This window comes from Sphingomonas sp. CFBP8993 (genome assembly GCF_034044895.1).
In the GTDB taxonomy this organism is placed as follows: domain Bacteria; phylum Pseudomonadota; class Alphaproteobacteria; order Sphingomonadales; family Sphingomonadaceae; genus Sphingomonas.
Genome location: NZ_JAXCWU010000004.1, coordinates 1 through 115,343, shown reverse-complemented (window position 1 = coordinate 115,343; position 115,343 = coordinate 1). Strand labels below are relative to the sequence as shown.

92 protein-coding genes and 1 pseudogene (1 of these 93 running past the window's edge) are annotated in these 115,343 nt (G+C 66.4%); 54 read left to right on the top strand and 39 right to left on the bottom strand.

From position 1 onward, the window contains the following. From SOM26_RS09410 to katG, 6 genes are all read left to right on the top strand, one after another. Nucleotides 1-1,954, top strand: partial view of a Pls/PosA family non-ribosomal peptide synthetase gene (locus SOM26_RS09410; RefSeq protein WP_320452468.1) — the 3' end only. Its footprint begins 2,054 nt before the window's first position; the window shows 1,954 of its 4,008 coding nt (coding positions 2,055-4,008); its start codon lies beyond the left edge, outside the window; it ends in the stop codon at nucleotides 1,952-1,954. Beyond that, nucleotides 1,951-2,517: a 4'-phosphopantetheinyl transferase superfamily protein gene (locus SOM26_RS09405; protein WP_320452467.1), complete on the top strand. Its 567-nt coding sequence runs from the start codon at nucleotides 1,951-1,953 to the stop codon at nucleotides 2,515-2,517. Before SOM26_RS09410 ends, SOM26_RS09405 begins: the two co-directional genes overlap by 4 nt. Continuing rightward, nucleotides 2,514-3,053 (top strand): GNAT family N-acetyltransferase, encoded by a 540-nt coding sequence (locus SOM26_RS09400; RefSeq protein WP_320452466.1) that lies wholly within the window; start codon nucleotides 2,514-2,516, stop codon nucleotides 3,051-3,053. The genes SOM26_RS09405 and SOM26_RS09400 overlap by 4 nt, the downstream gene beginning before the upstream one ends. Beyond that, on the top strand, nucleotides 3,047-3,466 hold the full coding sequence (locus SOM26_RS09395; RefSeq protein ID WP_320452465.1) for a DUF2721 domain-containing protein: 420 nt from the start codon (nucleotides 3,047-3,049) through the stop codon (nucleotides 3,464-3,466). The genes SOM26_RS09400 and SOM26_RS09395 overlap by 7 nt, the downstream gene beginning before the upstream one ends. Nucleotides 3,467-3,575: 109 nt before the next feature. Next, on the top strand, nucleotides 3,576-6,476 hold the full coding sequence (locus tag SOM26_RS09390) for a M16 family metallopeptidase (protein WP_320452464.1): 2,901 nt from the start codon (nucleotides 3,576-3,578) through the stop codon (nucleotides 6,474-6,476). Between the two features lie 110 nt (nucleotides 6,477-6,586). After that, on the top strand, nucleotides 6,587-8,818 hold the full coding sequence (gene katG / locus SOM26_RS09385; protein WP_320452463.1) for a catalase/peroxidase HPI: 2,232 nt from the start codon (nucleotides 6,587-6,589) through the stop codon (nucleotides 8,816-8,818). 155 nt (nucleotides 8,819-8,973) lie between these two features. On the opposite strand, the gene SOM26_RS09380 is transcribed toward katG, so the two are convergent. The 3 genes and pseudogenes from SOM26_RS09380 to SOM26_RS09370 form a co-directional block, all read right to left on the bottom strand. Beyond that, complete coding sequence (locus SOM26_RS09380) at nucleotides 8,974-9,243, bottom strand: hypothetical protein (protein WP_320452462.1); 270 nt, start codon at nucleotides 9,241-9,243, stop codon at nucleotides 8,974-8,976. Nucleotides 9,244-9,356: 113 nt separating this feature from the next. Further along, a pseudogene (locus SOM26_RS09375) lies at nucleotides 9,357-10,337 on the bottom strand (glycoside hydrolase family 43 protein); the annotation flags it as partial. Between the two features lie 196 nt (nucleotides 10,338-10,533). Then, entirely contained in the window at nucleotides 10,534-11,925 is a 1,392-nt protein-coding gene (locus SOM26_RS09370; protein WP_320452461.1) for an exopolysaccharide biosynthesis polyprenyl glycosylphosphotransferase, read from the bottom strand. Nucleotides 11,926-12,323: 398 nt separating this feature from the next. Here SOM26_RS09370 and SOM26_RS09365 point away from each other — a divergent pair, with 398 nt between their 5' ends. Continuing rightward, on the top strand, nucleotides 12,324-12,782 hold the full coding sequence (locus tag SOM26_RS09365; RefSeq protein ID WP_320452460.1) for a hypothetical protein: 459 nt from the start codon (nucleotides 12,324-12,326) through the stop codon (nucleotides 12,780-12,782). 11 nt (nucleotides 12,783-12,793) lie between these two features. Here SOM26_RS09365 and SOM26_RS09360 read toward each other — a convergent pair whose 3' ends face one another. Further along, on the bottom strand, nucleotides 12,794-13,162 hold the full coding sequence (locus tag SOM26_RS09360) for a hypothetical protein (protein WP_320452459.1): 369 nt from the start codon (nucleotides 13,160-13,162) through the stop codon (nucleotides 12,794-12,796). A gap of 184 nt (nucleotides 13,163-13,346) precedes the next feature. Between SOM26_RS09360 and SOM26_RS09355 the strand changes: the two genes are divergently transcribed. From SOM26_RS09355 to SOM26_RS09325, 7 genes are all read left to right on the top strand, one after another. After that, nucleotides 13,347-13,907, top strand: a complete 561-nt coding sequence (locus SOM26_RS09355; RefSeq protein ID WP_320452458.1) for a polysaccharide biosynthesis/export family protein — start codon at nucleotides 13,347-13,349, stop codon at nucleotides 13,905-13,907. 58 nt (nucleotides 13,908-13,965) lie between these two features. Then, nucleotides 13,966-14,409, top strand: a complete 444-nt coding sequence (locus tag SOM26_RS09350; RefSeq protein WP_320452457.1) for a hypothetical protein — start codon at nucleotides 13,966-13,968, stop codon at nucleotides 14,407-14,409. Nucleotides 14,410-14,440: 31 nt separating this feature from the next. Next, nucleotides 14,441-15,763: an outer membrane beta-barrel protein gene (locus SOM26_RS09345; RefSeq protein ID WP_320452456.1), complete on the top strand. Its 1,323-nt coding sequence runs from the start codon at nucleotides 14,441-14,443 to the stop codon at nucleotides 15,761-15,763. A gap of 25 nt (nucleotides 15,764-15,788) precedes the next feature. After that, nucleotides 15,789-17,930: a GumC family protein gene (locus SOM26_RS09340; protein ID WP_320452455.1), complete on the top strand. Its 2,142-nt coding sequence runs from the start codon at nucleotides 15,789-15,791 to the stop codon at nucleotides 17,928-17,930. Next, nucleotides 17,905-18,648 carry a hypothetical protein gene (locus SOM26_RS09335; RefSeq protein ID WP_320452454.1) on the top strand — a complete coding sequence of 248 codons (744 nt, stop codon included), beginning with the start codon at nucleotides 17,905-17,907 and terminating at the stop codon, nucleotides 18,646-18,648. Before SOM26_RS09340 ends, SOM26_RS09335 begins: the two co-directional genes overlap by 26 nt. Before the next feature lie 27 nt (nucleotides 18,649-18,675). Further along, nucleotides 18,676-19,674, top strand: coding sequence for a glycosyltransferase family 2 protein (locus SOM26_RS09330; RefSeq protein ID WP_320452453.1), 999 nt, complete (start codon nucleotides 18,676-18,678; stop codon nucleotides 19,672-19,674). Nucleotides 19,675-19,749: 75 nt separating this feature from the next. Next, nucleotides 19,750-21,276, top strand: a complete 1,527-nt coding sequence (locus tag SOM26_RS09325; RefSeq protein WP_320452452.1) for a lipopolysaccharide biosynthesis protein — start codon at nucleotides 19,750-19,752, stop codon at nucleotides 21,274-21,276. Nucleotides 21,277-21,292: 16 nt separating this feature from the next. On the opposite strand, the gene SOM26_RS09320 is transcribed toward SOM26_RS09325, so the two are convergent. Then, nucleotides 21,293-22,195, bottom strand: a complete 903-nt coding sequence (locus tag SOM26_RS09320; RefSeq protein ID WP_320452451.1) for a glycosyltransferase family 2 protein — start codon at nucleotides 22,193-22,195, stop codon at nucleotides 21,293-21,295. A gap of 487 nt (nucleotides 22,196-22,682) precedes the next feature. On the opposite strand from SOM26_RS09320, the gene SOM26_RS09315 reads away from it, so the two are divergent. Continuing rightward, on the top strand, nucleotides 22,683-23,549 hold the full coding sequence (locus SOM26_RS09315; RefSeq protein ID WP_320452450.1) for a glycosyltransferase family 2 protein: 867 nt from the start codon (nucleotides 22,683-22,685) through the stop codon (nucleotides 23,547-23,549). Between the two features lie 5 nt (nucleotides 23,550-23,554). Continuing rightward, nucleotides 23,555-24,229, top strand: coding sequence for a polysaccharide deacetylase family protein (locus SOM26_RS09310; RefSeq protein WP_320452449.1), 675 nt, complete (start codon nucleotides 23,555-23,557; stop codon nucleotides 24,227-24,229). Between the two features lie 23 nt (nucleotides 24,230-24,252). Here the strand turns inward: SOM26_RS09310 and SOM26_RS09305 are convergent, their stop codons facing one another. The 5 genes from SOM26_RS09305 to SOM26_RS09285 all read right to left on the bottom strand — a co-directional run bounded on the left by SOM26_RS09305 (nucleotide 24,253) and on the right by SOM26_RS09285 (nucleotide 28,947). Further along, nucleotides 24,253-25,149, bottom strand: a complete 897-nt coding sequence (locus SOM26_RS09305; RefSeq protein ID WP_320452448.1) for a glycosyltransferase family 2 protein — start codon at nucleotides 25,147-25,149, stop codon at nucleotides 24,253-24,255. A gap of 20 nt (nucleotides 25,150-25,169) precedes the next feature. Beyond that, entirely contained in the window at nucleotides 25,170-26,054 is an 885-nt protein-coding gene (locus SOM26_RS09300; protein WP_320452447.1) for a glycosyltransferase family 2 protein, read from the bottom strand. After that, a complete protein-coding gene (locus SOM26_RS09295) occupies nucleotides 26,051-27,394 on the bottom strand; it encodes an O-antigen ligase family protein (RefSeq protein ID WP_320452446.1) in 1,344 nt (447 codons plus the stop codon). The genes SOM26_RS09300 and SOM26_RS09295 overlap by 4 nt, the downstream gene beginning before the upstream one ends. 33 nt (nucleotides 27,395-27,427) lie before the next feature. Continuing rightward, entirely contained in the window at nucleotides 27,428-27,910 is a 483-nt protein-coding gene (locus tag SOM26_RS09290) for an acyltransferase (protein WP_320452445.1), read from the bottom strand. A gap of 128 nt (nucleotides 27,911-28,038) precedes the next feature. Then, complete coding sequence (locus SOM26_RS09285; RefSeq protein ID WP_320452444.1) at nucleotides 28,039-28,947, bottom strand: beta-1,6-N-acetylglucosaminyltransferase; 909 nt, start codon at nucleotides 28,945-28,947, stop codon at nucleotides 28,039-28,041. Nucleotides 28,948-29,217: 270 nt separating this feature from the next. Here SOM26_RS09285 and SOM26_RS09280 point away from each other — a divergent pair, with 270 nt between their 5' ends. Continuing rightward, nucleotides 29,218-30,474 carry a hypothetical protein gene (locus SOM26_RS09280; protein ID WP_320452443.1) on the top strand — a complete coding sequence of 419 codons (1,257 nt, stop codon included), beginning with the start codon at nucleotides 29,218-29,220 and terminating at the stop codon, nucleotides 30,472-30,474. On the opposite strand, the gene SOM26_RS09275 is transcribed toward SOM26_RS09280, so the two are convergent. From SOM26_RS09275 to SOM26_RS09265, 3 genes are all read right to left on the bottom strand, one after another. Continuing rightward, nucleotides 30,459-31,820, bottom strand: coding sequence for an O-antigen ligase family protein (locus SOM26_RS09275; RefSeq protein WP_320452442.1), 1,362 nt, complete (start codon nucleotides 31,818-31,820; stop codon nucleotides 30,459-30,461). The two genes, SOM26_RS09280 and SOM26_RS09275, sit on opposite strands and share 16 nt — an antisense overlap. Before the next feature lie 118 nt (nucleotides 31,821-31,938). Beyond that, a complete protein-coding gene (locus SOM26_RS09270; RefSeq protein WP_320452441.1) occupies nucleotides 31,939-33,648 on the bottom strand; it encodes a hypothetical protein in 1,710 nt (569 codons plus the stop codon). Beyond that, nucleotides 33,618-34,097, bottom strand: coding sequence for a hypothetical protein (locus SOM26_RS09265; protein ID WP_320452440.1), 480 nt, complete (start codon nucleotides 34,095-34,097; stop codon nucleotides 33,618-33,620). The genes SOM26_RS09270 and SOM26_RS09265 overlap by 31 nt, the downstream gene beginning before the upstream one ends. 233 nt (nucleotides 34,098-34,330) lie before the next feature. On the opposite strand from SOM26_RS09265, the gene SOM26_RS09260 reads away from it, so the two are divergent. Then, complete coding sequence (locus tag SOM26_RS09260) at nucleotides 34,331-35,428, top strand: glycosyltransferase family 4 protein (RefSeq protein ID WP_320452439.1); 1,098 nt, start codon at nucleotides 34,331-34,333, stop codon at nucleotides 35,426-35,428. A gap of 50 nt (nucleotides 35,429-35,478) precedes the next feature. Here SOM26_RS09260 and SOM26_RS09255 read toward each other — a convergent pair whose 3' ends face one another. Then, nucleotides 35,479-35,949: a glycosyltransferase gene (locus SOM26_RS09255; RefSeq protein ID WP_320452438.1), complete on the bottom strand. Its 471-nt coding sequence runs from the start codon at nucleotides 35,947-35,949 to the stop codon at nucleotides 35,479-35,481. Next, complete coding sequence (locus tag SOM26_RS09250) at nucleotides 35,946-36,404, bottom strand: UDP-N-acetylglucosamine--LPS N-acetylglucosamine transferase (RefSeq protein WP_320452437.1); 459 nt, start codon at nucleotides 36,402-36,404, stop codon at nucleotides 35,946-35,948. The genes SOM26_RS09255 and SOM26_RS09250 overlap by 4 nt, the downstream gene beginning before the upstream one ends. Before the next feature lie 276 nt (nucleotides 36,405-36,680). Between SOM26_RS09250 and SOM26_RS09245 the strand changes: the two genes are divergently transcribed. The 10 genes from SOM26_RS09245 (at nucleotide 36,681) to SOM26_RS09200 (ending at nucleotide 50,232) form a co-directional block, all read left to right on the top strand. Next, the gene (locus SOM26_RS09245; protein WP_320452436.1) at nucleotides 36,681-37,631 is read left to right on the top strand and encodes a LysR family transcriptional regulator; all 951 of its coding nucleotides are present in this window, start codon (nucleotides 36,681-36,683) and stop codon (nucleotides 37,629-37,631) included. 271 nt (nucleotides 37,632-37,902) lie between these two features. Then, a complete protein-coding gene (locus tag SOM26_RS09240; protein WP_320452435.1) occupies nucleotides 37,903-40,239 on the top strand; it encodes a TonB-dependent siderophore receptor in 2,337 nt (778 codons plus the stop codon). A 17-nt stretch (nucleotides 40,240-40,256) separates the two neighbouring features. Then, nucleotides 40,257-42,059 (top strand): ABC transporter ATP-binding protein/permease, encoded by a 1,803-nt coding sequence (locus SOM26_RS09235; protein WP_320452434.1) that lies wholly within the window; start codon nucleotides 40,257-40,259, stop codon nucleotides 42,057-42,059. Next, nucleotides 42,056-43,405, top strand: coding sequence for a TldD/PmbA family protein (locus SOM26_RS09230; RefSeq protein WP_320452433.1), 1,350 nt, complete (start codon nucleotides 42,056-42,058; stop codon nucleotides 43,403-43,405). The genes SOM26_RS09235 and SOM26_RS09230 overlap by 4 nt, the downstream gene beginning before the upstream one ends. After that, nucleotides 43,402-44,862, top strand: a complete 1,461-nt coding sequence (locus SOM26_RS09225; protein WP_320452432.1) for a metallopeptidase TldD-related protein — start codon at nucleotides 43,402-43,404, stop codon at nucleotides 44,860-44,862. The genes SOM26_RS09230 and SOM26_RS09225 overlap by 4 nt, the downstream gene beginning before the upstream one ends. 29 nt (nucleotides 44,863-44,891) lie before the next feature. Beyond that, a complete protein-coding gene (gene trxA / locus SOM26_RS09220) occupies nucleotides 44,892-45,215 on the top strand; it encodes a thioredoxin (RefSeq protein ID WP_320452431.1) in 324 nt (107 codons plus the stop codon). Beyond that, nucleotides 45,212-46,117, top strand: a complete 906-nt coding sequence (locus SOM26_RS09215) for a hypothetical protein (RefSeq protein WP_320452430.1) — start codon at nucleotides 45,212-45,214, stop codon at nucleotides 46,115-46,117. Before trxA (SOM26_RS09220) ends, SOM26_RS09215 begins: the two co-directional genes overlap by 4 nt. A gap of 1 nt (nucleotide 46,118) precedes the next feature. After that, nucleotides 46,119-47,114 carry a thioredoxin-disulfide reductase gene (gene trxB, locus SOM26_RS09210; protein WP_320452429.1) on the top strand — a complete coding sequence of 332 codons (996 nt, stop codon included), beginning with the start codon at nucleotides 46,119-46,121 and terminating at the stop codon, nucleotides 47,112-47,114. Nucleotides 47,115-47,126: 12 nt separating this feature from the next. Beyond that, nucleotides 47,127-49,163, top strand: coding sequence for a M3 family metallopeptidase (locus SOM26_RS09205; RefSeq protein ID WP_320452771.1), 2,037 nt, complete (start codon nucleotides 47,127-47,129; stop codon nucleotides 49,161-49,163). After that, on the top strand, nucleotides 49,153-50,232 hold the full coding sequence (locus SOM26_RS09200; protein WP_320452428.1) for a PLP-dependent cysteine synthase family protein: 1,080 nt from the start codon (nucleotides 49,153-49,155) through the stop codon (nucleotides 50,230-50,232). The genes SOM26_RS09205 and SOM26_RS09200 overlap by 11 nt, the downstream gene beginning before the upstream one ends. Before the next feature lie 85 nt (nucleotides 50,233-50,317). Here SOM26_RS09200 and SOM26_RS09195 read toward each other — a convergent pair whose 3' ends face one another. From SOM26_RS09195 to SOM26_RS09180, 4 genes are all read right to left on the bottom strand, one after another. Beyond that, the gene (locus tag SOM26_RS09195) at nucleotides 50,318-52,579 is read right to left on the bottom strand and encodes a hybrid sensor histidine kinase/response regulator (protein ID WP_320452770.1); all 2,262 of its coding nucleotides are present in this window, start codon (nucleotides 52,577-52,579) and stop codon (nucleotides 50,318-50,320) included. Between the two features lie 71 nt (nucleotides 52,580-52,650). Further along, entirely contained in the window at nucleotides 52,651-54,156 is a 1,506-nt protein-coding gene (locus tag SOM26_RS09190) for an ATPase domain-containing protein (protein WP_320452427.1), read from the bottom strand. A gap of 193 nt (nucleotides 54,157-54,349) precedes the next feature. Continuing rightward, nucleotides 54,350-55,723: a sensor histidine kinase gene (locus SOM26_RS09185; protein ID WP_320452426.1), complete on the bottom strand. Its 1,374-nt coding sequence runs from the start codon at nucleotides 55,721-55,723 to the stop codon at nucleotides 54,350-54,352. Further along, the gene (locus tag SOM26_RS09180; protein WP_320452425.1) at nucleotides 55,720-56,442 is read right to left on the bottom strand and encodes a response regulator; all 723 of its coding nucleotides are present in this window, start codon (nucleotides 56,440-56,442) and stop codon (nucleotides 55,720-55,722) included. The genes SOM26_RS09185 and SOM26_RS09180 overlap by 4 nt, the downstream gene beginning before the upstream one ends. A 120-nt stretch (nucleotides 56,443-56,562) precedes the next feature. Between SOM26_RS09180 and SOM26_RS09175 the strand changes: the two genes are divergently transcribed. Next, complete coding sequence (locus SOM26_RS09175) at nucleotides 56,563-59,091, top strand: TonB-dependent receptor (RefSeq protein WP_320452424.1); 2,529 nt, start codon at nucleotides 56,563-56,565, stop codon at nucleotides 59,089-59,091. Between the two features lie 165 nt (nucleotides 59,092-59,256). On the opposite strand, the gene adhP is transcribed toward SOM26_RS09175, so the two are convergent. Then, on the bottom strand, nucleotides 59,257-60,291 hold the full coding sequence (gene adhP / locus SOM26_RS09170; protein ID WP_320452423.1) for an alcohol dehydrogenase AdhP: 1,035 nt from the start codon (nucleotides 60,289-60,291) through the stop codon (nucleotides 59,257-59,259). Between the two features lie 69 nt (nucleotides 60,292-60,360). Then, nucleotides 60,361-61,872 (bottom strand): aldehyde dehydrogenase, encoded by a 1,512-nt coding sequence (gene adh / locus SOM26_RS09165; protein WP_320452422.1) that lies wholly within the window; start codon nucleotides 61,870-61,872, stop codon nucleotides 60,361-60,363. Between the two features lie 159 nt (nucleotides 61,873-62,031). Here adh and SOM26_RS09160 point away from each other — a divergent pair, with 159 nt between their 5' ends. Continuing rightward, on the top strand, nucleotides 62,032-63,111 hold the full coding sequence (locus SOM26_RS09160; protein ID WP_320452421.1) for a sigma-54-dependent Fis family transcriptional regulator: 1,080 nt from the start codon (nucleotides 62,032-62,034) through the stop codon (nucleotides 63,109-63,111). Between the two features lie 84 nt (nucleotides 63,112-63,195). Then, entirely contained in the window at nucleotides 63,196-63,732 is a 537-nt protein-coding gene (locus tag SOM26_RS09155; RefSeq protein ID WP_320452420.1) for a hypothetical protein, read from the top strand. Nucleotides 63,733-63,736: 4 nt separating this feature from the next. Here the strand turns inward: SOM26_RS09155 and SOM26_RS09150 are convergent, their stop codons facing one another. The 4 genes from SOM26_RS09150 to SOM26_RS09135 are packed head-to-tail and all read right to left on the bottom strand — an operon-like array spanning nucleotide 63,737 to nucleotide 67,357. Further along, nucleotides 63,737-64,447, bottom strand: a complete 711-nt coding sequence (locus SOM26_RS09150; protein ID WP_320452419.1) for a Crp/Fnr family transcriptional regulator — start codon at nucleotides 64,445-64,447, stop codon at nucleotides 63,737-63,739. 57 nt (nucleotides 64,448-64,504) lie between these two features. Next, nucleotides 64,505-64,621: a cytochrome bd-I oxidase subunit CydX gene (gene cydX / locus SOM26_RS09145; RefSeq protein ID WP_320452418.1), complete on the bottom strand. Its 117-nt coding sequence runs from the start codon at nucleotides 64,619-64,621 to the stop codon at nucleotides 64,505-64,507. A gap of 14 nt (nucleotides 64,622-64,635) precedes the next feature. Continuing rightward, nucleotides 64,636-65,775, bottom strand: coding sequence for a cytochrome d ubiquinol oxidase subunit II (gene cydB, locus SOM26_RS09140; RefSeq protein WP_320452417.1), 1,140 nt, complete (start codon nucleotides 65,773-65,775; stop codon nucleotides 64,636-64,638). A 13-nt stretch (nucleotides 65,776-65,788) separates the two neighbouring features. After that, nucleotides 65,789-67,357: a cytochrome ubiquinol oxidase subunit I gene (locus SOM26_RS09135; protein ID WP_320452416.1), complete on the bottom strand. Its 1,569-nt coding sequence runs from the start codon at nucleotides 67,355-67,357 to the stop codon at nucleotides 65,789-65,791. Between the two features lie 124 nt (nucleotides 67,358-67,481). Here SOM26_RS09135 and cydD point away from each other — a divergent pair, with 124 nt between their 5' ends. Together cydD and SOM26_RS09125 are read left to right on the top strand one after the other, a co-directional pair. Next, on the top strand, nucleotides 67,482-69,113 hold the full coding sequence (gene cydD, locus SOM26_RS09130) for a thiol reductant ABC exporter subunit CydD (protein WP_320452415.1): 1,632 nt from the start codon (nucleotides 67,482-67,484) through the stop codon (nucleotides 69,111-69,113). Further along, on the top strand, nucleotides 69,110-70,750 hold the full coding sequence (locus SOM26_RS09125) for an amino acid ABC transporter ATP-binding/permease protein (RefSeq protein WP_320452414.1): 1,641 nt from the start codon (nucleotides 69,110-69,112) through the stop codon (nucleotides 70,748-70,750). The genes cydD and SOM26_RS09125 overlap by 4 nt, the downstream gene beginning before the upstream one ends. On the opposite strand, the gene SOM26_RS09120 is transcribed toward SOM26_RS09125, so the two are convergent. Both SOM26_RS09120 and SOM26_RS09115 read right to left on the bottom strand, forming a co-directional pair. Further along, complete coding sequence (locus SOM26_RS09120) at nucleotides 70,688-71,377, bottom strand: Crp/Fnr family transcriptional regulator (protein ID WP_320452413.1); 690 nt, start codon at nucleotides 71,375-71,377, stop codon at nucleotides 70,688-70,690. The two genes, SOM26_RS09125 and SOM26_RS09120, sit on opposite strands and share 63 nt — an antisense overlap. Then, nucleotides 71,367-72,689: a radical SAM protein gene (locus SOM26_RS09115; RefSeq protein WP_320452769.1), complete on the bottom strand. Its 1,323-nt coding sequence runs from the start codon at nucleotides 72,687-72,689 to the stop codon at nucleotides 71,367-71,369. The genes SOM26_RS09120 and SOM26_RS09115 overlap by 11 nt, the downstream gene beginning before the upstream one ends. A gap of 128 nt (nucleotides 72,690-72,817) precedes the next feature. Between SOM26_RS09115 and SOM26_RS09110 the strand changes: the two genes are divergently transcribed. Next, nucleotides 72,818-73,519: an OmpW/AlkL family protein gene (locus SOM26_RS09110; RefSeq protein WP_320452412.1), complete on the top strand. Its 702-nt coding sequence runs from the start codon at nucleotides 72,818-72,820 to the stop codon at nucleotides 73,517-73,519. Between the two features lie 137 nt (nucleotides 73,520-73,656). On the opposite strand, the gene dld is transcribed toward SOM26_RS09110, so the two are convergent. The 6 genes from dld to SOM26_RS09080 form a co-directional block, all read right to left on the bottom strand. Next, the gene (gene dld, locus SOM26_RS09105; protein ID WP_320452411.1) at nucleotides 73,657-75,363 is read right to left on the bottom strand and encodes a D-lactate dehydrogenase; all 1,707 of its coding nucleotides are present in this window, start codon (nucleotides 75,361-75,363) and stop codon (nucleotides 73,657-73,659) included. Further along, nucleotides 75,360-76,493 carry an FMN-dependent L-lactate dehydrogenase LldD gene (gene lldD / locus SOM26_RS09100; protein WP_320452410.1) on the bottom strand — a complete coding sequence of 378 codons (1,134 nt, stop codon included), beginning with the start codon at nucleotides 76,491-76,493 and terminating at the stop codon, nucleotides 75,360-75,362. Before lldD ends, dld begins: the two co-directional genes overlap by 4 nt. Further along, nucleotides 76,490-77,290: an FCD domain-containing protein gene (locus tag SOM26_RS09095; protein ID WP_320452409.1), complete on the bottom strand. Its 801-nt coding sequence runs from the start codon at nucleotides 77,288-77,290 to the stop codon at nucleotides 76,490-76,492. The genes lldD and SOM26_RS09095 overlap by 4 nt, the downstream gene beginning before the upstream one ends. A gap of 599 nt (nucleotides 77,291-77,889) precedes the next feature. Continuing rightward, entirely contained in the window at nucleotides 77,890-79,386 is a 1,497-nt protein-coding gene (locus SOM26_RS09090) for a PepSY-associated TM helix domain-containing protein (RefSeq protein ID WP_320452408.1), read from the bottom strand. Continuing rightward, nucleotides 79,383-79,946 carry a hypothetical protein gene (locus tag SOM26_RS09085; RefSeq protein WP_320452407.1) on the bottom strand — a complete coding sequence of 188 codons (564 nt, stop codon included), beginning with the start codon at nucleotides 79,944-79,946 and terminating at the stop codon, nucleotides 79,383-79,385. The genes SOM26_RS09090 and SOM26_RS09085 overlap by 4 nt, the downstream gene beginning before the upstream one ends. Beyond that, entirely contained in the window at nucleotides 79,943-82,228 is a 2,286-nt protein-coding gene (locus tag SOM26_RS09080) for a TonB-dependent receptor (protein ID WP_320452406.1), read from the bottom strand. Before SOM26_RS09080 ends, SOM26_RS09085 begins: the two co-directional genes overlap by 4 nt. A gap of 783 nt (nucleotides 82,229-83,011) precedes the next feature. On the opposite strand from SOM26_RS09080, the gene SOM26_RS09075 reads away from it, so the two are divergent. The 8 genes from SOM26_RS09075 (at nucleotide 83,012) to SOM26_RS09040 (ending at nucleotide 91,892) form a co-directional block, all read left to right on the top strand. Beyond that, nucleotides 83,012-83,527, top strand: a complete 516-nt coding sequence (locus tag SOM26_RS09075) for a sigma-70 family RNA polymerase sigma factor (protein WP_320452405.1) — start codon at nucleotides 83,012-83,014, stop codon at nucleotides 83,525-83,527. Nucleotides 83,528-83,588: 61 nt separating this feature from the next. Then, a complete protein-coding gene (locus SOM26_RS09070; protein ID WP_320452404.1) occupies nucleotides 83,589-84,509 on the top strand; it encodes a FecR family protein in 921 nt (306 codons plus the stop codon). Between the two features lie 153 nt (nucleotides 84,510-84,662). Beyond that, the gene (locus tag SOM26_RS09065; RefSeq protein WP_320452403.1) at nucleotides 84,663-87,689 is read left to right on the top strand and encodes a TonB-dependent receptor; all 3,027 of its coding nucleotides are present in this window, start codon (nucleotides 84,663-84,665) and stop codon (nucleotides 87,687-87,689) included. Nucleotides 87,690-87,804: 115 nt separating this feature from the next. Further along, the gene (locus SOM26_RS09060; RefSeq protein WP_320452402.1) at nucleotides 87,805-88,575 is read left to right on the top strand and encodes a Slam-dependent surface lipoprotein; all 771 of its coding nucleotides are present in this window, start codon (nucleotides 87,805-87,807) and stop codon (nucleotides 88,573-88,575) included. 61 nt (nucleotides 88,576-88,636) lie between these two features. Next, nucleotides 88,637-90,109, top strand: a complete 1,473-nt coding sequence (locus SOM26_RS09055; RefSeq protein ID WP_422663643.1) for a surface lipoprotein assembly modifier — start codon at nucleotides 88,637-88,639, stop codon at nucleotides 90,107-90,109. Further along, a complete protein-coding gene (locus SOM26_RS09050) occupies nucleotides 90,099-90,842 on the top strand; it encodes an energy transducer TonB (RefSeq protein WP_320452400.1) in 744 nt (247 codons plus the stop codon). The genes SOM26_RS09055 and SOM26_RS09050 overlap by 11 nt, the downstream gene beginning before the upstream one ends. A 74-nt stretch (nucleotides 90,843-90,916) precedes the next feature. Beyond that, the gene (locus SOM26_RS09045) at nucleotides 90,917-91,498 is read left to right on the top strand and encodes a biliverdin-producing heme oxygenase (protein ID WP_320452399.1); all 582 of its coding nucleotides are present in this window, start codon (nucleotides 90,917-90,919) and stop codon (nucleotides 91,496-91,498) included. After that, on the top strand, nucleotides 91,482-91,892 hold the full coding sequence (locus SOM26_RS09040) for a YbaN family protein (RefSeq protein ID WP_320452398.1): 411 nt from the start codon (nucleotides 91,482-91,484) through the stop codon (nucleotides 91,890-91,892). The genes SOM26_RS09045 and SOM26_RS09040 overlap by 17 nt, the downstream gene beginning before the upstream one ends. A gap of 158 nt (nucleotides 91,893-92,050) precedes the next feature. Here the strand turns inward: SOM26_RS09040 and SOM26_RS09035 are convergent, their stop codons facing one another. Genes SOM26_RS09035 through SOM26_RS09025 form a run of 3 tightly spaced genes read right to left on the bottom strand, consistent with a single transcriptional unit; the run spans nucleotide 92,051 to nucleotide 94,704 of the window. Next, complete coding sequence (locus SOM26_RS09035; protein WP_320452397.1) at nucleotides 92,051-92,758, bottom strand: phosphocholine cytidylyltransferase family protein; 708 nt, start codon at nucleotides 92,756-92,758, stop codon at nucleotides 92,051-92,053. Beyond that, the gene (locus SOM26_RS09030) at nucleotides 92,755-93,852 is read right to left on the bottom strand and encodes an inositol-3-phosphate synthase (RefSeq protein ID WP_320452396.1); all 1,098 of its coding nucleotides are present in this window, start codon (nucleotides 93,850-93,852) and stop codon (nucleotides 92,755-92,757) included. Before SOM26_RS09030 ends, SOM26_RS09035 begins: the two co-directional genes overlap by 4 nt. A 6-nt stretch (nucleotides 93,853-93,858) precedes the next feature. Beyond that, on the bottom strand, nucleotides 93,859-94,704 hold the full coding sequence (locus SOM26_RS09025) for a CDP-alcohol phosphatidyltransferase family protein (RefSeq protein WP_320452395.1): 846 nt from the start codon (nucleotides 94,702-94,704) through the stop codon (nucleotides 93,859-93,861). 1,340 nt (nucleotides 94,705-96,044) lie between these two features. Here SOM26_RS09025 and SOM26_RS09020 point away from each other — a divergent pair. Continuing rightward, nucleotides 96,045-99,131, top strand: a complete 3,087-nt coding sequence (locus tag SOM26_RS09020; RefSeq protein WP_320452394.1) for a TonB-dependent receptor domain-containing protein — start codon at nucleotides 96,045-96,047, stop codon at nucleotides 99,129-99,131. Nucleotides 99,132-99,180: 49 nt separating this feature from the next. On the opposite strand, the gene SOM26_RS09015 is transcribed toward SOM26_RS09020, so the two are convergent. Next, a complete protein-coding gene (locus SOM26_RS09015) occupies nucleotides 99,181-99,552 on the bottom strand; it encodes a hypothetical protein (RefSeq protein ID WP_320452393.1) in 372 nt (123 codons plus the stop codon). Nucleotides 99,553-99,692: 140 nt separating this feature from the next. Between SOM26_RS09015 and SOM26_RS09010 the strand changes: the two genes are divergently transcribed. The 9 genes from SOM26_RS09010 (at nucleotide 99,693) to SOM26_RS08970 (ending at nucleotide 111,827) form a co-directional block, all read left to right on the top strand. Beyond that, nucleotides 99,693-100,655, top strand: coding sequence for a LysR family transcriptional regulator (locus tag SOM26_RS09010; RefSeq protein ID WP_320452392.1), 963 nt, complete (start codon nucleotides 99,693-99,695; stop codon nucleotides 100,653-100,655). A 345-nt stretch (nucleotides 100,656-101,000) separates the two neighbouring features. Beyond that, on the top strand, nucleotides 101,001-103,235 hold the full coding sequence (locus tag SOM26_RS09005; protein ID WP_320452768.1) for a TonB-dependent siderophore receptor: 2,235 nt from the start codon (nucleotides 101,001-101,003) through the stop codon (nucleotides 103,233-103,235). A gap of 45 nt (nucleotides 103,236-103,280) precedes the next feature. Beyond that, the gene (locus SOM26_RS09000) at nucleotides 103,281-105,080 is read left to right on the top strand and encodes an ABC transporter ATP-binding protein/permease (RefSeq protein ID WP_414712041.1); all 1,800 of its coding nucleotides are present in this window, start codon (nucleotides 103,281-103,283) and stop codon (nucleotides 105,078-105,080) included. Beyond that, nucleotides 105,077-106,435 carry a TldD/PmbA family protein gene (locus SOM26_RS08995; protein ID WP_320452390.1) on the top strand — a complete coding sequence of 453 codons (1,359 nt, stop codon included), beginning with the start codon at nucleotides 105,077-105,079 and terminating at the stop codon, nucleotides 106,433-106,435. Before SOM26_RS09000 ends, SOM26_RS08995 begins: the two co-directional genes overlap by 4 nt. Continuing rightward, nucleotides 106,432-107,883 (top strand): metallopeptidase TldD-related protein, encoded by a 1,452-nt coding sequence (locus SOM26_RS08990; protein ID WP_320452389.1) that lies wholly within the window; start codon nucleotides 106,432-106,434, stop codon nucleotides 107,881-107,883. Before SOM26_RS08995 ends, SOM26_RS08990 begins: the two co-directional genes overlap by 4 nt. 21 nt (nucleotides 107,884-107,904) lie before the next feature. Then, the gene (trxA, locus tag SOM26_RS08985; RefSeq protein WP_320452388.1) at nucleotides 107,905-108,228 is read left to right on the top strand and encodes a thioredoxin; all 324 of its coding nucleotides are present in this window, start codon (nucleotides 107,905-107,907) and stop codon (nucleotides 108,226-108,228) included. Then, complete coding sequence (locus SOM26_RS08980) at nucleotides 108,225-108,998, top strand: hypothetical protein (protein WP_320452387.1); 774 nt, start codon at nucleotides 108,225-108,227, stop codon at nucleotides 108,996-108,998. The genes trxA (SOM26_RS08985) and SOM26_RS08980 overlap by 4 nt, the downstream gene beginning before the upstream one ends. Before the next feature lie 55 nt (nucleotides 108,999-109,053). Then, the gene (locus SOM26_RS08975; RefSeq protein ID WP_320452386.1) at nucleotides 109,054-111,435 is read left to right on the top strand and encodes a S9 family peptidase; all 2,382 of its coding nucleotides are present in this window, start codon (nucleotides 109,054-109,056) and stop codon (nucleotides 111,433-111,435) included. 77 nt (nucleotides 111,436-111,512) lie between these two features. Next, nucleotides 111,513-111,827, top strand: coding sequence for a hypothetical protein (locus SOM26_RS08970; RefSeq protein WP_320452385.1), 315 nt, complete (start codon nucleotides 111,513-111,515; stop codon nucleotides 111,825-111,827). Nucleotides 111,828-111,846: 19 nt separating this feature from the next. On the opposite strand, the gene SOM26_RS08965 is transcribed toward SOM26_RS08970, so the two are convergent. Continuing rightward, nucleotides 111,847-112,806, bottom strand: a complete 960-nt coding sequence (locus SOM26_RS08965) for an IS481 family transposase (protein WP_320452384.1) — start codon at nucleotides 112,804-112,806, stop codon at nucleotides 111,847-111,849. Nucleotides 112,807-112,944: 138 nt separating this feature from the next. On the opposite strand from SOM26_RS08965, the gene SOM26_RS08960 reads away from it, so the two are divergent. Next, entirely contained in the window at nucleotides 112,945-113,808 is an 864-nt protein-coding gene (locus SOM26_RS08960) for a glycerophosphodiester phosphodiesterase family protein (protein WP_320452383.1), read from the top strand. 62 nt (nucleotides 113,809-113,870) lie between these two features. Here SOM26_RS08960 and SOM26_RS08955 read toward each other — a convergent pair whose 3' ends face one another. Beyond that, nucleotides 113,871-114,299 carry a hypothetical protein gene (locus SOM26_RS08955; protein ID WP_320452382.1) on the bottom strand — a complete coding sequence of 143 codons (429 nt, stop codon included), beginning with the start codon at nucleotides 114,297-114,299 and terminating at the stop codon, nucleotides 113,871-113,873. On the opposite strand from SOM26_RS08955, the gene SOM26_RS08950 reads away from it, so the two are divergent. After that, complete coding sequence (locus SOM26_RS08950) at nucleotides 114,268-114,996, top strand: alpha/beta hydrolase (protein WP_320452381.1); 729 nt, start codon at nucleotides 114,268-114,270, stop codon at nucleotides 114,994-114,996. The genes SOM26_RS08955 and SOM26_RS08950 overlap by 32 nt on opposite strands. Nucleotides 114,997-115,343: the final 347 nt, after the last annotated feature.

Genomic DNA, 115,343 nt, shown 5'->3' with positions numbered 1-115,343 from the left:
CCTGTTCTTCACCATCGTGCCGGTCGCCTCGATGCTGTTCTCGATCGCGGCCAAGTGGCTGATCGCGGGGCGGTTCAAGGCGGGCGACTATCCGCTATGGGGCGGGACCTATTTCCGCTGGTGGCTGGTGCGACGGATCATCGCGGTGACGGCGACCCCCTATCTGGCGGGGACGCCGATGATCCGGGGCTATTACCGGATGCTCGGCGCGAAGATCGGCAAGCGGGCCTATATCGGCAACGGCGTCATCGACACCGCCGATCTGTTCGCGTGCGGCGACGATGCGATCGTCAGCGACCAGGCGGTGATGGCGACCAGCTCGGTCGAGCGGGGGCTGCTGCGGCTGGGCACGGTGACGCTGGGCAATCGTGCGTTCGTCGGCGGGCAGGCGGTGGTTGGCCGCAACGCGGCGCTGGAGGATGACGCCATCCTCGACGATATGGCCGCGCTCCCGGCCGAGACGGTGATCCCGGCACGCCAGCGCTGGACGGGATCGCCCGCCGCCTTCGACCGGATGGTCGAGCCCGGGCAGGTGCACGCCAAGGCCAAGCGGACGGGGCCGTCGCTGGCCATCCTCATCGGTGCGCTGCTGCTGCCGATCATCGCCATCCTGCCGATCGCGCCGGGCCTGATCGCGCTGATCGAGCTGGACTGGGCGACCACCGGCTATGGCTATATGCTCGTCTCGCCGCTGCTGGCCGCGACCTATATCGTCATGATGTGCGTGCTGACCGTGCTCGCCAAGCGGTTGATCCTCGGGCGCGTCAAGCCGGGCGTCTATCGCCTCGATAGTTGGTTCTATGTCCGCTACTGGATGGTGCGCCAGATCAACGACCTGGCCCTGCGGCTACTGCATCCGATCTTCGCCACGCTCTACGTCATCCCTTGGTATCGTGCGCTGGGCGCGAAGGTCGGGCGGCGGGCGGAAATTTCGACCGCCAGCGCCATCGTCCCCGATCTGGTCGAGATCGGGCCGGAGAGCTTCATCGCGGACTCGGTGATCTTCGGCGCGGCCAAGATCGGGCATGGCACCATCGAACTCGCGCATACCAGGATCGGCCGCCGCAGCTTCATCGGCAACTCCGCGCTGCTCCCCACCGGCGCGCAGATCGGCGACGAGGTGCTGATCGGCGTCCTGTCCAAGCCGCCCGAGGACCCGGTGCTGGCCACCGAGGCGGGCAGCACCTGGTTCGGCTCGCCCGCGATCAAGCTGCCAGTGCGGCAGGTCGCGACGATGTTCGACGAAGGTGCGCGCTTCAATCCGTCGCGCGGCCTGATCGCGACGCGCCTGTCGATCGAGGCGATCCGCACCACCCTGTCGTTGACCGCCTTCCTCGTGTTCTTCAGCGCCTTGCTGTCGGTGGTCGGCGATCTCGACGACCTGGAACGCGGCGGGCTGGTGATCATTAGCGCCTTCCCGTTCCTCTATGTCGGCTTTTGCCTCGCCTGCGGGGCGTTCGTGCTGGCGCTGAAATGGCTGGTCGTCGGGCGCTACAAGGCACGGACCGCGCCCTTGTGGAGCACCTTCGTCTGGCGGACCGAACTGGTGACCGCGACCTATGAGAACCTCGCCGTCGCCAATCTGCTCGAGCCGCTGCGGGGCACGCCCTGGATCGGCCTCTATCTGCGGCTGATGGGGGCCAAGGTCGGCAAGCGCTGCTATATCGACACCACCGACCTGACCGAGCATGACCTGGTGACGATCGGCGACGATGTCGCGCTGAACGACTATGCGGGCCTCCAGACGCATCTGTTCGAGGACCGGGTGATGAAGGTCGGCGCGATCACGGTCGGCGACCGCGCCACCATCGGATCGCTGGCGATCGTTCTCTATGATGCGGAGATCGGGGCGGATGCGCAGCTGGGCGACCTGTCGGTCGTGATGAAGGGCGAAAGCCTGCCCGCCGGCACCAACTGGGAAGGTAGCCCGGCGCGGATCGTGACCGAGGGATGAGCCCCGTCTGGCATGACGGCCCGCTCGACACGCTGGCCTGGGACGGACGCTCGCCCATCGTGTGGGGCTGCGCCGATCCGGGCCGGGGCGAGCGGGCGTCGCTGGTGACGATGCTGTTGCGCGGCCTGTCGGGCGAAGACGCCATGTTGGCCCGTGATGGCGAAGGCAAGCCGCAGGTCCTGTCGCCAAGTGGCTGGTTTATCAGCCTTTCGGGGCGCGGCAGCCTCTGCCTGATCGCCGCCGCCCGGCGTCCCGTTGCCGTGGATCGTGAGGTGATCGACGACGCCCCGCCCCTTTGGGACATGATGACGGCGCAGGAGGTCGGGCATGTGCGGGCCGCACCCGCAGCCGATCGCGCGCGCCAATGGCTGCGTCGCTGGACGATCAAGGAGGCGCACGCCAAGCTGATCGGCACGCCCCGCCGCATCGCGCCGGAGGTGATCGAGACGCGGCTGATCGATCCCGTCCACGCAACGGCGGAGCATGACGGGCTGTCGCGTTGCTGGACCCGTGACCGTGGCGAGGCGATCGAGACAGTCGCGCTCTGGGTAGACGCGGCATGACCGAGCTGCGGGTCCGGCCCTATGGCGAAGCCGATCGCACGGGCGTGCTGGCGATCTTCGACAGCAACCTGCCCGAATATTTCGGGGCGGGGGACCGGGAATGGCTGATCGAGACGCTGGACGAGCCGGACGGTCCGGGCTTCGTGGTGACGGTGGACGGCAAGGTCGCGGCGTTCGGCGGCTATGAGCTTTGGGAGCATTACAACAAGGCGCTGCTATATTGGGGCATGGCGGCGCGAGGCTATCACCGCTGCGGGCTGGGCAAGCTGCTGCTGTTCGAGCGGTTGCTGCACATCGCGCAATATGCCGACCCGCCGACCCGCTATGTCACCGTCGATACCTCGCCCGCCATCGCGCCTTTCTTTCGCCATTGCGGGTTCGAGGAAATGGCGGTCTGGCCCGAGGGGTATCGATCGGGCATGACGATGCACGAACTGCGCTTCGACCTGGCGGGCGTGACGGTCGCCGATCTGGCGGCGCGGCGCGATGCCGCGCACGGCGAGGCGCTGGCCCGGTTGGAGCGGCGGCCATGTTGAACGAACCGCTGAGCGCGGCGGCGCATGTCATCCAGCTGGCGCTGACGCCGATCTTCCTGCTGACGGCGGTGGGCGCGCTGCTCAACGTGTTCGCGACCCGGCTGGGGCGGATCAGCGACCGCATCCATGCGCTGAAGAAGGAAGACCATCCCAGCCGCGCCGAGATGAACCGGCTACGCCTGCGCTCGCGCACGCTGGACGTCGCGGTGACGCTGGCGGCGGCGGCGGGGGTGATGACCTGCTGCTCGGCGATCACCCTGTTTTTCGGCGTGCTGCGCGCGTCGGGGCATTCGGGGATACTGTTCCTGTTCTTCGGCGGGGGGCTGGTCTGTGCGGTCGGCGGCCTGACCTGCTTCGTGGCCGAAATCATCATGGCGGGCAGAACCCTTCGCGATGAGAATGACAGCGACTGAGTTTGGCATGACGCCGCCGTGCATGGCGTAATTGTCATACATGACCGCCTTGCCAGCACCCGCTCCCCTGGGGCAGCATTGCTGTTCGTGTTGGGGGACAAGATTCATCATGCTCGTTAGCAAGCCGTCGACGGCGCTTTTCTGGGTTCTGGCGGCGTCACTGGCGGCGCCGGTCACGGCCCAGACCACCGCGCCGACCGCCACGTCACCGGCGGTGCCTGCCCTGTCGTGGCAGGGCGCGGGCAGCGACCTGCCGTCCGATCCGGCGTGGCGCACCGGCATCTTGCCCAACGGCCTGCGCTATGCGGTGCGTCAGGCGAAGCGGCCGCCGGGCTCCATCTCCGTACGGGTCCGTATCGATGCGGGCGCGCTGATGGAGAATGACGAGCAGCAGGGCTGGACCCATCTGCTCGAACATATGGTGTTTCGCGGCACGAAGGACTTCGCCGATGGCGAGGGGGTGAAGATCTGGCAGCGCCTGGGCGCCAGCTTCGGCACCGATACCAACGCCTTTACGTCGCTGACCTCGACCACCTATGTCCTGGACCTGCCGCGCAGCGATGCCGCATCCTACGCACAGGCGATGAAGGTCCTGGCGCAGATGATGGGCAGCGCGACGATCAGTCCGGCCGCGCTGGAGACCGAGCGCAAGGTCGTCCTCGCCGAACGTGCGCTGCGCCTGCCGCCGATCGCACAGAAGGTGCAGGCGGTGACGAACCCGATCATGCTGGCGGGGACCAAGGCGGCGGTACGCAATATCATCGGGACCGATGCGACTCTGTCCGCCGCCGATGCCGACCGACTGCGCGCCTATTACAAGGCTTGGTATCGCCCTTCGCACGCGCAGGTGATCGTCGTCGGCGATGCCGATCCGGCCATGCTGGAAGCCGAGATCCGGCGGAGCTTCGGGGCGTGGCACGCGGTGGGCGCGGCCCCGCACAAGCCCGATTTCGGCGCGCCGACCGCGCCCCCGCGCGACGCGGCGGCGGTGGTCGATCCGCAGATCGCGATGAGCGTCAATCTGGCCTATATCACCCGGCATGACGAGCGGCCGTGGACGATCGCGCGCCAGCAGCGGCAATATGAGAACTGGATCGCGCTGGCCGTCCTGAACCAGCGCCTGTCGAGCGAGGCGCAGAAGGGCGGGGCGCTGGTCGGCGCAGGGATGACGATCGGAGCCAGCCGCCATATCCAGGATCAGGTCAACCTCAGTCTGCGGTTCAAGCCGGGCCAGTGGAAGGCGGCGCTGAACCAGGCGACCGGCGTGCTGAACGGCGCGCTGGCCGGCCCGCCGTCGCAGGACGAGATCGACATGCAGGCGTTGCGCATCGCCACCACGCTGGACCAGCAGGTCGCCGGGCGACCGACCGCCACCTCGCCGGGCCTCGCCAATGGCTATGTCAACGATATTGACCAGGGCGACGTGTCCGCGCCCGAGACCTTCTACCGCGACCTGTTCGCCGCGCAGCGCAAGACGTTCACGCCCGCCATGGTCCAGGCGACGGTCCGGCGGCTGCTCGCCCCCGATCCCCGGCTGATCCTCTATTCCACCACGCCCGTTGAGGGCGGGGACGCGGCGCTGACGACGGCGCTGGCGGAAGCGCGCAAGGCGATCGCCATTCGCGAACGCCCGGTGCGCGCGGTGTCGTGGGACGAGCTGAAACTGCCCGGCGCCCCGGCGACGGTGGCTGCGACCCGCCGCATCGACGATCTGGGGGTCGAGCGCGTCACCCTGTCGAACGGCGTCGAGATCGCCATGAAGCGGACCGACTTCGAAAAGGATCGCATCCGCGTCAGCGTGTCGATCGGTCACGGCCTGATCGGCGAGACGCCGGGCGATCCCGGCCTTGCCTGGACCAGCGCCCAGTTGATGCGCAGTGGCGTCGGGCCGTTCAATGCCAACGAGCTGACCCGCGTGCTGGCCGGACGCAATATCAGCTTCATCGCGGGCATGATCAATGACGCCCTGAAGGTCGACGGCAGCAGCGATCGCCAGAACGTCGCCGATCTCCTGAAGGTCATGACCGCCGGGGTCACCCAGATGCAGTACCGTGCCAACGGCATCGCCCAGTTCCGCGACGAGATCATGGCCAATTACCAATCGGTCTACAGCCAGCCGGGCTCGGTTCTTCAGGTCTTTGGCAATCCCTATCTGTTTGGCGGCGACATGCGGTTTCGGGGCTACCCGCCCCGGACGGAGATCGAGGGGCTGACCCTGTCCGCCTTCCGCGACTACTGGGAACCACGCTTGTCGGCGGGGCCGATCAGGATGGTGGTGGTCGGCGATTTTGATCGCGACCAGATCGTCGATGCGATCGCCAAGAGCTTCGGCACGCTGGCGCCGCGCATCGACAAGGGGGTGACCGCGGCACAGCGCGGCGTGCGCCCGACGCCCCCCGCGGCTTCGCCGGTCACGCTCTACCACCGGGGTGATGCGGGGCAGGCGCTGGTCGCGCGGGTCTGGCCGGTGCAGGGCGTCCGGGCCGACGTGCCAGCCACCCGCGCGATGGACGTCGCCGCGACGATCATCCGCACCCGCCTGACCGAGGAGTTTCGCGAGAAGCAGGGCGGTTCCTATGCCCCGTTCGCCACGACCTATAGCCCGGTCGACCTGCCGAACTATGGCCGCCTGATGGTCGGGGCGCAGCTGGCGACGAACCGGATCGACGATTTCGAGCGGGTGCTGTCCGCGACGCTGGCCGATCTCGCCACAAATGGTCCCAAGCCGGACGAGTTCGCCCGGGCCAAGACCACCATGCTGGGCGGTTTCACGCGGGCGCGGACCGAGAACGGCTATTGGCTGTCCGCCCTGGGCTTCGATCTGGACGATGCGTTCGAGGTCGACCTGATCCGCCAGGGTGTCGCTACTCGCGAGGCGGTGACGGCCGACCAGGTGCGTGCCGTCCTTGCCCGGTTCGCGGGGCCTGCCCAACCCGGTTTTGAAATCCGCGTGCTGCCAGAGGCCAGCACGCTCCCGTCGACGCCTGTTCGGACCACTCAATCAGACTGACGAAGATAGTCGGTTTTACTCTGTTCCCGATCTGGCCCCTTATGTCGGTCTGACGGGCAAGGGGCACGATGCCTTGCGCCTGCCCGACGAGTTGAACCGAGGAGTGGAAGATGGCGTCCCAGGTCGAAGACAATCAGGGCCAGAAGCAGGGCGGTTGCCCCGTCGCTCATGGCGGCGGCGGCAATGGCCCCGGCAAGCGGGGCGGCGGTCGCGGCGGCCCCGGCAACAAGGAATGGTGGCCCGAGCGGCTCCGCCTGGAAGGGCTGAACCAGCATAACCCGCGGTCGAACCCGCTGGGTGAGAATTTCAACTATGCCGAAGAGTTCGCCAAGCTCGATCTGAACGCGCTGGTGGCCGATCTTCACGCGCTGATGACCGACAGCCAGGATTGGTGGCCCGCCGACTTCGGTCACTATGGTGGCCTGTTCATCCGTATGGCGTGGCACTCGGCGGGCACGTACCGCGTGACCGATGGTCGCGGTGGCGCGGGCGGCGGGCAGCAGCGTTTCGCGCCGCTCAACAGCTGGCCGGACAATGCCAATCTCGACAAGGCGCGTCGCCTGCTCTGGCCGATCAAGCAGAAATATGGCGCCAGGATCAGCTGGGCCGACCTCTATGTGCTGACCGGCAACGTCGCGCTGGAATCGATGGGCTTCAAGACCTTCGGTTTCGCCGGTGGCCGTGCCGACACCTGGGAGCCCGAGGAACTGTACTGGGGTCCCGAGGGCAGCTGGCTGGGTGACGAGCGTTACTCGGGCGAGCGTGAGCTGCACCCGGCGCTGGGCGCGGTGCAGATGGGCCTCATCTACGTCAATCCCGAAGGTCCGAACGGCACGCCCGATCCGGTCGCCTCGGCCCGCGACATCCGCTCGACCTTCGCGCGCATGGCGATGAACGACGAGGAAACCGTCGCGCTGAACGCCGGTGGCCACACCTTCGGCAAGACGCACGGCGCGGGTGATCCTTCCTTCGTCGGGCCGGAGCCCGAGGGCGCGGTGATCGAGGACCAGGGTCTGGGCTGGCGCTCCAAGCATGAGACGGGTCTTGGTGGCGACGCCATCACCTCGGGCCTGGAAGTCACCTGGAGCCAGACGCCGACCCGCTGGTCGAACAACTATTTCCGCAACCTGTTCGAATATGAGGACCAGTTCGAGCTGGTGAAGAGCCCGGGTGGCGCCTGGCAGTGGGAGGCCAAGTCCGCCCCCGCCGACGTGCCGCATGCGCACGACCCGTCGAAGAAGCAGCATCCGCGTATGCTGACCTCCGACCTGGCGATGATCAAGGACCCGGAATATCGCAAGATTTCCGAGCGCTTCTACAAGGACCCGGCCTATTTCGCCGAGACCTTCGCGCGCGCCTGGTTCAAGCTGACGCACCGCGACATGGGTCCGGTCGAGGGTTATCTGGGGCCGCTCGTGCCGCAGGAGCCGTTGATCTGGCAGGACCGCGTCGATCCGCTCGACCATCCGGTCGTCGATGACGCCGATATCGCCTCGCTGAAGGCGAAGATCCTGGCTTCGGGTCTGTCGGTGCCGGCACTGGTCGGTGCGGCCTGGGCTTCGGCCTCGACCTATCGCCGGTCGGACAAGCGTGGCGGCTCGAACGGTGCGCGCGTTCGTCTGGCGCCGCAAAAGGACTGGGAGGTCAACAACCCGGCGCAGCTCGCTGAGGTGCTGGCCAAGCTGGAAGCGATCCAGGCCGACTTCAACGCCTCGGCCACGGGTGGCAAGAAGGTGTCGATCGCCGACCTGATCGTGCTGGGCGGTTGCGCAGCGGTCGAGAAGGCCGCCAGGGACGGCGGTGTCGAGGTCGCGGTGCCCTTCACGCCGGGCCGGATGGACGCGCGCGAGGACCAGACGGACGCCGAGTCCTTCGCGGTGCTCGAGCCGATGGCCGATGGTTTCCGCAACTATCGCCAGGGCTTCCAGTTCATGGCGCCGGAGGAAGCGCTGGTCGATCGCGCCCAGCTTCTCGACCTCAGCGGGCCGGAGATGACGGTGCTGGTCGGTGGCCTGCGCGTGCTGGGCGGTAACGCGCCGGGCGTGGCCGAGGGTGTGTTCACCGACCGGGTGGGCACGCTGTCCAACGACTTCTTCGTCAATCTGCTCGACATGAACACCGAGTGGGAGCCGACCGACGACGACAACCGCTTCAACGGCCGCGATCGCCGCACCAAGGAGCACACCAAGACGGCGACCCGCGTCGACCTGATCTTCGGTGGCCACTCCGAACTGCGCGCGCTTGCGGAGGCCTATGCCTGCTCGGACTCGAACGCGCCGTTCGTTCGCGACTTCGTGAAGGCGTGGGACAAGGTGATGAACGCTGGTCGCATGGACATCTGATCCTGCGCGACGGGTAAAGGGAAGGGGGCTGTACCGTGAGGTACGGCCCCTTTTCATGTGTGTTCGACCCTCACCCTTCCGGTGTTTCGCTCCTCCCTTCCGCTTCCATTGGGCGGGGAGTGCAGGGTGGGAAGGGTGAGGATGGTGTCCGTTGATCAGTCTTCGTCTTCGTCCATCTCGCGGTCGACCGTGTCCATGAAGTCGCGCGCGGCGTCCTTGTCTTCCTCGTTGTCGAACGCCTCGTCCAGGTCGGGTGCGACGCCCAGCATATAGGCCAGGCACCAGAGCGCGAAGCGGCGGCCGCTGTCGCGCTCTAGCCCGAATTGCACGCGCAGCCGGTCGATCCCGGCGGACAGCTGGTCGGGCGACAGGTCGCCGATATCCTCGGTGCCGAAGAAGCGGATAAGCAGTTGATCGAAATCCATGCCCGGTCATAGCCGAGCGGCGGCCGGTGCCCAAGGGGCATCCGTGCGGGCGACGATCCCCTTCGTTCCTCTCCTTGCAGGGGAGGTGGCGGGAAGCCCGCTCAACCCACCCGCAACGGGCCGTTCGCCACCGGTTCGCCGAAATCCGGCGTTCCGTCGGCGCGGTAGCGGAAATACTGCATCCGCGTATGGCGGTTGGGATCGAACAGAGGATCGCCCTTGATCTGCGCATAGTCGCGACCGTGATAAACCAGCACGTCGCGCCCGCGCTCGTCGACGGTGAAGCTGTTATGGCCGGGCCCGAAGACCTTGTTCGCGACCGATGTCTGAAAGACCGGCACCGGCGACTTGGACCAGTTGGCCGCATTCATCAGGTCTGCGTTGGCATCACAGGTCAGGAGGCCCATGCAGTAGCGCGCATCGGTCGCGCTTGCCGAATAGGTCATGAACAGCTTGCCGTTGCGCGCGAGCAGGGCGGGGGCCTCGTTGACCTTGAACCCCTGGACCTCCCACTCCAGCGTCGGGACCGACAGCCGAACCGGCTTGGCGGCGAGCGTCAGCGGCGTGGCGAGGGGCGCGAGGTACAGGTTGGAGTTCGTCGCGATCCCCGGCTCGGCCTGCGCCCAGGCGAGATAGCGGCGGCCCTTGTGCACGAAGCTGGTGGAGTCGAGCGTGAAGCTGTCCCATTCGGTCTGAAGCTGGCCCAGCACCGACCACGTGCCCGCCATGGGATCGGGGTCGTCGCAAACGACCGCGAAGGTGCGGATGCGGAACACGTCCTCGCCGCCACCGCTCGGCCCCGCCGCGAAATACATGATCCAGCGATTGTCGATCAGGTGCAGCTCGGGCGCCCAGATGAAGCCGGACATGGGGCCGCTCGCCAGGTGACGCCACAGCACACGCTCCGGGGCGGTCGCGAGGCCTGCCAGCGTCTTCGAGCGACGCAGCACTAGCCGGTCATATTCGGGAACCGAACCGGTCATGTAATACCAGCCGTCGGTGTGACGGAACACCTGCGCGTCGGCGCGCTGGCGGACGACGGGATTGACGATGGTGGAGGCGCTGCGGGCCTCCAGCACGGCGGGCGCGGCCATGGCGGTCGTCGCCCCGGCCAGGAATAAACGTCGGTTCAGCATGTCCCATCCTCCGCCACGGACCGCCGTCGCCGTGATCGGGGATCGGTGGTGCCTTATCGTTCCGGCCATTCGATGGTGGCCGCTGATGCGGTCTTAGCGCATAACTCCGACAAATGAAAAGCCGTCTCGTGGTGGGCAGGCGTGCGCCGCTGCCTCAGAAGGAATTGTGGTGGACGACGACGCCGAAGGTCATGAACAGGATGCGCACGTCACGCCATAGCGACCAGTTGGAGGCATATTCCAGATCGGACTGGAGTCGCTTGGTCAGGTCCTCGCGCAGCAGGGTCGACCCTCGCAGGCCGCGCACCTGGGCCAGGCCGGTGATGCCGGGCTTCAGGACATGGCGATGCCAATAGCTCTCGTCGACATCCCAGAACAGCCGGTCCCCGGCCAGCGACCCCAGGGCGTGCGGGCGCGGGCCCACCAGGCTCATCGAGCCGCCCAGCACGTTAAGGAGTTGCGGCAATTCGTCGATGCTGGTCTTGCGGATCAGGCGGCCGACCCGCGTGACGCGCTTGTCCTGCCGTTGGGTCGAGCGCGCGCCCTGTGTATCGGCCTGGGCGACGTGCATCGAGCGGAACTTGATGATGTCGAAATAGGCGTTGTTGCGCCCGATCCGCCGTTGCCGGAAAAAGACTGGGCCGGGGCTGTCGAGCTTGATCGCGATGCTGACCAGGATCAGGACGGGCGCCAGCGCGACGATGATCGGGATGCACAGCGCCAGGTCGAAGACGCGCTTGAGCAGCCGCTGCTGGACGTCGAGCGGACCGGCGGCAACCTTGACGGTGTCGTAATGCGCCAGCTTGCCCAGCCCGATCGCGCCAAACAGCCCCAGCGTATCGACCACGATCTCGCCCCGTGCATGACCACCCTTCAGCATCATGGCCCAGTTCTGGTAGCGCTCGGCGGTCGAAATCACGACCACCCGGTCGATGCCGTGCAACAGCGCCGCGAACCGGTTGAACATGGCGGGATCGCGCAGGTCGGGGACCAGGCCGATCGCGGCGGCGTCGATCATTTCCGCGCCGGGCACGGGTGCGGCGTCGACACCGTCGACGATCACCAGTTCGCGCCATATCTGGGTCGGCCAGATCCGCGCGACGGTCGTGCGGAAGGTCAGGCGGCCGATGACGATCAGGAGGACGGTCAACCCCATCACGCTCGCCAGCGCCAGCCGCGAAATCTGCTGCTCGACCCGGAAGAAATAGGAGATCAGGAAAAGGATCGCGAAGGTGAAGAGCACGGCGCGCACCGCGGCCGACAGGCTTCCCGCCTTGGCGCGAAGCGCGCGGCCGCCATAGGCCATCGTGCCCATGGCCATGCCGACATAGACCGGCATCGCGATCGCCATGATCGAGAACCAGCTGCCGACCAGCGTCTTTAGCGGCTCGATGATGGCAAAGGCCAGCATGAACGCGACCAGATCGACACCCATGAGCAGGAAGGTGAGGCGCAGACGCAGGGTGAAGGGAGTCAGGCCCCGGCCACGCTCCGCATCGCGTTCCGCCATGCCGCGATCCGCGACATGCACAGGCGCACGCTCCACCAAGTGCTCACTCCCTCGGGTCAACCAAAGGCTCCAATATACCAATGCAATCTAGCGTCGGACGCACGCACGAAATGTATACCCCCATCCGGCAGAGCGTCCGATGTGGGGCTATTACAAAAGCCCCAACCGGACAACGGACGAAAAAATGGGAAGCGCAGCGGTGCCTGACGCCGTCGTTTCGAGGATGTGTCAGGCCACCAAAGCGTGACATGACGAACAAAGGGGTTCGTCGGCAGATAGGATTTATCGTTATATCGTAGTTGCTTAAGATCCTATCAAAAAATATGAATGGCAATACATATTATCGCGATATCGAGATCTTCTTGGATTAACGCCATGTTAAGCGGCCCAGGGGCAGTATAGGCCCGCACCCATCACGGTCGGATCGTCTCGATATGACACAGCTCGCCTCGCGTCCCAGCTATCCCTTCCCCGATCGGCGGGCGTCGGCGCGAACCCATGTCGGACAACGGAGTGTCCTGCGGCGCGAAGGTCAGGCGCCATCGCCGGTGCAACTGGTGAACGTCGCGCGCGAGGGCTGCGCCTTGAGCGTCGAAGCCGAACTCGAGCCGCACCAGCAGGTCGAGATCGACCTGGCCGGGCTGGGCCCGGTAAGCGGTCGGATCGTCTGGCGTTCGGCCAGCGCCTATGGCTGCCGGTTCGAAAATCCGCTGCCCGCGGGTGCGATCACCCGGCTGTTGCTGGCTGAGGATGACGGGGCCGAGGTTTCGACCACGCCGCCGCCGTCCTTCCTGCGCGGCCGGATCAGCCCGGTTGCGACTCTGGCATTGCTGGCGGGGGTGTCGGTCTTTGCCTGGGCGGGTGTCGCCGAGATCGTCCTGCAACTCGCCTGAGCGGGCCGTCGTCAGCGCCGGTTGAAGTGATAGCGGCTGGCATAGACCACGCTGCGCAGACATTCCTGCTCGCCCTTGCCCAGCGTCGGCGAGACGTCCATTCGTACCGCGTGGTTGAGCAGCGGGATCAGAGCGAACTGCCAGGACTGGACGCGGCATACCCGCGCCATACCGGCGCTTAACTCGGGCAGGGTGCGCGCATTGGCCACCGCCGCCACCTCCAGCTTGCGGGCATCGGGTGAACGGGTGTCGAGCGCAGGATCCACCATATCGGCATCGGGCACGGGCATCGGGCGGCGGTTCGACTGGGCGATCCCCGCCGTCGCGCTCGCCGCGAACATAAGGGCCAGTACCCCCCGGTAGATCGGTCGCATGGTCATGGCGTCTGTCATAGCGTCGGACCCGCCGTCCCACGCCTGTCGACATGCCATCCACTGTCCATGAATGGGACGGTGTCGCACCTGCGCGGTTGCTGCGGTGCGGGCGTTCCCGTATCCAATGATCGGTCAGGTGGAGTTTTTCATGCGGTTTGCTGGGGTCATCTTGTTGCTAGTCGGCTGCACGATGCCTGCCATTGCCCAGACGACGGCGACGCTTTCCGGTTCGACGGCAGGCCATGCCGCCGCTCCGGTGCAGCAGGCCGGTGCGGGGGCGTCGGCGGAGCCCGCTGGCGATTACCGGCTGGGCACGGCCGACAAGGTTCGGGTCATCGTCTATAACGAACCGAGCCTGTCCGGCGAATTCACGGTCAGCGACAATGGCACATTGTCGTTGCCGCTGATCGGCGACGTTCCCGCCAGCGGCCGATCGCCGCGCGAAGTGTCGTCGGATATCCAGGCGAAGCTCGCCGACGGGTATCTGCGCGAACCGCGGGTCAGCCTGGACGTGCTGACCTATCGCCCGTTCTACATCCTGGGCGAGGTGACCAAGCCGGGCGAGTATGCCTATTCCAACGGGCTGACCGCGTTGAACGCCGTGGCGCGTGCCCAAGGGTTCACCTACCGCGCCAACAAGCGCAAGGTGTTCCTGAAGCACGCCGGCGAGTCCGCGGAAAAGGAAGTCAATCTCGATGGCCTGGAGATCAGGCCCGGTGACACGTTGCGTATCGGTGAACGATATTTCTGACCGGTCGCTGGCCGGGATTTTCGTGGAATAAAAGCCGAAAGGCGAAATGGGGGGTTTTATGACGGCAACGAGGTTGGCCGCCTGGGCGGCGCTTGGGCTCATGGTCGCTGGCACGGCGCAGGCGCAGGAGACGGCGCCCGCCGCCGCTCCCGTGCAGGTCGATGCCGCGGCCGTCACCGCGCTCGCTAGCGCGATCCAGCAGGCGCTGGCCGCGCTTCCCGCAAACGCCTCCAAGGCGGATGTCGAGGCCGCGATCGCCTTTGCGGTGTCGCAATCGGGTCAGCCGCGCGCCGTCGTCCTGGCCGCCCTGAAGAAGGTGGCGAGCCAGTCGCCCAAGATGGCCGCCGCTGTCGGCAGCTATGCCCAGAAGGTCGCACGCGGCGAAGGCGAGGCGGGCACTGGCGCGCTGGCGCAGGCGTCGCAGGCGCTTTCCAGCCAGTCGCTGGGTGCTGGTCCGTCCGGTGGCGGCGGCGGCACGTCGGATTATTCGCGTCGCCCGTAAGGCACGTCCCCCATCATGACGGAGGGCTGTCATGCCTTGGACCTCCAAGTTTCTTCCCTGCGTCGCCGGTCTTGGCGTCGTAGCGTTTTCGCCCGCCGCCGCTCAGGTGGCGCCGCCGCCGCCGGTCATGATCGGCACGCCTGCATTCCAGTCCGCGATCCCCTTCGACTATCGTCGGGGCCGCAACGAGAGCGTGCTCGACCGGCCGCGTCCGCTGTTCCAGCCGCTCGGCATCACCGCCGGAGGCTTCACGCTCTTTCCGGCGCTGTCGGTCACGACGGGCTATGACAACAACGTCTATCAGGCCCCGACCAACAAGACCGGCGACGGTCTGGTCACCGTCAATCCGTCGCTGAACGTCCAGTCCAACTGGTCGCGCCACAGCCTGACGATCGACGGCGCCGGCACGATCACGCGCTATTTCCAGCAGTCACCCCGCGACGAGAATGGCTGGACCACCGGTGCGCAGGGTCGCCTCGACATCGGCGGCGACGATTCGGTCACGCTGGGTGCGCGCACCAGCAAGATCTATGAATCGCAGTTTTCGGGCTCGGCGCTCCAGAACGTGCGCAGCTCGGTGCCGATCCAGCTTTCGGTGGCGCGTGCGGTCGCCGATTTCCGCTTCTCGCGTCTGCGCACCGTGGTGTCGGGCGACTATACCGACTTTGCCTATCAGACGGTGATCGCCAGCGACGGCTCGCCGTTCAGCCAGAACAGCCGTAACCGCGGCATCGCGCGTGCGATCGGCCATGCCGAATATGGCCTGACCCCTGACACGGGCGTCTTCGGCGAGCTGGTCTATACGAATACCGGCTATCGCACCGAGCTGTTCCCCGGCGTGCCCAACCGCTCGTCGAACCAGGTTCAGGTGCTGGCGGGCCTGTCCACCGATCTTAGCGAGCTTCTGCGCGGCAGCATCGGCATCGGCTATATCAACCGCAATTACGACGCGGCGCGGTATCGCACGGTTTCAGGCCTGTCGTTCAACGGGAAGGTCGAATATTTCCCGTCGCAGCTGACCACCGTCACCCTGTCGGGACGGCGCGAGGTCGACGATGCCAGCCTGATCGGCACCAGCGGCTTCTTCGCGACCAACGCCGCGTTGCGCATCGATCACGAGTTGCTTCGCAACCTGCTCGTCAATCTGGGTGCGGACCTGGAATTCGACGATTACCGCGACTTTTCGGGCCGGGCGACCTCGTTCCGCACGTCGGCGGGCGGCCAGTATCTGGTCAACCACCAGTTGTCGTTCAACGGCCAGCTTTTCTACGGGCGCCGCACCACCAACAGCCCCTTGGCGGGGCCGGAACTGTCCCAGGTCAAGGCGCTGGTAGGCATCTCCTACCACCCTTGAGCCCAGTAGCATTCGAGGATCTTTTATGGACGTGATGGCCAATACCGGCCTGTCTTCCCCGGCGGGGGGAGAGCCCGAGACAATTTCGTCCATGTACCGCCAGGTGCTGGAGATCCTGCGACTGCGCTGGCGCACGCTGGCGGCGACGTTCATCACGATCGCCGTGCTGGGCACCGCCTACACCATGATGCTGACCCCGCGCTATCAGGCGACGGCGCGGGTGAAGATCGATCCGTCGAAGAGCGCGGCGCTGGGCCAGATCACCGATCAGGCCAGCTCGATCCCCGACCAGTCGGTGGTCGAAACCGAGGTCAGCGTCATGCGCTCGCACGACATCGCCGCGACGGTGGTCGCGCGCGAGCATCTGCTGAACGATCCCGAATTCACCAAGGGCATGCCGCCGCTTGGGCCGCGCGCGACGCCCGCCCAGATTGCCGACCGGACCGAAGCGGTGGCGCAGGCCGTGCTCGGCCGCATGTCGGCGTCGCGCGAAAAGGCGACCTATATCGTCGAGGTCGGCTTCACCTCGACCAATCCGCAAAAGGCCGCGCGCATCGCCAATGCCTTTGCCGAGACCTATATCGACGCCAGCCTGACGCGGCGCAACGGCACCGCCAGCCGCCAGGCCGAATTCCTCCAGAAGCGCCTGAGCAGCCTGAGCGCGCAGGCGACCGCCGCCGACGAGCGGCTGGCCTCCTACCGCGCCGCCAGTGGCGTGGTGCAGACCGGCGGCGGCAGCACGAGCGTCATCGACCAGCAGATCGCACCGCTGGCCGGACAGCTCGCCACCGCCCAGTCCGACGCGGCGGCCGCGGCCTCGAAGGTCGCCGCGGCGCGGGCGCAGATCCGCACCGGCGGCATCGACGCGGTGTCGGCGGTCCTCGACTCCGAAGTCATCAAGAACCTGCGCAGCCAGCGCGCGCAGCTTCTGTCCGAACAGGGCGAAGTATCGACCCGCTACGGCCCGAAGCATCCCGAGACGCAGCGTATCGCGCAGCAGATCCGCACCATCGACCAGCAGATACTGGACGAGGCGAACCGCGTGATCGGCGGCCTGGAAAGCGAAGCGCGCGCCGCGTCGGCCCGCGCCGCCAGCCTTCAGGCCAATCTGAACGTCCTGCGCGGCCGCCAGGCCTCGACCACGCGCGCCTCCGCCATGGCCGAAACCTATGAGCGGCAGGCCGATTCTAGCAAGCAGGCCTATGACCGGCTGGCGCAGCAGGCGCAGACCAGCGACCAGGCGGCCAGCAGCTCGCTGTCGCAGGCGCAGGTGATCGAGAATGCGACGCCACCGGGCAACCCCAGCAAGCCGAACAAGCGACTGCTGCTGGCGGCGACCTTCCTCGGGGCGCTGCTCGCCGGGCTGGGTGTCGTCTGTCTTCAGGAGCTGACCTCGCGCGGGCTGCGCTCGATCGCGGATGTGCGGCGCTTGGGTCTCGACGTGCTGGCGACCGTGCCGCGTCTGGGTCGTGGCCATACGTCGCCCGCCGACGAGGTGATCGGCAAGCCGATGAGTTCGTTTGCCGAGGCCTATCGCGTGACCCGCCGTTCGCTGGCCTCCGCATCGAGCGGCCGCCCGATGGTGATCGCGATCACCTCGACCCTGCCCAATGAAGGCAAGACGACGAGCGCCTTGTCGCTGGCGCGGATCATGGCGATGGCGGGCGAGAAGACCCTGTTGATCGACACCGACCTGCGTCGGGCGGGCCTGCGCGATGTCACCGGCATCACGCCCGAGCGCGGCCTGGTCGAGTTGCTGCACGGCGACGTCACGCTGGCCGAGGCGGTGATCGCCGATCAGGTCGAGGGTCTCGATCTTCTGCCGGTCGCGCACGCCAATTACAGCCCTGAGGATGTATTCAGCGGCGAGGCCATGGCCGAGTTGCTGGCCCAGGTGCGCGGTTCCTATGACCGGATCGTGCTGGACTGTGCCCCATTGCTGGGCGTCGCCGACGCCCGCACCGTGGCGCTGCTGTCTGACGCGGTGTTGTTGGTCATCAAGTGGAACGCCACGCCGCGCAACGCGATCGCGACCGGGCTGAACTGGCTGGCGCGCGACAAGGCGCCTGTCGTCGGCGCGCTGATGACCATGGTCGATCGCTCGGTCGAGGCGTATGGCGCGCTTTATTATTCCAAGAAATATGCCGAATATTACCGCGCCGAATGACGACGCGGTTCCCGCTTCGCGGGCGCGCGCCGCGTCGGCTGGTCCAGCCGACGCGGCGACGCGTTTGGCGTGCCTGACGGTGCTTGGCGCGGCCCTGGCCTGGGCCGCGTCGGTCGGATTAGCCGAATGGCGCGTCCAGCATCTGGTCGCCGAGCGCGCGGCGCAGTCGAGCGGCCAGGCGGTGTTTTCCGGAGCAGAGCTGCTGAGCCAAGACACGCCGCTGCCGCCACGCGGGGCCCTGTCACGCGGGTTGATGAAGGCCGCCGCCGCATTTGGCGAAACGGCGGCGCGGCGCGATGCCCTGATCGCGGCGGCGCGGCGTGACATTGATGCGGCGCTCCAGGCGCGCCGGGTCTGGCCTGCCGCGCTCGTGGGGCGGGTCTTCCTGGATTATGTCGAGGGCGGCGTGGCCAGTCCGCGCGCGCACCGGGCGCTTGCCGCCAGCTACCGCGCCGCGCCCTTCCTGCCCGAAGAAGGCGAATGGCGCGTGCGGTTCGGACTGGCCGCGTGGCCCTGGCTGACCGCCGACCTGCGCGGACGGGTCCTCGATGAAGGTGTTTGGCAAGCGGGCCTGTCGCAAGGCCGCTTCGATGCCATGACCGAGGCGTTTCGTGCCAGCCCGGCGGGTGCGGTCTTTCGGGCCCGCATGCTTCACCAAGGCAGCCATGAGCCGCCGTCCGTTTCCCCGGCCGCCCGGCCCGCGTCCGTCGCGGCCTAGGCGCAGCTTCAGCCAAGAGATGTCCCGGTGAACGATTTGTCGCCCTCTGCGCCGCGCCCCGAGCAACCCGCCGCGTCACGGCCCAAGGTGTCGGTCGTCATGGCGTGCTACAACGTCACGCGGCATCTGCCGGTGTCGATCGGCAGCCTGTTCGACCAGACGCTGGCGGACTGGGAGTTGCTGGCGGTCGATGACGGCTCGGCCGACGATACGCTGGCGGTGCTGCATGACTATGCGAAGGCCGATCCCCGCATCCGCGTTCTGGCGATGGAGCGCAATTCGGGGCCCAGTGCGGCGCGCAACCGTGCGCTGGACGCGGCGCAGGGCCAGTGGGTGACCATCCTCGACGCCGACGACCGATTCCTGCCGGAGCGGTTGGCCCATATGGTCGCGGCGGCGGAGGCGGGGTCGCTGGACCTCGTGTTCGACGACATGCTGTTCCATGACGAGGCGGCCGACTGCATCACCGGCCACGCCCTGACGCTGGCCGCGCCGCAGGAGCCGCTCGACTTCGAACGCTTCGTCATGAGCGAGCGGCCGCATTCGCCGTTCAACTACGGCTTTCTCAAACCCCTGATCGACCGGGCGTTCCTGCAGACGCACTCTATCCGCTATTCCGAGGATATCCGGCTGGCGGAGGATTTCATGCTGGTCGCCGAATTGCTGCTACACGGCGCGCGGGCCGCGCTGCTGCGCGAGGCGCTGTATGTCTATACGACGCAGACGGGCGCGAGCAGCGGGCAGCAGTCGAGCGGCACGCGCACGAACTTCCGGCCCGAAACCCGCATCGATCTGGCCGATACGCTGATCGCCCGCTACCGCGACACGGCGGATCCGGCACAGCTGGCGATCCTTCGCCGCTATCGCGAATGGCAGGTGATGTATGCCCATGCCCACTGGCTGGCGCGCTATCGCCATGCGCGTGATCATGGCCCGATGCTTCGTCTGGCGCTGAAGCATCCGGGGGCCGCGTTGCATTACATGTCGTGCACCCGTTGGGGCCGCCTGCTACGGCCACGCGCATGACGACCGGGGGTATCCCGGCATATCCGGTGGCCCATGGCCCTGTTTCGAGAGACGTTCCGATCGCTATGAACCGCCATGACTGACGCCCTAGACGACGAACGGTCGATCTTCGATCCCGTCAACACCCAGTTGCGCGCGCGTGTCGCGTCGGGCGTGTCGGTGACGGCCGCGCTCCAGGGCCTGCGCGTGGTGTTGCAGATGGCCTCGGTCGTCGTGCTGTCGCGGCTCTTGCTGCCGTCCGATTTCGGCGTCGTCGCGATGACCAGCCCGGTGCTGGGCTTTATGATGATCTTCCAGGACCTGGGGCTCAGCCAGGCGGCGGTCCAGCGCCGTGTGCTGACCCAGCGCCAGGCGAGCACCCTCTACTGGCTGAACGTCGTGTTCGCGGCGGCGACGTGTATCGTCGCGCTGGCGATCAGCCCCGTCGTCGGCTGGTTTTATGGCGACCCGCGCGTTTTCCACCTGCTCGCCGCCTATGCGCCGCTGTTCTTCCTGTCGGGCTGCTACGCCCAGCACAGCGCGCTGCTGACCCGCCAGATGCGGTTCAGCCAGCTGGCCATTGTCGAGGGGGCGGCGGGCGTGATCGGCTTCGTCGCCTCGCTGACCGCCGCCTGGTTCCTGCGCAGCTATTGGGCAGTGTTCGTCCTGTCGCTGACCACCACGCTGGCGACGGGGGCGGGGATGATGCTGGCGACGCGCTGGCTGCCGTCGCGGCCGCGCCGCGACCCGGACGGGCGCGGCATGCTGAACTTCGGGGCCGGGGTGACGGGCGCCAATATCTTCAACTTCCTGTCGCGCAACCTGGACAATATCCTGATCGGCAAGGTCTGGGGCAGCGTCGCGCTCGGTCTGTACGACCGCGCGTACAAGCTGCTGCTGTTCCCGCTGCGCCAAGTCAACAACCCGATCCAGCGGGTCATGGAACCTGCGCTGGCGGGCCTGCTGGAAGAGCCGCGTCGTTATCGCCACGCCTATCTGCGCGTGGTGCGGATGATGGCGCTGTTCACGACACCCGCCATCCTGGCGACGATGGTCTGTGCCGACTGGTTCGTCGACCTGGTGCTGGGATCGCGCTGGGCCGAGGTCGTGCCGATCTTTCGCGCACTGGCGATGGCCGGGCTGCTGGAGATTTTCGGCAGCACGCTGGGCTGGCTGATGATCACGCAGCGCCGCTCGTCGGACCTGGCGACCTGGGCGCTGGTCAATACGACCGTGTGCATCATCGCGTTCGTCGGCGGACTGCCCTGGGGGCCGCTGGGCGTGGCGATCGCCTATTCGGCGAGCGAAGTGTTGATCCGCACGCCGGCGGCGTGCTGGTTCGTCGGGCGCAAGGGGCCGGTGTCGCGGTCCGATCTGGTCTGGCTGATCGCCCCCTTCGCCATGGCGCTGGCGGCGGCGGCGGGGTTGTTGCTGGTTTTTCGCGCGCTGTGGACGGGGCCGACACTGGTGGCGCTCGTGATCGGCTATGCCCTGGCCTATGCCGCGACCTGGGCGATACTGGCGATGTTCGGGGACGTGCGCGCCGCGCTGTTCGAAGTGGTCGGCTTTGCCCGGCAGATCATCGACGGCGGCGTGGCGCGGCTGCGCCGGCGACCCGCCTGAGCGTCGCCGTCGTTCGTCACATATAGCGTGACGTCCGGCGGCCGATCAGCCCGGCGACCCGCCCCACGGCATGCGCCACGTCCAAGCTGGCGCACGCGGTACGCCTGGCGTTCAGCGACACCAGCCCCAGACCGAGCTTTGCGACGCTCGACACCATGCCACGTGCCGCACCCGTCGCCTCGTGCCAGGTCCCGTCATGCAGGCGGCGCAACTGCCCCATATAGGTGCCCGTGGTATAGGCGCGGCTGAGCAGCGCGTGATTGGTCAGCCGCTCGGCCGGGGTCGGCTCCAGCACCAGCGCCTCGTCGCACCAGACCAGTTTGCCGCCCGCATGCTGGGTCCGGCGGAACAGGTCGTAATCCTCGCCGCCCGATCCGTTGAAGCGGATGTCGAACAGCGGAAAGCCGAGCAGCCCCTCGATCCGGCGCGAGATGGCCAGGTTCTGTGTCGTCTGGAGCCGGTCGATCGGGCCGGTCGGATGGCTTTCGCGCCCGGCAAAGTGGCTGACCTGCGCCAGCACCGGCGCATCGTCGGGCACCATGCCATCGACCGGTCCACCGACAAGGTCGGCGCGGAACCGCTCGCCACAGCCGACCAGCGCCTGCAACCAGCCGGGCGTGACGGTGCCGTCGTCGTCCAGCATGACCAGCCAGTCCCAGTCGGGCACCTGCTGACAGGCCGCGCCGATGATGGCGTTGCGCACATGTGACAGGCCGCGTTCGGGGACGGGCACATAATGGGTCGGCATGTCATGGCGCCCCGTCACGATGGCCCGCGTCCGGTCCGAACATTCATTGTCGGCGACGATGACGCGAAGCACCGCCGGTTCGGACCGTATTTCGTCGGCCAGACTGTCGAGCAGCTTCGTGAGCAACATCTGACGGTTGAACGTCGGAATACCGATGACGATCGACTTCATGCCTGGTCTTCTGCCCCCTGAGCACGGCCGCATCCGAAGCGGTTCGCTATGCGCCATGCCATGCGGGTAGTGCCGCCGTCCCGCGCCGCACGCAATGTGCGAGTCGGAACGGAGCATGCGCATGACGGCGGGAGTGTATCGCAGTGGGACCGCCATGGCACGAATGCAGTCGCGGCGGGGCTAGGCGCTGTCGGGAAATTCGTATGACCGCTGTACCGCATTGGGGCGGCGATGAACGGAACATGACACCGTTGCGCGGTGTAATGGACGTTTGCCGGATTTCGCACCTGTCGCGTGACCAGGGCAAAAAATCCTTTTGCACAGCGCCTTGGCAAAGCGGACATCTCAAGATGAATTGGAGATGAAACGGAAGTTACGGATACATGTCATGAAATTTCATGAACATGACAAATGACCCGGCTTAACATTCATTATTATTGGCGATCGCGACTGATTATCCGCCTTCCTGAAATAAAGGGGGGGGGCTATGATCTGGCTGGTATGCACGACCGATAGTCGTGATGGGGTAAGCGACGATTATCAGCGACTGGTGTCGTCGTTGCAGATGGTCGCCGGACAGGTCGATCTGACCTTGATCACCCTGTTCCAGCGACCCGATGCACGGGCGATGCGTGCGATCGCGACGCTGTCCGGCTTCGTCCGGCCCATGACCTCCGATACGCGCATGTCGCTGTCGCAGGCGCGCAACCGGATCCTGCGGACGATCGCGGCGGAGGAGGGCTTCGCGGACGGCTCGCTGGTGCTGTTCCCGGATGACGATTGCTGGTTTACCGACACCTATCTGCCCATGGTCGGGCAGATGTTCGTGACGGATCCGCAGTTGCAATATTGGTTCTGCCGCTATGGATCGTCGCCCGCCGCCGACCCGGCGCTGTTCGGCGCGACGCACCGCGCGCGGGCCAGCGACGTGGTGCGGCGCAGTTCGTCGATCACGCTCGTCATTCGCGGCTCGCTGATGGCCCGGGTCGGTTTGTTCGACGAGGGGCTGGGCGTCGGCACCGCGCTGAACGGTGGCGAGGATACCGATTTCGCGGTTCGCCTCTATCGTTCGGGGGGCAAGGGGCTGGCCTGTGGTCACGCGTTGATCGGGCATCGGGACTGGAACCCGGCCAACCGGGCGCGCTATTTCGCCGGGTCCGCGACCGTGCTGGCCCGCAACGCCTGGGCGAGTCCGAGGCTGGCGGGCGAGTATGTGCGCAAGCTGATCTCGGGCCTGTCGCTGGTCGCCAAGCGCAAGCTGGCGCTTAGCGACTTCCTACTGGGGCTTCGTGCCCTCCGGCGGCCGGGCGTTCGGTCCGGCGGTCTGCCTGCCTCCCTTTCGCTGAAAGGCTGATCCCGATGCTCGGCGATACCATCATCATCAACTTCCACGGCATCGGTGAGCCTGACCGGCCGGTGCCCGACGACGAAACGCCCTATTGGATCAGCGAGGCGCGCTATGAGGCGATCCTCGACCGCATCGCCGATGCGCGCGATCGGCGGCGCTACCTGATCACGTTCGACGACGGCAATATGTCGGATGTGGCCATCGGCCTGCCCGGCCTGCGCAGGCGGGGATTGGCCGCGACCTTCTTCGTGCTGGCGGGGATGCTGGACGAGCGCGGCTTTCTCGACCCCGCTGCCGTCCGTACGCTGGCGCGCGAGGGGATGGGCGTGGGCACGCATGGCCTGCACCATCCGGCCTGGCCCGATTGCGACGATGCCCGGCTGGACGCCGAACTCGACCAGAGTTGCACGATCCTGGGCGACCTGATCGCCGCGCCGATTACCGAGGCGGCGATCCCGTTCGGCCGTTACGACCGACGGGTGATCGACGCGCTGCGGCGGCGGCCGTTCCGGCATGTCTATACCAGCGATTGCGGCCTGGCCCGTGCGCGTGCCTGGTTGCGGCCGCGGACCTCGATCCGCTGCGACATGGACGAGGCGACGGTGGCCGCCGTCGTGGCGGGGCAGCGCTCGCTGCCGATGCGGGTGCTGGATACGGCGCGTGTGGCGGTGAAACGCCGCCGCTGACCCCGGTCGGGCCGGGCGGTGTATCAGTTGCGCCGCCCGTGCCGGATATCGACCATCCCCAGGTGCAGCGCGCGCTTCATCACGGAGAGCGAGGGATAGCGCGTGACCGCACCCGCCAGGTGACGCCACGCCCGGCCATGATCGCCGGTCACGCGCACATGCTGTTCCGCCCGCTTCAATTCGTGCATCGCCGCGATCCAGCGATGTGGCGCAGCGGCGGGCAGGGCCGCGACGATACGCGCGAACACCATCTCATGCCCGCGCAGCAGCTTCTCGGCATCGCGCGACAGCTTGTTGTTGGCATCGAACGTGTAATGCAGCAGCAGTTCCTGGACGACGCGCAACGACCCGATCCCGGCGAGCTTCAGCCACAATTCCCAATCCTCGCAATTCGGCAGATCCTCGGAAAAGCCGCCGACCGCGCAAAAGGCGTCGGTGCGGACCAGTCCGGTCGAGGTCGAGGCGAGGGTGTTCTCGATCTCGAGCTGGCGGCGCGTCACCACCGGCGGCGGCATCAGCTGTCGCTCGGCCCGGCCCGCATAGCGGTACAGGATGCCGCAGAAGATACCGGGGCATTCAGGATGCGCGGCGGCCAGCGCCATCTGGCGTTCCAGCTTGGTCGGTTCCCACTCGTCGTCGGAGTCGAGAAAGGCGAGATAATCGCCCGTCGCCACCGCAGCACCACTGTTGCGCGCCACCGCCGCACCACCGCTGACCGGGCGGCGGACCAGGACGAGCGTGTCGACCGTCGCGCGCAATTCCTCGACCACGGCGGCGGTGTCGTCGGTGGAGCCATCATCGACGACGACGATCTGCTCAGCCGGTCGCGTCTGCGCCAGGCAGGTTTCGATCGCGCGGCGGATCAGCACGGGCCGGTTGCGGACCGGAATGATGATCGAGACGGTGGGAGAGGTGGGCATGAGCATGTTCGCCTTCTTCGTCAGGCGGCCGGGCGGGTGTGCGGCGCGTGACGCCAGGCGGCGGCGCCTTCGCGCATCGCCCGGCGGAAGTCCTTGACCGACATCGACCGCGTCACGGTCAGCGCCATGCCGACCGCGACCTTGCGCAACGCCGCCTTCCGACCACCGGGGACAGTGCGGGCGTGACGGATGATGGTGATCAGCGCGCCGCGATAATAGCGGGCGCGCATCGCGGTGTTCCTGTCGCGATGCCCGATCACGGCGGCGTCGAGCATGCACGACGCCCGTGCCGAGCCGAATGCGCGGATCGCGAAGTCGGTATCCTCGGCCGAGCCCAGCGGGGTGCCGACGCCCAGTTCGGGATCGAACCCGCCGATTGCGTTCAACAGGCGGCCGCGCACGACGATGGTGTTCGACGAAGCCTCGCGCAGCACATCCTGCAGCACGGGCTTGCGCTCGCGTGCGGCGTCGACCGCGACCGGCGCATTGGCATAGCGACAGAACCAGAAGTCCAGCGTCGCCTGCGTCCGGAACCGCGCGACGATATGCTCCAGCGCGCCGTCGGGATACCAGGCGTCGTCGTCGGGAAAGGCGACCACGGCATCCGCCTGGACCGTGACCGATTCGATCAACCGGTTGCGCGCCACCGACAGGGGCAGGTGGCCGATCACCTCGCTGACCTCGACCCAGGAGGGCAGGTCGATCGACCCGTCCTCGGCACATTGGCGCAGCAGCAGCAGGCGGACCGACGCGCCGGTCGCCGCGCGAAACCGCGCGACGGAGGCGACCATGCGCTGGAGCATGGCGGTCCGGTCGCCGCGCCCGTCGGTCGTGGAGAACAGGATAATGGGCGGACAGGCCCCGTCGCGCGGGGCGCTGGCCTGTTGGTCAAGCGAAGAGGTCATGTCGGGCCCGTGCTATAGTCGCGCCGATGCGCCAGGATGCAGGCCACCGCGATCATCGTGGTCGCGGCGTAATTGGGGGCGAGGTAGACGGATTCGGTGAAGTTCTCGAGCACGATGTTCAACACCAGCAGCAGCGCGGCCTCGGCACTGCCGTTGCGGGGTTGCAGGATCATGCCGGTGAACGACCGCACCAGCAGATAGAGCAGCACGACGACGACCAATGTCAGGCCGACGAACCCTGCGCTGAGCAGCACCTCGATAAAGCCGTTATGCGCCTCGGCGACTTCCCACATGCCCAGCCGCGCGAGCATGCCGTTCTCGCCGATATAATCCTGCCAGAAGGACAGATAGCCATGGCCGAGCAGGGGGCGCTGGAGCGCGGCGTTCCACGTCAGCTCCCAGATCTCGGTCCGGCCTGTCAGCGTCGCATCGCGACCGACGGTACCACTCGCCTCGGCCAGCAGGGTCGGGCCGACAAAGGCGACGAAGCCCGCCACCAGCGTGCCGATCGCCACCAGCAGCAGGCGAAGCCCGGCATTGGGCGTCTGCGCCAGCACGGTGCGGTTCACCGCGAAGAGCAGGGTGGGGATCAGGAACGCGATCATGCTGGTCGCCGACTGGCTGAGCACCAGCATGACCAGCCCGGCGGCGATGCACGCCATATAGGGCGAGCGGAACCAGGAGCCGGGGCCGATCCGCGCGGTCAGGACCAGCACGACCATGCAGCTGGACAGGGCGTTGCCGAAGGGGTTCTTGTCGCTGAGGATACCGCGCAGCGCGCCCTTGTACACGTCGCCGTAACCGCCCGCGATCGTCGCCAGATGGGGAAACGCCGCCGAGAACAGCGTACTCAGCACGACGAAGCACGCCGCCATCGACCGCAGCCGCGCCAGGCCGAGCGTCGTCGGGCTTTCCAGGAACAGCGCGGTGGCGATCACATTGGCGAGCAGCAACTGCGTCGCGCCGCGAATGCTGTCCCAGGGATAGGACGACCATGCGACCGAGACGATCATCATCCCGATCACCGCATAGGAGGCGGCATTCTCCCGGATCAGCGCGCGAAAGTCCGCTCCGCGATTGAGCGTCAGGACGACATGACCGCCCAGCAGCAGCAGCACGGCATAGCGCGCGAGCGAGAAATAGCGCGCACCGCCCGATTGCGCGGCGTCCAGCTGATACTGGCCGCCGGTATAGAGCCACAGGAACGCCCCAAGCTGAAGCAGGAACGCCGCCCATAACAGGCCGCGAAAGCGCTTTTCGCGTGAGCTGAGTGACGGTTTCGTCCGCGCCACCGGGATGCCGTGGCGCTCGACGGCGAGGTTCAGGGCCGGGCTGGTCATCGCCGACCGCCTCTGCCGGGATCGGTGTGGCGATCAGCCATGCCGAAGCGCCTGTTCGCCGGCATCCGCGACCACCGGCTTGGGCGCGTCGACCGAACGAAAGCGGCCATAAGGCCCGACCTCGATATCGCGGCGGACGATCTGGGCGGGGTTGCCCGCGACGATGCAGCGGGGCGGCACGTCCTTGGTCACCACCGCGCCCGCCGCGACGATCGACTCGTCACCGATACGCACGCCGGGCATGATCAGGCTCTTGGCGCCGATGAAGCAGTGGCGGCCGATCACGGTGTCGACATACATGCCGCGCGTCATGTCATGGGTCAGGATCGCCGCGCCGAACGCGACATAGGTCTTTTCGCCGATATGCATGCCGCGCGGATAGGTGCGGTCGAACTTCGCGGTCATCGACATGCGCACCGTGGGGTGCAGCGACATCCCCCAGATACGGTTGTAATAATAGAGCCGCGCGCGGATCAGCGAGCGTTGCAGCCACAGGAACTTGTTGAGACTGGCCATAGACTGTCTAGTCGGCCCCCGGGCACGGAATTCTGCCCAGACGAAGCCTTCCCCCTTGTTACTGCGCCATAACGGTACGGGGCGTTCCCGAAAAGCAACGATCCGATGCCCGACCGGGCCAATATGGGTCAGGTCGTCGTCATATTCGGCTTGCGCCACAATGCGCGCAGCCGGTCGGCCATGTCCGCATCGTCGGCGGGCATCTTGCGCACGAAGAAGCATGGCCCCGTGCCGTGAATGCCCTCCAGACGGAAATCGGGGTCGGCGAACAGCGCGACGTGGCGGTCGTTCAGCACCTCGGGACTGGCGCTTCGGCGGCTCCAGTCGGCCCAGGTGAGCGCACAGCCGATCGGGCGGCCGGTCAGCCCCGAGCAGAGCAAGGTCTGGAAGAACATCTCGTCCGGGCAGCGCGCCGAGCGGAACAGCGCCAGGCTGGGGTGGCCGCTATCGACCAGGTCCAGCACGGCACGGGCGGCATCGGCGGACATCACCCACCAGCTGCCGCCGGTGTGGAGCGTCAATCCGTCCAGCCGCCGGTCGACGGCGCGGTCGGGTAACAGGCGAAACGCGCGGTTGAGCAGCCGGATCGCGCGCGCCTTCACGCTGCCGCCCCGGTCGCCGCCCTCGACGAAGCGCTTGGAGATTCGACTCCACGGCTTTTTCAGCTCGACCGAGGGGAAGGGGGCGGTGTCGATATGCTCCTGTCCGCTCTTGCGCAGATAATCGAGCAACGTCTCGGGCGAGGACAGGGGATAGTCCGCCCCGCTCAGCAGTGCGAGGTGGGTCAGGTCCGGCGCGTCGCGCAGCGCGCGGCGCATCAGGTTCAGCGTCGCCTGCACCTGCGACCAGCCGCCCCAGTGCACCTCGACCCGGTCGTCCACGAACGTCGCCCGCGCGCCGATCGCGGTTTCGAACGGGGCGCGGTCGGCCTTGCGGTCGATGTGGATCCAGGTGCGCGAGACCGGCGATTGCAGCGCCTCGACCAGTCGCAGCAACTGTGCGGGGTTCGCATGGGCCTGGATGAGGTAACCGATCACATGCGATGTCCTGTTTCGAGCGCACGGGGTTCGGGCGCACCGGCGTCGCCCCCGGCTCTATCGCTCCGTCGCCCTGCCGCAAGGGGCCATGCGCGGCGGCCTGCCCCGCAGTGGAACGATCGGACACCATAAGCAAAATCACGGCGAACGGCGCGTTAACCTCGGCGCGAAAGTCCCCGGTGAAGCCGGGGCGTCCAAAACGATTGCAGACAATCGAACTGCAAGAGTGCCATCATGCGCCCGATGCCCGCGACGCTTCTATCATGCCTTATGCTCGGTGCCTGCGGAGGGGGATCGGGAACGACCGCCAGCACGCCGTCGTCGATCACGGTGGTGAACGCGCCTGCGGTCGTCACTCCGACCCCGACCCCCGCGCCCGCGGCGACCCCCACGCCGACGCCCGCACCGGTCACCGCCGATGCGTCGACCCTGGCGCAGGGCGATGCGGTGTCGTCCGTTCCGGTGGGCGATGCGCTGCGCTGGGCGCCCCCGACGCTGACCAAGGAGAAGGTCGTCGACCTGCGCTCGGTCGCGCATCTCGAGGCGTCGTACAAATTCCCCTATGAGCAGGACCTGCGCATCCTGTTGCCGACCAACCGGGCGGTCGAGGAGCCGTTGCAGATCATCGGCGGGCGCAACATCGTGCTGGTCGGCGGCGAAATCCATGTCCCGGCAGTCAAGGCCTATGCGGCGGGCGCGTCGGTCGCCAAGGGGGACCTGGTCGTCCTGTCGACGGGGTCGTTCCCGATGTACCAGGCGACGACCGGCGGCCGCACGGGCGCATCCTCGACCCCGTCGGGCACCGGCACGTCGATCACCGACGGCACGGTCACATGGCGCTATGTCGGCCTGCACCCGCGCGCGGCGCTGAAATTCTCGGGCCAGCCCAGCGGCAGCACGACCTTCATCGAAGGGGTGAAGATCGATCTGGCGCAGTCTTACGGCTATGACGCGATCGAGATCGGCGGGTGGGACCAGGCGGTGCCGGGCCCCGACTATACGATCCAGAATGTCCGCCTGCTGGGCGCGATGTCGACGACCAGCGGCCTGCACGCCGACCTCGTCCAATTCTATGGGTCGTGCCGCAACCTGCGCATCGACAAGCTGACCGGCACCTCGCAATATCAGGGGCTGTTCCTGTCGCCCCAGCACCTGCTGGGCAGTGTCGAGCTGCACCGGGTCGACCTGCGCTATATCGATCCGACCGCACAGAGCGGCTATCTGCTCTGGCTGTTCGACGACCAGAACCAGAAGCGCCAGCCTGTCCTGCTCGACCAGGTCTATGTCGGCACCAGCAGCTGGTCGTACAAGGCGGGGATGGTGCAGGAACAGGTGGTCTGGCCCGCCAGCAACAAGATTCCGTGGAACAAGCTGGGCGGCGCTGTCCTGAAGGGCAATGTCCTGACCTGGCCGACGATCAAGGAAATCAGCGGAAGCGCGCTGGTCGGACAGCCCTCGGTCGGCGAGTTCGTCCGCAACGGCGCGGCGGGGCTGAACTATCGCTCGCCGGGTTATCGCGGGCTGTGAAGCGCGGCGCCGGTCGGCGGGGGCAGACGCTCCGCCGACCGGCGCAGATCGACCATGCGTCGCACCGCGCGGCCCCACGGCAGGCCGAGCAGCACCACCTGCAATGCGGCCATGGCGGGCACGTCGAGCGTGATGTCGACCATCGCGCAGGCCAGCACGAAGGCCGTCGCGACCATCATCGCGCGCAACAGCGGATCGGCGCGCTTCGGGTCGCGCTGGCGATGGATGGCCAGCAGGATCGCCGCCATCGTCGCCGTCACGAGCACCAGATAGGGCACGCCGCCCCCCAGCAGCAGCGACAGGATCTGGTTATGCGCGGAGTGGACATACCATAGCAGGCTGGCCTGCGCGGCGGTCCGCAGGCTCATCAGATTGACCTCGTCGAAGCTCAGCGGCCCATAGCCCCATAGCCAGGACCGCTGGGCAAGCGCGGCATAATGCCGCCAGATTTCGACCCGCGTGACCGCATCGGTCGTGGTCATCGCCATCCGCTCCAGCGTCACGTCGCCGATGGTCAGCGCCAGCATGACCAGCACGAACCCGGCAACCGCCAGCATCGCCAGGCCCCGCGGCCGGAGCAGCCGTCGCCGCAGCAACGGATCGCGTCCCGCGACAAAGGCCAGCCCGGCGATCAGCAGCAACAGCGCGGTACGCGAACCGGTGATGAAACAGGCGCCCGTGCCCATGGTCAGGCCGAGCAGCGCGGCGATCCGCGCGACGATGCCGCTATCGCGATCCTCGCCACTCTCCCGCATCAGCGTCAGCCAGCGCCCCAGCCCCAGCAGCGCGATGACGCCGAACAGGCAGGCGCTGGCATTGGCGTTGAGCGAGGTGCCGGTGAAGCGATCGGCCAGGATTCCCTTGTCGACGCCCCAGACATGGCCGGGATCGATCCCGCGCAGGATCAGGCCGGTGGCGATCTGGACCAGTCCGAACAGCACGATCCACCCGATCGCGATGCGCATCAATCCCCGACGATAGCCGATCCAGGCCGCCGCCAGCAGCAAGGCGAGCAGACCGATGGCCCGGACGAGGCCGGGCGCGACCAGATCGGGAGCAATGGCTCGCCCCGGCAGTGCGTGCAGCGCGATCCAGCCGATGGTGGCCAGCGCCAGGATCAGCACGGGCGCAGCCGGACGCCAGAAGGCGGCGGGCGGCGCGAGCAGGATCAGGACCGCGATGGCCAGCGCGATCTGTGCGCCCGCCGCCAGGATCGCGAGCAGCGGACCGTTCGCGCCAAGTGCCAGTTGTTCGGCGGTCAGCAGTCCCGCCAACAGGATCGCCGCGGCCCGTGTCCGCGTCGATCCCCACTCCGTCTTGACCTGCCCGTCGCCCATCCGCTCCATGTCGGGGACCTAGCGAGGTTTCCCCGGCCATGCGACGGCCTTGGCGGCCTGCACATTCTCGAAACAGGGCAGGCCGGGTGCACATTTCGCCTGCGCCCCGGCTCCGTCCGTGCGCGGATCAGCGTGCGACCAGCGTCGCGATCTTCGGCTTGGCCGCGATTACCGGGACGGCTGCCGCCTGCTGTGCGGCCGATCCTGGATGGGTGCCATCCGCGCTGTTGGAGGTCGAGACCATGGACCCGGCCGCATGCGCCTTGCGTGCGGCATAATAGGGTGTCCTGACCGTATAGCTGCCGTCGCCATTGTTCACGACCGACAGGGCCTGCGACGCGATTTCCATGTTGGGGCCGCCCGGCTCGAACACCAGATATTCGCCCGCTCTGGGCGCGACGGTGGCGGTTATCCGTATCCCGGCACCGGAGATATCGGTCCCCATGGCGAGCGCGGCGGCCAGTGTCCCGCCGCCGGACGCGGCCAGCGGCGTCGGCTTCCATTTCGGCGTGCCCGTGCCGTCGTCCGCCGCCTGATAGGCCGGACGCAGGTCGACCGCGAGCGCCAGCGGGGCGGGGCGCGTCATGATCCAGTCGTTGACGGTTTGCAGCGGCGACTGGCTGGCCAGGCCATTGCCCGTCTGCGCCGACGGCACGGTACGGCCGCTGGTCGTGTCGATGGTGCGCGGGGTGACCGTGGACTGGATGATCGGTATGCCGGGAAAGGTCTTGGCCAGGAAGCTCCACCAGGCGGTCGCCCGCGCTTCCATGTCGTTGACGGCGATGTCGGGCGCGGTGCCCTCCGCATGGGACATGAACGAGAAGTCGTTGCGCAGTCCTTGGCTCCAGATCGCCGAGAACGGCCAGGCCTGTCCCCCGTTCAACACGGTGTGGATATGCGAGAGCAGGGCATAGCGCAGGCCGAAGCGCCCCTCGGCCAGATCCATGAAATCGGCCATCTGCGCGCCGTGGTGGCCGAAATTGCCGATGCCGAAGCGGCCGGTCGTCGCATCGTCGTCCAGCCCGCGCGTGACCCCGCCCACCATGCCGCGCGCGCTGGCGAGCTGGGGCAGGTCGTCCTGCTGGGTGATGCTGTCGCCGATTTCCAGGATGGACGGCTGCCGCGTCCACGGGACCAGCACCGCGACGGGCGAATAGCCGTTGGTGGTGTTCGCGGTCAGCCCGACATTCGCGATCGCGCCGCCCATGGCATAGGCCGGGTTCGCCGCCGCCAGATGCCGCCGCGCCTCGCCGATCTGGCCCATGCTGGTGAAACCACGCGGACGCGCGGCCCCCATGGCGGTGCTGATCGAGGTGCGCAGGAAGCCGCCCGGCCACGGCGTCGGCACGGGATCGCTGATGACGAAGCCGCCATCGCCGATCACCACGCTGCCCGCCCCGCCAAAGGTCAGCGCAATGCGTGTGCCGGTGCCGTTCGCACCGGTAAACGCGACGACATAGTCCAGCATGTTGGCGTTGCCCGGTCGCAACTCGCGCGCCGTTCCTGCCGGGCGCGAATTGGGATCGAGGCCGAAATTGGTGAACACCACGCGCCACCCCGCCGGCTGCGGCGTCAGATAGAGATCGGACAATTCGGTCAGCCGGTTCGCGTCCGACGCGACCATCCGGTACAGGTCCGCGCCTGCGGTCCGAAAGGACGAGGTGCCGAACATCCAGGCCGGGCCGCTGGGCGTGCCCGCGGGCTGGCCGTTCGCGGTGGCGACCGGCACGGTGCCGACGACCTGCGCGAATAGCGGTCCGCCGAAAAGTGCCGCCCATGCGGCGATCATCATCGAGAGCCGCCGCATCACGGCACCCGCGCGAGCGTGGCGGCGCATTCGGTCGCACCGGTCGGCAGGACCACGTCGACGATCGCATGGCTGCCCAGCGTCACCAAGGCTGCGCCGCCCGCCGCATCGCTGCTCCCCCGGGTCAACAGCGTCAGCATCGCGACCCCGTCCGGCCCGCGATATCGCAGCGCCAGCGTCCCGCCATTATAGGATCCGCAGGCCTGACCGAAGACATAGGCGCCGCCGTAAACGACCTGCGGGGCCGCCGCGCTGTTAGCGGCGGCGAGGATCAGGCTTTCCTGTTTTCCCGCAACCGGCAGGGGTGCCGCCGCGCCGACGGGCACGCAACTGCCATCCGCCTGTCGCACGCACGGCGCCGAGCCGGGGGCGTAGCCGCCGGGAAACTGGACCGAACTGCCCATGGTCTGGGCACCACCCGGTATCGCCCAGGTCGATGCGATCGCAACCGTTGCCGCCCATCCCGTTCTTCGAATCATTGTTGGTCTCCCCCGAAATCGGCGCGATCATGTTTCAGATTCGTTCCTGTAGGACAGGGCGAACGTGTCGCTGCGCGGCAGCTGTTGCAATTTGTTGGATGCGGCTTCGCGGTGGTGCTCCCTGAATGGCACAATGTTGCGGGGGCAGCGGCGTCGGCGACGCTTCCCCCGCCTTGTCGATGACCAACCGGATGGTAAGGACTTGGGGTCACCAGCGGGGGCGGGCGGGGAGAATGGTCATCGGCAAGCAGCGCATCGTCATCTATGATATCGTGTCGCAAGCTCCGTACAGCGCCGTGTCGCTGGGGGATGCCAGCGTCGGGATCGGCGGCGCGGAAAACACCGTGATCCATATCGCAACCGGGATGGCGAAGGTCCACGACGTCACCGTGCTGCAAAGCGCGCGCAAGGGCGGCGACCTGATCGTGGATGGCGGCGTCACCTGGGCCTCGACCCAGGATGCCGCAGGTCCGGTGGCTGCCGCCGATGTCGTCATTCTGCAACGCAAGTCGCAGCCGCCGGTCCGCCTTGCGCGGTGGAATCGCCGGGCGCGCTACATCGTGTGGATGCACGACTGGCAACCGGTCGAGGACCGCTCGGTGCGCGGCGGGCGCTGGAAACGCGGTCTGAAGGCCGAGGCGCGCAGCATCATCGCGCGGGCGCTCGGCGTGCAGTGGATCGGCGTTTCTCGCGCGCATGTCGGTAATATCCGCGACTTCCTGGCCGCCGATCGCCTGATCGGCAGTGCGGGGGAGGCTGCGCGTGTCGGATTCATCTACAACCCGGTCGTCATCGGCACGCCCCCGGCCGACGGCGACTTCGACCGCAACCGCCTGGTCTTCTTCAGTGCGGCCTGGAAAGGCCTTGATCTGGTGCTGAAGGCGTTCGCGGCGGTGCGGTCGGCCATGCCGGACGTTGAATTGCGGGTGGCGAGCCCTGCCTATGATCTGGGCGAGGGACAGCATCAGGACGGCGTGGTGATGCTCGGCCCGCTGGCGCAGGACCGGGTCTTTGCCGAAGTGAAGCAGGCGCTGTGTGTCTTCTATCCGGCGGACCGGGTGCCCGAAACCTTCGGCCTGGTCTTCGCCGAAAGCCACGCGCTGGGCACGCCGGTGCTGGCGCACGACTTTGGCGCGGCAACCGAATTGCTGGGCCCCGACGAGCGCATGGACGTGACCGACACCCCAGCGGTCGTCGAACGCGTCCGCGCGTGGCGTGACGGGGGCCGACCCGTGGTCAAGGCGCATGACGACTGCGATCTGGACCGGGTCATCGACCAATGGCTGGCGTTGATCGCCGCGGGTCCGAAAGTCCCGCCGCCGGGCTGCTGACGACCATGTCGAGGGGTGGCGGCGCGGGTTCGCCCCCTTTGGAACATCGGTCAGCCCGCGATGAAGGCGCGCAGTCGGTCGACCAGCGCGTTGCGGTTGGCGCTCTGTTCCAGCTGGAAGGGCGTCAGGTCGGGCGTGGTCAGCAGCGCCTCGAGTTCCTCGTCGGTATGCGCGACATGGATGCCCCGGCGGTCGCACAATGCGGCCACCGTCGCCAACTGATGCTCGTTGCGATGTTCGCCCAGGCTGGCGCGGCGCGGATAGAGGATGATCGGCTTGCCCGCGCGGCCCGCGCTCAGGATGCTGCCGATGCCCGCATGGCCGACGATCACGCTGGCCTCTCGGACGAACCGGTCGAAGGTGACGGGGTCGAGATGCTCGTGCCGGTCCAGGTGCGGGCGGGCGTCGGTGTCGCCGCACGTCTGCGCGACGATGCGCAGGCCGCGCCGCCCCGCAATGGCGTCGAGCGCGCCGACGAAGCGGGGGAAGGGCAACTGGGTGCCGACCGTCGCGAAGATCACAGCACCGATCCCGCATAGCCCGCGCCCGTCCGTTCCGCGACGAACGGCCATTGCGACAGCCACAGATCGGCATGCGGGCGGGCCTTTTGCCCGGCCATCGACAGTTCCTCGGCATTGGCGATGCTGTCGACCCACACCGTCCTGATCCCGAACCGCCGCCCGATCGCGAGTGCCAGGAAGCCGGGAAGCGCACCGGTGCTGACGATCACCTGCGGACGGACCCGTGCGATGACGCGCAGCAGGTCCAGGGCGCACAGCACGGCCGACATCGGACTGTTGCGGTTGCAATCATGGATCACGCGCACGCCTGCGATCCCGGCGCGCTCGCCCAGGCCCTTCATCGTCGTGGCGAAGGTGATGTCGTGGCCGGTAAACGCATCGCGCAGCAGCAGCATCTGCTCCCAATGACCGCCGCCGGACGCGACCGCCAATATTCTTTTGCGCTTGTCCGCCAATTTTCGTCCCCCGTGATGCCCAAGCCATATCCCGCGGGATCAGTGCCCACAATCGTCCAGGCGGGGCCCGGCGCACTGCGTCCGCGTCGAAACGGCACAGGACGCGGCCGCAAGAAACAGGGACCGGACGCCGAAGACGTGCCGTCCACGATCATGGCAGCGTGATCGGAACAATATCTGCGGGTGTCGCTACCAGCGGCCGAATGAGCGCTTTCGCCTGTCGCGAAACCGGTCGATAATGCCGCCCGGGGCATATCGTTATGGAAGGTCCAGGCATTGACGGCGGATAGCAGCGACCTTCAGGTGCCCGTGCATCGGTTCAACCTGAACCTGCTCTACCCGCTCGATGCGATCCTTCATGCGCCGACCCTGACTGAAGCGGGACGGCGCGTGCGTTTGAGCCAGTCGGCGATGAGCCACGCGCTGCGCCGCTTGCGCGAGCATTTCGCCGATGACCTGATCACCTATCTGAACGGCGAAAAGCAGCTGACGCCGCTCGGTGTCGCGCTGCGCGACGAAGTCCGCCGCGTCATGCGGGAGGTCGATGGCACGTTCAATTTCTCGCTGGTCTTCGATCCCCTGACCTCGTCGGGCACCATCACCGTGGCTGCGGCGGATGCCATCGAACAGATACTGCTCGGCCGGATGCAGCAATTGTTGGTCGAAAGTGCGCCCAAGCTGGTGGTCAACGTCATCCCGCTCGATCCCCGCGATCCCCGGCGCGTCCTGGACCAGGGCGCGGACCTGCTGCTGCTGCCCGTCGCCGAGGCGCTGCCCGAACTGGAGCGGGTGCCGATCATCGAGGATCATATGTCCTGCATGGTCTGGACCGGCCATTCGACATTGCATGGCAAATACGAGATCGACGAGGAAACCTACCGGGCCGCGCGCCATATCACGGCGCGCGACGAGCGATTGTCCGGGTTCGCCGGCGACGCGCACGCGCTGGAGCTGCTGGGCGCCCGACGGATCGTGATGCGCACGACGTCGCAGGCGGCCTTGCCCGGCATCATCATCGGCAGCGACCTGATCGCCACGGGCAGCGTGTGGCTGTTCCAGCATTACGCCTCCATCCTGCCGGTGAAGGTGGTGGCGGCACCCTTCGAGCGGCCACGGACGATGATCGTCGCGCAATGCGCGCCCCATAAGCGGCGCGATCCGATGCTGGGCTGGTTCGCCCAGCAGATCGAGGAATATTTCCGCCAGGAACGTCGACCACCGCCATGATCGATATGGCTCATGGGGGCATGAACATTTCGAATTTGCCTGTCACATGAGTGAAGCATAGCCTTTCCCATGACAGAAAGCCCGGCTGGTTCGTCACCACGGCCAAGACACGGACTATCGTCAGCAGGAGTACGGCCGCGGTCGCAGCCCCATGGGGCGTCGCCGCATTGTTCGCCGCAAGGCGTTAACCGTTTGTCTAACCATGGGTTCGTTCTGTCCAGCGTGCGGCTTTGCCGTGCGGGGGTGGCGTGTGCCCTGGGGAGGGGATTTTATGCTGGATCTGACCGTTAAGGGGCGTCGTCTGCTGGGATTTGCCAGCCTGAGCATCATCGCGACACTCGGCGTGGGGGTTCCTTCCGCCGCCCTGGCGCAAGCCACGCGGACGGGTACCATCGATGTTCCCGCAATGGCGATGGACCGCGCGCTGGACACCATCGGCCGCCAGTCCGGCGAGAACGTCAACTTCGATCCCGACGCGGTCAAGGGTCTTACGTCGCGCCCGGTTCGCGGCGCACGCTCGGCGAAGGAAGCGATCCGCGCGGCGATCAAGGGCACGAGCCTCGCCGTGTTTCCGGCGGTGCAGGGTGGGCTGGTCGTCGCGAACGACATCGTCGTGACCGCGCGGCGCGACGAGGCGGAGACCAATGTGCTGGTCCGCCAGGCGTCGAGCTCCGACCGCAACGGCCTGGGGCTGCGCGGCCAGCCGCGTAACACGCAGATCATCACCGCCAAGACGATCGAAGAGCAGCAGGCGCTCAACATCACCGACATCCTGCGCAATGCGGGCGGCGTGTCGACGTTCGGCAACACCCCGAACAGCGGCGCGAGCTACACCATTCGCGGCTTCTCGGCGGGTGGCCTGGTCAACGGCCTGACGACGACATCGCAATATGGCGTCAACGCAGGGGCCGATCAGCCGGTCGCCAATATCGAACGGGTCGAAGTCCTGAAGGGGCCCGATGCGCTGCTGGCCGGGTTCGGCAATCTGGGCGGCAACATCAACGTCGTGACGAAGAAGCCGAGCGCCGAGGAGCGTTTGGCGGTCGGCGTCGACACGGGTTCGTTCGGACTGGTGCGCGGGGTGATCGATGCCAACAAGGCGATCACCGCCGACAACAAGCTGTCGGGGCGCGTCATCGCCAGTGCACAGACGATGGACCATAATTACGGCGGCTATACCGGCGACAAGAACTGGCTGTTCGCGCCGACGCTGCGGTACAAGGATCGCCTGACCGATATCGTGGTCGGCGCCAGCATCAACGAGGGTATCAGCGGTATCGGCGCCTTCACCCTGTTCGATAACAAGACGCGGCAGATCATCGACCGCGATCCATCGCGTCCGATCTATGCCGACAATCAGGGCATTCGGATCAATACGAGCCGTTTCTACTTCGATGCGACGCGGCAGATCATACCCGGTATCGACCTCGTCCTGCGCGGTATGCATGACCAGACCCTGTTGACGACGCGGGCCGCAAATGTCGGTTACAGCCGTGCGGGTGCCCTGATCGCCGATACCCAGGGTTCGCGGCAGGACGGCTCGTCCAATGCCTTCGACGGCTTCGTGCGGATCAAGACGCATGTCGGTGACGACGTGAAGGCCAGTTTCAACGTCGGCTATAACTACAGCGACGGTTCCGGCGATCAGCAGAGCGGAACGGTCTACAACCGCGCCACGAACCCGTCGCTCACGGCGGCCACGCCGCTGGTCGTCGTTCCGTGGTCGCCCTTTGGCAATGTGCAGATCCGCACCGGCGGCAAGCAGGAGGGGGTGTATGGCCAGGCCCTGATCGAGTTCTGGAAGATCAAGATCCTCGGCGGCGTGCGCAAGAACTGGTTCGAAAGCACGTCGCAGACCTTTTTCGCGGGCCCGTCGCCAATGGTGGTGCAGCGCAAGAACGGCCTGTCGCCGAGCGGCGGCATCATCTTCGACGCCACGAACAACCTGTCGATCTTCGCCAACTATGCGCGCGGCGAGCAGGCGACGTTCACGGCGGCCAAGGATGGCTCCATCCTGCCCAACATCATCACGAACAACAAGGAAGCGGGCGTCAAGCTCGACCTGTTCGGCAAGCGCGCGACGATCAATGCGTCCTATTTCGACATCCAGCAGGACAACATCATCGTTCGCGATCCCGCGGACCCGACCAACCTGTTCCCGGGGCCGGGGCAGCGGGGGCGCGGGATCGACCTGAACATCGCCGGGCAGTTGCTGCCGGGCTGGTCGGTGCTGGCGTCGCTGACGCGTACCAAATATGCGCTGCTGACCACCAATTCCCTGCAGACCGTCGTGGCGAACCAGCCGCGCGATACGTACAGCGTCTATTCGACCTATCGCACGAAGATTGCCGAGGGCGTCTCCGGCGGCGTATCGGGGGGGCTGTACGGCCGATCCAGTTCCTACGCCAATCAGCTCGGACAATATGTCGTCCCGCCGTCGCGGCAGTTCGACATGAACGCCTTTGTGAGCGTGCGCGGTTTCGACATCAACATCGGTGTCCGCAATCTGTTCGACCGCCGAAACTACGGTTCGACCTCGCTTTTCACCTATGTGCCGGTCGGCGAGCCGCGCAGCGCCCGTCTCAGCATTTCCAAGCGCCTGTTCTGATCGGGTAAACGCGAACCATGATGCCACCCCCAGCCAATGTCGAGGAGACCCGCCGCGAGGCGGGTCTCCAGCCCGCCCAGCCCGCGCGCGAACGATGGGCCCATGCCTGGCGGCTCAGCACGCGTTACTTCGTGTCGGACGACTGGAAATGGGCGTGGTTCCTCGTCGCATGCTATTGCGTGATCGAGGTCGGCACGACCTCCGTCTTCCTGCTGTCCAATACATGGCAGCGTGAGTTCTACGATACCATCGAGCAGCGGCAGGGCGGATTGTTCCTGTCGCTGGTCGTGACGTTCATGATGATCTCGGGATTGGCGATCGGGACGCAGTTCCTGCACAATATCGTCGGCTGGACGTTGTCGATCCGCTGGCGGCGGTGGCTGAACAACTGGTATCTCGGACGCTGGTTCGCGCGCGATCGTTTCTACGAGATCGAGCGGTTGCGGATGATCGACAACCCCGACCAGCGTATCGCCGAAGACCTGCGGGCCTTCACGTCGATGGGCCTGGAATATGGCAACTCGCCGCTGAGCATCACGATCTCGATGGTGTTCAGCCTGGTGCGCGCGGTCGCCTTTGCCGCGATCCTGCTGGAAACCTCGTCGCCCATCGCGATCCCGCTGTTCGGCTATCGCATCCCGCTTCCCGGTGGCGACCTGATCTGGTTCTCGATCGCCTATGTCGTCTTCGGCACGGTCTTCATCGCCTGGATCGGCAAGCCGTTCGTCCGCCGTAAGATGCGTGAGCAGCATTACGAAGCCGATTACCGCGCCGGCCTGCTCCACGTCCGCCGCAATGGCGAACAGATCGCCTTTTCCAACGCGCGGGCGATCGAGCAGGACGGCCTCAAGAACGCCTTCGCCAATATCCGCCGCAACTTCTATCAGTTGATGCTGGCCAATGCGGGGCTGAGCGCGGGTCAGGACATCTATCAGCGGACGATGCAGGTCGTGCCGTTGTTCCTGACCGTGCCGAAATACTTCGCCGGCGCGATCACCTTCGGCCAGGTTCAGGGGGCACGCGACGCCTTCACGCAATTCGCCTCCAGCCTGTCCTTCATCGTCCAGTCCTACCCGAGCATCGCGCGGCAGGTCGCCAACATCAACCGGTTGAAGGCGCTGGACGACGCGATCGATTACGAACGCCCGCGCGGGATCGGCTTCACGCCGGGCAGCACGCCCGATGGCGTGGCGATCAGCACGACCGGGCTGATGCTGCGTCGCCCGAACGGCGAGCCCTTGCTGCAAGTGGCAGACTGGACGATCCGCCATGGCGAGCGCTGGGTGATCGAGGGGCCGTCGGGCAACGGCAAGACGACGCTGCTGCGCGCCATCGCCGGGCTGTGGCCCGATGGGGCGGGGCAGGTGGCGATGACGCGCGCGGGCACCGCGATGCTGGTGCCGCAGCGGCTGTACCTGCCGCTCGGCACGTTGAAGGCCGCGATCTGCTTCCCGGACAAGGCGGAGGATCATGACGATGCCGAGGTCGCCGCGCTGCTGAAAACGGTCCGGCTGGAAACGCATGTCGACGCGATGCACGAACTGCGCATGTGGCAGGACGAACTGTCCCCGGGCGAGCAGCAGCGCGTGGCGCTGGCGCGCATCCTGCTCCAGCGGCCCACCCTGCTGGTGCTGGACGAGGCGACGAGCGCGCTCGATGCCGACAATGCGGCCTATTTCTATCAGACGGTGCTGGCGGCGATGCCCGACTCCACGATCGTCAGCGTCGTGCACAATGACAAGCTCGCCTCCTATCACACCCACCGCCTGCAACTGCATCACGGCCATGCGACCCCGGCCCGGATCGAGGTGGAATCATGACCATGTTGCTGACCCAGACCGAGGTCGACCTGCGCGACGCGGCGCAGATGGCGGTCGAACTGGCGGGCAAGCGCGGCGCGCGCGCCCGTGCCTCCGTCCATCACGAGGGCATCGCCAAGATCGCGGTGCGCGCCGGTGAAGTCGAGACGGCCGAGCGTAGCGGCAGCCAGGGCCTGGGCCTGACCGTCTTTCACGAGGGGCGGCGCGGATCGGCCTCGACCGCCGCGTTCGACCGGGCCTCGATCGCGCGACTGGTCGAGGAGGCGATGCTGATCGCGGGCCATGTCCAGCCCGATCCCGACGCCGACATGCCCCCGGCGGAGGCTCTGGCCTTTGCGGTCACGATCCCGACGATCTATGCCGACAGCCCGCGCGGGCCCGACACGCTGCTCGACGCCGCGACCACGCTCGACGGGGTGGCGAACGGCATCGCCGCAGCGGACAGCCGGTTGCGCGCAGGCGAGTCGGTGGCGGTGGCGACCGAGGGGCTGTGGGCGCTGGCAACCAGCGACGGTTTCTGCCGCAGCGTGATGCGTTCCAACGACACGCGCTGGACGGTGATGCTGGCACAGGATGCGGGCGGCAGCATTTCCGACTTCGCCCAGTCGCAGCAGCGCCGCGTCGAAGACCTGCTCTCCGCCGAGGATCTGGCGACCCTGGCCGCCGAGCGCGCGCGCGGCTCGCTGGGGGCGAAGGCTGTCGACAGCCGCCGCTGTCCCGTGCTATTCGAGCCGCGTACCGCCGCCACCCTGGTCGGCGAGTTGGCGGGGGCGCTGACCGGCGCGGCGCAATATCGGCGTATGAGCTTCCTGCCCGATCCAATCGGACGCCGGGTGGCGGCCCCGCATCTGAGCCTGCACGAAGACCCGTTCGAGCCCCTGGGGCTGGCCAGCGGCGGCTTCGACAGCGAGGGCATCGCCGGATCGTCGCGCGCCATCCTGCGCGACGGCGTGGTCGAGGGGCTGTTCCTGTCGAGCTTCTCGGGGCGCAAGCTGGGCCTCGCCTCGACCGGCAATGCCGATGGCTATTACAATCTGCGGCTGACCAGCAGCGCGGAGGGCGGCGACTGGGACGCGATGCTGCGGAGGCTGGGCACCGGCTTGGTCGTCAGCCAGTTCCAGGGCGGCAAGACCGATCCTGCCAGCGGCAACTGGACCCAGGCGGTTCGCGGCCTGTGGGTCGAGGACGGGCGGGTGGTCCATGCGGTCAACGACGTCACGCTGGCCAGCACGATGGACGCGATGCTGAACGGCATTCGCGCGGTGGGCAGCGACGTGGAGCGGCTGGGTTCGATCCGGACGGGCGCGGTCCTGATCGACGATATGCAGGTAGGAGGCAGGGCATGAACGGCGGCGACACGGCGCTCGACCGCGCGCGGATACGGCTGCTCGGCCCGGCGGGACTGGACGAGGCGGCGATCGGCCGGGCGCTGGGCGTCCTGGCGAGCGGCGGCGCGGACATTGCCGAGCTGTATTTCGAGGCGACCAGCATGCGCAGCTGGCATCTGGAAGGTGGCCGCGTCACCCAGGGTGGTTTTTCGATGCGGCAGGGTGTCGGTGCCCGTTCGGCGCATCGCGGCCAGGTGAGCTTTGCGCACTCCGCCGACATTCGCGAGGGCGCATTGCTCGACACGGCGCGCGCGGTGCGGACGCTGGAACGGCGCGGCGCGGTGGCCAGCCACCCGCACGGCCTGGCGCTCAACCGCCGGGCGGCGGCGCATGCGCTCTATCCGGCGATCGACCCGGTCGCGGTCGAGGATGCGACCGCCTGGATCGCGATCTTGAAGCATATCGACGAACAGGCACGCACGCATGACGCGCGCATCGTGCGGGTCGATGCCAGTGTCCGCGCCACCGACACCACCATATTGGTGGCGGAGGCCGATGGCCTGCTCGCGGGTGACGTCCGGCCGATGACGATCCTGTCGATGGTCGTGATCGCCGAGCAGAATGGTCGACGCGCTCGCGGGCAGGCGGGGCTGGGGCGTCGCGCCGGGCTGGAGGGTTTTCCGACGGCCGAGGTCGACACGATGGTCGCGACCGCGGTCAACATGGCGCTGAACAATCTGGACGCCATTGCCGCGCCGGTCGGCGAGATGCCGATCGTGCTGGGGCCGGGCTATCCGGGCGTGTTGTTCCACGAGGCGGTCGGCCATGGCCTGGAGGGCGATCACCACCGCAAGCACCTGTCGGCGTTCGACGGCAAGGTCGGTGAGCGGATCGCCGCGCCCGGCGTGACGGTGATCGACGATGGCGGCCTGCCGGGTCGGCTGGGCTCGCTGGGCGTGGATGACGAGGGCAGCGCGCCCGACCGGACGGTGCTGGTCGAGGACGGGGTGCTGACCGGATTGATGCAGGACCGGCTGAACGCCGGGCTGATGAACGCGCGTTCGACCGGCAATGGCCGTCGCCAGTCCTATGCGCATCTGCCGATGCCGCGCATGACCAACACCTTCCTGGCGAACGGCACCGCCGAACCGGACGATATCATCGCCTCGATCGATCGCGGCATCTACGCCACCGAGTTCGACGGCGGGCAGGTCGATATCGTCACCGGTCGTTTCAACTTCACGACGATCCAGGCCTGGCTGGTCGAAAAGGGCCGGCTGGTGGCGCCGGTGCGCGGCGCGACGCTGATCGGCGTCGGGCACGAGGCGCTGCGCCATATCTCGATGATCGGCAACGACCTGGAACTCGACACCGGCATGGCGACCTGCGGCAAGCAGGGCCAGCAACTTCATGTCAGCGTCGGCCAGCCGACCTTGCGCATCGACCGGATGATGGTCGGCGGACAGGCCGGCTGAACCCCATTTTCCCCAGAGGATACAGTATCATGCGTAACGCGACCGAGCAGGATTTCGACGACATCGTGATGAAGAACGACAAGCCGGTGCTGGTCGACTTCTGGGCCCCCTGGTGCGCGCCATGCAAGGCGCTGGCCCCGACGCTGGACGAATTGGCGGAGGAATATGCCGACGAGATGGAGATCGTGAAGGTCGATATCGACGCCAATCCCAAGCTGGCCGAACGGTTCGAGGTGCGCGGTATCCCGCTGCTGCTGATCGTGAAGGAGGGGGCGGAAACCGCCCGCGCCTTCGGCACCATGTCGCGCAGCCGCCTCGATGCGTTCGTCGATGCGCATATCGGGGCGGAATGATGGCCGACATCGCATTCCACGGCGACCCCGCCGTCAAGGCGCAGGCGCAGGAGCGGCTGCACCGACACGTCGCGGCCGGGACCTTCGTCTATTTCCCCGCCTGGGAAAACGGCAATGCCAATGTGATCGGCGCAGTCGTCGAGGCGGACGATACGCCGCTTTATGCCCAGACGCTGGGCTATCCCGTCGCCCTGGCCGAGACCCTGCCGAAGTTCGTCAATGACGGCTTTGGCGAACGGGAAGATGCGGCGATCTTTGCCGAGGCCTGGCTGGCGCGCACGCCCGTGGGGGCGGACCTGTCACGCATCGTCTCGCAACTGGTGGTGGAGCTTCTCAGCGACGTCGAACTGGTGGAGTCCATCGGCGTTCATCCCGACCTCGAACATTGTCGCGTGGGGATCGTCGACCTGCACCGACGCGCGCTCGCTGGCGAGATGCCCGATCGCAAGGCCTGGAAGGCGCTGCGGCTGAAGGCGGTCGCGGCCACGGACGCTGTGGGCGATGCGCCGCTCGATCGCCAGGCGGGCAATGTCGTCGAGGCGGCGGCATGGCCCGGCACGATGCGCACGGTCCTGCGCGATACGCTGACCGCGCGGAGTTCGTTCGGCCTGACGCGCGCGCTCGCCGAGGTCGGGTGGACCATGGAGAAGGAAGGCCAGGTCTTCCGCATTCGCGAGCAGGCCGAAAAAGACGGCTACAAGGCCGAGTTCTCCGGCCTGGAGCGCCTGCTTGCGATCCTCGACGCCGATCATCCGGCGCTGGCGGCGGGATTTCGCACGCGGCTGGAGCGCATGGGGCAGTCGTCGGAACAGTGTCGCGCGGTCGCCTGGCGTGCGATCGAACTGATGGAGACGGCCCCCATCGTCGCATCGGTACCCAGCCCCGCGAGCGTGGAGGCCTGAGATGCAGAGCGACACCGCATCCGCGACCCGGCACAGCAAGGTCCTGATCATCGGCTCGGGCCCGGCAGGCTACACCGCCGGGGTCTATGCCGCCCGCGCCGCCCTGTCCCCGATGCTGATCGAGGGGCCACAGCCCGGCGGCCAGCTGACCATCACCACCGAGGTCGAGAACTGGCCGGGTGACGAAAGCGTGCTCGGCCCCGACCTGATGGCGCGGATGGGCGAACAGGTGCGGAAGGCAGGGGTCGCGGTCGTCAGCGACCTGATCGTCGAGGTCGACCTGACCGCCACGCCGTTCCTGGCGGTCGGCGACGGCGGCACGCATTATACCGCCGATACCATCGTCGTGGCGACCGGCGCGTCGGCGCGCTGGCTGGGGCTGGACAGCGAGACCGAGTATCGCGGGCGCGGCGTATCGGCCTGTGCGACATGCGACGGCTTCTTCTATCGCGGCCGGGTTTGCGCGGTCGTCGGCGGTGGCAACACCGCGGTCGAGGAGGCGCTGTACCTCACCAACTTCGCCGAGAAGGTCTATCTGATCCATCGCCGCGACAGCTTGCGCGCCGACCGCACCAACCAGGCGCGGCTCCATGCCAATCCGAAGATCCAGATGATCTGGAACGCCGAGGTGGCCGAGGTACTGGGCGACGCCAGTGGCGTGACGGCGGTGACGCTGCGCGATACCCGCAACGGCGACGAGACGGAGCTGGGGGTTCACGGCCTGTTCGTCGCGATCGGCCATGACCCGGCGACGTCGCTGTTCAAGGGCCAGCTCGCGATGGACGACGAGGGCTATATTCTGGTGCAGCCGGGCTCGACCGCGACCAGCGTGCCGGGCGTATTCGCGGCGGGCGATGTGCAGGACAAGCTGTTCCGCCAGGCCGTCACCTCGGCGGGCATGGGCTGCATGGCCGCGTTGGAGGCCGAACGCTATCTGGCCGGCCACAACACCCATGCGATCGCGGCCGAAGGCGCCGACGCCGACCTGCTGGTTTGAAGGGAAGACATGATGACGAACCCCTTGCTCGATACGCTGGATCTGCCTCGCTTCGGCGAGATCGAACCTGATCACATCGCGCCCGCGCTCGACCGGGTGATCGCCGATCATCAGGCCGTCGTGGCAAGGATCGTCGAAACCCGCCCGACCGACTTCGATACGGCCTGGATGCCGCTGGAGCGTGCGGACACGGCCATTTCCGCCGTCTGGTCGGCGGTGTCGCATCTGCACGGCGTCGCCGACACGCCCGACCTGCGCGCGGCCTTCGCCGCCGGGCAGAAGCGGCTGGTCGAGAACCATCTGAACGTCATGCAGAACCAGGCACTGTACGAGGTGCTGGTCGCTTTGACCGAAACCCCGGCGTTCGCCGCCCGGTCGGATGCCGACCGCATGGCGGTCACGCACATGGTCCGCAATTTCGCGCTGTCTGGCGTCGCGCTGGCGACCGAGGAGCGCGAGCGTTTCGCCGCATTGTCGGTCGAGCTGTCGCAACTGTCGACCACCTTCGGCAATGCGGTGCTCGACGCGACCGATGCCTGGTCCGAGCATGTCGAGGACGAAGGCCTGCTCGCGGGCCTGTCCGAGGCGGACAAGGCGATGTTCACCGATGCGGCCCGCGCCAAGGGGCTGACCGGCTGGCTGGTCACGCTTCAGATGCCCAGCGTCAACGCGGTCATGACCTTCGCCGAGGATCGGGCCTTGCGCGAACGGGTCTATACCGCATCGGGTACGCGCGCGTCGGACCAGGGCCCCGATGCGGGCCGGTTCGACAATAGCGGCCGGATCGCCGACATCCTCGACCGGCGGCGCGCGGCGGCGCGGCTGCTGGGCTTTGCCTCCCCCGTCGAATGGTCGCTCGCCACCAAGATGGCGCCGGACGCGGGCGAGGTGATCCGCTTCCTGCGCGATCTGGCGACGCGCGCGAAACCGGCGGCGCAGGAAGAGGTGGACTCGCTGGCCGACTATGCCGCCGGGCATCTGGGCCTGACCGACCTGAAGCCCTGGGACGTGACCTATGTCGCCGAGCGGCTGCGCCAGGCGCGCTACGCCGTGGACGAGCAGCAGGTTCGCGCCCATTTCCCGGTCGAGCGGGTCGTGGCCGGGTGGCAGCGGCTGCTCGACCGGCTGTTCGGCATCCGCCTGGTCGCGCGGCCCGACATTGCCGTCTATCACCCGGACGCCTGCTATTATGACGTGGCGGGCGAGGATGGCGCGGTCTTCGCGGGCGTCTATGTCGACCTTCATGCGCGTCCCGGCAAACGCGGCGGGGCGTGGATGGCGCAGGCGCGGCCGCGGCTGGACGACGGCAATGTCCAGCGCGTGCCGGTGGCCTATCTGGTCTGCAATTTCGCGCCGAACACCGACGCCCACCCCTCGCTGCTCAGCCACAAGGAGGTCGTGACCTTCCTGCACGAGACCGGGCACTGTCTGCATCACCTGTTCACCCGGGTCGACCGGCCCAATATCGCGGGCACCAACGGGTTCGAATGGGATGCGATCGAACTCCCCAGCCAGTTGATGGAGGATTTCGCCTGGGACCGCGATGTCCTGCGCGACATGTCGGGTCATTACCAGACGGGCGCGCCCTTGCCCGACGCTTTGTTCGACAAGCTGATGGCGGCGCGCCATTTCCTGTCGGGCATGTTCATCGTCCGCCAGGTCGAGTTCGCGTTGTTCGACCTGCTCCTGTACATGGGCACGATGGGCAGCGACCCGATGGAGGTGATCGAAGCGGTCCGCGACGAGGTGGCGGTGGTCCGCCCGCCATCGTGGCACCGTTTCCCGCATGGCTTCACCCATATCTTCGCGGGTGGCTATGCCTCGGGCTATTACAGCTATCTCTGGGCCGAGGTGCTGGCGGCGGACGGTTTCCAGTGTTTTGCCCAGGCAGGCCTGGTCGATCGCTTCACCGCCACCAGGTTCCGCGACGAAGTGCTGGCGCGCGGGGCGAGCCGTCCGGCGGCCGACAGCTTCCGGGCGTTTCGCGGGCGTGATGCCGACCCGGCCGCGATGCTGCTGCGCCATGGGCTGGCCGTCGATGTCCGCTGACCCCACCATGGCCGCCGTCCGCGCCTGGCGGACCGACGCGATCCGGCGGATCGAGGCGGACTATAACCGCTCGGCCGACACGCACCTGATCCGGCTCGATCTGCCGCGCTATCCGGGGATCACGCTGTACCTGAAAGACGAGAGCAGCCATCCCACCGGCAGCCTGAAGCACCGGCTGGCGCGCTCGCTGTTCCTCTATGCGCTGTGCAATGGCTGGATCGGCCCCGACACCTGTATCATCGAGGCGTCATCGGGATCGACGGCGGTCAGCGAGGCCTATTTCGCCCGGATGCTGGGCTTGCGCTTCATCGCGGTCGTGCCCGCGACCACGGCCGCGCCCAAGCTCGACGCCATCCGTTTCCATGGCGGCGAGATCCACGCGGTGGACGACCCCCGCACCGTCTATGACGTCGCGCATCGCCTGGCGGCCGAGACGGGCGGCCATTATATCGACCAGTTCACCTATGCCGAGCGGGCGACCGATTGGCGCGGCAACAACAATATCGCCGAGAGTATCTTCGCCCAGATGGCGGACGAGGAGCATCCCATTCCCGCCTGGATCGTCTGCGGCGCGGGGACGGGGGGCACGTCGGCGACCATCGGCCGCTATATCGGGTATCAGCGTCACGCGACCCGGCTGTGCGTCGCCGATCCGGTCCATTCGGTCTTCCATCGCCATTTCGGCGATCGCACGGTGACATCGCTGCCCGATGGCTGCGCCAGCCGGATCGAGGGGATCGGCCGTCCGCGCGTCGAGCCCAGCTTCATCCCATCCGTGATCGACCGGATGATCGCGGTGGAGGACGCCGCCAGCATCGGCGCGATGCGCGCGCTGTCTACCCGGCTGGGGCGTCGCGTCGGCGGGTCGACCGGCACCAACCTGATCGCCTGCGCGCAACTGATCGAAGAGATGGCGGCGGCGGGCGAGCGCGGGTCGGTCGTCACCCTGCTATGCGATGGGGGGGAACGCTATGGCTGCACCTATTATGACGACAACTGGCTGGCCGAGCGCGACGTCGACTGGCAGGCGAGCCAGCCGGGCGTCGAGCGCCTGTTGTCGTTGACCTGACGCTGCCCGGCGGACCGCCAAAGGCTTTGCGGTGCCCGCAGGTGGCATAGGGCGGACACGGATCGACGTCGTTGCCTCTACGGCCTCACTTCACGATTTCGGAGAGCGTTTCGGCCAGTTCGCTGCTCCGGAACGGCTTGGTGATCCGGGGCACGGTCGGGTCAATGCCCTCGGCTTCCGCATAGCCCGACACGATCAGGGCGGGCAGCGCGGGCTGGATCGCCTTTACCGTCTCGACGAGCTGGGCCCCGGTCATCCCCGGCATCAGGTGATCGGTGACGAGAAGGTTCGGGGCCAGCCCATCCTCGATCATCCGAAGGGCGGCCTCGCCCGAATGCGCCTCGACCACGTCATAGCCGAATTCGGACAGCATATGCGCGGTGCTCATGCGCACCAGATCCTCGTCATCGACCAGCAGAGCCACGCCGCGCGCGTCGTGATGCTCGATCGCCTGAGCCGAACGCTGCTCGATCTCGGGCAGGTCGTTGCCGACGCGCAGCCAGAGCGCGATGATCGTCCCCTGGCCGACTTCGCTGTCGATGGTCAGCGCACCGCCCAGCTGGGCCGCCAGTCCGTGCACCATCGACAGACCCAGCCCGGTCCCCTTGCCGATCCCCTTGGTCGAGAAGAAGGGCTCGACCGCGCGGGCGCGGGTCTTCTCGTCCATGCCGATGCCGGTATCCCGCACGCTGACCCGAATATAGTGACCACGCGCCAGACCCGGACGCGGCTCCAGGATGGACTCGCGCGTCACCGCGATGGTCAGCGTGCCGCCCTCGGGCATGGCATCGCGCGCATTCACCGCCAGGTTGAGCAGCGCCATTTCCAGCTGGTTGGGGTCCGCCTTGGCCAGCGGCAGATCGGATGCCGCGTCCAGGTTCAAGGCGATGGTCGGTCCCAGCGTCGATCCGATCAGGTCGCGCATCCCCTGCACCAGCAGCGGCACATCGACCGCGATCGCCTGAAGCGGCTGGCGACGGGCGAACGCCAGCAGGCGCTGGACCAACGTCCGGGCGCGCTCGGCGGACTGTAGCGCACCGTCGATCAGCCGCCGCTCGCGGTCGGAGCCCAGCCCCTTGCGGTGCAGCAGGTCGAGCGATCCGACGATCGGGGTCAGCAGGTTGTTGAAGTCATGCGCGACGCCGCCGGTCAGGCTGCCCATCGCCTCCATCTTCTGGCTTTGTCGCAGGGCTTCCTGCGCGGTCTGGAGTTCGGCCTCGCGTGCCTTGGCATGGCTCAGGTCGCGTCCCACCGCGATGAAATTGACGCCGTCGGGCTCCGGCGCGACCGTCCACTCGATCCATTTCCAGTCGCCGTCACGGGTGGCGATCCTGTTCTCGAACCGTGTCGGCCGTGCCGTGCGCGCCATGGCCTCGATCGCGGCGAGGGTGGGGGCCGTGTCATCGGGGTGCATGAATGAGGCATAGCCGCGTGACAGTAATTCCTCGGTGGTCCAGCCGAGCACCCAGTTCCAGGCCGGGCTGACCGCGGACATCATCCCGGTATAATCGGCGCGGGCGAGCATGTCCTGCGACAGGTTCCACAGCCGGTCGCGCTCCGCCGAGCGCGCGGCGACCTGCGCCTCCAGCGTTTCGTTCATCTCCTTCAGACGCAGCTCGACGTTGCGACGCGCGGTGATGTCGTTGAACAGCACCGCGATGCGGCGGCTGGCGGCATCGCCCACGCGAAAGGCATGGACATCCCACCATCGCCTCAACGCGGCGGAGCCTTCCTCCACCCGGTCAGGGATACCCGTCGTCGCGATCCTGCCATAGAAATCGAACCAATGCTGTTCGTGATGGGGCACGACCTCACGGATCCGGCGGCCGGCGGGCTCGAAACCGGCCTGTTTCTCGAAGGCGGGATTGGCCTCGACGAAGCGATAGTCGACCGGATGCCCCGCCTCGTCGAAGATCATGTCGATGATGCAAAAGCCGACCTCGATATTCTCGAACAGCGTTCGGTAGCGCGCCTCGCTGTCCTGCAACGCGATCAGGCGGGCGCGTGCGTCATATTGGCGGCGACGCGCCCGGACGGCCGAGCGCACGATGCTGATCAGCGTGGTCGGATGAAAGGGGCGTTCCAGGAAGGTGACGTTGCCCAGCACCTCGAGATGGCGCGCCGCAGCCGGATTGCGCTCCAGCCCGCCGCCATGGCGGGTCAGCAGGATGAACGGCAGGTCGGACCATTCCTCCTGGCTGCCGAGCCAATCCGACAGGCCGGACAGGTCGGCGGTCGCGATCGCTTCCTCGGTGACGACGACAAGCGCCGCGCCCTGGTCGAGTTCGGCGACCAGATGCGGCAGGGACGGGCAGATCGCAGTTTCGAGATGCGCCTCGGCCAGCATCGCGCTCGCCAATACCGCATCGCGTCCGCGCGGTGCCAGGACCAGGGCACGTTCCGAAACGGTCGTCCGCTTCACGCCCCGTCACCGTCCGAAAAATCGTCACCATTCAGCAGATCGTTCGTACCATGCAGCGTCGGCACCCCGCGCAGCACCCCCTGGAACTTGATCAGCGGCTCGCCGAGCGTGATCCCTTTGCCGCCGATCCGGTATTCGCGGATTGTGTTTTCGTGCGGGCCAGTGCGCTTCTTGACGATCGAAATGGCGCGGCGCACCCGGCCGAGCGCCTCGAAATAGCGAAGCAGGATCACCGTATCCGCCAGATAGGTCACGTCGACCGGCGTCTTCATGTCGCCGACCAGCCCGTGCTGCGCGACCGTCAGGAACGTCGTCGCGCCCTGGCGATTGAGATATTGCAGCAGCTCGTGCAGGTGAAGGATCAGCGCCTGCTCGCCCGGCATCGCGGCCTGATAGCCGTTGAGGCTGTCTACCACGACCGTCCTGGCGCCATATTCCTCGACCGACCTCCGCACGCGGGAGGAAAATTCGCCGGGCGACAGTTCGGCGGCGTCCACCTGTTGCAGCAGCAGCTTGCCGTCGTCGATCATCGCCTGAAGGTCGATGCCGATCCCCAGCGCGCGCTCGATCAACAGCCCGACCTCCTCGTCGAACACGAACATCGCGGCACTTTCGCCGCGCGCCACCGCCGTCTGGATGAAGGTGAGCGCGATCGAGCTCTTGCCCGTACCCGCCGGGCCCAGCACCAGGACGCTCGACCCGCGCTCGATCCCGCCGCCGAGCAACTGATTCAGCTCGGTGGACTGGGTGGTCAGCACGTCGCGGTCGAAGCTGGTCCGATGTTCGGCGGACACCAGGCGTGGAAAGACGTGGATGCCGCCCGTTTCTATCGTCGTGTCGTGATAACCGCCACGGAACCGGCGCCCCCGATACTTGACGACGCGAAGCCGCCGCCGCTCGGCCCCATATTCGGGGGCGAGCTCTTCCAGCCGGATGACGCCGTGCGCCACCGAATGCACCGTCTTGTCGTTGGTGTCGGTGGTCAGGTCGTCGAGCATCAGCACCGTCGTCCGGCTCTTGGCGAAATAATGTTTGAGCGCCAGGATCTGCCGCCGATAGCGCAGCGAGCTCTGCGCGAGCAGCCGGATCTCGGACAGGCTGTCGATGACGAGGCGGTGGGGCTTCACCCGCTCGAACGCCTCGAAGATGCGCTTGGTGGTTTCGCCCAGTTCCAGGTCGGACGAATAGAGCAGGCTCTGCTGCTGGTCGTCGTCGAGCAGGTTTTCCGGCGGGATCAGTTCATAGACCTCGACCCCGGTCAGGTTCCAGCCATGGGCCGTCGCGGTGGTGCGCAATTCGTCCTCGGTCTCCGACAGCGTGACGTACAGGCACCGCTCGCCCGCCGCCGCGCCGGTCATCAGGAACTGGAGCGCGATGGTCGTCTTGCCCGTGCCCGGGCTCCCCTCCAGCAGGAATGTCCGCGCCCGTTCGAGGCCGCCCCTGAGCACATCGTCCAGTCCACGCGTGCCGGTCAGGGCGTCGTCCGTCGCGAAAGAAGGCAATCCATTTCTCCTAGATGCCGTCGTAGATCCGGCGTTTGCGGCCCCGTACCTTATCATGACGGTCTGCGCCCGTTCTTATCCGCAATCCAGACAAGAAACATGTCGGGGTCGAGTAGGTTCATCGATGACAGCGTCAGAAGGGCGATGCGCCGATAGGGTAATCAGATTCAGGCTCCGGGAGGGGGCCGGAAGGTCAAGCCGAGGGAAGCCGCAGGGTTGCGATCGTCCCGCCGCCCGGAGCATCGGCCAAGGTGAACTCACCGCGATGCCGGGCCACGAAATCGCGGACGATGCTGAGGCCGAGGCCCACGCCGCCGGTGTCGCGGTTGCGAGAGGCGTCGCCGCGCTCGAACGGCCGCAACAGGCGTTCACGGTCCGCCGCAGGGATGCCGGGGCCGTCGTCCGCGATCGAAATGGCAATGGTGGCCTCGTCGTTGCGCACCGCAATCGTGCCACCCCCCGCATAGTCAATCGCGTTGCGCACGAGATTTTCGACCGCTCGGCGAAATGCGGGTTCGGCCACCAGGATCTGGGCATCGTCACCCGGCAGGAGCCGGACTGCTGCCTTGTCCCCGGCCATCTCCTCGACGATCGCCGCGAGCAGCGGTCGAACGTCCAGCACGTCCGCCGGTGTCGCGGCTTCCCGCGCAAACGCAAGCACCTCGCCGATCATCGCCTGCATCCGCTCAATATCGGCGACCATGCGCGCGCGCTGCGGCTCGGGTGTCGCTTCGATCCGCAGGCGCAGACCGGTCAACGGGGTGCGCAGGTCGTGGGCGATCGCGGTCAGCATCCGTGCGCGTTCGGTCGCCTCGATGGCCAGCCGGTTGCGCATCGCGCCAATCGCCGCGGCCGCATCGCGCAGTTCACGCGGCCCCTCCTGCGGAACCGCCTCCACGGTGTCGTCGTCGAGCGCACCGGCAAGCGCGCGAAACGGGCGGGTAAGCCGTCTGGCGAAGAACCATGCGATAGGCGCGAGCAGCAACAGGCTGACGGCCAGTGCGATCAGGATGTTGCGCTGCCACCCACCGAGAAACGGTCGGGCCGGCTCCACGCTCAGCCATCGGCCATCCGACTGGCGGACGCTTGCCGTGAAGCCGGTCATCGGCAAGTCGATCAGCGCCTTGCGGACCGCACCGCTGGCGGCACCGGGCGGGACCATCTCGAAACGGCCGCGCGCCCGTCGCAGCAAGACGAACGAGGGTGGAAGAGCCCTGGCACCGGGGGGCAGCATCGTGCTGACGGTTGCCTTCCCGACATGCACGCCGATCCGTTCTGTCCTGCCCGGCCATGTCACCTGTACATCCCTGGCTCGGCGACCCAGTTCGGCTGCGATCAGTCCTTCCAGCATCATCAGGCGTGCGCCGTGCGGGGGCTCGGCGACAAGGCGACGCTCGAAACCCGGCTTGGGCGCCCGCAATGCCGCGACCGCTTCCCCCACGCTGATCCGTTGCACCGGTGGCTGGGGCGCGAGGATGACGATCGCCGCCGTGGTCGCGACGCTCAACGTCGCAACGGCGATGCCGAAGCCGCCGATCGACACCAGCGCGCTGGGCGCGCGCTTCATGCCGGATGGACCGATGGCAGGAAGCGATATCCGACGCCGCGCACCGTCTCGATCAGCGGGGCAGGATGCGCCTCGGCAAGCTTGCGGCGCAGGCGGCTGACGGCGATGTCGATGGCTCGGTCATAGGATGCCGTGTCCAGGCCACGCGCCAGGTCGAGTAGGGCATCGCGGGTCAGAATCCGCCCGGGTCGCCGGACAAAGGCGGCAAGAAGCGCATGTTCGCCCTCGCTGAGCGAGAGTAGGCGCCCGGCGGGGTCGCGCAACCGTCGTTGCTCGATGTCGAACCACCATCCGGCGAAAGCCATCCCGCCGTGCGTGCGCTCGCTGTCGACCCGTTCCACCCCGGGGCGGCGCAAAAGCGCACGCACCCGCGCCAGCAATTCGCGCGGCTCGAACGGTTTGGTCAGATAGTCCCAGGCGCCGACCTCCAGCCCGACGATGCGGTCGGTCACGGCGTCGAGCGCGCTGAGCATCAGGATCGGCGTGCCGGCGGGCGCAAGACGGCGGCACAGGGAAAGCCCGTCCTCGCCCGGCATCATCACGTCCAGCACGATCAGGTCGGCCGTCGCACGCAACAGTTCGCGCTCGCACGCCGCCGCGTTGCCCACGGCGCGGACCGTATAGCCATGCCCGCCCAGGAAATCGGCGAGCGCATCGCGGATGCTGGCATCGTCGTCGACGATAAGGATCGTGCTGGCTGCTATCGTGTCGGCTTCCATGGATATGGCTCTACCAAGGTCATGTAGCATTTGCGTATCATCGCTCGCTACCGAACAGCCATCACCACGCTACCCTTCTCCGCTTGAACGCCATCCTGACGAATGGTCGGGGGAAATGGCATGAAGGTAGGACACAAGGTCGTGGCGGGATTGCTGGCGGGGGTGGCCTCGGGCGGGCTTCACGCACAGCAGACGTCAGGGAAGGCTGCCGCGTCTCCTCCGCCAATCCAGGTTCCGGCCCCGCCGAGCCGGACGGACACGCCGACCGATATGCCGCTTCCGCCCAAGGATGCCGCACCCCGGATGGAGTTCCGTGGTGTCGACGGGAAACCCTTGCCCCCCGAAATCCAGCGGCGGCTCGAAGAGCAGTTCCGCAGGAACCCGGCACTTCTGAAAAGGGCATCGGGGGCCGCCGGTGTTGGCGCGGACACGAGCGACATCGTCGTGACCGGACAAACGCCACGCGGTGCAGTGGTCGGCGATCTTCCGCCGGAGCGGACGTTCAGCCCGCTCGATATCAGGGCCTATGGTGCCGACAATATCGGTGCGCTGCTGGAAGCGATCGGCCCGCAGGTGGCGAGCAACCGTGGGCGCGGGGATGGGGGCCCGGTCACGTTGCTCAATGGTCGGCGCGTGTCGGACTTTTCCGAGATCGCGCGGATACCCACCGAGGCGATCGAGCGAATGGAGGTGTTCCCTGAGGAACTGGCGCTCAAATACGGCTATCGGGCCGACCAGAAGGTCGTGAACGTGGTGACGTACGAGCGTTTCACCTCTCGGGTCGGGCAGGTCGGTTATTTCGCACCGACCGACGGTGCAGGCGACACGGGTGTGGGCAATATCGACTATCTTCGCCTTCGCGCGGATACTCGTATCGGTCTGGGGGCGACATACAATCGCACCGCGTCGCTGTTGGAGAGCGACCGGGATGTACGGCAGTTTTCCGGTTCGCCTGAGCTCGGGCGGTTCCGAACGCTGTTGCCGAAAAGCGAACAAGCCTCGATCAACGGGTTGGTCAGCGGCCATGTCCTGGGTGACGTATCGGCGACCCTGAACGCCCGCTTCGAGGTGACCGGTAGCGAGAGTTTGCTCGGGCTTGGCGAGGATGGTCCACTGCGCCGCGACAGCAACCGGCGCGTCAGGCATCTGGGCACCACGCTGGGCGGCAGGCAAGGCCGATGGCTATGGACGTTCACCGGCAATTACGACCATACCCTCACCAAGGTGCTTACCGATCGCGTCGACGAAACCGGCGAGCGCGATCTGGCCCGTTCGACCGACAGGCTGGTCAATGCCGACCTGCTGCTGACCGGCCCGATCATGGAATTGCCCGCAGGGCCGTTGTCGGCAAGTGTGCGCGCCGGTGTCGATGCTCGCGACTTTGACGGCCGATCGCAGCGGGGCGGCCTTGCCAGCCGATCGACTCTATCCCGTGATCGTGCGGCGGCGCAGGTCAGCGTCGACCTGCCGATTCTGGGCCGCACCGACAGGGGGGCGTCCCCGATCGGCAAGCTTTCCGCCAATATGAACCTCGCGGTCGAGCAGTTGTCCGATGCGGGCAGTTTGCGGACCTTCGGCTATGGTCTTGCCTGGTCGCCGGTCGAGGCGGTGGGCTTCATTGCCTCCGTTACCGACGAACAGGGCGCGCCGACGTTGGAGCAGCTCGGCGCGCCGTTGCTGGTCACGCCCAATGTCCGGACGTTCGATATCGGACGGGGCGAGGTGGTGGACGTCACGCGCGTTTCCGGCGGCAATGCGGCCCTGCGCTCCGATGACCGTCACGTCGTCCGGCTGGGGCTTAATGTCCACCCCCTTGCCCGTACCGACCTGACCCTCAGCCTCGACTATGTCGCCACGCGTATCGACGATCCGATCGCCGCCTTTCCCATCGTGACGCCGCAAATCGAGATGGCCTTCCCGGATCGCTTCTCACGCGATGACCAAGGGCGACTCCAGCGGATCGATGCACGGCCACTCAATTTCGCGGAGGCTCGTCAGCATCAGGTGCGTTGGGGCATCAACTTCACCAGGCCATTGGGGCCGGTGCCGCCGGGGTTGCAGAACATCCGGACAAGGGTGTTCGCCAGCGAAGCGGAAGCCCGGCGGGCATTGCCGGGTGCCGTCTTCACCAAGGCCGAGCCTGGAAGCGCGATGGCGAAGAGCGCCGCCAATATGACAAGCCGGGTGTTCGTCAGCCTGTATCACAACTGGTATCTGGAGGATGCGATCACCTTGCGCGGCGGACTTCCCGCACTCGATCTGTTGAACGGCGGTGCGGTCAATTTCGGTGGGGGGCGACGTCGTCACGAGGTCGAGTTTCAGGCCGGAGCGTTCAAGCGCGGCCTGGGTGCCCGTGTCACGGCCACGTGGCGGAGCGGGACGGAGATTCGCGGCGCCGGCGACGACTTGCACTTCGCCGGTCTCGCAACGGTCAACCTCAATGTGTTCGCCAACCTTGCCGATCGCTTCGGCGGTTCCGCAGTACCCGGATGGGTGAAGGGGATGCGTGCCACGCTGGGCGTCACCAACCTGTTCAACATACGGCCACGTGTTCGCGACCGAACAGGCACGACACCGCTCAGCTACCAGCCCGCCTATCTCGATCCGCTCGGGCGGACCCTCAGCTTCAATTTGCGGAAGGTCTTTTAGGCATCGGTCAATCATGTCGCGCGGATCCGCAACAGATGTCGCGCCGATCATTCCCGTCGCGCTTGTCTGGTAGAAAGCGGCGTCGCTCGATTGGTCAGGCCATGCGACCGGACATGGTCATGCCCCGTGCGACGGGCGGGGCCGAAGCCGCCGCCCGCGCCGTTATCAGGCGGCGAGGTCGAGGACGATGCGGCCCTCGATCTGGCCTTTTCGCATCCGGTCGAACACCTGATTGACCTCGGCCAGCGGTGCGGTGGAGACGGTCGCCTTCACCTTGCCGTCGGCGGCGAAGTCGAGCGATTCCTGCAGGTCGAGCCGGGTGCCGACGATCGACCCGCGGACCGTGATGCCGTTCAGCACCAGCCCGAAGATGTTGAGCGGAAAGTCGCCGGGCGGCAGGCCGTTCAGCGCCACCGTGCCGCCGCGCGCCATCATGCCGACGGCCTGCGCGAAGGCCCTTTCGCTGACCGCGGTGACGAGGGCACCTTGCGCACCGCCGCCGGTCTCGCGCTTGATCGCCGCAGCCGGATCCGCTTCGGTCCGGGCGTTGACCGTCACCTTCGCGCCCAGTCGACGGGCGAGGTCCAGCTTGGCGTCGTCGACATCGACTGCCGCGACGTTCAGCCCCATGGCGACGGCATATTGCACGGCCATATGGCCAAGACCGCCGATGCCCGAGATGACCACCGTGTCACCCGGCTTGGTATCGGTCATCTTCAGTCCCTTGTAGACCGTGACCCCGGCGCACAGCACGGGCGCGATCTCGGTGAAGCCGATATTGGCGGGGAGGTGGCCGACGAAGTTCGGATCGGCGATCACATAATCGGCAAAGCCGCCATTGACCGAATAGCCGGTGTTGAGCTGGCTCTCGCACAAGGTCTCCCAGCCGCCCAGGCAGTGCACGCAGTGACCGCAGGCGGTGTAGAGCCACGGCACGCCGACCCGATCGCCTTCCTTGATATGCTTCACGCCCTTGCCGACCGCCGAGACATAGCCGACGCCCTCATGGCCCGGAATGAAGGGCGGGTTGGGCTTGACCGGCCAGTCGCCCTCGGCGGCGTGCAGGTCGGTGTGGCAGACGCCCGACGCCTGGATCGCGACCTGGATCAGGCCGTCGCCGACCTCCGGCACGGGGACTTCATCGATGGTGAGCGGGGCGCCGAATTCGCGGACGACGGCTGCCTTCATGGTTTTTGCCATGGATCTTCTCCTGTCGGATGATGATGGAGCGGGGATGGGCGTGATCGACCGTCCCCGCTTTGACCGGGATCAAAAGAAGCCGAGCTTCTTGGCCGAATAGCTGACGAGCAGGTTCTTGGTCTGCTGATAGTGATCCAGCATCATCCGGTGCGTCTCGCGCCCGATCCCGGACCGCTTGTAACCGCCGAACGCCGCATGGGCGGGATAGGCATGGTAGCAGTTGGTCCACACGCGCCCCGCCTGGATCGCGCGGCCCATGCGATAGGCGCGGGTGCCGTCGCGGGTCCACACGCCCGCACCCAGGCCGTAGGGCGTGTCGTTGGCGATGCGCAGCGCCTCCTCATCGTCCTTGAAGGTCGCGACCGAGACGACGGGGCCGAATATCTCCTCCTGGAACACGCGCATCTTGTTGTTGCCGCTGAGCACGGTCGGCTTGACGTAATAGCCCTCCAGTCCCTCCGGCCGATTGCGGGTGCCGCCGGTCAGCACCTTGGCCCCTTCGTCGCGGCCGATGTCGAGATAGCCGAGGATCTTGTCCATCTGCTCCTGCGAGGCCTGCGCGCCGACCATGGTGGCGGGGTCGAGCGGGTCGCCCTGGATCATCGCCTCGACCCGCGCGACCGCCTTTTCCATGAAGCGGTCATAGATGGATTCGTGCACCAGCGCGCGGCTGGGACAGGTGCAGACCTCGCCCTGGTTGAGCGCGAACATGGCGAAACCCTCGATCGCCTTGTCGAAATAGTCGTCATCCGCCGCCGCGACATCGGAAAAGAAGATGTTGGGGCTCTTGCCCCCCAGCTCCAGCGTGACGGGGATCAGGTTTTCCGAGGCATAGGACATGATCAGCTGCCCAGTCGTCGTCTCGCCGGTGAAGGCGATCTTGGCGATGCGCGGGCTCTGCGCCAGCGGCTTGCCCGCCTCCACGCCATATCCGTTGACGATGTTCAGCACGCCCTCGGGCAGCAGGTCGCCGATCAGTTCGGCCAGCACCAGGATCGAGGCGGGGGTCTGCTCGGCGGGTTTCAGCACCACGCAATTTCCTGCCGCCAGCGCGGGCGCGAGTTTCCAGCAGGCCATCAGCAGTGGGAAGTTCCACGGGATGATCTGTCCCACCACGCCCAGCGGTTCGTGGAAGTGATAGGCGACGGTGTCGTGGTCGATCTCCGAGATGCCGCCTTCCTGCGCGCGGATGCATCCGGCGAAATAGCGGAAATGGTCGATGGCGAGCGGCAGGTCGGCGGCGGTCGTCTCGCGGATCGGCTTGCCATTGTCCCAGGTTTCGGCGGTGGCGAGGAGCGACAGGTTCTCCTCCATCCGGTCGGCGATGCGGTGGAGGATCAGCGCGCGCTCGGCGACGCTGGTGCGGCCCCAGCCGTCCTTGGCCTTGTGCGCGGCGTCGAGCGCGAGTTCGACATCGGCGGCCTGGCTGCGTGCGACCTGGCAGATGACCTGTCCGTCGATCGGCGATCGGTTGTCGAACCAGCGACCGTCGACCGGATCGACCCAGCGGCCGCCGATGAAATTGGCGTAACGCTGTTTGAACGGCGCGGTGCGGGCCTTGATGGCGTCCTGGATCGTCATGGAACCTCTCCTTCGTCTTGTCTGAACAAAGGGTCTGCCTGTGTCCCACCGGGGACAAGCCGGTCCGCGACGAAGCGCGTAGCCGACGATGGACTTTCTTCGCGGGAGGCGTAGCATGTGTCGCACGGCGCGACGCGCGATACGCGCCGGTGTCGCAATATGCGACACTCCAATAAGGATGTGGCGGAGAAGGATGCGGCGATGGACGGCGCCGGGATAGAGCAGGGGCGACGCGCCTATTTCGACGAGGGGCAGTTGCCGCTGGAAAGCGTGCGCCAGCCGGTGCTGCGCTCCTGGCTGCGCTGCACCGATATGGGCCTGGCGCAGGGTCGGCGGCGGGACGGCGATCCGCTGACCGAAAGTGAACTCCACGCGCTTCGCCAGCGGCGCGAGACACTGCGCCGCCTGTGTCGTCCCGAACTGGAGATGCTGGCGGGCGAGGCGCGCGAGACGGGCAGCGTCGTGATCCTGGCCGATGCGGACGGCATGATCCTCGACAGTATCGGCGACACCGGCTTCCTGTCGCGCGCGGCGCAGGTGGCGCTGCGCCCCGGCATGTCCTGGACCGAGGCGAGCACCGGCACCAATGCGATCGGCACCGCCATCGCCGAGCGTCGTCCGATCGCGGTTTACGGCCCGGAGCATTTCTTCGCCGAACATGCGGTGCTGAGTTGCGCGGCGACCCCGATCCTCGACCCGCGCGGTGCGATCGTCGGGGCGCTTGATATCTCGGGGCCGTCCGCCGGTGGGCACGGCCATGCGCTGGGCCTGATCCGGCTGGCGGTCGACCAGATCGAGCACCGGCTGTTCCGCTCCGGCTTCACCGATTGCCAGGTGCTGCGGATGCACGACGATGCGGCGATGCTGGGCACCGCGCGCGAGGGGATATTGGTCTTCCGCGACGACCGGCTGGTCGCCGCCAACCGGCGCGGTTTGTCGCTAGTCGGGCGGAGCTGGGAGGCGCTGGACGATACCGCGCTGGGCGAGGTGCTCGATATGCGTGGAGAAGCGGCGCGAGGGCGTCTGACGCTGGCCAACGGCGCGACGTTGATCGGCGGCTGGGATGCGGACGCTCGGGGTGGCGGCATCGAACTGGCGGTCGCGCGTCCGCTGGCCGACGACCGGGCGGAGGCGATCGACGCGGCACTGGCGGCCTACGGCGGCAATATCACGGCGGCGGCGCGGCAACTGGGCGTCCACCGCAGCACCATTCACCGGCATCTCGCGCGTCGGCTCTGAACGACCAGCCACCGGCATTTTGACCATCGTCAATGTCGTCGACGCTCCTTCGCGTCACGAGGGCGGCGAAGGAGACCCTGCGCGATGGACCGCAACCCGCTTCAAGGCAGCGTCGTGCCGTTCGCGCGTCGCTGGCACGTCATCCACGAAATCGACCTGATCCGCCTGATGCAGGAGCATCGCGACCGGCTGGCCCTCGCCACCCAGGCGGAGGCGATTGCGGATGGCCTGCCCGACCGTCCTGCCACGCCGATGATGGCGGCATTCCTGACGGCATTGCGGGAATTGGTGACGAAGGGCGAGCGGGCCGATGGCGATTACCTGGCGGCGATGCTGCTCAACGGGCACGAAGACCCGCTGGCCTGGACGCTGATCGACCATGTCCGCCATCGGCACATGGCCGATGGTGCCGCTGCCCGCGAGCTGATCGCCGCCCTTGACGAGGGGGATGCGTTCGCGACCCCCGAAACGCTGGGCTATATGCTGCGGAGCTTCTTCACCGGGTGCCGCCGCGCGGTCGATTTCGAAGGCCTGACCATCATCGCGCTGGCGGGGCACCGATTGACCCCGGAGGCGCGCGCGTTGCTGGTCGATGCGCTGGCGGACGGCGTGGCGGCCTGACCCTTTAGGCGGCCTCGGCGCGTGCGGCCAGCGCGTCGGGGTCGCTGATCGTGATGGCGCGGCCGCCGGGCAGGCGGATGACGCCGCTCTGCTTCATCCGGGTCAGCTGGCGGCTGACCGTCTCGATCGTCATGCCCAGCACGTCGGCGATCTGCCCGCGGGTCAGCGGCAGGTCGAACGTCACCGGCCCATCGGGACTGGCCCGGCATCCGCTGGAGCCCGCGCGCGCCGCCATGTCGAGCAGGAAGCCCGCGACTTTCTCCCCGGCCGATTTGCGCGCCAGCACCAGCATTCGCCCACGCGCTTCGTTGAGCGACTCGAAGGTCCGTCGGAGTAGCAGGCGCTCCATGCCCTGGTGATCCTCCAGCACCCGCTCGAAGGCGGCGCGTGGGAAGACGCAGAGTTCGGCATCGGTCAGCGCGGTCAGCGTGAAGTCGACATCGCCCGCATAGGGCTGCCCGAAAAAGTCCGCCGGATAGAGCAGGCCGACCGTCTGTTCGCGCCCGTCGGCGGTGGCGGCGACCAGTTTCAACACGCCGGACAATAGGTTGCCGCAGATGACCGCCTCGTCGCCGGCCCAGGCGATGGTCTGGCCGCGTGCGACATGGCGACGCTGACCGATGGAATTGAGTGCCATCAGTTCACGGTCGTCGAGGCTGCCGCACAGGGCCCGGTCGCGCACCGCGCAGTCGGCACAAACGTCGTTCGGGATCATGGCCTTGGCTTATAGCGCGGCCATGATCCCCTGTCGTCGGACCGATTGTCCTATCTGTCAGTGCGGCGGCGACACGTCGTCTTCCTGCGGGAGGTGGAATTCGTGCCACATGCCGTTGAGGATACCGAAACCGATGGCGAGGCCGAGGCCGAGAACCCAGGAAAAATACCACATGGGTCGTTCCTTTCTCAGTAGAAATCGGGGTTGGTGCGCACCGCCTCGGCCGTCACGCGGCCGAACATCACCCGGTACGCCCAGGCGGTGTAGGCGAGCACGATCGGCAGGAAGACGATGGTGACGAACAGCATGATGCCCAGCGTCTTTTGCGTGGACGAGGCGTTCCACACCGTCAGGCTGCTATGCGCGTCGATGCTCGACGGCAGGATGAAGGGGAACATCGAACAGCCGACCGTGGCGATGATCCCGGTGGCGGCGAGCGACGATCCGGCAAAGGCGACGGCTTCGCGTCCGTTCCTGATGCCGACCAGCGCCAGGGCAGGCCCGACAAAGCCGATGACAGGCAGCGCCATCATCCATGGATAGGTGGCATAGTTGGCCAGCCATGCGCCGCTCGCCCGCTCAGCCGTCATACGCAGCGGATTGGACGGCCCCATCGGATCGACCTCACCGATGATATGGTAGCCCATGTCGCCCCAGGCGACGAACGCCAAGCCACCCGCGAAGAGCAGGATCGCCGCCATCGCCGCCACCGTCCCGAACGCGCGTGCCCGGTCATGCACGGCACCATGCTCGACCTTGATCGACAGCCACGCCGCGCCGTGCAGCACCAGCATCGCCACCGACAACAGGCCGCAGAGCAGTGTAAAGGGCGTGAACAGCCCCAGCAGCGTGCCGTCGTAGAAGGCGCGCAGATCGCCGTCGAGGCGGAAGGGCGCGCCCAGCAGGACATTGCCGACCGCGACGCCGAACACCAGCGCCGGGACGATGCCGCCGACGAACAAGGCCCAGTCCCAACGCGAACGCCATGCCGGGTCCGGCTTCTTCGAGCGATATTTGAACCCCACCGGCCGCAGGATCAGTGCGGCGAGCACCAGGAACATCGCCAGGTAGAAGCCGGAAAAGCTGACCGCATAGACGAACGGCCAGGCCGCGAAGATCGCGCCGCCGCCCAGGATGAACCATACCTGGTTTCCCTCCCAGGTCGGCCCGATGGAGTTGATGACCATCCGCCGCTCGGCATCGCTGCGCGCGACGAAGGGCAGGAGGGCGGCGACCCCCAGGTCGAACCCGTCGGTCAGCGCAAAGCCGATCAGCAGCACGCCCAGCAGCGCCCACCAGATCAGGCGCAACATCTCATAATCGAACATGTCCTGATTTCCTTCAGGCGGTAACGGGAATGGCGGCAGGGATAGGGTCCGGGGCGAGCCTGCCCTCCCGTTCCTCGGGCCCATGCGCGATGGCGGCGAGGATCAGGCGCACCTCGATCACGGCCAGCGCACCGTAAAGCGCGGTGAAGCCTGCCAGCGTGGTCCACAACGCCCCGCGTGACAGCGAACTGGTCGCGAGGAAGGTCGGCAACACGCCCTCGATTGCCCAGGGCTGACGCCCCAGTTCGGCGACGAGCCAGCCCAGCTCGATCGCCACCCATGGCAGCGGGATCGCCGCCACCGCGAGCCGGAGGAACCAGCGCGCGTCCATGTGCATCCTGAGCGAACACAGGACGAAGGCGGTGGCGAACAGCGCGATCATCGCAAAGCCGATCGCCGCCATGATGCGAAAGCTCCAGAAGAGCAGGCCGACATCGGGCACCGTATCCCATGCCGCCGCCTCGATCTGCTTGGGGCTGGCGGCGCGCGGATCGGCCATTTGCCGCTTGAGCAGCAGCGCATAGCCCAGGTCGCGCTTGTGTGCCTCGAACCGGGCGCGCTGGATCGGGTCGGTCGGGTTCGTCTTCAACTGCTGGACCGCGTCATAGGCGATCATGCCCGAGGCGATCCGTTCCTGCGCCTTCAGCACCAGTTCGGACATGCCCGCGACCGTGCCGTCCAGGCTGCGCGTCGCGATCAGGCCGAGCAGCCAGGGTATCTCGACCTTGTACCGCGTCTCGCGCGCGACGGTGTCGGGATAGCCGAACAGCGTCAGGCCGGAGGGGCCGGGTTCGGTGTGCCAGACCGCCTCGATCGCGGCGAGCTTCATCTTCTGGTTGTCGGTCAGCGCATAGCCGCTCTCGTCGCCCAGTACGACGACCGACAGCGAGGAGGCGAGGCCGAACGCCGCCGCCACCGTCATCGACCGGCGCGCGACCGGCAGGAAGCGGCCCTTGAGCAACCAGAAGGCCGACACGCCCAGCACCACGACCGAGGCGCAGACATAGCCAGCGCTGACGGTATGGACGAACTTGGCCTGCGCCACCGGATTGAACAGCACCGCGCCGAAGTCGCTCACTTCCATGCGCATCGTATCGGGATTGAAGCTCGCCCCGACCGGATTCTGCATCCAGCCATTGGCGATCAGGATCCATAGCGCCGACAAATTGGTGCCCAGCGCCACCATGAAGGTGACGATCAGATGCCCCAGCTTCGACAGGCGGTCCCAGCCGAAGAACATCAGCCCGACGAAGGTCGCCTCCAGGAAGAAGGCCATCAGCCCCTCGATCGCCAGCGGCGCACCGAAGATGTCGCCGACATAATGCGAGAAATAGGACCAGTTCGTGCCGAACTGGAACTCCATGGTCAGGCCCGTGGCGACGCCCAGCACGAAGTTGATGCCGAAGATCTTGCCCCAGAAGCGCGTGGTCACCCGCCACACCGGGCGGTTGGTCATGACATAGACCGACTCCATGATGACCAGCATCATCGACAGGCCCAGCGTCAGCGGCACGAACAGGAAGTGATACAGTGCGGTGGCGGCGAATTGCAGCCGTGACAGGTCGACGACCCCGGGGTCCATGGCATGTCTCCAAAACAGGAGCCGCCCCCCGGCCCCTTGCTGGCCGACTCGCTAGGCTTGCGGTTCCGCGCCGACATTGACCGCGGTCAAAGACGGGTCGGCCGGTCGCGGCGACGGTCGGGCCATGACGACGATCGCCCAAAGCGCCCCGGCCGCCCGGATGCGAAACCGCTGGTTGAAGGACGTGGCCGGGGGCCGTGACGGGGCGGTCGGCCTGTTGCTGCTCAATACGCTGGCCGCGATCGGCTTTGCGGCCGGGATTGCGGGCGCCGTGGCGGCGGTGGCGGGGCAGGGGGCGGTGTGGCCCTGGGCTTTGTTGATGGTCGGCATGGGGGCCTTGCGCGGGTCGTTCGCGATGCTGGCCGCGCGACAGGGGGCTGCACAGGCGGGTACGGTCAAGCGCGCGCAGCGGCGGCGGGTCGTCGCGGCCACGCTCCATCGGCGGGCGGGCACACCGATCGACAGCGGCCTGTTGGCGACGCAGGCGGTGGACGCGGTCGAGGCGCTGGATGGCTATGTCGCGCGCTTCCTGCCCGCGCGCCGCGCCGCCGCCATCGCGCCGTTGCTGGTTGTTGTGGCGACAGCCTGCGCCAGTTGGGTCGCGGCCGTCATTCTGGCGGCGACCTTGCTGCCCTTCGTGACGGCGATGATCTTGGCGGGTGGCGCGGCGGCGGACGAGTCACGGCGGCAATTCATCGCCCTGCACCGCCTGTCCGCCCGTTTCGCCGACCGAGTGCGCAGCCTGCCCGTCGTGCTGGCCTTCCGCGCCGAAGAGCGCGAAACCGATGCGATCGGCGCGGCGGCGCAGGAGCTGGCCGAGCGCACGATGCGCGTGTTGCGAGTCGCTTTCCTGTCGTCGGCCGCGCTGGAGTTCTTCGCGGCGCTGTCGGTCGCGCTGGTCGCGGTCTATTGCGGCTTTTCGCTGCTCGGCCTGCTGCCCTTTGCGGCTCCCGAGACGCTGACCCTGGGCCGTGCCTTCTTCGTGCTGGCCCTCGCGCCCGAATTCTATGCGCCGATGCGCCGCCTGGCCGCCGCCTATCATGACAGGCAAGGTGCCGAGACGGCCGCCGACACGCTGATGCCGCTGGCCGAGCCGGTGCGGTCGGTTCCGGTCGTGGCGGCGGCGCCCCTGAGCTTGCGGGATGTGACGATCCATTATCCCGGCAGCGACGCGCCCGCCGTCTCCGGCCTGTCCTTCTGTGTCGAGGCGGGCGAGACGGTGGCGCTGCTGGGTGCTTCCGGCAGCGGCAAGACGAGCGTGCTGCATCTGCTGCTGGCCCTCGCGCCGCGATCGGCGGGAACGGTCGAGGCGGGGGGTGTCCCGCTCACCACCCTGGCGGGCCAGGCGAGTTGGGTGGGCCAGCATCCCTTGCTGATCGCGGGCACGATCCGCGAGAATTTGTTGCTGGCCCACCCCCAGGCGGATGACCTGGCGGTCCGGCGCGTGGTCGCGGCGGCGGGGCTGATGCCGATGCTCGACCGACGCCCGGGCGGGCTGGACGCCGTGTTGGACGCGCGGGGAAGCGGCCTGTCGGGGGGTGAGCGGCGACGGATCGCATTGGCCCGCGCCCTTTTGAACCCCGCACCGTTCCTGCTGCTCGACGAGCCGACCGCGCATCTCGACGCGGGTGCCGAAACCGCGCTGATCGCGACGATCGCCCGCGCGGCGGAAGGGCGCACGACGCTGATCGCCACCCACAGCCCGGCGCTCGCCGCCATCGCGACGCGCATCGTTCATCTGGGACCGGCCGCATGACGCTTCATCGCCTGATCGCCACCGAACGCCGGAGGGAGGGGCGTCGCCTGCGGCAGGCGGGCGTATGTGCCGCATTGGTGGCGATCGCCTCCATATTGCTGCTTGCCCTGTCGGGCTGGTTCCTGAGCGCCGCAGCCCTGGCGGGCGGGGCGGGGATCGTCGCGGCGCAGGCATTCAACTACATGCTGCCCTCGGCCGCGATCCGCCTGCTGGCGATCGTGCGGACCGGCGCGCGCTATGGTGAGCGGTTGGCGAGCCATGGCGCAGCCTTTGGCGCGCTCGCCCGGCTGAGGCCTGCGCTTTACCGCGCGATCACCGCCGCGCCGCCATCGGTCGCATTGGCGCTGGGACGGGGCGAGGCGACGGCGCGTCTGATCGGCGATGTCGATGCGGTGGAATGGCGCTTCGTTCGCCTGTCGGGGCCGTGGGGCGTCATCGGGGCGGTGATGTCGGGGGCGGGGTTGACGCTGCTCGGGGGATGGTGGGCGATGGTGGCGACGCTGGCCTGTGCCGCAGGGACATGGGCTCTGGCGCGCCATGGCGCACGTCGATTGGAACAGCCGGGACGCGAGGTGCAACAGGCGACCGGCGTGCTCCGCGAGGAGCTGGCGATGCTTGGCGGCGCGGCGGCGGAGTTGCGCTGCTTCGCGCTGGAGGACTGGGCGGCGGCGCGCGTCGCAGCGACGGGCGACCGGCTGTCCGAAGCGCAGGTCCGGCAGGCCGCGGTCGCCGCGTGGTTCGAGGCGTTGCATGCGATCGGCGTGGCTTTGGCGGCGGCTTCGGCCCTGATGCTGTCGTCCGACGCCGGCGCACCGATCGCCGCGCTGGCGGCCCTGGCGGCGGCGATGACCGTCGACGGCATCGCCCCCGTCCTGCGGGCGTTGACCGAAAGCGGACGCCTTCGCGAGGCGGAGGCGCGGCTGGACGTGGTATTCGACGCGGCGGCGGACGCGCCGCCGGCCATCGGATCGCGCGGCCAGTCGATCCTCGTCATTCATGGCGACCGGTTCATGCCGGGAAGCCGGATCGCGCTGACCGGGCCATCGGGCTGTGGCAAGACGACGCTGGTCGAGGGGCTGCTGGGGCTGCGTCCGCTGCGGCCCGGCAGGGTCGGCATCGACGGCCGGGATGCCGCCGATCTCGCGCCCGCGATCCTGCGCGCGACCTTTGCCTGGGCGCCGCAGGATGCCGCGCTGATGGCGGGGACGGTTCGCGACAATCTGCGGATGGCCGATCCTCACGCAAGCGAGGATCGCCTGTGGCAGGCGCTGGGCGATGCGGCATTGGAGGCGGTGGTGCGAGCCTTGCCGGATGGGCTCGACACATGGCTGGGCGATGACGGGGCGCGGTTGTCGGGCGGAGAGCGACGGCGGCTGTCGCTCGCCCGTGCCTATCTGGCCGACGCGCCCTGGCTGTTGCTCGACGAACCGGGGGCGGGACTGGACGCCGAAGTCGCGGCCGAGGTCGCCCGCCGCCTGGATGCTCGGCTCCGGCGGACCGGGCAGGGGATGATCCTGGTCAGCCATTGCCCCGTGCTCACCGCCTTGTCCGCGTGGCGATGGGCGGCGGATGATTTAGGCCGCGATATGGGCGAGCCGCATCCTGTCGATCAGGCGCACGCCGCGCAGGCCGGATAGCGCGATCAGACCGTCCTGTCGAAACGCGGTCATGTGGCGGCTGACCGTTTCGACCGCCAGCCCCAGCGCCTCCGCCATCGCGCCCCGCGACAGGGGCAGGCGAAACACGTCATTGCCGTCGACCCCGCACCGCCGCGCCATGTCGAGCAGCAGCGCGGCCACTCGCGCGTCGGCGCGCGCGCGAACCAGCATCGGCGTCCAGCGGCGCACCTCGCCCAGCGTCTCCAGCGTCCGGCGCAGCAGCAATCGCCCGGCCACGGGGTGGCTGACCAGCATCTCCTCCAGCGCCCGGCGCGGATATACGCACAGGTCGGCATCGCTCAACGCCGCGATCGTATCGGCGGAGCGATCGGCGAACAGCGTGCCGACAAAATCGCCGGGGTAGAGCAGGCCGACGATTTGGACGCCGCCGTCCGCCTCCACGCGAGACACTTTGAGCACGCCCGAGACGAGATTGGCGCAATGGCTTGGAGGATCGCCGATCCAGCCAAATACCTGCCCCGCGCGCAACCGACGGCGGCGCCCGATATGATGGAGCGCGGTGAGGGCCCTATCGTCGAGGCCGTCGCACAGGGCCGTGCTCCGTGCTGCACAGGCGGCACAGCATGGCGGCAGGTCAGACGGCATGGCTGAAGCGCGTATCCTCCTCGTTGCGCCAGGCGTCGAAGGCGGCCGCGATGCTGCGGGCATAGGGCAGGGCGTCGGTCGCCAGCATCAGGCGCGTGCCCTCCCAGGCGATCAGCCCCAGCTCCTCGAAGCGACGAAGCCGCGCGCGAATGGCATCCCGTTCCGGCAGGGCGTCGAGATTGGCGACGCCGTGGCACAGCAAAGCCGCAATAGCCTGGCCCCGGCGTTGGTCCAGCGGACCGCGATGGATGCCGCGCGCGGTCGCGAACCGACCGGCGGCGATCGCCTGGTGCCATGCGCCCGCATTCTTGGCGTTCTGGAGCAGCCGATCGGGAAAAGCGCTGATCGCGCTGGCCCCCAGGCCGATCACGATATCGGCGGGGTCATCGGTAAAGCCCTGGAAATTGCGGCGCAGCGTTCCGTTCGCGGCCGCCCGCGCCAGCGGATCATGCTCTCGCGCGAAGTGATCGAAGCCGACCGCCCGATAGCCTGCGCGCGTCAGCCGGTCATGCGCCAGCGCCGCTTGGCCGAAGCGTGCCGTCGCATCGGGAAGCGCGGTCGCGTCGATGCGGCGCTGGCGCGGGATGAGGTGCGGCACGTGCGCATAGCCAAACACCGCCAGCCGCTCCGGGGCCAGCGCGATGGTCTCGTCGAGCGTTGCGCCAAGCGTCGCATGGTCCTGACCCGGCAGGCCGTACATCAGGTCGAAGTTGATCGATCCGACCCCGGCGGCGCGGAGCAGGGTTACGGTGCGAACAATGTCGTCGCGTGGCTGTACACGGCCGATCGCGGCCTGAAGGCTCGGGTCGAAGGTCTGAACGCCCAGGCTGACCCGCGCGACGCCGGTGTCCGCGATGACGCCCGCCCAATTCGCATCGAAGCCGCGCGGGTCGATCTCCAGCGACAGTATCGCATCGTCGCTGGCGAAGGCCGCGCGGAGATGGGCGACCAGTGCGGCAAAGGCGGCAGGTGGGATCGCATTGGGGCTCCCGCCGCCAAAGGCGATCCGCCCGATCCTTCCGCGCCCCGACAGCCGGGCGGCGACCAGATCGATCTCGCCATGCAGCCGCCCGAGATAGGCATCCAGCCGCGCCGTCCTGTTCGCCGCCCCGGTGTTGCATCCGCAATACCAGCAGATCGCCCGGCAATAGGGGATGTGCAGATAGAGCGACACGATCTCGTCCGCGCCTATCGCGTCTAGCGCCGCCGCCATGTCGGCATGACCCACATGGTCGCCGAAGTCGGCGGCGGTGGGATAGCTGGTGTAGCGCGGCACGGGCCGGGCGAGCAGATCGGGATGATAGGGCCACATGGCCGTGTCGTGCCCCGACGCGGCGCGCGGGCCTTTGACCGTCGTCAAACCGGCGCTTGTCGATGGTCAAGGCGGCGTGGCCAGCGACTTCCTATCCGGACCTCCTGTACGTCAACAGGAGACTAGCGATGATCGTTACCAGAACCGCCGCCGTCCTGCTCGCGCTCGCCGCGACGGGAATGGGGACGTCGGCATGGGCGCAGGATATCGCGGGGAACGACCCTCGGGTCGGGATCCGCGGCGGAGACGTACTGCTCCGCGCCCGCGCCATCCTCGTCGCGCCCAACGAACGGTCGGGCAGTATCCTGCCCGGCTTCGCCGGCGAGCCGGTGAAGGTCGACGACAGCGTGATGCCGGAAGTCGACGCGACCTATATGGCAAGTGACCATATCGGCGTCGAACTGATCGCCTCGACCACCAAGCATTCGGTCAGCGGGGTGCGGGGCACGACCGGCAGCATCGGCAAGCTCGCCTCCACCTGGGTCCTGCCACCGACGTTGACCGTGCAATATCATTTCACGCCGACGCAGCACGTCCGCCCCTATGTCGGGGCGGGCGTAAACTACACGATCTTCTGGAACGAGGCTGCGTCGGACGGGCTGCAGGCGGCGGTGGGGCCGACCAGGGTACACCTTAAGGACAGCATAGGCTGGGCGGCGCAGGCGGGCATCGACGTCGACATTACCCGTCGGGTCTTCCTGAACCTCGACGTCAAGTATATCGATATCGACACCAACGCCCGCCTCGACACGGCGGCGCTGGGGCGCCAGCGGGTCAACGTATCGCTGGACCCGCTGGTGTTCGGGATCGGTTTGGGAGTGCGCCTGTAGAGGCAGGCGATTGGATCGAAAAGCCGCTGCCCCCGTGCACTTGGTGACGAGGAAAGGTCAGGTGGCGCGCCGCCGGGCCCTTCTGGCTGCGGTATCCAGCAGGCTGACGGCCTGTTCGAGGCGGGCAACTGTGATGATCAGGCCCCCCAATGGGGGCGCTTGGTCGTCTTGCCGATCCCGGGGTTCATGCAATTGCAGGGGTCGAGCGCGCGGTAATGCGCGGCCAGCGACGGTTTGGCGTGATAGAGATGACCGACATTATGCTCGGCCGGATATTCCGCGCCACGCGCATCGAGCAGCACCAGCATTGCCTCTTCCAGGGCGACGGGATCGTACCCCTTGGCCACGACATAATCCTGATGCAGCACATGGCAGAAGAAATGGCCGTAATAGAGCTTGCGCAGGATCTGCCCTTCGATCGCCGACGGCAATGTCTCGAACCAGTCGCGATCGTCCCGCCGCAGTGCGATGTCGAGCGCGACGATATCCTCGACCGTGTCGGAATGGATGTCGCGATAGCGGATCGCGGCCCCCGCAGCGGCGAAGCGGTGGAGAAAGGCCTTGGTGCCCTCGTCTGCGGTGCACTCGAATACCTCGCCGGTAGCACTCGGGAATTTCGCGGCCAGATAGGCGCGGGTCTCGGCAATGCCGTCTCCCGAGGTGCGCAGCATCAGATGATGCTCGAACCGGTGGCGATAGTCGATCATGCGCGCGGGCAAATGGCTGGGGAACAGGCGGGACGCGGCCTGCATGACCCGGTCGCTGAAATGCCGGGGCAGCACGCGCAGTCGGGTGGCCACGGCATCGACCCGTGCCTTCATGGCGAACAGCGCGGGCAGGCGGTCGGTCCCCAGATGGCGGATCGCGAGGAAGATATCCTTGCCATAGACCGCCGCGATGTCGAACGCGTCGCGGTGCATATATTCGGCGGACACGGGCAGGGTGGCGAACCCGCCCAGCATGTCGCGGCGCAGCTCCTCCAGCTCGGCGGGGTCGTTGGTGCCGATATAGAAGACCGCCGTGTCGGCCTCGCGCGCGAAGGTGTCGAGCCGGGCCGCGAGCAGCATCACCTTGCCCGCGCTGCCGGATGCTTCGAACAGCCGCCCCGGATCGGCGTTGAACCGCGCCGGGCTGGGGGCGTCGATCGCGCGGACATGCTCGGCATAGCGATGGTCGGAGGCGGCGCGGGACGGGTCGTGCGCGATGTCGGCGGCGGTGAAGTCGCCGCGCTCCACGCGGTCGAGGATGGTTTCGGGATCGTCGCCCAGCGCGATGCCGAGATGGTTGACCAGATGCAGCCGTCCCGCCGCATCGACCCGCGCGAACAGCGCCAGTTCCGTATAGGCCGGCCCGCGCCGGATCAGCGCGCCACCCGAATTATTGCAGATGCCGCCGAACACCGATGCGCCGATGCAGGACGATCCGATCACCGAATGCGGCTCGCGCCCGATCGGTGCCAGTGCGCGCTCCAGATCGTAGAGCGTCGTGCCGGGCAGGCAGATCACCTGCCGCCCCGCGTCGATCAGGTGCAATCCGGTGATCCGCATCGTGTTGATGATTACCACCGGCCGCCCGTAATCGTCACCGTCCGGCGTCGATCCGCCGGTCAGGCCGGTATTGGCCGCCTGCATGATGACCGCCGCGTGGGCTGCGATACAGGCCTGCAACACGCGCCATTGCTCGACCAGCGTGGCGGGGCGGACGACTGCGGCGACCGGGCCGTTGCCGAAGCGCATGCCGGTGCGGAAGCGCGCCGTGCGGGCCGGATCGGTCAGCACCTCGGCCGCGCCGACGATCGCGATCAGCGCGTCGATCAGCGTCGCATCCCGTGTCGGGGCGCTCATGCCGCCAACGCTCCCCGATCGAGGTCCGCGATCGACTTCGCCCCGGTCAGCGCCATCGCTACGCGCATTTCCGTGGCGAACAGCGTCAGCAGTTCGGCGACCCCGGCTTCGCCGCGCGCCGCCAGGGCATAGATGAAGGCGCGACCAATCATGACCGCATCCGCGCCCAGCGCGATCATCCGCACCACGTCCAGCCCCGAACGGATGCCTGAATCCGCAAGGATCTTCAGCGAGCCGCCGACCGCATCGGCGATGGCGGGCAGCGCACGGGCACTGGACAGCACGCCGTCGAGCTGGCGTCCGCCATGGTTCGACACGACGATGCCGTCCGCGCCGAACCGCACCGCGTCGCGCGCATCCTCAGGGTCCAGGATGCCCTTGATGACGATCGAGCCCTTCCAGAGGTCGCGTATCCATTCCAGGTCGCGCCACGCGATCGACGGATCGAAATTGGCGCCCAGCCAGCCGATATAGTCCTCCAGCGCGGTCGGCATGCCGCGATAGGCCGAGATATTGCCGAGATCATGCGGTCGCCCCCGCAGGCCGACGTCCCACGCCCAGCGCGGATGGGTCGCCGCCTGCACCATCCGGCGAAAGGCCGCGTTGGGACCCGACATGCCCGAATGCCGGTCGCGATAGCGCGACCCGGGCACCGGCATGTCGACCGTGAAGACCAACGTCTCGACGCCCGCCGCCTGCGCCCGCTCCAGCGCGTCGCGCATGAACCCGCGGTCCTTCAGCACGTAAAGCTGGAACCAGATCGGCGCGGACGATGCCGCTTGCACCTCGGCGATCGCGCAGACCGAGACGGTGGACAGGGTGAAGGGCACGCCCGCCGTCGCGGCGGCGCGCGCCGCCTGGACCTCGCCGCGTCTGGCATACATGCCGGTCAGGCCAACCGGCGCCAGCACGACCGGCATCGCCAGCGTCCGCCCGAACAATGCGGTATCGAGCTGCAACTCGGCCACATCGCGCAGCACCCGCTGGCGCAACGCGATGTCCGCCAGGTCCTCGACATTGCGACGCAGCGTATGCTCCGCATTGGCGCCGCCATCGATATAGTGGAACAGGAAAGGGGGCAGGCGACGCCGTGCGGCCTCGCGAAAGTCGGTGGGAGCAGAAATGATCACGCCCTTTGCTCCTGCTGTGCATGGAGGGAGGAATGCAGGGCCGAGGCGCGCGCCACGCGGGCCTGCTCCTCGTCGACGCGGCGGATCGTCGCCTCAATAAAGCCGATATGGTCGTCCGAAGCGTCGCGGGCGCTGTTCGCGTCGCCCGCCAGGATCGCCTCCATCAGGCGGCGATGCTGCTCCGCCAGCTGTTCGCGAGTGTCCGGCACCGTGTAGAGCTTGGCCAGGCTGTCGGAGATGCTGGCGCGCAGCAGCTCGAACATGCTCGACATCACCGCATAGAGCACGGCGTTGTGCGACGCTTGCGCGATCGACAGGTGGAAGGCGGCGTCCGCCTCCGCCTCGGCCATCGGATCGCCTCCCGCATGACTGGCCTGCATGGCGTCGAAGCTGCGCCGGATCCGGTCGTGATCCTCAGGCGATGCGCGCAACGCCGCCTGATAAGACGCCTGCCGCTCCAGCCCCATCCGCGTCTCCAGCACATCGCGCGCGTACCCCGCATCGGTCGCGAGCAACGGGGCGAGTGTCGTCGAAATGGTCGATTGCGCCCAATGTTCGGCGACCGGGGCGGCGATGACGCTGCCGCGCTTTCCGACCGACAATCGCCCCTGGGCGCTCAACCGCTGGATCGCCTCCCGCAAGCTCCCGCGCGAGGTGCCCAGCCGTTCGGCCAGCGCCCGTTCGGAGGGGAGTCGCTGGCCGGGAGCCAGTTGGTCTTCCGCGATCAACGCCTCGATCGCCTGGACGAGATGGTCGACGACTCCGCTGTTGTGGCGGGTCGGGGTATCAGGCTGCATCGGACAAGCCCGCGCCGGGGTTTCGCCATGAGGAAAAGGTCATGCTCGCTTTGGTCCAACCAATATTTCCAAGCTATACGAAGTGTACCACCATAATTCAATCGTAGCCATAGTAGCTTTCGCTTGTTTGAATAGTGTTGGTAGGACCAAGATATGCGAGCAGCATCGGGTGAGGTCGTAGCGAAAATCTCGGCTCCAAATTTTGAAAGCGGTGGACACGACGACCGATACGCCGGGGCTGAGGCGGCCCTGCCAACACGGCGCGCGCGACGGCCGAAGCCTGTCGGCGGATCAGGTGCGGCGCATGAAGGAGAACGGCAAGGAAAGCCTTGGAGCACCGCGCGAGGCCTCAATCCTCTTGGCGAGTTCGGTTGGCTTCACTGCCATCCTTGCTACGCGGGAATGCCTTGCGCGGTGCCTTGTCGCCGAATGTGGGACGCGGTTTCGGTGATCGAAGCGCATCGCTGCCGATCCCAAAACCCGACACGCGGACACCCGTGAACTCGCGGCGAACCGTGCATTGCATGCCGTGTCAGCCCCCGGTTGTGACACCGGGCATCAACTTGGGTGTAGAGGGCAGGGCGTGCAGCACCCTGCCGTTACCCGGCGGTCTGTCCTCCCCGCCGGTATTTGGTAGCCGGATGCCGGAACAACAGCCCGGCGCCTGCCAGCAGTGCAAGCTCCACGGCTATCCCCGACAAGCCCGGCTGGCGGGTGACCAGATAGACCAAGGCAAGCGCAAGAATGCTGATCGCGGCCAGATGGCGAACTCGCGCGGCTCCGTTCGACGCATCGAACCCTTTCGCGGCACCGGCGATGATCAGTGAGCCCGCCGTTATTGCCAACCAGACCCAGACCAGAAAGCCGCCTTGCGCGGGAGCGACCAATCCGGTGATCCCCGTCAGCGCCAAGGCCAGGGGTTGCCCCCATGTGACGCCGGCCCACAACCGTTCCCACAGCGGTACGGCGCGGCCCCGATCGCGACGCCGTGCGAGCCAGATCGTCACGCCGCTCGAGGTGACGATGCAGAGCGCCAGCCCCAGCAAGCCGTAGAGCAGCCGGACCGGCAGACCGCCGAACCATCCGAAATGAAGCTGGCCGATCCCACCCAGCATCCTTGTGCCGAGCGCCAGGTCGGCCGGATGCTGGTCCTTCACGACCCAGCCCCGCACCTCGAAGATCGTCATATCCTGCGGCACGAGCAGGCGATCACGTCGGGAGGTGACGGTGATGCGCGCGTCTGCATGTCCCGCACGCTCGATGATGATCTGTATGGGTTCGGCGCGACCGCTTCGATGGCTGGCCTGCGCCAGCAACGGCTCCAGCGGCGGCAGCGGTGCCGTCGTGGCGTTCGCGGCAGGCGGCGCTTCCGTGAACAGCCCGTAGACCTTGGCCGTGTCGCCCCGGTAGAGGAGCATTGCCAGAACGCCCACGATCAGCGTGCTGAGGCCGAGCAGCGCGCCGGTCAATGCGATGGCGACATGGAATGGCAGCGCCCATATGCCCAGGCGGTTGTGCATGTCCGCTTCCTGCAACCGTCGCGCGCCACCCCGTCGCAGGTGGAAGGCATCCTTGAAGATGCGCGGATGCGCAAGGATGCCCGAAATCAGCGAGGAGAGCAGCGCCACGCCGGTCAGCCCGACGATGAAACCGCCCCAGGCACGCGGCAGGTGCAGCGCGACATGCAGGTCCACAAGGAAGTCGGCAATGGGCGTTCGCCGCTCGGTCAGCGTGCCGTTCCGGTCCGCCGCCCATTCGCGGTGAAGCGCGGGCGTATAGGCGATGATGCTCGCCTCCGCCTCCTCCATCGAGGGCAGCGAGACGTATAGCGTGGCATGAGCCGGTCCGCTCGCCTGCGCGGATCGGACGGCCCGGTCGAGCGCGCCGGGGACGAGCATGGTGGTCGAGGGCGCATCGGGCTGTTCCCAGCGCGCTATGTCATGGGCGACGACGGCCAGCGTGCCCGTCAGGCAGACGAGATAGATGATCGCGGCGAAAGCCAAGCCGAGGATGCCGTGGCCGCTCAGCACCGCCCGCACGGTGCCCGGCGACAATGGCCAGCCTCGTGGCGCATCCTGTTTGCCGGCGTTTTTCATGCCAGGCCCCGCATTGCGGCCAGGGTGAAGCCCGCGACCGTTGTTCCCAGGAGAACGGCCAGCGAACGCAGGAGCCGCTGATCGGCGAGCGTCCAGGTCATGGCGAGCGCCCAGACGACCGGCATCAGCAGGCCGCCGACGATGATCCGGGTCCGCGGGTCGCCGGGTGCCCAGGTCGCGTAGCAGAAGGCGATCCCCATAGCCGCGGTCATGCCAAGCGGCCCGGCCAGCAGCGCCTTCAGCCAGCCGCGCCACCCTTTCGATGGTCCTTCGAGCGGTTCGGGCGCAAGGCTCGCGCTTCGCCCGGCACGCGCCGCGCGGACGGTTCGCCCCCGGACCACGACGATCAGCGCGGCCAGGCCGATCCCGGCCACGGCAATCGCGCTACCCTTGACCCATCCGACCCACACCGCATCGAGCAGGACGGTGGCGACGAGCACCGCCCAACCGCTTACGATCAGGCCGACACGCTCGCGCTGCCGATCCGCCCATGCGCGCCGCAACAGCGTGGCACTGGCCACTCCACCGATGACGGCGACGAGCGCGGCCAGGGCTGTCACAGATGCAGTTCCAGACCGGCACCGAATGTCTGCGGATCGCCGACGATGGCGCGGTTGCCGTCCGGGGTGCGGTACTGGAGGTAATCCTCGTCCAGCAGGTTCCGGGCAAAGGCGAATACCGTCCAGCGACCGGCGTCATAGCCCAGCCGCGCATTCACCACCGTGCGCGCCGAGACGCGCGACTGGCCCTGCGTGGTGCCGACATCGGTATAGACGCCGCTGCGATAATTGGCGTTGATGTTGCCCACGATGGCACCGGCACGACCGTTGATCCCGGCTGCCAGCGTCCAGCGGGGCGCATAGGGGAATTGCGATCCGGCCAGATTGACCGTGCTGGTCGAACCCGCGGGCAGATCGAAACGGTCATATTTGGTCCGGACATAGCCCGCCGAGGCATAGGCGTCGAACATGCGACTGAGGCGACCCTGCACCTCCAGCTCCCCGCCATAGAGGTGCGACTTGCCGGCGTTCACCGTATTATAGTCATAGGCGTTGAGGCCGAAAAAGGCGGTCGTCTGCTGGTCCTTCCAATCGACGTAGAAGATGTTGGCATTGACCGTCAGCCTGCCGCCCAACCAGCGCGAGCGCAGCGATCCCTCGTAATTCCAGCTATATTCCGGATCATAGGCGACCAGCGTCGCGCGCGCCGGATTCTGGCTCGACCCGCCGGAGCGATAGGCGCGCTGGACGGTAAAGGCGGTGGTCAGGTCAGGCGTCCACTCCATGCTGACGCCGGCCTTCGGCAGGAAGGCGTCGAAGCTGCGGGCGTTGCTGGCCCGCGCCGATGCCGCCTGCGCGACCAAGCCGAGCACGCCGCGATTGATCGCGGTCACCGCCAGGTTGAGCGGGGTGCCCGCTGCACCGAACGCACCCGGATTGGGCAATGTGCCGTTGAAGGTGGCGATCGTTTCCGCGCCGTAGCGATTGTCCTCATGATCGTAGCGAAAGCCAGCAAGCAGCGAGAGGCGATCGGTCACACGCAGGCGACCGTCACCAAACAGCGCGGCGTTCCTCACGAGCAAGGGCTGATCGGCGATGTAACGGACCGGTATCTGCGGCAGCGCGGTGGCATAGGCGGTTGCGATCTGCCGTGCGGCAGCGGCCGGGAAGCCGCCGCCTTGCAACAGTCCGACGATCGTGGTGACGGGCGTCGCGATGTTCAGGCGGTTGTTGGCGTCGAGCCCGCCGGAGCGCCGATAGGCCCAGGCGCCCAACACGCCGCTCAGCCGTTCGCCATCGTAATTGAGGCGCAGTTCCTGCGTCCAGGTCCGGTAACGGCTGTCGTTGCTGATGAACTGCACATCGGCGGCCGTGCCGTCCGCGTCGGTTTGCGCCAGGGTGGCCGTCCGATTGAACGAGGTGACGCTCGACAGGCGCAGGCGAGGGGCGATCTCGTAGCCGACATTCAGCACCGCGATGTCGGAGCGGACATGACCGCGATTGGGCTGGTCGCTGGTCGAGCGGCGGTGATCGTAGAAGTCGGGCGTGGTGATATTGGTATATTCGTAGAGGAAGCCGCCATCGCGCCGGACGCGATTATAGCTTGCCGTCACATCGAGACCGGGGAGCGCCTGCGGCGTCCAGTGGAGCTTGCCGCGCAGGTTCAGCGAGCGCAGGCTGTCGTCATACCCGCCCCGGGTCACGTTGCGGATGAGGCCACGGTCGGCCCGATGCTCGGCAGAGACGCGAATACCCAGCTCGTCGCGGATCAACGGACCGCCCGCTGCGGCTGAAAAGGTGCGGTCGTTGCGGTCCGTCCACAGAATACGACCATCGGCGCTGTAGTCGGTGACGGACGCATCGCGCGTGGTCAGCACGATCGCGCCGGCCAGCGCGTTCAAGCCCTGGATGGTGGATTGCGGCCCACGGAACACTTCAACCTGATCGATGTCCCAAAGGTCGGTGGGGCCGCCGAACAGCGCCTGACGGGGAATGGGTGCCCCGTCCACGTACACGGTCGCCGTGTCCGCATTGCCGCCGGCACCCACGCCCTGATTGTTGATCCCGCGAATGGTGAAACCGGAGGCGCCATAGGTTTCCGAGACATTGGCGGTGCGGTTGTAGATATCCTGGATCGTCAGGATATTCTCCTGCCGGATGCGCTCCGGCGTCGTGACCGCGACGCTGGTCGTGGTGTCCTGAAGCGTCCGGTTCGACTTCTCGCCGGTGACGATGATGTCGCCCGGTTGACCGTCTTGCGCGGCGGCAGTCGCCTGTTGCGCAAGGCTTGGTGTCGCAGCGACCAACGTGCCAGTGCAGAGCAGGTAAGCGATCAGTTTCATTATGGCCCCTCTTTTTCGAGGGGCTACAAACAACCATAATGCTAATCAATAGCAAAAATGTTAAGTGCGTTTTTGTAGGGTTCTCGCCGGCACTGGCGGCAGGACCGTCCGGTTGCGACACTGCAGGTGGGTCGGTTGAATGCGGCGGCTTTCAACCCTTTTCGGCTTTCAGGATGAGGTCGGCGCTATCGTAGGCGGCGGCAAGGGAGGTAAAGCCTTCCGCCATACAAGCATTCGATCCTGTCGAGCACGATCGAGCGGCTTTGTCCTGTTGCATCAAGGAGGTCGACAATCCCGGTCGCCGAATCGCGAACAAGGCCGCCAAAGCGGATCACATCCGCGCCTCCGTGCTCATCGGCTTTTATGCGACCGATGCGTACGCAACCGACTAAACTGAGCTGCCCGATCGGTTCGCCCGTAACCGGCCTGCGCATGGCCGCATCCCGGCCGTATCTATCTCGACAGTCGGCGTCGATAGCCACGTAGTGGATGGAGATACTGGCATCCACAACAGCGTGTCAGTTAATGAGATTGACTCGCAGTAACATGCGGAATAGCAGGCTCGGGCCCTGAATTCGGGGGCCGCGACGTATGTCACGCTAGAGGAAGCATGCAGGATCAGCGCATTAACGTTTCGGTCGTCTCGGCATCGCCTGTCGCCCATCGGCGTCGTCTGGGCGGGACGGATAATCCGAAGAGCGTGCTGATCGTCACGAAGCCGGGTCAGGGTGCGGGAGGGCGTTGGGCCTCCTTGGCTTGCTATGGAACACTTGGCGGCCGTTGATGCTGCGACCCGCTCGCCTTCTGGTTCTTTTCTCCAGTCAGCGCCGACGGCTCATCGCTGAGGCAGCGCGAATGACGGGGGATCGGGCGTCGGCGGAGGATGTGGTGCAGGAAGCCTGGATCCGCCTGTCGCAAAATGCAGCCGCCACCGACATCGTCGAGCCGGTCGGCTATATGCGCCGGATCGTGCGCAATCTGGCGCTGGACGAATATCGCCAGCGGCAACGGCGCGAAACGGTGTTGGCATGCGAGGTCGGCGACGATCCGGACCTGCCAGGGCCCTATGCCGAAGATGCCGACCGTGCCTTGATGGCAAGGCAGGAACTGGCCCTGGTCGCGGCGGAATTGGCCCGGATGCCGCCACGGATGCGCCGCGCCGTCGAGCTTCATCGCCTATCCGGCGCACCCCTGCGCGAGATTGCTGCGGAATTGGGCGTTTCGGTCACCACCGCTCACACTTTGGTGAGCGAAGGGGTCGAGCGTTGCCGCAAATGCCTCCGATCGAACCGACACTGACGAACAAGCTGAAAAATGCCTATTCCCGTTCGTCCCTATTCCACGAAGGAAAGGCGGCGGGATGAATGACGGCGACGACTGTCGACGCGAAGCGGCGGACTGGATGATCCTGTTGCAGGAGCGGCCCGACGATGATGCGGTGCAGGCGGAATTCGAACGATGGCGACGGGAGCCGGCCTGTGACGCGGCCTGGCGGGAGCTTGATCATGTTCGAGACCTGATCCGGCAGGCCGGCGCGTTGGCGTCTGCGCGACCGATCGGGTTCGCCCGACGACGGGCGACCATCCTGCCCGCAGCGATCGCGGCCTGTTTCGCCGGGCTGTTCGCCGGATGGGCTTTCCTGCCGCTGGTCTTCGCGGACGTGACCACGGGAACTGGCCAGATGCGGGTCCTGCGCCTCGCCGATGGCAGCCGCGTGACCTTGGCTCCGCGTAGCGCGATCGCGCTCGACGGACCGTCCCGCCAGGTACGACTGCTGTCCGGCACCGCCTTTTTCCAGGTGCGGCACGACGCGGCTCATCCATTCCGGGTGCTGGCGGGAGAGGCGGAAGCGACCGATCTTGGCACCGCCTTCGAAGTGCGACGCGACGATGACGGGCTGCGCATCGCCGTGCGGGAGGGGGGCGTGCGCGCCGCGTGTCGCGACGGCGTCATCGCCCCCATCGATCTAAGGCCTGGCGACATGACAGCGCTCGACTGTGCGGCTGGCCGCTACCGGTCATCGACCTCGGCACCCTCTGCCATGGCGAGTTGGACACAAGGGCAATTGATCGTCACCGATCGACCGCTGCGCGACGTAGTAGCGGCCTTGCGCCCCTGGCACCGCGGGCTGCTGATGGCGCGCGGGGCGGGGATGGCCCGACATGTGACAGGCGTTTATGACCTGCGCCATACCGATCAGGCACTGACGGCGATGCGCCGGGCGCATGGGGCCACGGTGCGACAAATCACCCCGTGGATCACCATCGTCACCGCCGACTGAGCGGACTTTTCCCACCCAAGCTCAAAAAAGTTCCGAAAAACCTCGAAGCGTCATCGTCTACCTTAAGAATGCGAACGAAACGCAATAGCAATATTGGTTTGCCAATCGGGGGTACAGGTGACGAAGGGGTATAAGACATTTCGCGGGAAGCAGATGGGGTGGGCGCTGTTACTGACCGCCTCGACGTTTCCGATGTTGGCGATGCCGCTTGCGGCGCAGGCGCAGCAGGTGACCGTCAGCGTGAACATACCGGCGCAGTCGCTGGGCGACGCGCTGGCCCAGTTCGCGCAGCAGGCGCATCTTCAACTTGGGGTCGACGCCACCCTGGTCGCGGGGTTGCGGTCGGGCGGCGTGGCCGGGCGGATGGATCGCGCGGTCGCGCTGGACCGCCTGCTGGCAGGATCGGGGCTTCAATGGCGGCTGGCGGGCGGCGTGCTGACCCTGCAAAAGCAGCCCGCGCGCGCCACGGCGACCAAAGCGCCGCTCGTCACCGACGCCTTGCAGGTGGACGGCGAGGATGCCCCGCATGATGTCGCCAAGACGCGCGCCGAGCGCGGCCATGACGCGGTCTTCGACGCCGATTTCGCCAGCGGTTACAAGGATCGCGCCGAGATCGAACGGTACAAGGGCGTCACGGCGTCCGACCTGTTGACCGGCCTGGTCAACGTCCTCAGCGGCGATGCCCGCAACAGCGGCGCGCTGGACCCGAGCATTCGCGGCATCCAGGGGCCCGGTCGCGTGCCGGTGGTGATCGACGGGACCGAACAGGCGCTGACCGTCTGGCGCGGCTATAACGGCGCCAGCAACCGCGCCTATGTCGATCCCAACCTGATCTCCGGGCTCCAAGTGCTGCGAGGCCCTACCGATCAGGGCAATATCCGTAGTTCGACGGGCGGCACGGTCGTCATCAACACGCTTGACGCCGACGACGTGCTGCGGCCCGGCCGGACCTTCGGCCTCGACGTCCGGCTGGAGGGCGGCAACAATTCGACGGCTCCGCGTCTGCCGACGCTGCTGACGGGGCGCGACTATCGCACCGTGCCGGGCTTCCAGCAAAACTCGCCCAGCTTCGCGCTGAACGATCCCTCATTGGTGGTCGTGCCGCGAACCAGGGACGACAATCATGTCTTCTCGCTGGGTGATCGCGCGGTGCGGGTCGCCGGGGCGCTTCGGATCGAGGGGCTCGATCTGTTCGGCGCCTATGCCTTTCGGGAGCGGGGCGATTATTTTTCCGGCACGTCCGCGCCGGGATATTATGAGCAGACGCAGCTTCCCGCTCGCAACCTGAACCGCATCCGCCGCATGGCGCTGGCCTTCGCGCCGGGCAACGAGGTGCCCAACACCTCCAGCGACCTGGAATCGGTGCTGCTGAAGGCGACCTGGCACATCGCCGACGACCAGTATCTGCTGGTCAGCTTGCGCGACAGCGTGACGCGATACGGAGAGATCATGCCGTCGCGCATCCCCATCGACAAAGGCAATGTCCAATGGCCGCTCAGCAAGGTGCATGCCCGCGCCTATAATGGGGAATATAAGTGGCAGCCGGACAGCCGCTGGATCGACCTGAAGGCCAATCTCTGGGCCACCGATACCAAGAGCGACACCTATAATTCGGGCGGCATGCCGAATTTCGCGACCTTTGCCGATCCGATCCTCGTCGACAATGCCCGCGCCAATGCGATCAACAACCGCTATGGCCTGAACGCCAGCAACAGAATGCGGTTCGGCTCGACCTTCGACCTGACGCTGAGTGGCAATTGGCAGCATGAAAAGCTGGCGTCGCGCGACATCTATGATTCAGCGCGCTTCCAGGGGTGGCGTCAATTCCCGCGCGCAGGGCGGCGCGAGGAATTCCTCGTCCGGCTCGACGGTGAGTGGAGGCCCGCCAGCTTCCTGAAGCTGAACGCGGGACTGAGCTATGCCGGATACTGGGCGGTGGACGATTTTGCGCGGAGCCAGATCGCCAAGGGAAATGCCAACCTAAATTCGACTATGTTTCGTGGATATGAATCATTCTTCAATGTCAGCGGTACGGGCGCCGATATTGCCAAGCGATACTGGCGCAGCTTGTTGACCGATGTCGATCCGAAAGAGGTCGATGCACTGATTGCCGAGTTGTTGCCTGAATACCTGGCCAACCCCTACAATATTTCTTTCGAGGAGAAGGGGCCGACATGGCGTCCAGATGCGCAGGGGCGTTACAGCCGCGCGGGCAATCCCTGCCTCAACGGGGCGATCAACAGCATCGCGGGTAACGACGGAAGCTGTCGTCTGTCGGACATCGTTGAGACCGTTCCGATCACGGCACCGCGCCGGTCGGCCCACCATTGGGCTCCCAGTCTCTCCGCCACCGTCTATGCCGACGAACAGACGCGCGCCTACGCCCGCTATATCGAGACGTGGCGCTTCCCGAGCATGTTCGAGAGCACGCTGGGCTTCTCGTCGTCGTTCAACCCCGGCGTGCCGCTGCGGCCTGAACATGCCAGGCTCTATGAGGTCGGGCTGGTCCGCGACCTGCGCAGTCTGTTGCACCTGACGCAGGCGGATCAGCGTGCCGACCTCAAGCTGACCTTCTACCGCAACCACATCACCGATGTGGTCGAACGATCCACCAATCTCCAGTTCAGCAATGTCCAGGAACAGACGATCGCCGGGATCGAGGCGGAGGCGCGGATCGACACCGGCGGCTTCTACACCCAGCTTGGCGCGGCCTTCATGACCACCAACCGGGTCTGCGACGAAAGCGCAGCCGCCCTGGCCGATCGCAAGAATGGCAGCATCCCCAATTGCGTCAAATATGGTTTCCCGGACGGCTTTCTGCTGACCCAGGCGACCCCCGAACAGACGGTCAACTGGACGATGGGCGGACGCTTCTTCGACAAGCGGCTCGAGATCGGCGGGCGGTTGACCTACTACAGCCGCTACAACAATCCGCTGTTCGAGAAGATCGCGAACCTGCCGCGCGAGGAGCAGCTCGACGTCTATTCGCTCAATGTGCCGTTCAGCTGGGGCGAGATCGTCACGGCCGACGCCTATGTGCGATACCGGTTCGACAATCGCTTCTCGGCCGAGCTGGTCGGGACCAACCTCAACGATCGTTATTATGCGGATCCGCTGACCCGTTCGCTGATGCCAGCCCCCGGGCGCACCGTTCGGCTGAGCCTGACGGGCCGCTTCTGATGACCCCGGAATTCGACCCCGCCGTCATGATCCTTCCTGAAAGCCGGACATGGATGGCGGGGCCGGATCGATGCGCCCGAAGCAATCGGGCGCACACAACCGCAGGAGTAATAGCATGACCTCCATCACGATGAAGACCATCCTTCTCGCCGGCCTCGCCACGGTCCTGACCGCCGGCACGGCTCAGGCCCAATTCGCCGGCGGGTCGAGCGACACCAGCAAGGTGACGGTGGGCGCCAGCGACGTGAACGGCGGCCCCCATGTGGCGGGGCGTGCCGGGATCGGGGTGCCGGGCACCAACGGACGGCGCGTCGATTTCCAGGGACTGAGCCTTTATGCGGCCCCCGATCTCAACGGCGTGCGCCATCTCAACATGGCGAGCAGCAACACCCAGGATCATAGCAGCTATGGCGACTTCCGTTTCGCGCGGGTCGGCTCGGCGGATCTGTGGTTCGGCGAGTGGTCGCAGACCGGCAATGCGACGGCGGGCGATCACACCGTCTATTATGTCGGCAACACCAGCGGCACGACCATGCCGACCAGCGGCACCGCGACCTATACGGTCAAGGGGATCAGCGATTACGGCAATACGGGCGCGCTGACCGGCACGCTCACCGCCAATTTCGGATCGGGCACGTCCGGTACGCTGCGCGGCAGCCTGGCGAACACCGCGACCGGCGCGGGTGTCGATATCGGCACGGCCCGCATCATCGGGACCAGCTTCACGGGCAACGGGGCCGTCGCGACCCGATCGGGAACCGCCGTCGCATCGGGCGGCGCGGTGAGCGGTCGGTTCTTCGGCGCCAATGCCGCGGCGCTGGCCGGGACCGTCAAGTTCGACGGTGCGCGTCAGCATGACACCGCGTTCGGCGGCACGAAGAACTGACGCCGAAGGGCCGGGGCTCTCGTCTCTCCCTTGCGGGAGCCCCGGTTCCGTGCCGATCGTGATGCGCAACGCCACCCTTCCTCTTCTTGCCATATTGGGCTCGCTCGTGCTGGCTCCGCCCGTCGCCGCACAGAGCGCGCGGAGCGACGATAATCGCCTGCGTCTCGATCCCGGTATCGATCGCCGGACCACGCCGCAGGAACGTGCGGCGATCGAGCATACCGAACCGGTCGACCGCATCACCATCGACGGACAGGTCTATACGGTCGGCAACACCCCTGACGATCTGGGCCGGGCGCTGTATCTGTCGGTCGCGCGCAAGAACTGGTCCGATGTCCGCCGCTTCCTGCCGCGTTACCGGACGCTGACCGGACATGATCCGATGCTCGTCGCCTGGGCGCGCGGTGGCCTGGCGCGCAGCGAGGGGCGGCTGGTCGAGGCGGAGCGGCAATATCGCGCCCTGCTGGCGATCCAGCCCGACTTCCTGCCAGCCCGCCTGGAACTCGGCCGCGTGTTGTTCGAGAACCGCAAGGATCGCGAGGCGAAGCGCCTGTTTGCGGCAATCCGCCAGGAACTGGTCAGCCAAGGCGAACGGGCCGCCGGGGTCCGCCGGACGGTCGACACTTTCCTGACCGTGCTTAAGCGCCGCGACGGATGGCAGGGCATGATCGCAGCCGGGCCGGGTTACAGCAGCAACCTCAATCAGACATCCGCCAGCCAGACCTGTCTGTTGATCGGCGCGGACGGCGTTTGCCTGATCGACCGCACACTGCCGCCTGCGATCGCCTCGGTGGGCCTCAATATCGAGGGGAGCCTCAGTCGCCGGGTCGCGCTCAAGGGGCAGGGGGGATTGCTCGCCCGAGCCTTTGTCTACGGAGACATCTGGCCGGGGCACGGCGCTTTCGATCAGGCGACCCTGACCGCACAGATCGGATATGATCACCAGACCGCCAGGCGCAGCCTGACCCTGTCGCCTACCATCGACGTGGCAGGACTGGGCAGCCGGTTGCTCTATACCGCGCCGGGCCTGCGTGCCGAGGCGATGGTCACGCCGACGCCAGCGACCGCGCTGCGGCTGGAGATCGCGCGCCGGGTGTTCGATTATCGGCGTGGCTTCGGCGACCTCGACGGTGCGCTGTCCGAAGCGACCCTGACCGGCTGGTGGTCGCGCCCGCGCGGCTGGACGCTGTTCGGCGGTGTCGAGGCGGGCGACAAGCGCGCGCCGGAGCGTGCCAACGCCTATCGCTATGTCGGTGCGCGGCTGGGGGTTGTGCACGGCTTTGCCGACTGGGCCGAGCTGACCCTGATCGGATCGGTCCGCCAGCGTGATTACCGCAGCTACAGCGCACTGCTGGACGCCGTCCGCCACGATCGCGAGGTGAACCTGACCGCGGTGCTGCGCCTGCCCAAGCTGTATCTCGCCGGGCTGACGCCCAACATCCTTCTTCAGCACAATCGGGTGATGAGTAATGTCGACTGGCTCTACTCCTTTCGTCGCACGGCTGCGAGCATCAGGCTGGAACATGCCTTTTGACGAACCCCTCCCGGGCTATCGCCAGCCTACGCAAGCGCGTGCGTTCGGGATGGCGGCGCTGGTGGCGAGTGGATTGCTCGGCGTGCTGCTGCTCAGCATCCGGTTGATTCCGCCGCCGACCCCGGCCATCGACGCTGGGCCCATGGCGGTGTTCGTCGTGGAGTCGATCCCGCTCGACCAGCCGCAACTCGAACAGCCTCGGCTCGATAAGCCGAAGCCATCGGACCATGTTCCGCCATCCGCCGATCCCAGACCGCCCTTTCCGACGGCAGAACCGCCGTCACAATCGGTGGCCTCGGTCGTCCCCACAACCTCCGTCCCGTCATCGGTCGCGGTGCCCTCCACCGCGCCGCCTGCCCAATCGGTGCAGGAAGTCGCGCTTCCACCATCGGCTCTATCCGGCACGAAGTCGGCCGAAAACCCTGCGGCGACCACTCCCGCCGCTGCGGCGGACTGGCGCGCACGGCTGCTCGGTCATCTCAAACGCTATCGCCGATATCCGCGTCAGGCGGAGGCCACGCGACAACAGGGCGTCGCGCGGGTTGCCATCACCCTGAGTCGATCGGGCGAGGTGATCGCGGTCGAACTTGTCCATGGCACCGGATATCCGCTGCTCGACATGGAGGCACGGAACACGGTGCGCCGCGCCGCGCCCTTGCCCGCCGTCGATGACGCCGTTCCCGGCGATCCGGTCACCGTCGAGGTGCCGATCGAATTCGCCCTGCGCCGCTGATCCTTTCCCTTCGTTCCAGGAACATCGCCATGAACTCGCTTGCTTCACCAGCCCATTCCAGCATCCCGGCGACCATGCCCGCCCGCCCGACCTCCCGCTCCCAGCGGCTGATGCAGGCCACGCGAAGCGCGCATGACGGGCTCGATAACCGGATCATCTCGGCCGAGCCCTTCCAAGACCGCGATCACTATGTCCGGCTGTTGGAGATGCAGTATCGTTTTCACCGCGCCATCCACGAGCTCTACGGCAAGGCGCTGCCCCTCCCGCCAGCGCTGGACCTGCCCGGAAGGGGGCGGCTGGATCGGGTGCGGCAGGATCTGGCGGATCTCGGTCGGTCGCCGCCGGATGACCTCCCTCTGCCGTTCAACGCGGCCCGGATGGATCCCGCCACGACGATCGGATGGTTGTGGGTCGCCGAGGGATCGACACTGGGCGCGGCTTCGCTGTTGAAGCGCGCAGGGGCATTGGGTCTCGACGAAACATTCGGAGCCCGTCATCTGGCCGGGCATCCGGACGGACGCGCCAAATCCTGGAAGAGTTTTACGGCGGCCGTGGATGCGCTGGACCTGGATCAGGTGGACGATGCGCTGATGCTCAACGGTGCGCGCGACGCCTTCCTCTACGTTCGGACACTCGCCGATGACAGCTTTGCGTGATGCTTGGCGGGGGAGCCGTGTCAGGCGGACGATACGACTCGGTTGGCTGTTGCTGGGGCTATTCTGCGTCGGGCTGGGGATCGTCGGCGCGTTGCTGCCGCTGATGCCCACCACGATCTTCCTCATCCTGGCGGCGGGATGCTTCGCCCGCTCGTCACCCCGTCTCGAGGCGCGGTTGCTGAGCCATCCTCGTTTCGGGCCGACGCTTCGTGCGTGGCGGCGCGACGGTGCCATGGGCCGCCGGGCCAAGGGAATGGCCTATGGCGGCATGGTGATCGGCTATGCCGTCTTCGTCCTGACCGCGCATCCCACTGCCATGGCCTGCATCATAGTCGCCGTCGTCTTTGGCGGCTGTGCACTGTACATCTGGACACGGCCGACGGCTATGCTCTGAAATGGCCGAAGTGGCGTATGCAGATGGGTATAACGCCACTAAGGGGCCGCTGAGCCGACCCCTTCAAGATCGGCATGCAGCGTGTGTGTCGGCGCTTGCGTTAGACAGGGAGGGGACCGCCAAGCCGCTGTCCGCTTGGGCGTTAAGCGCCACCTGCGCTACGACGACTTGGAGGTGAGCCAGTTTTCTGCAATGAGCCATGCCCGTTCATCGTCCACATCGATCCATCCCAGATCGCTGCAATCGCGGATGCCGGCGGCCCGGTCGGATGCCAGGCACCGCATCCCCTCGGTAAGAGAGGGCTTTTCCAATCCGCGCAGTGCGTCGAAGAGGCCCTGGCCGACCGCGAAGACGCCCGTATCGAAGCAATCATAGAGGGCCAGGCCCTTGCCGATGCCGACCACGCGGTCGCCGTCCGTCCGAACGCACGTCACATCCTCAAGATCGATCCAATCGCTATCGATCCGACGGTCGATACCGAGCGACGCACCGCCGCCCGTATCCGCACCGGCCATTCGCCGATAGAATTCCGGTTCGACCAGATGGTCGCACATCGCAAGGATCGCCTCCTCACCGCACAGCATAGGTTCCGCTGCGAGCAACGACGAACCGTTGGGATCGCGATGATCTTTTACCCGGACCGTTTCGACTTTGATCGGCCAGTCTTGCGCCGCGACATAGGCTTCGATCGTCTCTGCCTCATAGCCGACTACCACGACCGTTCGGGCCAGCCCCGCCTGCGCCATGCCGAACACGGCATGGGCAAGCAGTGTCCGCCCGGCCACCAGGCAGAGCGGCTTGAGCGGGGCGACAGCGCGAAGGCGGGAGCCTTCGCCTGCCGCAAGAACGATACCGGTTTCGATCATTCCGCCGCTACGGCAATGAACTCGTCGACCGCCTGCGCTGCAAGGTCATCGGTCATCTGGATCCGCGGATGCTTGCAGAAATACGCCGACGCAGCGTCGATCGGCCCCGCCAGACCGCGATCCTTCGCCAACTTGGCACACCGGATCATATCGATGGCGACGCCCGCACTGTTGGGGCTGTCCTCGACGGACAGGCGCAACTCAAGGTTCATCGGCACACCGCCGAACATCGTCCCCTCCATGCGCAGGAAGCAGATCTTGTTGTCATTCTGCCAGGGCACATAGTCGGACGGGCCGATATGAACATTGTCGTCATGCAGCCGCTCCGCAGCGACCGACTGCACCGCCTCGGTCTTCGAGATTTTCTTGGAGGCGAGGCGGCGATGGTTGGACATGTTGAGGAAGTCGGTGTTGCCGCCGGTGTTCAGCTGATAGGTCCGTTCCAGCTTGACGCCCCGCTTGGCGAACAGATCGGTCAGCACGCGATGAACGATGGTGGCACCGAGCTGCGCCTTGATGTCGTCGCCGATGATCGGCACGCCAGCCTTGGTGAAGCGTTCCGCCCATACGGGGTCACTTGCGATGAACACGGGAATATTGTTCACGAACGCCACACCCGCCTCGAGCGCGCATTCGGCGTAGAACTCGCTGGCGGCCTGCGAACCCACCGGCAGATAGTTCATCAGCACATCGGCCTTGGTCTCGCGCAGGGCGGCGACCACTTCCGCTTTGGACGCCTCCTTCTCATTCGCGATCAGGAATGTCCGATGATCGTCATAATCCGACATATGTTCGGCGACGCCGTCAAGGATATGCCCCATCTGGACCTTGGTCCCCGTGGGAGGAACGGCTTCGCAAAAGACGGTGGTGCAATTGGGCTTGGCGAAAATCGCCTCTGATACGTCCTTGCCGACTTTTCGCTGATCGATATCCCAAGCCGCGACGACGCGGATATCATTCGGCTTGTAACCGCCCAGGTCCGAATGCATGAGCCCGACTGTCTCATTTGCACCCTCGCGATAATAGGAAAGCCCCTGCACCAGAGAGCTGGCACAGTTTCCTACCCCGATGATGGCGATATTTATGGCCGGCATTGCTGTTTAATTCCTTTTATTTTCTGGAAAAGAATTTGCCGGCACTGTTAGTCTGTTTTCGACAGTGCGGTGCTGGAAAAGTCCGAGGATGAGAACGATGTTCAGCGGAATGAGCTCAAACCACCAGAACAGGCGCGGATTGCCGAAAAAACAGGCAAGAAAAATGGCATAGACCCGCACATTGGCGGACAACAGGCTCATCAGCCGCATGGGCCTGACGGCCATGGCGGCATATCTTGTCGCAAGTTCAGAGGGAGCCCGGTGCTGCCCCAGCGCGTGATCGAACCGCGCGGCAACGCGATCCAACAGTCCCCAGCAATGATCGTAGAGTTGGACAAGCGGATTGCGGCTGGGGGCAGGGCGGGCGATCGTCGCCACCGCATTGCGACGACGGTGAAAGCGGGCTCGCTCGCTCTCGTACATATTGGATTGGACCATATGTGCGACGCCTGCGGCCACCGCCAGTGCCCAACCTTCCAATGTGCCGATGGAGAAGGCCAGCGAGACATAGATCAGGATGAAAACGCCGTGGTCGCACAACCCGTCCAGCGCGCGTCCCAGCGGACTGGCGGTGCCTGTGGCCCGCGCGATCATCCCATCCAAGCCGTCGGCGACAAGCCAGCAGACCGACAGCAGCGAGCCGACAAAGCTGAATGGCCACATTTCCCACTGGGTATAGGCCAGCGCCGCCGACGTGCCCAAAGCCAGCCCCGCCAGGGAAACGGCATTGGCGGAGATTCCGCGCTCGATGAACCAGGGCAGAAGAAAGCGTGCCGCTGGATGGATAATCCAGAGATTTGTCGGATCTTCTATTCGACGGTCCCGTGACGTGTCGGGGATGGTGGGTGTCATTAAATCGTAATGTATGAGCTAAGGTGGCAGACTTGCAAGCGATTTGCAGCGAGCCAGTCACGCGGCCGAACAGGCCGGTCGATGCGGTTGCCTGTCAGGACAGACCCAGCCCGTCGAACGGCGTTTCGCTCACCGCGATACGAACGCATTTGACAGGCAGCCATCGGATGGTGGCGGCCAGAATGACCATGGCGAGATAGTTGCGGACGATTTTTCTCGAAGCGTATGGCGACGCGGCGGAATGGCTTTGGTCGGGAGGAGCAGAACTCGACAGGTGGTGCTCGAAACAGAGCTGGCGTTCGAAGGTGTTTCTGCTGGCCCGCTGGGGCGTGTTGGGAACGAAGGCGAGGCGATGACGGTGCGCGAGTGTACGGCGTCATAGGCACCATCGGCGAGCAGGAGCTGAGCGGCTAGGCTGTCCCGGCTCTTGCCGCTTGGCTTGGACAGCATCAATCTGACCGGCGATTACGTCTAGTCTGATCGCCTCGATCGCGACGCCAATGGCTTCATGCCGCTGCTTGTCAAACCGCTGCCGTGGATCTGTGTCCGAACAATGCACAGGGGCCTCGGTGAGTGTGACCGGGCGGATGGCGGGGGCGCTGTCGGCCCAGCTCATCGGGGCGATCGCAACCGAACGGCGGAAATGCCTCCGCCCTTCGCATCTGCGATGTGATAGGTCAGGTACCAGAGACCCTTGATCTCCATCGCGCCCGCATGGGAGGTGGTTGAGGGGACTGGGCGCAGCACCACCCCGGGATAGCTCCACGGCCCCATCGGCGTGGGCGCCGATGGACGACCTCATGCGAATCGTCTGCGCGTCCATATTTTCCGCAGTCGTCCGCGCCAGGCGGCGCATCGGAGCGTCGCGATCCCGTCAGGAAGGCGGGGTGCCAATACGGCTAATCCGAATTCGCGTAAGGCACTAAAAATACGAAACATTCATCGATGCTTGCCGCAAGTATTACCAATGCGGACAGGGCATACCAATTTGCCGATCGACCAGTAAAAAATAGTGACTTCATATTTATTTAATCGATGCGGAAAACGTCTATCCATCAGACAAGCTAATGAAATGAAATAATAATCGCGCATTGGTTGGGGCAACGAACATGGTGGCCATTGGTAGGATACCATTGAAAGCCCCCGATCCTTCTGCAAGCATGACCCCCGGTGATGACGGCGCAGAATTTGGGTCCTGCTATTCCAGGCCGGGCTGAAAGCAACGCCGTCATTGCCGGGTGCCTTCGCGAAAAATCGGACCGATGACCAAAAATCGGCGGACTTCAAAAGACATAGGGTGAAGTCGCGGGGGCGCGATCATCACTGAGAAGGGGGAGTTCATGAAGAACACAGGAATTTTGTTTGCGACCAGCGCGATGGTGGCGCTCTGCGCCGTTCCGGCCGCCGCACAGTCGCAACAGACGACGGGCGGCACGTCCGATACGTCCAAGAGCGAGAGCCGCAAGAACGCCGAGCGCGAGGATATCCGGTCGGACGGTCGCGATCAGGCCCAGGGCGGCGATACGGCCGCGGGCGACGTCGTCGTCACCGGCTCGCGCATCGTCAATCCCAACCTCGCCTCGGCTGCACCGATCCAGGCCGTCTCCGCGCAGGAGATCAAGCTGAGCGGCGCGGTCAATATCGAGGACGTTCTCAACCGCCTGCCGCAGGTCGTACCTTACGCCCCGCAGGCCGATGACGAGGGCAACGGCACCGGGCGCATCAACCTGCGCAACATCGGTGGTTCGGGCGGCGCGGCGCTGATCCTGCTCGACGGCATGCGCCTCGGCGGCCAGGTTGCGGCCGACATCAACTCGATCCCACCCGCGCTCGTCCAGCGGGTCGACGTGCTGACCGGCGGTGCCGCGGCCGTATATGGCCCCGACGCGCTCACCGGCGTGGTCAACTTCATCCTGAAGAAGAATTTCAAGGGCGTGCAGGTCGACGCCAATTACGGCTTCTTCAATCACCTGAATCGCCGCAACATCGTCACCGACACCGCGCAATCACGCGGTTTCCCGACCCCGCTGGGCTGGACCAATGACGGCGCGCGCGCGACGATCAACGTGGCAGCAGGCACGCAGCTGTTCGACGACCGGCTCTCGCTCTCGGGCTATTTCAGCTATCGTCACACCGAAAACCTGCCGTACAATTCGCGCTCGTCGCAGGCGTGCCACCTGTTGCAGAACGGGATCGACGGTGCGCTCAGCTGCGACAGCACGATCTACTCGCGCTACGGCTATATCTACAGGCTGAACAACGGTACGCCGGGCACGCCGCAGATCAACGCCAGCGACGGTAGCCGCGTCTTCCGCCCGTATCGCAACACGCAGGACGCGACCACCGACCGCCAGAACCGCATGGACGACAGCTATCAGATGCTGCGCGCCAACGAGCGGTACAATGCGGGCGGCTTCCTGTCGTTCAAGGCGACAGACTGGGCCGAAATCTACGGCAGCTACATGTACACCCGCAACACCAGCCAGGGGACGTACCTGCCCGCCACGATCGGCGAGGGGACCAACGGCGCGGGCGGCTATCAGCTGAACTGCAACAACCCGCTGATGTCGGCGCAGCAGGCGCAGGTGCTGTGCGGCGCGGCGGCCGGCACCTCGGCGACCGTACCGATCGACTTCGGTTATCGCTTCCAGCATTACCCGACCCGTACGATCGACTATGAGCAGGTCTATAACCGCGCGGCGCTGGGCGTGCGTGGCGACTTTGCGGGCGCGTGGCATTATGATGTCGGCGGGGTCTGGGCCAAGAGCCTGGTCAAGAGCGCGATCAACCGCAACTGGGCACCCTCCGGCACCAACATCGCGCGCGCTCTGAACGTCGTCAACGTCAACGGCGTGCCGACCTGCGTGGCCAAGGTCAACGGCACCGATCCGAACTGCGTGCCGCTCGACATCTTCCGCGGGGATTCGAACGATCCCGCCGCCTATAACTATATCTTCGCCTATGGCCCCAACGGGCCGCGTCGCAATGTCGGCTATTTCTTCGACGTGCAGGCCAATATCAGCGGCGACCTGGGCAAATACGGCATCCGCTCGCCATTGGCGACCGATGGCGTGCAGGTGAGCTTCGGCGCCGAACTGCGTCGCGACATCGCCAACAACTTCACCAGCGCCGATTATAACACGATCATCCAGGGTACGCCGAACCCGTCGTCCTTCTCGCGCGGGACCCAGACCGCCAAGGAGCTGGCGACCGAAATCCAGGTGCCGTTGATCCAGGATCAGTCCTGGACCCATTTGCTGGGCTTCAGCGGTGGCTATCGCGCGTCCAACTACGACACGTCGTCCAAGACCTTCTTCAGCACATGGAAGCTGGAGGGCACCTGGGCACCGATCCGCGACATCCGCTTCCGCGTAGCGCGCAACTTCGCCTCGCGGGCGCCCAACGTGTTCGAGGCAACCGAGAACATCAATTTCGCCCGCAGCCTGAACTTCGTCGACATCTGCGGCGCGTCGACCGCCGCGGGCGGTGCCCCGCTCGCCAGCCTGGCTGCGTGCCAGTTGCAGCCCGGCTTCAACCCGGCCAGCTATGGCAGCACGACCATCCGCTGCCCCGATGCGGGCTGTATCTACCGCAACGGCGCAGTCGATCCGGCGCTGGGGCCGCAGACCGCCAACACCCTGACGTACGGCGTGGTGCTGACGCCCAGCTTCCTGCCGCGCTTCAGCTTCTCGGTGGATCATTACGAGATCCGCTACACCAACCAGATCGTTGGGCTGGATCAGGACACGATCGTCAACAACTGCATCAACTATGCGACCGATCCGACCGAGCTGAACCGGATTTCGTGCCAGCAGTTCGTGCGCAACGGCAACGGCACGCTGTTCGGCAACATCAACAATCCGAATTCGGGCTATGTCAGCTCGCTGGTGCTCAACGTGCCCAACCAGATCGGCACGACCGGCTATGACTTCCAGGCGCATTACGACCTGCCGGTCGCCGGCGGCACCTTTGCCAGCGACTTCAACGGCGGTCTCGTGACCAGCGCGGCCTCGATCACCAACCAGTCGGGCAATGTCGGCTATTTCGGCGACGGCGTGGGTAATCCCATTCCGAAGTGGCGCCACAATCTGCGCGGTACCTTCACCGGCGCGGAAGGGATCTTCCAGGTCTCGCTGAATTGGCGCTATATCTCGGCCACCCAGAGCGGCACTGTTCGCCGCACGGTCCAGAACACGTTCGCGCGCATCCCCAATTACAGCTATTTCGACCTGGCGGCGAATGTGAACATCGCCAAGCGGATGACGCTGGGCGTGACGATCAACAACCTGCTCGACAAGGACCCGCCGATCATCCCGGCGCGGGGCGGCAACAATACCTACTCGATCAACGGGTGGCAGAATTCGCCGGTCAATTTCTACGACATCTATGGCCGGTACATTCAGTTCTCGGTCACGACGAACTTCTGATCCAGGACCCGAAATGCCTATCCCCGTCGGCCATGCCGGCGGGGATTTTTCATGGGATCGCCGCCAGCGCGCTTGCGCTGGGACAATGGCCCGCCGCTCTGCCTGCGCCCGGCCGATAGATCAGCCGCATCCGGTCCGGCCCGGTGGGGATACAGGCCGCGAGGTGGTATTCTCGCGCCAGCGCGTCGCGCAGCACGCCTCGCGTAGCAGGGTTGCCGAGGGCGAAACGGGGATAGTCGTCGACGATGGCGACGGGCCGCGTCGCCGGAATACGGCGGATCTCGGTCACCGGGTTGGTGCCGATCACGGCTGAGCTGGCTTCGTCGCGGGTGTTGAGGTGGCCGGGGAAGACCCATTTCGACGGCAGGCAACTGTGCGTTAGCAGATAGAGCGCAAGATAGCCGTTGGCGCTTGAACTCATCGCTGAAATTAGGCTTCTCCATCATCGCCGCTTGTCCTCAAAATCAGGATCCAAGACGTCCGGAAATCCAGGGGCTACTCAGTTTGACACGCATCGCGCTGCCTTGGATGATCTGCCTACGATAGTGGGGCGGGAACGTAATGAGCGATGACAGAGGGCCACCTCAGCAGATTTTGCGGCGGCTGAATCTCAACCTTCTCTACGCGCTGGCGGCGATTCTGCGGGCGCCTACCCTGACCGAGGCGGGGCGGATGATCGCGCTTAGCCAGCCTGCGATGAGCATGGCGTTGCGGCGGTTGCGCGAGAATTTCGACGATCCGCTGGTCGTCTACCGACATGGCGAACGCCGTCTGACCGCGCTGGGCGAGGCGCTGCGCCCCAGGATCATGCGCATCATGCGCGAGGCAGGCGACGTGCTGGACCTTCGGCTGGATTTCGACCCGGCCACGACGTCGCGCATGATCGTAATCGCGGCACCCCAGGAAATCGAACTGATGTTGCTGCGTACCACCATCCCCAGCCTTTTGCGCCAAGCGCCTGGATTGCGGGTCGAACTGGTGCCCTTCAACTATAGTTCGGTCGAGGCACTGTTCGAGCGCGGGGTCGACCTTGCGATCCTGCCCGGACGGATGGTCAATCCGACCCTGCCGGTTCGGCTGCTGTTCGAAATGTCGCACACCGCCATGGTCTGCCGCGATCATCCGAGTCTGGGCGATCGCATGACGGTCGAACAATATCTGAATGGCCGTCACGTCGCCCTGTCCGAGGACATGGAGGACGGCAATATGGGCATCCACGACCATCCCCTGCTGGCGCGCCGCAATGTGCTGGTTCGCACCAGCATGTATGCGATGCTCCCCGCGCTGGTCGAGCGCACCGACCTGATCGCCACGGTCGCTTCCTGGTCGGGGCAGTATTATGCCTCGACCATGCCGATCCGGCTGATCACTATGCCCGGCGAACTGTCACCCATGCCTGTTGCGGCCCAATGGCCGGTCCATCTCGACGGTGCACCGTATCTGGAATGGGTGCTCGATGCGTTGAAAACCGGCATCGAATGGCATGGCCTGCTGAGTGACCGTTTCGACCATCAATGTGGCTGATGAATATATCATAATTAGTGATTTGCCCTGATCCTTGTTCCTTTGCATCGTTTCTCCAGAAGGAGGACGCACCCAGCGCGACCCGAACAGGTCGGATATAGGGGACGCCGAATTTACCGCAGGCGCGTGATCCTGATCCTGCGGGCAGGGCAAGGTCGGTTCTTGAGAACCGATCGTGGATCATCATGGGCAACCGTCAGGGCGGATACCCGCGAAACGGGACTTTGGCTTGTTTGTCCAAAGCATGGAAGATCGTGGGATCTCGCCAGCACGGCAAGGGGGCAGGTGATGAAGAATCTACGATTGATGCTGGCGTCTTTGTCTGTGGGGGGCAGCGCCTTGTCGATGATCGCGGGCGCGGCGCCGGCGATGGCGCAATCCAGCCGCATATCGGTGCCGGAAATGCCGCTCGCCGATGCGCTCCACCAGATTTCCAGGGAGACGGGCGTCCCCGTCGATTTTGACCCTGACGCGGTGAGAGGCAAGAATTCCGTCGCCGTCCACTCCGCCCGAACGGCGGAGCAGGCGGTCCGCGAGGCGACGCATGACAGCGGCCTGACGGTCGAGATGCGCGACGGCCGCCTCGCGGTGTTCAACGACATCTTCGTGGTCGCGCGGCGCGATGCGGCGGAGACGAACTACCTCGTCCGGGCGACTTCGACCTCCAGCCGCACCGGCAAGTCGCTGCGCGAACAGCCGCGCACGGCGCAGATCATCTCCAGCAAGCTGATGGAAGAACAGCAGTCCCAGTCGGTCTTCGACGCGCTGCGCAATGTCGGCGGTGTGACCGTCAATACGGCGACCGTGCAGGGCGGCGTCACCTATTCGGTGCGTGGTTTCGCAACCAGTGGCCTGACCAACGGCATGCCCACGGGCGTCGCGGGCGCCTCGACCCAGCCGGTCGCCAATGTCGAGCGCCTGGAGGTGCTGAAGGGGCCGGACGCGATCCTGGCGGGGATGCAGAATCTCGGCGGCGCGATCAACATCGTGACCAAGAAGCCGAGCGCGGACACCTTTGTCCAGGCCACCGCCGAGGCGGGATCTTTCGGCCAATATCGCTTCACCGGCGACGCGTTCGGCGCGGTCAATTCCAGCAAGACGGTCAGTGCGCGCATGATCGTCAGCGTCAACCAGGCGGATCGCAACTGGGGCGGTTATGCCGGTCTTCGCGACAACCTTGTCGCCCCCAGCATCCGCTTCAAGAACGGGACCACCGACGTGATCGCGGGCGTGTCGCTGGGCGACCAGTTCACCCCGGCGGCGCCCTATACGCTGCTTAATCCCGATACCAACCAGCCGTTCGAGGTCAGCCTCGACAAGCCGCTGTGGGGGCAGAAGAACCAGGGTGCCCGTACCGAGACGGTGCAGGCCTATGTCGACCTGACGCAGAAGGTGACCGACTGGCTGACCTTCGTCGTGCGCGGCCAGCATCAGGACATCGTCACCGACGTGGCGTCCTATGGTCCGTTCGCGGTGTTCAGCGGGTCCGGCACGGTGCTGTTGAATGGCGGGCACGCCCGGAACACCATCTCGCTGGACACGGTCGACAGCTATGGCCGGTTCGAATTCAAGACCGGTCCGCTGCGCCACATGATCATCGCCGGCGGCACCTATGTCCAGAATTCGACGCTCTCGGCCAGCGCGTCGAAGGGGTTCATGGCGCCCTATAATCTGTTCACGCCGCCGGCACCGCCGCCGCTGCCCGCCATCGACCAGCAGGATTATATCACCAAGACGCACCAGACCGGCTATTACGGCCAGTATATGCTGAACGTCTGGAAGCTCTCGCTGGTCGCGGGCGTTCGCGGTAACGATTACGGCAGCAACATCCGCTTCTTCTCGAACCGGCGGCCGAATTCCGAGGGCCGGTCTTCCTCGTCGCCCAATTTCGGCGCGGTGTTCGATGTGACGAAGAATGTCAGCATCTATGGCACGCTGGCTTATGGCTATACGCCGACGGTGGTGGTGGACTTCAATCGCAACCTGCTGCCGGATGTCGAGACCCGCAACAGCGAGGCGGGCGTCAAGATCGACCTGTTCCACAGCAAGGTCCTGCTGCAAGGTTCGTATTTCAAGCTGCGCCAGAGTGTCGCGATCATCGCCGATCCGCTGCATCCCGGCTATGTGACGGCGGCGCCGGGATTGCAGTCGCAGGGCATCGACCTGAGCATCATCGGCCAGATCACGCCCAACTGGATGATCTCCGGCACCTATGTGAACGCCCAGCCTGAGGTGCTGACGCTCAGCCAGTATGGCAACACCGTACAGGGTCAGCCGCGCGAATCCTACAGCCTCTATTCCTCCTATCGGCACAAGCTGTCGGACGACGTGACAGCGGGCCTCAGTGCGGGGGCGTTCGGACGGTCGAGCGCGGCGGTGACGCGGACGGGTTCCTATTATGTGCCTCCGGCCATCCAGATCGATCTCAACGGCTTCCTGAGTTGGCAGAAATTCGATCTGAACATCGGCATCCGTAACCTGTTCGACCGGCGCAATTACGGGATCAGCTACAACACCACCTATCTGCCGATTCAGGAGACGCGGACGGTGCGCGTAACGCTGTCCTATCGCTTCCGGTAAGGACGGCAGCCAACGATACGCTGAACGGGATACGCAACCGCCATGATGCCGCAACCGACACAAAGCGGGGAGGTGCGTCGCGAGACGCATCTTTCCCCTCCACAACCAGCCGGAGAGCGCTGGCGTCATGCGTTCCGGCTGGTCGGGGCCTATTGGACGTCGAAGGACTGGAAATTTGCCTGGTTCGCGGTGATCCTGCTGCTCGGCTTCCAGTTCGGCACCACCTATCTGTTCGTCGCGACCAATCGCTGGCAACAGGCCTTTTACGACGGGATCGAGAAGCGGGAGGTAGGCCGCTTCGCCTGGTTGATGATGCTGTTTTTCGGCATCATGGCGTTGCAGGTATCGATCAGCCTGGTCGAAACCTTCATCAGGATGGTGCTGGGCATCCGCTGGCGGCGCTATCTGACGGATCGTTACATAGGGCGCTATCTGTCGCATAACCGTTATGCCGAGATCGAACGGTTGCGGATGATCGACAACCCGGATCAGCGCATCGCCGACGATATCGGCGCGCTGACGGGCACGAAGGGCAACATGCCCAGTGTCGTCACCATCGCGTTGGGCTTCGTCGGCAGTATCGTCGGCAGCATCACCTTCGCGATGATCCTGATGGAAACGGCCGAGCCGATCCGCTTCAGCCTGTTCGGTGCCGCCGTCTCCATTCCCGGCGGCACAGTCTGGTACGCGGTGCTTTACGCCATGTTCGGCAGTTTCGTGATCGGGTGGATCGGGCGCCCCTTCATCCGCGCGACGATGCGGTTGCAGCATGTCGAAGCCGATTTTCGTGGTAACCTGATGCACGTGCGGCGCAATGCCGCGCAGATCGGCTTCGCGGGCGCGGTGGCGACCGAGCAGGCCGCGCTTGTCGAATCCTTCGACCAGATCCGGCGCAATTTTCGTCGGCTGATCCTCACCACGCTGGGCATCCAGGCGGGTGACGGTGTCTACCAGCGGGTCGGCGGGATCATTCCGATCATGCTGCTGGTGCCGCGCTACTTTGCCGGGGCGATCAGCTTCGGCCAGGTGATGGGCGCGCGCGATGCGTTCGGCACGATGGTCCAGAACCTGTCCATTTTTGTCCAGCAGTTCAGCTGGATCGGCCAGCAGGTCGCCAACATCAACCGTCTAAAGGCGCTGGACGACGCGATCGACGCGCGGCGGCCGCGCGGGATCGCTTTCACCTTCCGGCCCGACGCCGGACCCTCGACCGCGATCGCGACGCAGGGGCTGCGGATCGCCCGGCCCAGCGGCGCGGCGATGCTCGACATCGGCGACTGGACCGTGCGGCGCGGCGAGCGCTGGGTGGTGCAGGGGCCGTCGGGCGCGGGCAAGAGCACGCTGCTGCGCGCGATCGCCGGGCTGTGGCCCGATGGTGCTGGATCGGTGACGTTGCACGGCGAGGGCACGGTGATGTTTGTGCCGCAGCGTCTCTATCTGCCGCTGGGCAATCTGAAGGCCGCCATCTGTTTCCCCGATGCGGCCGAGGCCCATGACGACGCGACCATCGCTGCGCTGCTGACCCGCGTCCGGCTGGCCGCGCATGTCGAGCACATGCATGCCGTGCGGATGTGGCAGGAGGAACTGTCACCGGGCGAGCAGCAGCGCGTGGCAATGGCGCGTATCCTGCTCCACCGCCCCGACCTGCTGGTGCTCGACGAGGCGACGAGCGCGCTCGATGCCGACAATGCCCGCTTCTTCCACGGAGAATTGCTGGCCGCCTTGCCCGACATCACGCTGGTCAGCGTGGTCCACGACAACCGGCTGCGCCGCTATCACAGCCATGCACTGACCATCGGCGACGGCCATGCGGCCTGTTCGACGATCCCGGAGGAAACGGAATGACGGGCTTTTGCACCCGCGACGAGGCAAGTCTGCGCGACGCGGCGGCGGCGGCGGTCGAACAGGCCAGGGCGCTCGGCGTCGACGCGGCGTCCGCCACCGTGCGCGCGGGCGGCGGCATCAGCATCAAGGTGCGCGGAGGCGTGGCGGAGAGCGCGGTGCGCGACGCCTATCAGTCGCTGTCGCTGACCGTGTACCGCGATGGCCGCACCGGCGGGGCTTCCACCGTGGCGCTGGACGACGCCTCGATCGCGCGGGTGGTGGCGGAGGCGCATGCGATTGCCGGGCTGGTCCAGCCCGACGCCGATGCCGGGCTGGCCAACTTCGAAACGCTGGCCTGGGATGGCCCGGCGCCGGAGATGTTCGCCCATTCGGGGCAATCGCCGGAAAGCCTGATGGCGCGTGCGCTGGAACTGGAAGCCCTGACCGCCGATGCCGCGGCGCAGGCCAGCGGTAGCGTGCGGGCGGGGGAAGTGGCAGTCGGATCCAGCGATCATCTGTCGGCGCTGGCGACCTCGGCGGGCTTTTGCAGGTCGATCGCGGCCTCGACCCACACCCAATGGGCGACCGCGCTGGCGGACGACCCGAACGGGCCGAGCGTGCGCGAATATGCACAGGCGAGCGATCGCCGCTTCGATGCGCTTGGTCCGGTATCGGCACAGGCCCGACAGGCGGTGGAGCGCGCCGTCGCACAGCGCGGGGGACGCTCGATCGCGGGGCGCCGCGCCCCGGTTCTGTTCGAGGCGCGGATCGCACCGACGCTGATCCACGCGCTGACCCAGGCGCTGTTCGGTCAGGCGCAACACAGCCGCGCGAGCTGGCTTGCGGGCGCGCTGGGGACGGAGATCGCCGCCGACCATCTCGATCTGTTCGAGGATCCGCTCGAGCCCTTCGGCATGGCGAGCGGCGGCTGGGATCATGAAGGGGTGGCGGGCAGCCGCCGCGCGATCATCGCGCGGGGACGGTGCCAGGGCTATTTCCTCGGCAGCCGGTCCGCCAGGAAGCTTGGTATGCGCTCGACCGGCAATGCCGACGGGCCGTGGAACCTGATCCTGTCCAGCCATGCGCCGGGCGGCACCGCCGCGGCGATGCGTCAGGCGATGGACACCGGGTTGATCGTCACGCAATTGCAGGGTGGCGGCAGCGATCCGGTGACCGGCAACTGGACCCAGGCGGTCTCCGGCTTCTGGGTGGAGGGGGGCGAGATCGTCCATCCCGTCATCGACGTGACGTTGGGCGGTCGCCTGCCAGACATGTGGCGCCGCGTCGTGGCGGTCGGCGAAGACCGCGAACGGCAGGGGGCGGTGCGCACCGGGTCCATTCTGGTCGACGATATGCAGATCGGAGGACGCGCATGACGAGCGCCGCGATGGACCGGGCCAGCACCCGTATTTTCGCCCCCGCCGGGCTGGACCGGACAGACGTGGGGCGTGCGCTTGGCCGGCTGGCGGTCGGAGGTGCCGATCTGGGCGACCTGTATTTTGAAACGCGCAGTTCGCGGAACTGGCGGCTGGAGGACGGCCGCGTCACCGCCGGGGGCTTCGGCATCAACCAGGGTGTCGGCGCGCGTATCGCCCGCGGAGCTGAGGTCGCCTTCGCCTATTCCGCAGATATGCGGCCCGAGGCGCTGGCGATCCTGTCCGACACCGTTTACGCGCTGGGCCGGGCCGGTGGCGGTCACGTCACCGCACCCATCACGTTGAACGCGGCATCGGCGGACCATGGCCTGTATCCCACGCTCGACCCGGTGGCGGACGCCGATGCGGCGCGCTGGATCGCGCTGCTCGAACGCGTAGAGACGCTGGCGCGTGCCGCCGATCCCCGCATCGTTCGGGTCGATGCGAACCTGTCGGCGAGCGAACATGTCGTGCTCGTCGCGGATCTCGATGGCCACATGCGTGCCGATGTGCGGCCGATGGTCCAACTGCGCCTGACCATCGTGGCGGAGGCCAATGGACGCCGCGCGCGCGGCTTTGGCGGGCTTGGCGGGCGTCACGACCTGTCGGGGTTGCGCGAGGATGCGATCGCCCGCGCGGTCAGCGAGGCGACGACCATGGCGCTGGTCAATCTGGACGCGCGACCCGCACCCGCAGGCACGTTTCCGATCGTGCTCGGCCCCGGCTATCCCGGCGTGCTGTTCCACGAGGCGGTCGGCCATGGGCTGGAGGGCGATCATCACCGCCAGGGGCTGTCCGCCTTTGCCGGACGGGTCGGTGAGCGGATCGCTGCGTCGGGCGTCACCGTGATCGATGATGGCGGGCTGCCCGGTCGGATCGGTTCGCTCGGCATGGATGACGAGGGGACCGCGCCGGAGAAGACCGTGCTGGTGCGCGACGGCATCCTGACCGGGCTGATGCAGGACCGGTTGAACGCGGGCCTGATGAACGCGCGACCGACCGGCAATGGCCGTCGCCAGAGCCATGCGCATCTGCCGATGCCGCGCATGACCAATACCTATCTCGCCGCGGGCCAGGACGATCCGGCCGACATCCTGCGATCGGTCTCGCGCGGCATCTATGCCACCGCGTTCGGCGGCGGACAGGTCGACATCACCAGCGGCCGGTTCAATTTTTCGACCACGGCCGCCTGGCTGATCGAGGACGGCCGCCTGACCGCGCCGATCGAGGGCGCGACGCTGATCGGCGTCGGGCACGAGGCGTTGAAGCATATCAGCATGGTCGGTCACGACCTGGCGCTCGACGACGGTGTCGCCACCTGCGGCAAGCAAGGGCAGACGCTGGACGTCGGCGTCGGCCAGCCGACCATCCGCATCGACGCGATGATGGTCGGCGGTCGCGGTGGATGATCACATTCAGGGAGAGGTGATGTGAGTAGCGTACAGGTGGCGACCGTCGCCACGTTCGACGATATGGTATTGGCTGCGGATGTGCCGGTGCTGGTGGACTTCTGGGCACCATGGTGCGCCCCGTGCCGGGGGCTGATGCCGACGCTGGAGGATCTGGCGCAGGATCATGCCGAAGAGGCGCGCATCGTGAAGGTCAATGTCGAGGACGAGCCGGGCCTTCGCGACCGTTTCGCCGTCTCGACCCTGCCGACCCTGCTGCTGTTTTCCGGGGGGGAGATGCGCGACCGCATAATCGGCGTCCAGTCGCGGGCCCGCCTGTCGGCGATGCTGGACGCAGCGGCGTGACCCCTGCGTTTCACGGCGATCCGGCGGTCAAGTCGGGCATGCTCGAAGACTCCGAACCACCCGCCGATGCGGAGGCGCTGGCGACACGGGCTGGGTTGCCGATACCCGTGGCGGCGCTGTTGCTGGCACTGACCGAGCGGGTGCGGACCCTGGCGGACGGGGAGCCCTTTCTCCACGCAGCACTGAAGGCCATTCCGGTCGGTGCGGACCTGTCACGCGTGGCGAACGGCGCGGCGCTCGTCCTGCTCGACGCGCCGGAGCTTGCACATGGTCCCGGCCCGGCGGTCGCGCTGCTGGGTGACATGCGGGCGTTGCATCGGCGCAGCCATGACGGGGATGTTCCCGACCGGACGAGTTGGAAGACGGTCCGCGCGGCGGTGCTGGCGCTGCCGCCCGCCGGGGATCGGCAGGAGCGGTCGGCGACCCTGATGTGCGAGGCTGCGTGCTGGCCCGCCGATAACGGACAGTCGACGCTGCCCGCCATCTTGCGCCGCTGGGTCGATCTAGCGGAGATCGAGGCGACGCCGGACTGGTCGGCCGAGGACGACCGCCGCAGCCAGGCGGTGCTGGAGCGGCTGTGGGAGGAAGCAGCGCCTGCGCGCGAGGCCGGGGAGGTGGTTCGCTACCCCGCGCTGTTCCTGGCGGCCGAACCCGATCTGTGCAGCCGCTACGAAGCGCATCTCACCTATACCAATCGTCGCGTGGGCGAGCGGGCACGCGAGTTCGCCGCCGTGCTGCTGCGGATGATGGCTGACGTGCCCGTCCGCTGACCTGGGACGTGGCGTGAGGGATTGCGGGACGACGAAGAGCATGATGATGATATCCATGACCATCCACCGACCGGTGCTGCTGGCGCTTGTCCTGTCCCAGTCAGTTCTTGTCGAACCGGTGCTCGCCCAGTCGGTGCCCGTCGCGCCGAAGGCAATGCCCTCCGTCGCGGAACGCTATGCGCTCGCCGACAAATATCTGGCGCCCGCGTTCGACACGCTGCTCGTCGATGCGATGCCGCGACCGCAATTCACCTTTGACAGCAAGGGCGTGCTCTATCGCGCGGGGACGGTCGGTGCGCGCATCTTCACCTATTACCACCTCGCCAGCGGCACATCGCGCCGGATCATCGGTGAGGACGCGCTCGCCGCACAGCTCGCCCAGGCGACGGGCAAGGAGGTCGATCCCAAGCAGATGGTCCTGGACGCGCTCGACTATTCTGGGGGTGCCCTGGTTTTCAATTTCGCGGGGCGGCGTTGGACCCTGGGAGCGGACGGCCAGGTCGTGGCGGCGCCGGTCGGCCCGCCGCAGGGTGACGGTGGGGTATCACCCGACGGCCGGTTCGAGGTGCTTGTCCGCCACGACAATCTCGTCGCGCGCGACCGGAAGAGCGGGCGCGAGGTCGCCCTGACCACCGACGGCACGCCCGAGCAATCCTATGGCCGGACCATCCCCCAGCTCAGCGACATATTGGAGCAGGGGACGGAGGATCCCAAACGGCCCGTCCAGGTCCGCTGGTCTCCCGACAGCCGTTATGTCGTGACCTGGCGGCTCGATACGCGCGGGGTCGTGCCCCTGTCGGTCACGCAGGAAAATCCGCCGGGCAGCTTCTATCCGCGCAGCTTCCGCTATATCTACCCGCTCGCGGGCGCGGAGAAGGTGCCGCAGAGCACGCTCTATACCGTCAATGTCGAGGATGCGCTGAAGCGGCGACGGGCACGGCCGGTCGTGATCCAGGTGCCGCCCGAGGTGCGGCTCTATCCCGACGAGATCAAAAGCTATTGGATGGGCGGGCACCTCCGCTTCCAGCGGACCGAGCGCGGTTATTCGAAGATCGAATCCTTCTCCGCCGATCCCGATACCGGCGTCGCGACGCTGCTCGCGCGTGAGGCGGTCAAGCCGCTGGTGACAGTCACCGCCACGTCCTTCCGTGGCGCGCCTGACCTGGGCGGCGAATTGATCGTGTCGGAACGCTCGGGCTGGGCGCAGCTCTATCTGGTCCGGCCGGACGATCCCGATGGCGGCTATCCGTTGACGCGCGGCAAGTGGGAGGTGACCGGCATCGCCGACTATCGGCCGCAGGACAAGACGCTGCTGCTGACCGGCATCGGGCGCGAGCCGGATCGCAATCCCTATTACCGGCAACTCTACCGCGTGGTGCTGGACGGTAGTCAGCCGGTGCTGCTGACGCCCGAACCGCTGGATCACGTCACCAGCCTTTCGTTCGACGGGCGCTATTTCCTCGACAGCATGTCCAGCCCGACGCAGCCGACCGTGACCGTCATCCGCTCGGCGGTCGATGGCCGTATCCTGAAGACGCTGGCCAAGGCCGATGCCAGGGCACTGTTTGCCAGCGGCTTCGTGCCGCCGGAGCCCTTCACCGGCGTCGCGGCGGATGGTCGCACACCATTGTACGGCATGATCTGGCGGCCCGCGAATTTCGATCCGAACCGCCGCTATCCGGTGATCGACTATGTCTATACCGGGCCGACCACCCATGTCGTGCCCCAGGACTGGGCCTCAGCCGTGCGGCTGAACACCAACAGCGTCGCGCAGCTGGGTGCGATCGTCGTTGCGATCGACGGACGCGGCACATCGCAGCGGGGCCAGGCGTTCCGTCTGCCCGCCTATCAGAATCTGGGCGAGGTCGGCATTGACGATCACATCGCGATAATGCGCCAGATGGCGGCGCGCTACCCCTATATGGATCTGGACCGGGTCGGGGTCTACGGCTTCTCAGCGGGCGGTTATGACGCGGCGCGCTTCATCCTGCGGCGCCCCGGCTTCTTCAAGGTCTCCGTCGCGGGCGCGGGCAACCACGACCTGCGGCTCGACAAGGCGTGGTGGCCGGAGGTGTCGATGGGCCTGGCCCCGCCCGAGGTCTGGGAACGCAATTCCAACATGTCGGTGGCGGGCAACTTGGTCGGCAAGCTGTTGCTGGTGCACGGCGATATCGACGACAATGTCCCCGTGACGGAGAGCTTCCGCCTCGCCAACACGCTGATCGCCAAGGGTCGCGACGTGGACGTGGTCATCCTGCCCAACACGCGCCACTTCGTGTACCAGCCATTCTTCTGGCGCAAGCTGCGCGACTATTTCGTGCGCAACCTGATGGACGAGAATCCGCCGCCGCTCCCCCTGCCGTCGGGCAAGGGCATGGACCCGGTGACGCCCGATCCCAAGCAAGCGACAGCAACGCTCTTGACCACGCGGAACTGAGCTGTCGTGCTAGCCGCTAGGTCGTTCATACGCTCACGGGCGGACCATTCAGGACGACCGGCGCTATCCAAGAGCGCTTGCGCAAGCTGATGGATAAGGAGCCAGTGCGCGAAATGCTGGAAGACCTGATCGCCCGCGAAACGATCAAGAACGGCGCGACATTCACGTTCCACGGCCTACGCAAGAATGCTTGCTGCTATCTGTTGGAGACGGCTCTGAACGATAGTGAAGTAGGCTCAATCTTGGGCATGTCGCCCGAGATCGTCCCCCACTATGGCAAGCGCACCCGCGCCCTCATGGTTGCCCGTGGCGCTGCCAACCGGATGACCGCTGGCAAAATCATTGGTTTGTCGGAGACACAAGTCGCTATGGAGATAGCCAAGAATGGCTGATTTCAGCCATTGGTGACCCCTAGGTGTTCAGTCCTGGCATCTGGTGGATCGGATTGACGATGAACCGATCTGGCTCTGACGTCCAGATCTTGGCGATGTATTCGTAGGGTGTAAGCCCGCTGAGCGTCTTGAGCCGGCGGGCGAAATTGTAGGCGGCCATGAAGTCGGCGAGGTGCATCCGCAGTTGGTTGTGGCTCTCGTAGTGGAAGCGTTTGACGGTCGCCTCCTTGATGGTCCGGTTCATCCGTTCGACCTGTCCGTTGGTCCACGGATGGTTCGGCTTCGTCAGACGGTGCTCGATGTCGTTTGCCTCGCAGATCATGTCGAACCGCATTTGGCGCGACCAGGCGGTGTTGCGGTTACGAGGCTGCTCGGCGAACTGGATGCCGTTGTCCGTCAGAATGGTGTGGATACGGTACGGCACGGCCTTCAGCAGGTTTTCGAGGAACGCGCATGCTGTCCGGCGATCAGCCTTGTCGACCAGCTGCGTGACCGCGAATTTGCTAGTGCGATCGATGCCGACGAACAGGTAAAGCTTGCCTTCGGCGGTCTGCACCTCTGCGATGTCTATGTGGAAGAAGCCGATCGGGTAGCGCTTGAAGCGCTGCCGCTTCGGCTTATCGCCTTCAATGTCCGGCAGACGGGATATGCCATGTCGCTGAAGGCAGCGGTGCAGCGCTGACCGGGTCAGGTGCGGGATGGACGGCTGCAATGCGTAGAGGCAGTCGTCGAGCGGCAGCAGTGTGTGACGGCGGAACGCCACAACCATCGCCTCTTCAGCCTCGGACAAGGTTGTTGAATGAGGGGCCTTCGGCCCGGTCTTCAAATCCTCGACCGTCGCCCTTTTCCGCCATTTCGCGACTGTCTTCGGATTGATCCCCAGTTCACGGCTCAGCGTCGCGAGCGAAGCTTGCGATCGCTGTATTGCTGCTCGGACGGCGTGCGTGGTCGTGGCGCTCCCGTGACGTACCTGTCCCATGCGGTTTCCTTCCATTCCAACGAAAGGATCGCACCAGCAAACCGTGGGATCAAACACCTAGTGCCTATATATCTGGCGAACGCTTCTTGGTTGGCAAAGTCACCGTCAGGAAGGCCGACGCTAATTGCGCAACGCAGCGTGCATCAGCTTTTCGAGGGCAACTCGGATGATCCCCAGGATTGCCGGGCCAGGCATATTCTGCCGCCACGCCACCGCCTGATCGATAACACGCTGCCCTTGATCCGCGCTGCCATCGATGCTGGCGCGGATGTCGTCGAGGTCGACGTCAGGGAGACGGCCGACGGGGAGTTCGTCCTGTTCCATGATTTCGGACTCGAATGCCGGACGGATGGAACAGGACCTGTCAATCGGACGACCTTCGTGGACATGAAGTCCTTGGATGTCGACTATGGATATACCGCGGACGGCGGCAAGACCTACCCGCTCCGGGGTCATGGTCGGGGGCTGATGACCACGCTGGACGAAGCGTTTCGCGCCTTTCTGAAGCAGCGCTTCCTCGTCCAGTTGAAAGACGGCGCGTCGTCGGGCACCAACCTCGTCCTGTATATCGACAAGCGGCATCCCGAAGCCTGGAGCCGTATCGCCCTGTTCGGCGACACGCCCGCGACTGAGGCCGTCAAGAAACTTCGACCGCAACTGCCGGTGATCCATGACAGGCGCGGTGCGAAATGCACGCTCGCCTATGCCGCACTTGGCTGGACAGGCTATGTCCCGAAGACATGTCGAGACGGCACGGTCCTTGCCGCAATGAACATGCGGGCCTTGGCCTGGGGCTGGCCCAATCGCTTTCTTGGGCGCATGGCGAACGCCAATACCGATGTCATGCTGATCGGGTCGGTGTCCGGTCTGGGTTCTGACGACTTCACCCGTCTGGATACGGTCAACGAGCTTGCGAAGGTGCCGGATGGCTTCTGCGGCCTGATTTGGACCGATCGTGTCGAAGTCATAGGACCAGCCGTTCGCAAACGGTGGCCGCGTTGATCCGGCAGCCCGGCGGCTCCGCAATACGGGCCATGAGATAAACTATGGGCTGCCGGGATTTATTATCCTTTGTCGGCTCGATTGAGCCGAACATATACTTCCGCCAGCGCCGACAAGACATGTAGCCATGAGGTTTTTGCGCCTATCCCGCGCTGAAGCCGGTTCCCATTCACCATGATGAGGAGATCGCGCGTGACCCGATCGAAGATGGTATGGCTTTTTGCGGTGACGGCGGCTCTCTGCGCATGTGGCGGTTCGACGGCGGCCGAGCAGAGCAAGCCTGCTTCGCCTCCTGACGATGCGGTCGAGAAGGTCGAAATCTGGCAAGCGCCCGCAGGATCGCGCCAGATCCATATCTGGCCCGGCGCTGCGCCCGACGGAACGTTCAGGCCCCAGCCTGGCGAAACGGTCCGAACATATCGCGATCCTGGCGTGGCAGGCGGCTGGTCCCAGGTCGTCATGAACGTCGCGGTGCCGACGATGACCATCATACCCGCGAAAGAGCCGAAAACGAAGACGGCGATCATCGTCCTTCCCGGCGGCGGTTTCCAGAAGGTTTTCGTCGGGCTGGAGGGTACGGAAATCTGCGACTGGCTGGTGGCCAGGGGCGTCACCTGCATCGTCTCGAAATACCGGGCGCCAGGAGGCAACGACTTTTGGGACCCGGTGACGGAGCGCCAGATCACGCCGAAAATCCCACGCGCGCTGCAGGATGCCCAGCGGACCATAAGGTTGGTGCGGGCCAAGTCTGCCGAACTGCGCATCGATCCCAACCGTATCGGCGTCCTTGGCATGTCGGCTGGCGGCTATCTGGTGGCACAGACCAGCAACATCCTCGCGCCGACCTATCGCCCGGTCGATGCGATCGACAAGATCAGCAGCCGTCCGGACTTCGGCATCGCACTCTATCCCGGCCATATCTGTAGGGACGACGGGTCATTTGATCCGAAGCTCCCCATTACGAAAGCCGCTCCCCCGCAATTCATCGCCCAAGCCTGGAACGACGAGACCGATCCCGTCTGCAACAGTCTGATGTATGCCTCCGCGCTCGACAAGGCGGGCGTCTCCACCGAATTGCACCTGTTCGCGCATGGCGGCCATGCCTTTGCGCTCCGCCACCCGACCGAGCCTGTCGGCAAGTGGCCGGAACTGGTCGAATTGTGGCTCAAGCAAATCAAGATGCTGTAATTTCAGCACTGGCTCTCGGATTAGCTCGCACGACCTGGGGAGATGGAATTGATCGGGCTTTCGGCAAACTCGGATATGAATGAATGACCGAAAGTCAGAGGCGGTCAAGGTAGGTTGAGTGGCGGGAATTGGGTCGTGGCGGCAGGCGGGCAGGGTGGCCGCTCCCGCCCGAGGCTGTGTAAAAACGTCGGAATCTGCTATGGTTTTCCGACGTTTCGGGAGGCTTGGGCATGGGCCGTTTCGTTCAGGGGGAAGACCGTCGGCAGGACTATCTGCTGCCTGCATCGCTTGATGATTACGTATCGGCAGATAACCCGGTTCGCGCGGTCGAGGCGTTCATCGATGCG

Excerpts from the sequence above, each read along its gene's own strand:
- SOM26_RS09405 (WP_320452467.1), top strand. The coding sequence starts at position 1,951 with ATGAGCCCCGTCTGGCATGACGGCCCGCTCGACACGCTGGCCTGGGAC.
- SOM26_RS09400 (WP_320452466.1), top strand. The coding sequence starts at position 2,514 with ATGACCGAGCTGCGGGTCCGGCCCTATGGCGAAGCCGATCGCACGGGC.
- SOM26_RS09395 (WP_320452465.1), top strand. The coding sequence starts at position 3,047 with ATGTTGAACGAACCGCTGAGCGCGGCGGCGCATGTCATCCAGCTGGCG.
- SOM26_RS09390 (WP_320452464.1), top strand. The coding sequence starts at position 3,576 with ATGCTCGTTAGCAAGCCGTCGACGGCGCTTTTCTGGGTTCTGGCGGCG.
- katG (WP_320452463.1), top strand. The coding sequence starts at position 6,587 with ATGGCGTCCCAGGTCGAAGACAATCAGGGCCAGAAGCAGGGCGGTTGC.
- SOM26_RS09380 (WP_320452462.1), bottom strand. The coding sequence starts at position 9,243 with ATGGATTTCGATCAACTGCTTATCCGCTTCTTCGGCACCGAGGATATC.
- SOM26_RS09365 (WP_320452460.1), top strand. The coding sequence starts at position 12,324 with ATGACACAGCTCGCCTCGCGTCCCAGCTATCCCTTCCCCGATCGGCGG.
- SOM26_RS09360 (WP_320452459.1), bottom strand. The coding sequence starts at position 13,162 with ATGACCATGCGACCGATCTACCGGGGGGTACTGGCCCTTATGTTCGCG.
- SOM26_RS09355 (WP_320452458.1), top strand. The coding sequence starts at position 13,347 with ATGCCTGCCATTGCCCAGACGACGGCGACGCTTTCCGGTTCGACGGCA.
- SOM26_RS09350 (WP_320452457.1), top strand. The coding sequence starts at position 13,966 with ATGACGGCAACGAGGTTGGCCGCCTGGGCGGCGCTTGGGCTCATGGTC.
- SOM26_RS09345 (WP_320452456.1), top strand. The coding sequence starts at position 14,441 with ATGCCTTGGACCTCCAAGTTTCTTCCCTGCGTCGCCGGTCTTGGCGTC.
- SOM26_RS09340 (WP_320452455.1), top strand. The coding sequence starts at position 15,789 with ATGGACGTGATGGCCAATACCGGCCTGTCTTCCCCGGCGGGGGGAGAG.
- SOM26_RS09335 (WP_320452454.1), top strand. The coding sequence starts at position 17,905 with ATGCCGAATATTACCGCGCCGAATGACGACGCGGTTCCCGCTTCGCGG.
- SOM26_RS09325 (WP_320452452.1), top strand. The coding sequence starts at position 19,750 with ATGACTGACGCCCTAGACGACGAACGGTCGATCTTCGATCCCGTCAAC.
- SOM26_RS09320 (WP_320452451.1), bottom strand. The coding sequence starts at position 22,195 with ATGAAGTCGATCGTCATCGGTATTCCGACGTTCAACCGTCAGATGTTG.
- SOM26_RS09315 (WP_320452450.1), top strand. The coding sequence starts at position 22,683 with ATGATCTGGCTGGTATGCACGACCGATAGTCGTGATGGGGTAAGCGAC.
- SOM26_RS09310 (WP_320452449.1), top strand. The coding sequence starts at position 23,555 with ATGCTCGGCGATACCATCATCATCAACTTCCACGGCATCGGTGAGCCT.
- SOM26_RS09305 (WP_320452448.1), bottom strand. The coding sequence starts at position 25,149 with ATGCCCACCTCTCCCACCGTCTCGATCATCATTCCGGTCCGCAACCGG.
- SOM26_RS09300 (WP_320452447.1), bottom strand. The coding sequence starts at position 26,054 with ATGACCTCTTCGCTTGACCAACAGGCCAGCGCCCCGCGCGACGGGGCC.
- SOM26_RS09295 (WP_320452446.1), bottom strand. The coding sequence starts at position 27,394 with ATGACCAGCCCGGCCCTGAACCTCGCCGTCGAGCGCCACGGCATCCCG.
- SOM26_RS09290 (WP_320452445.1), bottom strand. The coding sequence starts at position 27,910 with ATGGCCAGTCTCAACAAGTTCCTGTGGCTGCAACGCTCGCTGATCCGC.
- SOM26_RS09280 (WP_320452443.1), top strand. The coding sequence starts at position 29,218 with ATGCTCGGTGCCTGCGGAGGGGGATCGGGAACGACCGCCAGCACGCCG.
- SOM26_RS09275 (WP_320452442.1), bottom strand. The coding sequence starts at position 31,820 with ATGGAGCGGATGGGCGACGGGCAGGTCAAGACGGAGTGGGGATCGACG.
- SOM26_RS09270 (WP_320452441.1), bottom strand. The coding sequence starts at position 33,648 with ATGCGCCGCCACGCTCGCGCGGGTGCCGTGATGCGGCGGCTCTCGATG.
- SOM26_RS09265 (WP_320452440.1), bottom strand. The coding sequence starts at position 34,097 with ATGATTCGAAGAACGGGATGGGCGGCAACGGTTGCGATCGCATCGACC.
- SOM26_RS09260 (WP_320452439.1), top strand. The coding sequence starts at position 34,331 with ATGGTCATCGGCAAGCAGCGCATCGTCATCTATGATATCGTGTCGCAA.
- SOM26_RS09240 (WP_320452435.1), top strand. The coding sequence starts at position 37,903 with ATGCTGGATCTGACCGTTAAGGGGCGTCGTCTGCTGGGATTTGCCAGC.
- SOM26_RS09235 (WP_320452434.1), top strand. The coding sequence starts at position 40,257 with ATGATGCCACCCCCAGCCAATGTCGAGGAGACCCGCCGCGAGGCGGGT.
- SOM26_RS09230 (WP_320452433.1), top strand. The coding sequence starts at position 42,056 with ATGACCATGTTGCTGACCCAGACCGAGGTCGACCTGCGCGACGCGGCG.
- SOM26_RS09225 (WP_320452432.1), top strand. The coding sequence starts at position 43,402 with ATGAACGGCGGCGACACGGCGCTCGACCGCGCGCGGATACGGCTGCTC.
- trxA (WP_320452431.1), top strand. The coding sequence starts at position 44,892 with ATGCGTAACGCGACCGAGCAGGATTTCGACGACATCGTGATGAAGAAC.
- SOM26_RS09215 (WP_320452430.1), top strand. The coding sequence starts at position 45,212 with ATGATGGCCGACATCGCATTCCACGGCGACCCCGCCGTCAAGGCGCAG.
- trxB (WP_320452429.1), top strand. The coding sequence starts at position 46,119 with ATGCAGAGCGACACCGCATCCGCGACCCGGCACAGCAAGGTCCTGATC.
- SOM26_RS09205 (WP_320452771.1), top strand. The coding sequence starts at position 47,127 with ATGACGAACCCCTTGCTCGATACGCTGGATCTGCCTCGCTTCGGCGAG.
- SOM26_RS09200 (WP_320452428.1), top strand. The coding sequence starts at position 49,153 with ATGTCCGCTGACCCCACCATGGCCGCCGTCCGCGCCTGGCGGACCGAC.
- SOM26_RS09195 (WP_320452770.1), bottom strand. The coding sequence starts at position 52,579 with ATGCTGGCCGAGGCGCATCTCGAAACTGCGATCTGCCCGTCCCTGCCG.
- SOM26_RS09185 (WP_320452426.1), bottom strand. The coding sequence starts at position 55,723 with ATGAAGCGCGCGCCCAGCGCGCTGGTGTCGATCGGCGGCTTCGGCATC.
- SOM26_RS09180 (WP_320452425.1), bottom strand. The coding sequence starts at position 56,442 with ATGGAAGCCGACACGATAGCAGCCAGCACGATCCTTATCGTCGACGAC.
- SOM26_RS09175 (WP_320452424.1), top strand. The coding sequence starts at position 56,563 with ATGAAGGTAGGACACAAGGTCGTGGCGGGATTGCTGGCGGGGGTGGCC.
- adhP (WP_320452423.1), bottom strand. The coding sequence starts at position 60,291 with ATGGCAAAAACCATGAAGGCAGCCGTCGTCCGCGAATTCGGCGCCCCG.
- adh (WP_320452422.1), bottom strand. The coding sequence starts at position 61,872 with ATGACGATCCAGGACGCCATCAAGGCCCGCACCGCGCCGTTCAAACAG.
- SOM26_RS09160 (WP_320452421.1), top strand. The coding sequence starts at position 62,032 with ATGCGACACTCCAATAAGGATGTGGCGGAGAAGGATGCGGCGATGGAC.
- SOM26_RS09155 (WP_320452420.1), top strand. The coding sequence starts at position 63,196 with ATGGACCGCAACCCGCTTCAAGGCAGCGTCGTGCCGTTCGCGCGTCGC.
- SOM26_RS09150 (WP_320452419.1), bottom strand. The coding sequence starts at position 64,447 with ATGATCCCGAACGACGTTTGTGCCGACTGCGCGGTGCGCGACCGGGCC.
- cydX (WP_320452418.1), bottom strand. The coding sequence starts at position 64,621 with ATGTGGTATTTTTCCTGGGTTCTCGGCCTCGGCCTCGCCATCGGTTTC.
- cydB (WP_320452417.1), bottom strand. The coding sequence starts at position 65,775 with ATGTTCGATTATGAGATGTTGCGCCTGATCTGGTGGGCGCTGCTGGGC.
- SOM26_RS09135 (WP_320452416.1), bottom strand. The coding sequence starts at position 67,357 with ATGGACCCCGGGGTCGTCGACCTGTCACGGCTGCAATTCGCCGCCACC.
- cydD (WP_320452415.1), top strand. The coding sequence starts at position 67,482 with ATGACGACGATCGCCCAAAGCGCCCCGGCCGCCCGGATGCGAAACCGC.
- SOM26_RS09125 (WP_320452414.1), top strand. The coding sequence starts at position 69,110 with ATGACGCTTCATCGCCTGATCGCCACCGAACGCCGGAGGGAGGGGCGT.
- SOM26_RS09120 (WP_320452413.1), bottom strand. The coding sequence starts at position 71,377 with ATGCCGTCTGACCTGCCGCCATGCTGTGCCGCCTGTGCAGCACGGAGC.
- SOM26_RS09115 (WP_320452769.1), bottom strand. The coding sequence starts at position 72,689 with ATGTGGCCCTATCATCCCGATCTGCTCGCCCGGCCCGTGCCGCGCTAC.
- SOM26_RS09110 (WP_320452412.1), top strand. The coding sequence starts at position 72,818 with ATGATCGTTACCAGAACCGCCGCCGTCCTGCTCGCGCTCGCCGCGACG.
- dld (WP_320452411.1), bottom strand. The coding sequence starts at position 75,363 with ATGAGCGCCCCGACACGGGATGCGACGCTGATCGACGCGCTGATCGCG.
- SOM26_RS09095 (WP_320452409.1), bottom strand. The coding sequence starts at position 77,290 with ATGCAGCCTGATACCCCGACCCGCCACAACAGCGGAGTCGTCGACCAT.
- SOM26_RS09090 (WP_320452408.1), bottom strand. The coding sequence starts at position 79,386 with ATGAAAAACGCCGGCAAACAGGATGCGCCACGAGGCTGGCCATTGTCG.
- SOM26_RS09080 (WP_320452406.1), bottom strand. The coding sequence starts at position 82,228 with ATGAAACTGATCGCTTACCTGCTCTGCACTGGCACGTTGGTCGCTGCG.
- SOM26_RS09075 (WP_320452405.1), top strand. The coding sequence starts at position 83,012 with ATGCTGCGACCCGCTCGCCTTCTGGTTCTTTTCTCCAGTCAGCGCCGA.
- SOM26_RS09070 (WP_320452404.1), top strand. The coding sequence starts at position 83,589 with ATGAATGACGGCGACGACTGTCGACGCGAAGCGGCGGACTGGATGATC.
- SOM26_RS09065 (WP_320452403.1), top strand. The coding sequence starts at position 84,663 with ATGGGGTGGGCGCTGTTACTGACCGCCTCGACGTTTCCGATGTTGGCG.
- SOM26_RS09060 (WP_320452402.1), top strand. The coding sequence starts at position 87,805 with ATGACCTCCATCACGATGAAGACCATCCTTCTCGCCGGCCTCGCCACG.
- SOM26_RS09055 (WP_422663643.1), top strand. The coding sequence starts at position 88,637 with ATGCGCAACGCCACCCTTCCTCTTCTTGCCATATTGGGCTCGCTCGTG.
- SOM26_RS09050 (WP_320452400.1), top strand. The coding sequence starts at position 90,099 with ATGCCTTTTGACGAACCCCTCCCGGGCTATCGCCAGCCTACGCAAGCG.
- SOM26_RS09045 (WP_320452399.1), top strand. The coding sequence starts at position 90,917 with ATGCCCGCCCGCCCGACCTCCCGCTCCCAGCGGCTGATGCAGGCCACG.
- SOM26_RS09040 (WP_320452398.1), top strand. The coding sequence starts at position 91,482 with ATGACAGCTTTGCGTGATGCTTGGCGGGGGAGCCGTGTCAGGCGGACG.
- SOM26_RS09035 (WP_320452397.1), bottom strand. The coding sequence starts at position 92,758 with ATGATCGAAACCGGTATCGTTCTTGCGGCAGGCGAAGGCTCCCGCCTT.
- SOM26_RS09030 (WP_320452396.1), bottom strand. The coding sequence starts at position 93,852 with ATGCCGGCCATAAATATCGCCATCATCGGGGTAGGAAACTGTGCCAGC.
- SOM26_RS09025 (WP_320452395.1), bottom strand. The coding sequence starts at position 94,704 with ATGACACCCACCATCCCCGACACGTCACGGGACCGTCGAATAGAAGAT.
- SOM26_RS09020 (WP_320452394.1), top strand. The coding sequence starts at position 96,045 with ATGAAGAACACAGGAATTTTGTTTGCGACCAGCGCGATGGTGGCGCTC.
- SOM26_RS09015 (WP_320452393.1), bottom strand. The coding sequence starts at position 99,552 with ATGAGTTCAAGCGCCAACGGCTATCTTGCGCTCTATCTGCTAACGCAC.
- SOM26_RS09010 (WP_320452392.1), top strand. The coding sequence starts at position 99,693 with ATGAGCGATGACAGAGGGCCACCTCAGCAGATTTTGCGGCGGCTGAAT.
- SOM26_RS09005 (WP_320452768.1), top strand. The coding sequence starts at position 101,001 with ATGATCGCGGGCGCGGCGCCGGCGATGGCGCAATCCAGCCGCATATCG.
- SOM26_RS09000 (WP_414712041.1), top strand. The coding sequence starts at position 103,281 with ATGCCGCAACCGACACAAAGCGGGGAGGTGCGTCGCGAGACGCATCTT.
- SOM26_RS08995 (WP_320452390.1), top strand. The coding sequence starts at position 105,077 with ATGACGGGCTTTTGCACCCGCGACGAGGCAAGTCTGCGCGACGCGGCG.
- SOM26_RS08990 (WP_320452389.1), top strand. The coding sequence starts at position 106,432 with ATGACGAGCGCCGCGATGGACCGGGCCAGCACCCGTATTTTCGCCCCC.
- SOM26_RS08975 (WP_320452386.1), top strand. The coding sequence starts at position 109,054 with ATGACCATCCACCGACCGGTGCTGCTGGCGCTTGTCCTGTCCCAGTCA.
- SOM26_RS08965 (WP_320452384.1), bottom strand. The coding sequence starts at position 112,806 with ATGGGACAGGTACGTCACGGGAGCGCCACGACCACGCACGCCGTCCGA.
- SOM26_RS08950 (WP_320452381.1), top strand. The coding sequence starts at position 114,268 with ATGAACGTCGCGGTGCCGACGATGACCATCATACCCGCGAAAGAGCCG.
- SOM26_RS08955 (WP_320452382.1), bottom strand. The coding sequence starts at position 114,299 with ATGATGGTCATCGTCGGCACCGCGACGTTCATGACGACCTGGGACCAG.